Source organism: Mesorhizobium sp. M1E.F.Ca.ET.045.02.1.1, from assembly GCF_003952485.1.
Classification (GTDB): domain Bacteria; phylum Pseudomonadota; class Alphaproteobacteria; order Rhizobiales; family Rhizobiaceae; genus Mesorhizobium.
Genome location: NZ_CP034447.1, coordinates 4,339,090 through 4,452,672, shown reverse-complemented (window position 1 = coordinate 4,452,672; position 113,583 = coordinate 4,339,090). Strand labels below are relative to the sequence as shown.

The following is a 113,583-nucleotide window of genomic DNA, read 5'->3' as shown; positions in this document are numbered from 1 at the left end:
GTCGCGATCGCCACGCGCCGTCCGGTCTCCGCGCTTTCGATGGCGCCGAAGACCATGGCCAGGCTCTTGATGTTGTCGGTGCCGCGCGTCTCCGGCTCGGTGCCGGTTTCGATCGCGCGCATGAAATCCTGGATGATGCCGAGATGGCCGCCCACCCGATCAGCGGCGTCGAGCGCCGGCACATCGATCGGCTGCGTCTTGTCGATGATTCCGTCGCGGCCGGACGCAATCACCTCCGCCTTCAGCCCGTCATGTCCGTCCCACAACAGGCTGCCGCGCTCGGCGACGATGCGCCAGCTGCCTTCCCAACTGGTGCGGAAGCCATCGGCGCACCAGGAGCCGGCATAGGTGAAGACCTTGCCACCGCCGAGGTCGAAGACGGCGCTCGCCGACGAGCCCTGCCGGTACCAGGAACTGGCCGGCTCCCACTCCTGGCAATAAACGCTGGCCGGCTCGCCGGCGACCATGTAGCGCGCGGCGTCGAAGGTGTGGATCGCCATGTCGAGTAGCAGTACATGCGCCATCTCCTCGCGAAAGCCGCCGAAATGCGGCGCGATGAAGAAATCGGCATGGATGCTGGTCGGCTTGCCGATGGCGCCGGAGTCGAGGAAGCGTCTGATCCGTCTGACATTGGTGACATAGCGCCGGTTCTGGACGACCGCGTGGATGCGGCCCGCGCGGCGCGCCGCTTCGACGATGGCGCGCGCGTTCTCGGGGCTGTCGGCCAGCGGCTTTTCGGTGAGCAGGTGGCAATGATGGGCAAAGGCCGAAAGCGCGACCTCGCGGCGTGCCGCCGGAACCACGACATCGAATACGGCGTCGGGCTTCGTCTCATCGAGGACGGCGTCGAGGCTGGTGCCGACGATTGCGTTGGCGAGTTCGTATTCGCGCGCCCTCGCCTCAGCCCGCGCCGCATCGAGATCGACGAGGCCGGCAATGGCGAGCCCCTCGATCTGCCTTGCGGCATCGAGCCACTGCCTGCTCATGGCTCCGCACCCGACCAGGACGACCTTCATCATCCAGCGCTCCTCCTCCGCTCGGCCCCTCCAGGCCGAGTGTCACGGCAATCCACGGCATCACCGTAAACGTTTTTCCGTAAACGTTTACGACAACACACCCGATAGCGTAGAATGTCAATCACCTGCTCGCGAAAATCGACATCCACTGCTTGGCCTGAAGGGCGGCCGGTGCTAGCGAAGACAGGGGGAGAACCGGCCTTGGCGTCCAGCATCCACGATCTCGCGCGTCACCTGAACATTTCGATCGGCACCGTGTCCCGCGCGCTGAACGGCCGCGCCGATGTCAATGCGGAGACGCGCCAGCGCGTGCTCGAGGCCGCCAGGAAGCTGAACTACGCGCCCAACCAGTCCGGCCGGAGTCTGAGGAAAGGCGCCACCCATTCGATCGCCTTCATGCTTCAACCGCATCCCGGTGACCAGCAATATGGCGAGCCGTTCTTCATCCCGTTCCTGACCGGTCTGCAGGCGCGGCTCGCCGAGTATGACCTAGATCTGATGGTCGTCATGGGTGAGCCCGGTCAATATCAGCAGGAGAGGCTGCGCCGCGTGGTTGAGACGCGCCGGGCCGACGCGGTCGTGTTGGCCAATACACGGCGGGAAGACGATCGGATCGACTATCTCAGCAAGGCGGGCTTTCCCTTCGCCACGCTTGGCCGAAGTCAATCCGGCGGCGACACCTATCCTTCGCTTGATATCGATTTCGAGAGAGCGGGTGATGAAGCCGTCGACCGGCTGGTCGCGCGGGGCCACCGCCGCATTGCCGCCATCCGCCCTTCGCTTGATCTCAACTTCGGCTACCTGTTCCTCGACGGCTACCGCAGGGCGCTGAAGAGGCACGGCATCGAAGTCGACCCCAGCCTGATCGCCGACGGCTTCATCAACGAGGCCGGCGGCTACCAGGTGACGCCGCGCGTCATGCTCTCCAAGGACAGGCCAACGGCGATCATCTTCAACAATGACGCCATGGCGCTCGGCGGCTGCAAGGCACTGGCCGAGATGGGCATCAGGCCCGGCCACGACATAGCGGTGATCGTAATCGTCGACACGCCGCTCTGCCGCTACTTCTCGCCGGCGCTGACCGCCTTCCGTCCGTCGCTGGAGCCCATGGGCCGGCGGCTGGCCGAGATGCTGCTGGCCTCGCTCCCCGCCTATGCCGGCCCGGAGGGACCGCGAACCATCCGCGAGGTCTGGCCGCTGGAGCTGATCGCGCGGGAAAGCGATTGATCGCTTTTCCCTTCTCCCCTTGTGGGAGAAGGTGGCCGAGCGAAGCGAGGTCGGATGAGGGGTGCTCCGGCTTGGCATCGCCTTATTTCTTCCAGCACCCCTCATCCGTCTCGGCGCTGACGCGCCGATCCACCTTCTCCCACAAGGGGAGAAGGGGGAAGTGCACCCCTCTTGTCACGCAACCATCACGTTCACGTCCTAGACCGTTCGACGGCCGCCGCATCGCCGATGCCGCGCTCTTTCAGCCATGGCCGCTCCGCTCGTCACAAGGGGATATTTCATGAAGCGTCTTACCCGAACCGTCGCGCTCGGCGCGGCACTTGCTCTGTTCACCGCCCTCACCCCGGCGCTCGCCGACGGTGTCGCCTACGTCAACAAGGGGCTTGTCGGCGTCGGCCGCATTCCGGCCGGCCAGAAGGACAAGTTCGGCGAGACTTTTGGTTCCGGTTCCGGCATGTCGATCGACACCAAGTCCTGGGCGCGTGACGGCGCCGGCTACAAGGGCTCGCTCTGGCTGCTGCCCGATCGCGGCTATAACGTCGAAGGCACCACCGACTATCGCCCGCGCCTCAACACCATCTCGGTCGAGCTGACCCCGACCGCTCCGGGCGCCGCGCCCGCCGCCGGACAGGAACAGTCGGGCGTGAAAGTGACGCTCGCGGATACCATGCTCTTGACCGACGACAAGGGCGCCGACGCCACCGGCCTCGATCCGCTGAACGGCGTGCGCCCGGCCGCCGGCGACATGCCGATGCTGCCGCAAGCCGACAACGGCAAGCTTTCGCTGGACGACGAGGCGATCGCACGCCTGCCCGACGGCACCATGTTCATCTCCGACGAATATGGCCCCAACATCTACCGCTTCTCGGCGGACGGCCATCTGATGTCGGCCACCCAGCCGCCGGCGGCCCTGGTGCCGACGCGCCACAGCAAGCCGAATTTCGCTTCGGACAATCCTGGTCCGGGCGCGGCCGAGGCCGATCCGAAGGATCCCGAGACCGGCCGCCAGAACAATCAGGGCCTCGAGGGCATGTCGATGACGCCGGACGGCAAATTCCTGATCGCCGTGCTGCAGTCGGCGACCCGCCAGGATGGCGGCGATTCCGGCTCGACGCGCCAGAACACCCGCGTCCTCGTCTATGACGCCTCCGACCTCGCTCACCTCAAGCTGGCGCGAGATGTCGTGCCGCTGCCGGTGTTCAAGGACGCCAAGGGCAAGACCAAGGTGGCTGCGCAGAGCGAGATCGTTGCGCTGTCCGACAAGAGCTTCCTGATGCTGGCGCGCGACAGCGGCAACGGCCAGGGCGTCAAGGGCGATGAGTCGCTTTACCGCAAGATCGAGATCGTCGACCTCTCCGCCGCCACCGATATCGCCAACGGCCCGTTCGATGCCGCCGACAAGCCGGTTGCGCCGAAAGGCGTGCTCGACCCGTCGGTGACGCCGGCCAAGCTGACCTCCTTCATCGACATCAACGACAAGGGCGAGCTCGGCCGCTTCGGCCTGCACAATGGCGCGCCGAACGACAAGAACAACCTCTCGGAGAAATGGGAAGCGATGTCGCTGGTGAGCGTGCTCGATCCGAAGCTGCCCGACGACTATTTCCTGTTCGTCGCCAACGACAACGACTTCCTGACCCAGGATGGCTTCCAGGTCGGCGCCCCCTACAAGGCCGAGGATGGCGCCGATGTCGACACCACCTTCCTCGTCTACCAGGTTACCCTCCCCGGCCTGTCGGGAAGCAGCCTCGCCGCGAACTAGCACCGCCGCCGGGGGCGCTCCATCGCTTCGAGCCCGGAAGGGATGCATGAGCGTCAGGCCTGCGATAGCATCGCGGGCCTGATTCATTTTCGGTGCCCGTCATGGATGACGACAAGCCCGCTCACCGGCGGACCCACGACCTCACCAGCGGCCCGATTCCGCGTACGCTGCTTCTGTTTGCCTTGCCGGTGCTCGGCTCCAACGTGCTGCAGTCGCTCAACGGCTCGATCAATGCCGTCTGGGTCGGGCGCTTCCTTGGCGAAGCGGCGCTGACTGCGACTTCCAACGCCAATCTGGTGCTGTTCCTGATCCTCGGCACCGTCTTCGGTATCGGCATGGCCGCGACCATCCTGGTCGCCCAGTCGGTTGGCGCCCGCGACCTGCCCGAGGCGCGGCGCATCGTCGGCACCAGCGCCACCTTCTTCTTCCTGGTCTCGGTGGTGTTCGCGGTCTGCGGCTGGACCTGGGTCGACGCCATCCTCACCGGTCTCGGCACGCCCGCGGATGCCTTGCCGCTGGCGCGCAGCTATCTGCGCATCATCTTCGTCGCGGTGCCGATGATGAACCTGTTGTCCTTCGTCATGACGGTGCTGCGCGGCGCCGGCGATTCGCGCACGCCGTTTGTCTTCATGGCGCTGGCGGTCGTGCTCGATGTCGTCCTGAACCCGCTCTTGATCCGCGGCATCGGCCCCTTCCCCGCGTTGGGCATCGCCGGTTCGGCCACCGCGACGCTGATCGGCCAAACGGTGAGCGTGGTCGCCATCCTGATCGTGCTCTATGCGCGCAAGCACCCGCTGCGGCTGGCCGGCAGCAACCTCGCTTTGCTCATGCCCGATCCGGCGCTTTTGCGCGTCGTCGTCTCCAAGGGCATTCCCATGGGCCTGCAGATGATCGTCATCTCGGCCGCGGCGCTGACCGTGATGGGCATCGTCAACTCCTACGGCTCGCAGGTTGCGGCGGCTTATGGCATCGCGGCGCAGCTCTGGACCTATATCCAGATGCCGGCTCTGGCCATCGGCGCCGCAGTCTCTTCCATGGCGGCGCAGAATGTCGGCGCCGGGCGCTGGGACCGCATCGGCAAGGTTGCCGCGTCCGGGGTGGGCTTCAACCTTGTTCTCACCGGCGCGCTGGTGGCGCTGCTGTTCGTCTTCGACCGCCCGGTGCTGAGCCTGTTCCTGGCGAGCGACAGTACGGCGATCGACATCGCCGCGCACATCAACAAGGCGGCGTCCTGGTCCTTCATCCTGTTCGGCATCACCATCGTGCTGTTCGCCACGGTGCGCGCCACCGGCGCCGTCATGCCGCCTCTGATCATCCTGATCATCTCGGTGCTGATCGTGCGCACCGGCTTTGCCTATTCCATGCGAAGTGTCATCGGTCAGGAAGCGCTGTGGTGGAGCTTTCCGGCCGGCTCGATCACCTCTCTCGTGCTGGCCGCCGCCTACTATCGCTTTGGCCGCTGGCGCACGATGCACATGATCGAGGGGCGCCCGGCCGCCGGCGAGCCGCCGGACACTGGCCTCGGCGTGCCGCGCCAGCGCGCGCGCCTTTCGCCCGAGACGCCGAACGGCTGAAGGCGCTGCTGGATTGGCGGCTGCTCGAGGTCACCTCGCGTAGCGCGCGCCGAACCCCAGCGCCACCAGCGAGAAGATCGTGATCATTGCGGCAAAGGCCAGGCTGGCGACGATCGCATTCGTCCAGCTCGACAGCACGCCGATGCCGACAATCGGCAGCGCATTGCCGCAGAAGCAGCAGATGAAGAAGGCCGAAACCACTTCGGCGCGTCTGTCGGCCGGAGCAATCTGGCTCACCACCTGCAAGCCGCCCCGATAGCCGAGCGCCGCCGCCACGCCGCAGAGCGCGGTGGCAATCACCATGATCGCCATCGAAGCAAAGACCTGCGCCGCGACAACCATCGCCACCGTGGGGATCATCAGGATAAGCGCTGCCAGCATGACGGTGCGGCTGGCGAGCCGCGCCGTCGCCAGGATCGTCGCGGCAGTCACGATCGACAGTTCGAAGAACAGAGCCCCGGCTTCGGCGTGGTTGGTGACATGCAGCTGCTGCGCCAGCACGCTCGGCGCCAGCGCTGCATAGAAGCCGACGAGAGCCATGGCGCCGAAGCCGGTCACCGCAGGCGCCACGAACCGCGCGCGGATGCTGTCGGGAACCGAAAGCCGCGGCCGCATCGGAACGTGGGAGAGCCGTCCCGGCTCGGACACGGTCTCGCGCGTGCGCCAGATCAGCAGCGTGACCAGCGCCAGCAGAGCGAGATAGACGGCGAATGTCAGCCTGAGCGGCCAGGGCGCGTATTCGGCCAGCAGGCCCGATATCAGGGCACCGAGGCCGAGACCGACGAAGTTGGTGCTGGTGGCAATGATGGCGGACCGCGACTTGTCCTCGCCTTCGATCAGCTCGGCGAGCCAGGCGGTGCCGGTTCCCGCGCCGATCCCGATGCCCAGCCCGCTGAGGATGCGGGCGATGTCGAGCCACGCGAGGTTTTCGGCGAAGAGGAAAAACAGCGCGCTGACCACGGCGACTGCCATCGCCGCCAGCGCCGTCGGACGGCGGCCGATGACATCCGACAACCGCCCGAAAAACAGCAGCGCCGCAAGATTGCCGATCACATAGACGGCGTAGACCAGCGTCAGGGTGATCTGCGAAAACCCGAAGGCCTGTTTGTAGATTACATAGAGCGGCGTCAAAGCCGTGCTGCCGGCAAAGAGTGCTGCAATCATGGCGGCGACGGCAGCCATCGCCGCGCCGCCGCTGAGTTCATTGTCGCGCGTGATTGTCTGAGCGTAGCTGGTCATCGGAACCTCCGGCCAGTTTGCAAGCCCCAGCGCCCATGTAGTGGCGGCCATCCCGCATTCCGAACGCCCTCCTGACAATTCTGGCAGTATGGCCTCGCGCGAAATCCTTGCGTAACGTCTGTCAACCGACAAAGGAGGAACCATGGGCAAGGGACGGGTCGAGGCATTCACCGATGGCGTGGTCGCCATCATCATCACCATCATGGTGCTGGAGCTGAAGGTGCCGCACGGCGAGGACCTTGCCGCGCTGGCGCCGCTGTGGCCGGTCTTCTTCTCCTATGTGCTGTCCTTCATCAACGTCGGCATCTACTGGAACAATCTGCACAACATGTTCCACACCGTGCAGCGCGTCGACGGCCGTGTCCTGTGGGCCAACCTCAACCTTCTGTTCTGGCTGTCGCTGATGCCGGTGACCACGGCCTTCATGGGCGAGAACCATTTCGCGCCGGTGCCGGTCGCCGTCTACGGCGTCGACCTGGCGCTTTGCGCCATTGCCTACAACATCCTGGTCATCAAGCTTCGCCATCTGCATGGCGCCGAGACGACCTTTGCCCGGGCCGTGGGTCAGGATCGCAAGGGCAAGATTTCGCTGGCCCTCTATCTGGCCGGGATAGCGCTGACCTTCGTCAGTCAATGGATCGGCGTGGCCATCTATGTGCTGGTTGCGACCATCTGGTTCGCGCCGGACAAGCGCTTCGAAAGGCTGATCGAAAAATAACCGAAGCAATTCCAGGAAAAGTGCGTAGCGGTTTTCCGTCCGGACATTGCGAAAAACCCGCCCTACCTCCGCATCGCCTTCAGCTTCTCGGCCACCGAGGCGGCTAGGTCGGCATAGCGTTCTTCCAGCCGCTCGGCCGCCGTGATGACGGGAAAATCATGGCCGAATTTTTCCAGGGCCAGACGCAGCTTCTCGGCGAAGTCCGCCTGTTTCTCCAGCGCCGCGAAAAGCGTCTTGACCTGTGCCTCGCTGATATCGGGGTTGGCGAGCATCTTCGGCACCTCCCGGCTCATCTGATCGCCGGTGGTGGTCTGCTCCTTCAGGATTTCGATCCAGTCGGTCAAATGTCGAGCTCCTTTCCTGCCAGCATGCGCGGGGCGAGCAGTCGCGGTCAACCCATTGCGGCTATTGCCGTCAACCGTTGCGGCTATTGCCGTCAACCCGTTGCCGCCCTCGCGTCAAACATCGCGGCGATCGAGGCTTGTCTCGGCTCCGGCCGGCGTTAAGTTCGGCTCGACCCAGAACAAGGACATGGACCATGACCAGCGACGCCGAAATCCAGACCGCCCTGCCCGCTTTTGCCTCCGGCAATGTCGCCGTCATCACCGGCGGCGCCAGCGGCATCGGCCTTGCCGCGGCGAAGCGATTCGCCGCCATGGGCGTGAAGACGGTCATTGCCGATATCGGCGGCGTGCGCCTTGACCAGGCCAGACAGGCGGTCGCCGCCATTGCCGGCGACGATGCCGTTCTCCCAATTCCTACCGATGTCTCCAAGGCCGACGAGGTCGACCGGCTGGCGGAACTTGCCTACGGCGCATTCGGCGCAGTCTCGGTGCTGATGAACAATGCCGGGGTCGGCAACAATCCGGGCAAGCCGTGGGAAAACCGTGACGCCTGGAAGCGGCTGCTGGACATCAACTTCTGGGGCGTCGTGCATGGCGTCGAGGCCTTCGCGCCGCGCATGCTGGCCGCGGGCAAGCCCGGCCTGATCGTCAACACCGGATCCAAGCAAGGCATCACCACGCCGCCCGGCAATCTCGCCTACAACGTCTCCAAGGCAGGCGTGAAAACCTTCACCGAGGGTCTGGCGCATGCGCTGCGCAACGAGCCTGGAGCGAAGGTTTCCGCGCATTTGCTCATCCCCGGCTTCACTTTCACTGGACTGACCGAAGGCGCGACGGAAAAGCCGGCCGGCGCCTGGACGGGCGAGCAGGTTATCGATTTCATGCTGGCATCGCTCAAGCGGAACGATTTCTACATCCTCTGCCCGGACAACGAGGTGGCGCGGCCGATGGATGAAAAGCGCATGACCTGGGCGATTGGCGACATCATCGAGAACCGCCCTGCCCTGTCGCGCTGGCATCCGGATCACAAGGACGCGTTCGCCGCCTTCATGAACCGCTGACGGGGTCCGTTCAGGCGGCTGCCTTTTTCTTGGTGCCGTTCTTCCCCGCCACCGCCTTTTTGACGGCGGCCTGGGCGACCTCCCGGTCGTGCCGCTTTGCGGCCTTTTCGCATTTGTCGCGAATCTCCTCGACCTCGGATTCGGTCAGATGCTCGATGCCGATGAAGGTGTTGTGGGCCCGGCTTACCAGGATCAATTCATCGAGTTTGGTCTGGATGGCCGCGCTGTCGCGATTTTGCGTGTTCTGGATGAGGAACACCATCAGGAACGTGACGATGGTGGTGCCGGTGTTGATGACCAGTTGCCAGGTGTCCGAGAAGCCGAAAAACGGGCCGGTTACCCCCCAGACCAGCACGATCAGAACGCAGATGGCAAAGGTCGGCGGCATACCGGCCAAGTGAGCCACCCAATTGGCGACCTTGGTGAAAAGTCTCTCGATCATCCATCCCTCGCCGGAGCCGCCAGAACGCGGCGCTTCGAGAGAAACAAGGCGCCGGCCCCTCAGGTTCCCAACGATCGAATTTTCCGCCCGCACGCGCATGCAATCGGATACGCGCCAAAGCTGTTTCGCCGCGAAAAAACACCTTATTCGTTTGTTGCCATAGTGCCGATGCAGGTCAAAAAGCCTGCTCCTTCCGCTTCACGGCGGTTTACCTCCAGCCCCTTCCGTCGCGCCACCCCCGCAAGGCGGAAGGGGCACCGTCTTCCGGAAAATTGTGGAAAATCAGGGCGCTGCGCCTTCCCAACGATCGAGGAAGGCCTCGATCGGCAATGACTGAATGTCCGGGATCGCCCTGGCGAGTTTTTCCGGCGCCCAGTCCCACCAAGCAAGGTTCTCGATACGCGCCGCCGTGGCTGCGGCGAACCTCTGGCGCAGAGGCTTCGCCGGAACGCCGGCGACGATTGCGTAAGGCGGCACATCATGTGTCACCACGGCATTGGCGCCGATGACGGCGCCGTTGCCGATAGTCACACCAGGCATGACGACCGCGCCATGGCCGATCCAGACATCGTGACCGATGCTGACCGGCCTTGCCTGCCGCCGCTCGCGGAATGCCGCGTCGACGCCAAGCCAGCGGAAATACTCGTTCGGCCGGTAGCTGATCTTGTGCTGGGTCAACCGATCGATCGGATGCTCGAGCGCATTGATGCGGCTGTTGGCGGCGATCGAGCAGAATTTGCCGATCGTCGTGTAGATCGCTTCCGAATGGCGCTCGAAATAGGAAAAGTCGCCGACCGTCACCTCGCGCAGGATCACCCGCTCGCCGATCGAGGCATAGCGGCCGAGCTTGCACCCTTTCAGTTCCGCGGTCGGATGGATGCGCGGCTCGGGATCTTTCAGGACAAGGTGTTCAGGACGGTCCATGGCGCGGCTTTACGCCCGAGCGATTGGACCCGCAAGCGGGACCCTATCATCCGCCGATCGGAAGCCTATTGCGGCTTGCCCTTTGTCCACGCGACGTTCTGGCCGTAGAGCGGCACGGTGGTGACCGACATCTTCGCCGAGCCGTTCTGCACCTGGCGCGAATGCGACAGATAGATCAGCGTCTCGTTCTTCTTGTCGTAGATGCGGTTCACCACCTGCTTCTTCCAAATCAGGCTGAGGCCCTGCTTGAACACCTCCTCACCGCTCTCGCTCATGTCGATGTCGCCGATGGTGATCGGCCCGGTCTGGCGGCAGGAGATCGAGGAATCGGAGGGATCCTCGAACCAATTGCCCTTGTGCAACCGATCGATGATGCTGCGATCGAAATAGGCGACGTGGCAGGTGACGCCGTCGACTTTCGGATCCTTGATCGCGTCGATCATGATGTCGTTGCCGACCCAGTCGACGCCGACCTTGCCGACCTCGTCGGCAGCCGCTGCGCCGGCGCTCAGGGCAAGACATGCGGCAATCAAGCCGATCAGTTTTCGCAAGGAAGCCTCCTCGGGTTTGCGGTTCAGCCGATGTCAGGTGGGATAAGACCATGGCATTTGCAAGCCGTTCGACGGCTGGACGCGATGTCGGGCCGAGAGCGCCCGTTAACCGTGACGGTTGCGGCAACGCGACATCTTTGCGCCCATCGCGCCGAACCGTTAGAACTGTTTGTCAAAACAGGCCCGCGCCCAGTCCGGCGCGCCGCGACGATCACGACGGATAGTTTTCTGATGATGCGCTCAATTCTGGTCGGCATTCTTGTCCTGATGGCGGCGGGCATAGGCTGGCTCACTTTCGACTGGTACCGCGGCCATTATGGCGGCGAACCCTTCGGCGCGGCCTTCGCGCTGACCGACCAGAAAGGCGCGCCGATCACCGAGGCCGCGTTCAGGGGGCATCCAAGCGTCGTCTTCTTCGGCTTCACCCATTGCCCGGAAGTCTGCCCGACGACGCTCTTCGAACTGGCCGGCTGGCTGAAGACGATGGGCGACAGCGGCAAGAACCTGAACGCCTATTTCGTCACCGTGGACCCGGAGCGCGACACGCCGGAGATCATCAATTCCTATGTCAGCAACTTCTCCGATCGCATCACCGGCATCACCGGCGATCCGGACAAGGTGCATGCCATGGCCAAGTCCTTCGGCATCTACTGGAAGAAGGTCGACACCGGTGACGGCGATTACACGATGGACCACACGGCCTCCGTGCTGCTCCTCAACGCCAAGGGCGAGTTCGCCGGCACGATCGCCTATGGCGAAAACGCCGACACGGCTATCGCCAAGCTGAAACGCCTGGCGGCGGAAGGCTGACGCATCCGATGGCGCAGACCAGGCTTCATTTCATCGCCAACAAGATCGAGGCCGACCGCATCTTCGCTGCGCTCGACGCCGCCTTCGAGGATGACGGCCTGCCGCTTGCCGTGCTGGAAGTCGACGAGGCCGCCGACATCCACGAAGTGTCGCTCTACGCCGATGGCGATGTCGATGCCGTCGAAGCGCGGATCAACGATATTCTCGTGAGCCTCGCTTTGCCGAAGCCGGTCGAACGCGAGGCGTTGCCCGACGTCGACTGGGTGGCGCGCTCACTGGAAGGGCTGAAGCCGGTCCGCGCCGGGCGTTTCTTCGTCCATGGCGCTCACGACCGCGGCAAGCGCCACAGCAGCGATCTCGCCATCGAGATCGAGGCGGGTCTTGCCTTCGGCACTGGCCATCACGGCACCACGGCCGGCTGCCTCGAAATGCTGGACCAGGTCGTGCGGCGCGAACATCCCCGCAACGCGCTCGATCTCGGCACCGGCAGTGCCGTGCTGGCGATAGCGCTGGCGAAGCTTGCGCATATCCCCGTGCTGGCAACCGACATCGATCCGGTCGCCGTTCGCGTCGCTGCCGCCAATGCGCGCCTCAATCATGTCAAGGCACTGGTCGAGACGGTGACGGCGCCCGGCTTCCATCATCCGATCTTCGCCAGGCGCGCGCCCTTCGACCTGATCGTCGCCAACATCCTGGCGCGGCCGCTGATGCGGCTGGCGCCGGAGATGGCCAAGCACGTCAGGCTGGGCGGCTCGCTGGTGCTCTCCGGCATCCTCGACCGCCAGCGCGATGCGGTGATCTCGGCCTATGTCGGCCAAAGCTTCCGCCACGTCCGCACCTTGCATCGCGAGGGCTGGGTGACGATCCACCTCAAGCGCTGAGGCGTTTACTCATACATAGAGCGAGTTTGCCGCCTTCTTCAGCTCTTCGCGATTGTAGCCATTAGCGTTCAGCGTTTCATCATCGAGACAAAGCAGCGCGCCATTGACGTAACGGCTTGCTTCGCGCTGGCGGGCTTCGACCAGCGCGTTCATGGCGTTTCTGAAAAATCCGCGTCTGGCTGGAAGCGTGGACATGACAGTCTCCTTTGCAGGACAACAGGATTCATTCCTCCACGCCCGAGAAATTAGGCTCTACCGACCTGTTTGGAAATCACCGATTCTGCATGGCGTCCATGCGTAAAGACACAGCGCACTTGGCTTGCATATCATCCCTTGTGCGTATCTGGATCAAATGGCGTCCGGTGACAGATCCGTTTCAATCGGTGCATGAAATGCACTAGGGTCGCGACAAGCATCCGAGGAGATCCCACAAATGTTCCAGACCTTTGATTCCGCTGGCGATCCGACCGTAGGCAAGCCGCGCGTGGCGATGCTGCGTCAATGGCTGGTGGAGAACGGCCTGGACGGCTTCATGGTGCCCCGCGCCGACGAGCATCAGGGTGAGTATGTCGCCGACCGTTCGGCGCGGCTGAAATGGCTGACCGGTTTTTCCGGCTCGGCCGGCGTCGCCATCATCCTGCGCGACCGCGCCTTCATCTTCGTCGACGGCCGCTACACGCTGCAGGTGCGGGGCGAGGTCGACCTTTCGATCTTCACCGTCGAGAGCCTGATCGACAATCCGCCGGCGAGCTGGATCAAGGACAGTCTCGGCAAGGGCGCCAGGCTCGGCTTCGACCCCTGGCTGCACACGATCGGCGAGGTCAAGGCGCTGAGGGCCTCGGCCGAGCAGTCCGGCGCGACGCTGGTGCCGCTCGACAAGAATCCCATAGACATCATCTGGAAGGATCAGCCCCAGCCGCCGGCAGCGCCGGTCGAGCTCCACCCGATCGCCTTTGCCGGCGAGCTCGCCAAGGACAAGCTGGCGCGGCTGGCGGGCGCGATCCAGAAGGACGGCGCGACCCATGCCGTGCTGACCGACCCCTCTTCCATCGCCTGGGCGTTCAACATCCGTGGCGGCGATGTCGCGCACACGCCGCTGGCGCTGGGCTTCGCCATCCTTGCCGCCGACGGCAAGCACCAGCTCTTCATGGACCCGCACAAATTTTCGCGCCAGGTCGCGGCCTATCTCACCCAGCTTGCCGACCTGCACGATCCGGGCGAGTTCGAAGCAGCCATCGCTGGGCTTGCCGACGATGGCGCAAAAATCGCGCTCGATCCGGTGCTGGCGGCGGAAAAGCTGAAGATGCTGGTCGAGAGCAATGGCGGCAAGGTGATATCGGCCGCCGATCCGGCCCGCATCCCGCGCGCCACCAAGAACCAGGCCGAGATCGCCGGCAGCCGCGCCGCGCATCGTCGCGACGGTGCCGCGGTCGCCAAGCTGCTCTGCTGGCTCGACCGGCAGAAACCGGACACGCTCGACGAGATCGATGTCGTCACCAAGCTCGAGGAGGTTCGCCGCCAGACCGGCGAGGAGACGCAGATGCCGCTGCGCGACGTCTCCTTCGACACCATCTCAGGCGCCGGCCCGAACGGCGCGATCATGCATTATCGCGTGTCGCGCGCCACCAGCCGCAAGCTTCAGAGCGGCGAGCTGTTCCTGCTCGATTCCGGCGGACAGTACCAGGACGGCACCACCGACATCACCCGCACCGTGCCGATCGGCCAGCCGACCGAGGAGATGCGCGAGCGCTTCACGCTGGTGCTGAAGGGCATGATCGGCATCTCGATGCTGTGCTTCCCGGCCGGCACGCGCGGCTCTGAGATCGATGCCGTCGCCCGCATGGCGCTTTGGAAGCATGGCTGCGACTTCGCCCATGGCACCGGCCATGGCGTCGGCTCCTATCTCGCCGTGCACGAAGGCCCGCAGCGCATCGCCCGCACCGGCACCGAAAAACTGCTCGCCGGCATGATGCTCTCCAACGAGCCGGGCTACTACAAGGAAGGCGCCTACGGCATCCGCATCGAGAACTTGATCCTGGTCACGCCGACCGAGCAGATCGACGGCGGCGACATCGCCATGCACGGCTTTGAGACGCTGACGCTGGCGCCGATCGACAAGCGCCTCATCCGCACCGATCTTCTGACGCGCGATGAGCTGCACTGGCTCGACCAGTATCATGCATGGGTGCTGGCCGAGATCGGTCCGATGGTCGACGGTGAGACACTGGCCTGGCTGGAGAAAGCCACCGCGCCGCTGCCACACGACGCGAAGATCTGACCTATCCCACGAACTGCCGCGCCAATATCAGTGCGGCAGTGCCCGCCAGAAACATCGCCATCAGGCCACCGCGCAGCGACACCAGCGCGGTGACGATCAGCGCCGCCCATTCGGCGGGTCCGGCATGCAGGAGTTCCGGCGCCACCAGCGTCGTCAGCACGGCGGCCGGCACGGCGTTCAAGCCCGCCTCGACGCGCGGATGGATGTTTTCGAAGCGCGAGATGACGAGGTGGCCCCCAACGCGCGTGAGATAGGTGGCGACGGCGCCGGCAAGGATGATCCAGAAGGTCGTGCTCATGGCCGCTTCCCCACGCCGCTGTGATGCGGCGGCAGGATCACCGCCAGAAGCACGCCCGCAATGGCGCCGATGGAAACATGCCAGGGCGAGCCGACGGTTCTGTAGGCGACGATCGAGGCGGCCGCGCTCGCGGCGACCACCGGCAGCCACAGCGGCCGCTTGCGGAAGCCCATGACGAGGCCGAGGAAATAGATCGGCAGCAGGAAATCGATGCCCAGCGCATGGGTATCCGGGATCATCTTGCCGAACACCGCACCCAGGCCGCTTTCGATCACCCAGAAAACATAAACCGGCAGGCCGAGCCCCATATACCAGACGAAACCGACCGGCCGACCGGACTCTGCCCTCGCCTCGGCGATGGCATATTGCGGATCGGTGAGGACGAAGTAGCCGATGGCCTGCTGCAGAACCGGCCAATGCGCGATGCGCCGGCCGATGCCGGCGGAATAGAGCACGTGGCGGAAATTCACCGCGAAGATCGACAGCACGACCAGCCACGGCGCGACATGCTGGCCGAACAGTTCGATGCCCACCATCTGGCTGGCGCCGCCATAGATCATGGCGCTCATCAGGAAGGCTTCAAGGGCGGAAAAGCCGTTGTCGACGGCTAAAGCGCCGAACAGGACCGCGAACGGCGCCGAGGCAACGACCACCGGCATCGACAGCCGCACGCCGTCCCAGAAATCGCTCTGCGCACGGCCTTCGGAGATTGCTTCCGCTGACATCCAACTGCTCCCTCATGCATGTCGCCCAGAAGTGCGCAGCGGTTCTGGGACAACGACATGCATCAAAACAAGGACTTAAAGCGCGTCGCCTGAATCCATTTCAGGAGACGCGCTTTAAGCCGCCTGATGTAGGGAGCGCCGCCTTGCTTGTCACACCAATTCGCTTGAGCCGACGATCAGCGGAACTGATCGCGAAACCGCTTTCCGACTATCCCGCCCGGCCCTCGATCGCCCTGCCCCAATCGAGCAGCGGCCTGGCGCGCGAGGTGAAATCGACGAGATCGTCGACCAGCCCGGCCGAATAAATCGTCGCCGGATCGATGTCGTGCCGGACCACGAAATGCCGGTTGCGCACCGCCTGTACGAGATCGTCATCTGTCACGTCCTCGAAGCCGCGCGGCGCGCGCTTCAGGCGATCTTCCGCATCGAGTTCCAGGCCGGCCTTCTTCAGCGCCGCCACCATGCCGCGGAACGCCGCCGGTTTCGTCACGATCGCCTTGCGCATCGCCTGCAGCAGTTCCGGGCTCGGCTGCCACCAGGCGACACCGGCAAAGCACCGCTCGAGCCCGATATGCACGTAGAAGACGCCCTGCTCCATCTTGGTGCCATCCGGTGACAGGATGGCCGACAGATGCCGGTTGTAGGGCCGCTTGTCCTTGGAGAAGCGCACGTCGCGATTGATGCGGAACAGCGACTTCTTGCGATCGCCGCGCAGCCCAAGTCCGGCCGCGGTGAAGCGCTCTGTCAGCGTTTCCACGAGATCGCAAAACGGCTTATGCAGTTGGCTTTCATAGAGGTCGCGGTTCTCCTGGAACCACTCCCGGCTCTGATGAAAGTCGAGCGCCTTCAGGAACGGGATGGCCTTCTGCCCAAACCCCTTGAACGCGCCGGCCATCAGCCGCCCCTGCCGATGCGCTGCAACCAGGTATCTTCGTCGATCACCTCGATGCCGAGATCGGTCGCAACCTTCAGCTTGGAGCCGGCGCCGGGCCCCGCCACCACAAGATCGGTCTTCGCCGAAACCGAGCCCGCGACCTTGGCGCCGAGACGCTCCGCCATTGCCTTGGCCTCGGAGCGCGTCATCTTTTCCAGCGTGCCCGTGAACACCACTGTCTTGCCGGAAACCTCGCTGCCGGCCGAGATCTCGACGATATACGGCTTCGGATGAACCTGCGCGAGCAACGCATCGAGCACGTCGTCGTTGCGCTCGTTGCCGAAAAAGTCGCGCAGCGCGCCGATCACCGTGTCGCCAATGCCGTTGATCGACGGAAAGACGTCATGCGGATTCTCCGCCTTCGCCGTCTCCTTGCCGACGCGGATCAGTTCTTCGATGGTCGAGAACTGGCGGGCAAGCACAGCCGCGGTGGTCTCGCCGATATGGCGTATGCCGAGCGCGAAGATGAAGCGGTCGAGTTCCGGCTCGCGGCGCGCATCGATTGCCGCGAACAGCTTGTCGAGACCCTCGTAATTGCGCTCCTCGACGCTGCGCACATTCTTGCGCGTCTTGCCGGATGCCTCCTCGCGCAGTCTTGCCTGCTCCTCGCGCCGCTCGGCCAGCGCCTTGGTGACGGCCGGCCGGCGATCCTTCAGCGTGAAGATGTCGGCCGCGGTCTTGACCAACCCCGCATTGAAGAAGAGGTCGATGTTCTCGGCGCCCAACCCTTCGATATCGAGCGCGCCGCGCGACACGAAGTGGCGCAGCCCTTCCACCGCCTGCGCCGGGCAGATCAGTTCGCCGGTGCAGCGGCGGCGTGAATCCTCCTTGCCGGTCTTTTCGTTGATCTCGCGCGTCGCCGGCGATCCGCAGACCGGACAGGTGTGCGGGAATTCGTAAGGCACCGCATCGGCCGGACGTTTGTCGATGACGACGCTGACGATCTGCGGGATGACGTCCCCTGCCCGCTGGATCACCACCGTGTCGCCGATGCGGACATCGATGCCGTCGCGGATCGGCTGGCCGTTGCTGTCGAAGCCTTTGATGTAGTCTTCGTTGTGCAGCGTGACGTTCTCGACCACCACGCCGCCGACCGTGACCGGCGCCAGCCGGGCCACCGGCGCCAGCGTGCCGGTGCGGCCGACCTGGATGTCGATCTTTTCCACCGTCGTCATCGCCTGTTCGGCCGGGAATTTATGGGCGACCGCCCAGCGCGGCTCGCCGGTGACGAAACCCCAGCGCCGCTGCAGCTCGAGCTGGTCGACCTTGTAGACGACGCCATCAATGTCGTAGCCGAGCGACGAGCGCTGTTCCTCGATCCGGTGGTACTGCGCGATCAGTTCGTCGATCGACTTCGCCCGCACCATCAACGGGCTGACCTTGAACCCCCAGTCCTTGAATTTCTGGACGGAATCGTACTGGGTCGGAGCCGGATCCGCTGTCGTATAGCCCCAGGCATAGGCGAAGAATTTGAGATTGCGGCTGGCGGTGACGGATGGATCCTTCTGGCGCAGCGACCCGGCCGCCGTGTTGCGCGGATTGACATAGTCCTGGCCGCCGACCGCCGCCGAGCGCTGTTTCAGCGCCTCGAACTCGGCATAGGTCATATAGACCTCGCCGCGGATCTCGATGACGTCCGGCCAGCCGGAGCCTTTGAGTGTCTTCGGGATATCGGCGATGGTCTTCAGATTGGCCGTGATGTCCTCGCCGACGGCGCCGTCGCCGCGCGTCGCGCCCTGCACGAACACGCCGTCTTCATAGCGCAGCGAGGCCGACAGCCCGTCGATCTTTGGCTCGGCCGTAAAGGCGATGTCGAGATCCTTGTCGCGGTCGAAGAAGCGCCGGCCGCGCTCGATGAAATCGGCAACGTCCTGGTCGGTATAGGCCTTGCCGAGGCTGAGCATCGGCAAGGCGTGGCGCACCTTGGCAAAGCCTTCCGCCGGCGGCGCGCCGACCCGGCGCGACGGCGAATCCTCGCGCACGAGATCGGGAAAGCGCTCCTCAATGGCGAGATTGCGGCGCGCCAGCGCGTCATACGCGGCGTCCGAGATCGTCGGCGCATCCTCGGTGTGATAACGCCGGTCGTGCTCGGCGATCTCCGCCGCCAGCCGCTTAAGCTCCTCTGCGGCCTCGCTTTCGCTCAGCGAATCGACTGGTTTTTCCGACATGCAATGCTGTCCTCGAATTATGGCGCGCCACTATAAATCAGGATTCGGCATGGGGGAGTCGGCTTGCGAATAAATCAATGCTGAACAGCAGGATGCAGCCATCTGCTGACTCGGCTTCCGGGCGCAGAAAATAAGCTAGGCGGCGGCCGTATTTTCCCGCAGCAGCCGCTCGGCGGCGGCGCGCGCCTCGTCGGTGATGGTGGCGCCCGCCAGCATGCGCGCGATTTCCTCCTGGCGTGCCGCGCGATCCATTTCGGCAATGCCGGTGGCGACACGGTCCTTGCCGCCGGATTTCGAGATCAGGAAATGTGTCGCCGCGCGGGCCGCCACTTGCGGCGCATGCGTGACCGAAAGCACTTGCACTCTCTTCGAGAGCCGCGCCAATCGCTGGCCGATGGCGTCGGCCACCGCGCCGCCGACGCCGGTGTCGATTTCATCAAAGACAAGGGTCGGTGCCGAGCCGCGGTCGGCAAGCGCCACCTTCAGCGCCAGAAGGAAGCGCGACAGCTCGCCGCCCGAAGCGACCTTCATCATCGGCCCGGGCCGGGTGCCAGGATTGGTGCGCACCCAGAATTCGACCTGGTCGATGCCTTCTTCCATGCGGCTTTCGGCATCGCTCACCATCTCGACGATGAATTCGGCCCGCTCGAGCTTGAGCGCCGGCAGTTCGGCCATCACCGCCTTGGTCAGGCCGGCTGCGGCGGCGTGGCGAAGCGAAGAGAGCTGCGCCGCCGAAATGTCGTAAGCCTCGCGCGCGGCGGCGGCCTGCTTCTCCAGCCCGTGCAGCCGCTCCTCGCCGGCATCGAGATCGGCAAGATCCGCCGCCATCGTGTCGCGCAGCTGCGCCAGGTCGTCGACCGCGACATTGTGCTTGCGCGAGGCCGCGCGCAGCGAAAACAGCCGCTCCTCGGCCTTCTCGAGGCGCTGCGGATCGTATTCGGTGGCGCGAAGCGCCGTCTCGACGCCGGACTGCGCCGCGTCGAGCGATATCATCGCCTCGTCCAGCGACTTCACCACGTCGTCGAGCAGTCCCGGCACTTCACCTGCCTTGCGCTGCAGCCTGCGCAAAAGGCTGGCGAGCTGCGGCAGCGGCGAAGACGGCCCCGACAGCACGTCCTGCGCGTCGTGAATCTCGGACGCGATCTTTTCGGCGCGCATCATCTGGGCGCGCAATTCAGCCAGCTCGGTCTCCTCGCCCGGCTGCGGATCGAGCTTCGCCAGCTCGGCGACTGAGGCCCTGAGATAATCGGCCTCGCGCGCCGCCGCCTCGACCTTGGCGCGGTGCCTGGAAAGCTCCTGCTCGCAGTTTCGCCAGTAGCGCCACGCCTCGCCCGCCCCGCGCACAGCGCCGAGATGGCCGCCGAAACTGTCCAGCAATTCGCGATGGGCGCCGGGATCGACCAGCGCGCGCTCGTCGTGCTGGCCATGGATTTCGACCAGCGCGCGGCCGACGTCGCGCATCAGGGTCACGCTGGACGGCTGGTCGTTGACGAAGACGCGAGTGCGTCCGTCGGCCGTCTGCACCCGGCGCAGGATGATGTCGCCGTCGTCCTCGATATCGTTGTCGGCGAGCAGCGCCCGCGCTGGATGGTTGCGCGGCACGTCGAACACCGCGATGACCTGGCCCTGTGCCGCGCCGTGGCGGACGAGCGAGGCGTCGCCGCGCGTTCCAAGCGCCAGCGACAGCGCATCAAGCAGGATGGATTTGCCGGCGCCGGTCTCGCCCGTCAGGACCGAAAGTCCAGGCAGGAAGTCGATGTCCAGCTTCTCGATCAGGACGATATCGCGGATCGACAGTCTGGACAGCATCAGGAGTGTCAGGCGCCGGTGATCAGCTTCCCGGCCTTGGATATCCACGACCCGGCATTTTCGCGCGGCTCAAGCCCGTTGCTCTGCAGGAGCTTGTAGGAATCCTTGTACCACTGGCTGTCCGGATAGTTGTTGCCGAGCACCGCCGCCGCCGTCTGCGCTTCCGACGTCAGCCCCATCGCGTAGTAGCTCTCGGTCAGGCGCGCCAGCGCCTCCTCGACGTGGCGCGTGTTGGAATAGGTCTCCACCACCGTGCGGAATCGCTTGACGGCGGCGATATATTCGCGGCGTTCGAGATAGTAGCGGCCGATCTGCATCTCCTTGCCGGCGAGCTGGTCGGTGGCGAAGCGGATCTTGTCCTTGGCGTCGTCGACATATTCGGAGTTCGGCCAGCGCGTCACCAGGTCCTGCATGGTCTGCACCGTCTGGCGCGCTTCCTTCTGATCCTGGGTGACGTCCTTGATCTGCCGGTAGTAGCTCAAGCCGATGATGTACTGCGCGTAGGCGGCATCGTCGGTCGACGGATAGAGCGTGAGATAGCGCTTGGCGGAACCGATCGCCTCTTCATAATTGCCGGCGCGATAGTCGGCGAAGGCGCCCATCACCATCGATTTGCGGGCGAATTCCGAATAGGGATGCTGACGGTCGACGGCGTCGAACTTCTTGCTCGCCTCATCGAGACGGCCGGCATTCAGGTTGGCGAGGCCCTGATTGTAGAGAACGTCGGCGGGCTCGGTCTGGTCGACATAGGTCGCCAGGTTGACGTCCTTCTCGGACGACATGCAGGCCGACAGCACCAGCGACGGGGCAATCAACGAAAACGCCAGGAAAACAGCCCGATGCGGCGCCTTCGATTGACCAACTCGCGAAAACAACATGTTTGAATTCCGCCCTTTCGGCGTCGTTTCGGTCCGGGCCGCAGCCATAAACCATTATCCCCTTGCCCGGCAACGCTATGTCCGGCCAATCGCACATTTTTGTGGCGGTTTGGCGCCTTGCCCAAAGCAGTATAATTTCATGGCCTTGTGATGCACCCGTGCAACACAAGGCCACCTACAAAGCCAGAAAATCGTTAAGAATCAGATCACCCAGGGCGCGTAGACCGGTCCGCTGACGGCGATCATTTCTGCCACGCGGCCGCGCTCGCGGCGTCGTGTCTCGACGATCTCGAAGGCCGTCCGGTCCGACAGCAGCCGGCGCAGCGCCGCCGCGTTCATTCGGTGACCGCCGCGATAGGAGCGGAAGCAGCCGATGAAGCGCGCGCCGGCAAGCGCCAGATCGCCCATGGCATCGAGCGTCTTGTGCCGGGCGAATTCGTTGGGGTAGCGCAGCCCCCCGACATTGATGACGCGGTTGTCGTCGCCGATGACCAGCGAATTTTCCAGCGAAGAGCCGAGCGCGTAGCCGGCGGCCCACAGCCGCTCGACATCCTTCATGAAACCGAAGGTGCGCGCCCGCGCGATGTCGCGGCGGAAGATGTCGGGGTTGATGTCGGAGGCAAAGAGCTGGCGACCGATCGCCGGGCTTTCGAAATCGATCTCGATCTCGAATCGCGTGCCGTCGTAAGGGCGGAATTCCGCCCATGATGCGCCGGCTTCGATGCGAACCGGCTTGACCACCCGGATATAGCGGCGCTTGACCGCCAGCGTCTCGATGCCCGCCTGGTCGAAGGCCTCGACAAAGGCCATGGCGCTGCCGTCGAGAATGGGAACTTCCGGACCGTCGATCTCGATGATGAGATTGTCGATGCCAAGTCCGAACACCGTCGCCATCAGGTGCTCGACGGTTCCGATATGCTCGCCGGCCGGATCGCCGAGCATGGTGCAAAGGTCGGTGGCGCCGACCTCGGAGACCAGCGCGCGGAACTCCCGGCCCTCGCCGCCATTCGACAGGTGGAACACGATGCCGGTGTCGGCGTCGGCGGGCAGGAAATGAACGGTGACGGGCTTGCCGCTGTGGACGCCCGTGCCGGTCAACGTCACGCGCGCTTTAACTGTCGTCTGATAGTCGTGCAAAGACAAACCCCATAAGCCCTAACTGCCTGCGTCCGCTTCATCAGCCTCTTGAGCATTTTCAGCCAGACGGATCGTCTTGCGTCCGCATGAATGCGGCAAATGAAACAAGGCATGCGGCTCTGATATGATCGGCAGGCAGGGCCAACTCCCCGAATCCCGGCAAACCGACTTTAGTCCGAGGCGAAGATAATGGCCCGTCCGAGAGACTCCAAATCACGGTTTCTTACCCTTTGTAACCGCGGCAGCGAGCGAAAAAACGCTCGTAACACTCTGTTTTACAACCACCTTTAACGCCAACAGGCAGACGATTTCTCGTCTGCCTGTTAACAACCGTTATATATCGTCAGCGATCAGCGGCCCGCTGTATCGATCAGTTGGCCTGGCGGCGCAGAAACGCCGGAATCTCCAACTGGTCGTCTTCCTGCACCGTGCGGCTCTGCGGCGTGAGGCGTCCCTGGTCGTCGAGTTGGCCGCGGCGCGGCGCGTAGAGCTGCGGGTCCTGGCTGGCGAGGCGGCGCATTTCCGGTGCCGCCTGGCGCAGTTTCGGCTCGCGCGGCTGCGCCGGCTGGAGCCGGGCCGGCTCTTCCTCGCGGCGGGTCAGGCCATTGGTCAGGCGCTTGATCAGCCCCATCGGCCCGCTGTTCTCGTGGTCGGCAGGGCGGCTCTTGGCTTCCACCTCGGCCTTCACCACCGGCGGAAAGTCCTCCACGCGCGGCATGCGCTGCGGCGCCGCCGCAACAGGCTGCGGCATCTCGCGCTGCGGCGCCGGCTGCACGACCTGCTGCTGCACCACCGGCTGCGGCTGCGCCGGCGGGGCCTGGAAGATCTTGCTCTGCGGCCGGAAGTCGTCGACCGGCGCCGGGCGCGGCTGCGCCATCGCGGCGGCATTCGCCTCGGCAAGTTGGATCGCCTCGGCGACCGGATCGACCGCGCGCGGCTCGTAGACCGTCTGCTGTTGAACCGGCGCGGGACGGCTTTCCTGAACAGGCGCCGCGGGACGAGCGACCGGCTTCTGCGGCGCGCGGATCGAGATCGGCGCGGCAGCAATTTCGGCCGCCGACTTGTCGATGCCGGTGGCGACCACCGAGACGCGGATCACGCCTTCCAGTTCCTCGTCGAAGGTGGCGCCCAGGATGATGTTGGCGTCCTGGTCGACCTCCTCGCGGATGCGGGTCGCGGCTTCGTCCACCTCGAACAGGGTGAGGTCGCGGCCGCCGGTGATCGAGATCAGCAGGCCCTTGGCGCCCTTCATCGAGGTTTCGTCGAGCAGCGGGTTGGCGATCGCGGCTTCCGCGGCGGCCATCGCGCGGCCCTCGCCCGAAGCCTCCCCCGTGCCCATCATCGCCTTGCCCATCTCGCGCATCACCGAACGGACGTCGGCGAAGTCGAGGTTGATCAGGCCTTCCTTGACCATCAGGTCGGTGATGCAGGCAACGCCGGAGTAGAGCACCTGGTCGGCCATCGCAAAGGCATCGGCGAAGGTGGTCTTGTCATTGGCCAGCCGGAACAGGTTCTGGTTGGGGATGACGATCAGCGTATCGACGCATTTCTGCAGTTCCTCGATGCCCATGTCGGCCGTCTTCATGCGGCGCTGGCCTTCGAAATGGAACGGCTTGGTGACGACGCCGACGGTGAGGATGCCCTTCTCCCGTGCCGCGCGGGCAACGACCGGAGCAGCGCCCGTACCCGTGCCGCCGCCCATGCCGGCGGTGACGAAGCACATATGCGTGTTGGAGAGATGGTCGATGATCTCGTCGATGCATTCTTCCGCCGCGGCGCGGCCGACTTCCGGCTGCGAGCCGGCGCCGAGCCCTTCGGTGACATGCGCGCCAAGCTGGATCAGCCGCTCGGCCTTCGACATCGTCAGCGCTTGCGCGTCGGTGTTGGCCACCACGAACTCGACGCCGCGCAGGCCGGCGGTGATCATGTTGTTGACGGCATTGCCGCCGCCGCCGCCGACACCGAACACGGTGATGCGTGGCTTGAGCTCGGTGATGTCCGGCTTTTGCAGATTGATGGTCATTGTCTCCGTCCTTTGCCTTTCCCGCCGCCTCGCCGCTGCGGCCGCCTATGGGGCTGTCCCCGTCAAATTAAAAACTGTCTCTCAACCACTGACTCATGCGATGCAGTTTTCCGCCCGTTCCGGTCATCCTGAAACCGGAAAGTCCTTTCGCCGAATGGCTCTCGAAGCTCGCCATCTGCGGGTAGATCATAAGCCCGACCGGGGTCGAGAACGCCGGCCCCTTGGCCGCTTCCGGCAGACCCGCCACGCCGAGCGGGCGGCCGATGCGCACATTGCGCCCGAGGATGCGGCGCGCTGCCTCCGGCAGGCCCGCCAACTGGCTGGCGCCGCCGGTGAGAACGACACGCTTGCCGACGGCGTTGCCGTAGCCCGACTTGTTCAACCGGTCGCGCAACAGCTCCAGCGTCTCGTCGATGCGGGCGCGGATGATGCGCGTCATCACCGAGCGCGGGATCTGCAGCGGCAATTCGCCTTCCTCGCCGATCGGCTGGATGGAAACCAGGTCGCGGTCGTCGGCGCTGCCGGGCAGCGCCGAGCCGTGCATCACCTTCAGCCGTTCAGCCGCGTCGAGCGAAGTCGACAGGCCCTTGGCCATGTCGAGCGTCACATGGTTGCCACCGATGGCGATGGCGTCGCCATGCACGAACTTGCCTTCCGAGAACACGGAGATCGTCGTGGTGCCGCCGCCCATGTCGATGCAGGCAGCGCCCATTTCGAGCTCGTCGTCGACCAGGGCCGCGAGGCCGCTGGCATAGGGCGTCGCCACCATGCGCTCGACCGAAAGATGCGAGCGGTTGATGCAGAGCTCCAGATTGCGCATTGGCGCGGCGTCGCCGGTCAGCACATGCATGTCGACGCCGAGCGCGTCGCCGACCATGCCGCGCGGATCGCGCATGCCGCGTTCGACGTCGAGCGAGAAGCCGACGGGAAGCGAGTGGACCACCTCGCGCTCGGCACGCAGCGCCTGCTTGGCGCCGGCAGCGAGCACGCGCTTGATATCGGCTTCCTCGACCTGGTGGCCGCCGAGATTGATGGTTGCCGAGAAGGCTTCGCTCTTCAGCCGGCCGGCCGTCATGTTGACGATGAGGGAATCGACGGTGAGCCCCGCCATGCGCTCCGCCGCGTCGACGGCGAGGCGGATGGCATGCTCGGCGCGGTCGAGATCGACCACGACGCCAGACTTCACGCCTTGCGATTTCTGATGGCCGATGCCGATCACCTGGATGCGGTGCGAGCGTCCGCGCAGAAGCTTGCCGTCCTCGCGCGGCTTCAACTTCGCCACCACGCAGCAAACCTTGCTCGAGCCCACATCGAGCACCGTAAGCGTGCCCGACCGCCGCGAAGAAGCATCACCGCTGCCGCCAAGCCAGCTCATATCTTCGTCTCCGACTTGCGCTTGGTCTGGCTCTTCGGCTTTTCGCTGAGCGCGGCCTCGCGCTGCGTCGCCGCCTCTGGCGAGAGCTCCACCACCAGCCGATCGGACAGCCGCATGTCGACCGCGGCGATGTCGCGCGTCAAAAGTCCAGTGTCGTGGTCGAGCTTGACGAGTTCGGCGATCGCACGATCCTCGTCGTCTTCCGGCAGCTTGACCGTGATGCCGTTCTCGAGTTTCAGATCCCAGCGCCGCTCGCCGACACGGATATAGCCTTTGACGCGCGCGGCGAGCTCCGGATAGCGCTTGATTTTCTCCAGGAAGTCCGGCGCCTTGGCCGGCGCGCCCGTGCCGATGATCAGCGGCAGCAAGGCCTGCTTGCCGCCCGAGAACGGCGCGATCACCTCGCCCGAGCGCTCGATCACCGAAAGCGAATCGCCCTGCTGCCAGAGCGCGAAGGGCTCACGTTCCTCGACGCGCACTTCCAGCGTATGCGGATAGATCTTGCGCACCGCCGCAACCTCGACCCAGGGCAATGTCGTGATGCGCTCGCGCGCGGCCTCGGCATCGAAACCGATCAGCGACGTCCAGCCGTCGAGGCCGAGCCGGTCGAGTATGTCGATTTCGGAAGTCTGGCGATTGCCGACGACCTTGATCTGGTCGACGGCAAAACCGGTGCGGGCCGTCACGCCCTGCACGACACTGTCGGCATAACCGCCGAGATAGGCACCATAGGCTCCCGCCGAGGCCAGCAAGGCAGCCGAGAGGATCGCGGCAGAAAAGCGCGGCGGCTCATACTCGCCGTCGCAGAGACGGGCAAGCAGGCGCACCGGCCGGCGAAGCTGGCGCGGCAACACGAAATGGTCGAACGACAGCAGCACACCGAACAGCGAGAGACCAGCCCCACCGCCTTTGCCCTGTCCCCACCTCAACGCAGACACGAAGCGTCCTCCACCATCCAACTCAACAAATCGCCGAACGAGTGCCCCGCTTGCGCGGCGATTTCAGGCACCAGAGACGTCGGCGTCATGCCCGGCTGGGTGTTGATCTCAAGCCAGACAACCTCGCCGTTTTCGGAGTGACGGTCGTCGTAACGGAAGTCCGACCGGGAAACGCCCCGGCAACCGATAGCAAGATGAGCCTTGAGGGCCAGTGTCTGTATTTTTTGGTAAATATTCGGTGAAATTTTAGCAGGGATTTCGTGTTTTGATCCGCCCGGGACGTACTTTGAGTCATAGTCGTAGAAGGAATGGCCGGTCGGGATGATCTCGCAGACCCCGAGCGCCACATCGCCCATCACCGCGCAGGTCAGCTCGCGCCCATGGATGTAGCGCTCGACCATGACGATCTCGCCATACCGCCACTCGGACGAACCGATCACCTGCGGTGGGTGCGACTGCCCCTCATGCACGATGACGACACCGAAGCTCGAACCCTCATTGACCGGCTTCACCACGTAAGGCGGCTTCATCGGATGCTTGTTCTGGACGGCGAAGCGGTTGACCACCTTCGATTCCGCGACCGGAATGCCGGACGCCTTGGCGACCTTCTTCGCCTGCTCTTTGTTCATGGCCAGCGCCGAAGCGAGCACACCCGAATGAGTGTAGGGAATTGCGAGATATTCAAGAATTCCCTGGATGGTGCCGTCCTCGCCGAACGGGCCATGCAGCGCATTGAAGGCGACATCAGGCCTGAGCTCGGCAAGCACAGATCCGGCATCGCGCGAAACATCGACGCGGGTAACCTGATAGCCTTCATTCTCGAGCGCATCCGCACACGCCTTCCCCGAGGACAGAGACACGGGCCGCTCCGAGGAGAATCCACCCAGGAGAACAGCCACATGTTTCTTCTTCATCCCGTCATCCCCTCTCACGCCGGGCCTGCAACCGATATTTCCGCACGCAACTTTCGCGCACATTGAGTCCGAGTCTTCCGGCAGGTTGCCCCCCAGACGGAAAACGCGGGTAACGCGTCAAACGACTCAAATCAGGAAACGCTTTAGGGCAGAGAATCAGAGAGTTGATTCCCTGGCAAGTGCCTATGATTCCGAGAGATTCACTTTCCGCGAAAACGGGAGAAAAAAGCGTGTCGTTGAGTCTTTACGGCAACGCTTGACGACCGTTGCCTGTCACTGAAGTTCACGTACTACTTGAACTTGGCAGCGAGCTAAAGAAGCTGCCCCAGGAATTCCTGGACCTCGTGACCCGGCCGGAAATTGCCCAGCCGCTGGATCTCCCAGTGCAGCCTTATGCCTGAATTCTCGAGCACCCGCGCCCGCACCGTCTCGCCGAGATATTCGAGGTCGTAGCCGGTCGCGGTGCCGGTGTTGATCATGAAGTTGCAGTGCATCGGCGACATCTGCGCGCCGCCGATCATCAGCCCGCGGCAGCCGGCCTTGTCGATCTCCTTCCAGGCGGAAGTGCCTTCGGGATTCTTGAAGGTCGAACCGCCGGTCTTCTCGCGGATCGGCTGCACCGTCTCGCGATGGTTCTGCACGGCGTCCATCGCCGCCTTGATCGCCGCCTTGTCTTCCGGAACGCCCTCGAAGATGGCGGAGGTGAAGATCAATCCGCCAGGCGCCGACGAGTGACGATAGGTGTAGCCCATGTCGGCATTGCTCAGCGTATGGACATTGCCCGCGCGGTCGAGCGCCCGCACCTCGACCACGCGCTCCCGCGTCTCGACGCCGTTGGCGCCCGCATTCATCCTCAGCGCCCCGCCTATGGCGCCCGGGATGCCATGGTAGAAATGGAAGCCGCCGATGCCCGCTTCATACGCGACCGCCGCGACGCGCTTGTCCGGCGTTGCCGCGCCCGCCTTGATCGTGGTCGGCCCGGTGGCTTCGGCTTCGCCAAAGCCCTTGGCCGACAGCCTGACGACAAAACCCGGAATACCGCCGTCGCGCACCAAAAGGTTCGAGCCGACGCCGACGACGGTGATCGGGATTTCCTCAGGCACCGCGCGCAGGAAGGCAGCGAGATCCTCCTCGTCGGCCGGCTGGAACAGCGCCTCCGCCTGTCCGCCGGCGCGGAACCAGGTGATCTTGTCCATCTCGGCGTTGGGCGTGACGCGACCGCGCAGGCCGGCAAGCCGGCCACCGAGTTTGTCGATCAGGTCCTGGCCGCGCATCATGAGGGTGCCCCACCAAGTTCCTTGGGCAGCGCATAGGCCCATTGCGTGATGTTGCCGGCACCGAGGAAGATGACGAAGTCGCCGGGCTTGGCAAGCTCGCGAATGGCCGGCGCGATCACCGCTGGGCCTTCGATATAGCGCGCATCGCGATGACCGCCAGCGCGGATGCGCGATACCAGCGCCTCCGAGGAGACACCTTCGATCGGCTCCTCGCCGGCCGCATAGACCGGCGCCACCATCACCGTGTCGGCATCGTTGAAGCAGACGGAAAACTCATTGAACAGGTCATGCAGGCGGGTGAAGCGGTGCGGCTGCGCGATCGCGATGACGCGGCCCTTGGTGGCCCCGCGCGCCGCCTTGAGCACCGCGGCGATCTCGACGGGATGGTGGCCGTAATCGTCGAAGATGTCGACACCGTTCCATGAACCGGTATGGGTGAAGCGCCGCTTCACCCCGGCGAAGGAGGACAGGCCCTTCTTGATGGCTTCGGCCGACAGGCCAAGTTCATGCGCGACCGCGATCGCCGCCGTCGCATTGGAGACATTGTGCCGGCCCGGCATCGGCAGGCGCAGACCCTCGATCGTCGTCGAGCCGCGGCCCTTGCGGTCGCGGATCACCACGTCGAACTCGGACGTAGCCCCGTCCATGCGATGATTGGTGAAACGCACGTCGGCCTGCGCGTTCTCGCCATAGGTGATGACCCGACGGTCCTCGATGCGGCCGACAAGCGCCTGGACCTCCGGATGGTCGGTGCACATCACGCCGAAGCCGTAGAACGGCACGTTCTCGACGAACTGGCGGAATGCCTCGCGCACCTTGTCGAAGCTGCCGTAGTGGTCGAGGTGCTCGGGATCGATGTTGGTGACGACGGCAATATCGGCCGGCAGCTTGAGGAAAGTGCCGTCGCTCTCGTCCGCCTCGACCACCATCCACTCGCCGTCGCCCATGCGGGCATTGGTGCCATAGGCGTTGATGATGCCGCCATTGATGACGGTCGGGTCGAGCCCGCCGGCTTCGAGCAGCGTCGCCACCATCGAGGTGGTCGTCGTCTTGCCATGCGTGCCGCCGATGGCGACGGCCTGGCGGAAACGCATCAGTTCGGCGAGCATCTCGGCGCGACGGACAATGGGGAGCAACTTCTCCCGCGCGGCCTTCAGCTCGGGATTGGATTTCTTGATGGCCGTCGACACGACGACCACCTCGGCGTCGCCGAGGTTCTCGGCCTTATGGCCGACGAAGCACTCGATGCCCTTGTCGCGCAGCCGCTGCACATTGGCGCCGTCGGCCTGGTCGGATCCCTGCACCTTGTAGCCGAGATTGTGCAGCACCTCGGCGATGCCGCTCATGCCGATGCCGCCGATGCCGATGAAATGCACGAGGCCGATCGTCTGCGGCATCTTCATGCGCGCGTCCTCCTGTAGTCCGAAACCGTTTTGCCGGACGCAATAGCCTCTGTCAGATCGGCGAGCAACCGCGCCGCATCCGGTTTTCCGGACGAGCGGGCCGCCGCGGCCATCGCCGTCAGCCGGCCAGGGTCCTGCATCAGCCCGCCGACCAGCGCCGCGATCCGCTCGGTCGAGAGCGTCGATTGCGGATGAAGCTCAGCCCCGCCGGCGGCGGCGAGCGCCGCGGCATTCGCCGCCTGATCGTGGTCAAGCGCGTGCGGATAAGGCACCAGCAGCGCTGGGCGGCCGACGACTGCGATCTCCGAGACTGTCGAGGCGCCGGAACGCGACATCACCAGATGCGCCGCCGCCATGCGCGCCGCCATGTCGGTGAAGAAGGGCGAAACCTGCGCGTCGACGCCAAGATTGGCATAGGCGGCTTTCACCCGGGCCACGTCTTCCGCGCGCGCCTGCTGCGTGATCGCCAGCCGCTTGCGCTGCGCTTCCGGCAGAAGCGCGATCGCCGCCGGCACGGCATCGGAAAAGAACTGCGCGCCCTGGCTGCCGCCGAACACCAGGAAGCGGAACGGCTCGCCATCGCTGGACGCAGCATATGGCGTCTTTGCCGCCTCGAGTATCTGCGGCCTGACCGGGTTGCCGGTGGTCACCGTCTTGGCGCCGGCAGCGCTTGCGCCTTCGGGCAGGAAGCCGCCGGCAATGGCATCGACGCGGCTCGACAGGGCCTTGTTCGCCCGGCCCATGACGGCGTTCTGTTCATGGATCAGCGTCGGCACTCTGCGCCGGGTCGCCGCGTAGAGCGGTGGCAGCGTCGGATAGCCGCCGAAGCCGACGACGGCCTCCGGCTTGATCCTGGCGATCACCCGCCCCGCTTGTCGCACGCCCTGCCAGATCGTCCAGAAGGCCGAGAGCATGGCAATCGGATTCTTCGAGCCCAGCGTCGCCGACGGGATCGAGTGGATGTCGACGGCCGGAAACTGGCTCGAATAGCGCTCCGCGCGGTGGTCGGTGGCGAGATGCACCTTCCAGCCGCGCTCGATCAGCTCATGCGCAAGCGCTTCGGCCGGGAACAGGTGTCCGCCCGTTCCGCCAGCCGCCAGCAGGATGACACCCTTCGACATCTCGCCTCATTCCGCCGCGATAGTGCGTTGCGGGAAGGAAAAGCCCATCTGCTTGCGCTTTTCCGGATGTCGACGCGTCAGCGCCAGCACCATGCCCATCGAGACGGCGATCGCGATCTGCGAGGAGCCGCCATAGGAGATGAAGGGCAGCGTCATGCCCTTGGCGGGCATCAGCTGCAGGTTCACGCACATGTTGATGGCCGACTGCAGGCCGAAAATGGTGACGAGCCCGCCGACGGCGTAGCGGGTGAAATCGTCCTGCTCCTTGAGCGCGGTGCTCAGCCCGCGCAACACGATGAAGGCGAAGATCGACATGATGAAGAAGCACATGATCAGTCCGAACTCCTCGCCTGCGACCGAGAAGACGAAGTCGGCGTGGCTGTCCGGGATAACGCGCTTCACCGTCCCCTCGCCCGGGCCGACGCCGAACCAGCCACCGTTGATCAGCGCTTCGCGGCCCATGTCGACCTGGAAGGTATCGCCTTCGCCGGTAAGGAACTTGTCGATGCGGGCGGCGACGTGCGGAAAGACCGTGTAGGCCGCGAACACGCCGCCGACGCCGGCAGCGCCCAAGACTATGATCCAGAACCACGGCAAGCCGGCCATGAAGAACATCACGCCCCAGGTGCCCAGCACCAGCATGGTCTGGCCGAGGTCAGGCTGCGCCACCAGAAGCGAGATCACCAGGGCGAGCAGCAGCATGGCGAACAAATTGCCCGGGATATCCGGCTGGCGCCTATGCTCGGCGAAAAGCCAGGCGCAGATGATGACGAAGGCCGGCTTCAAGAACTCGGACGGCTGGATGGAGAGGCCCGCGAGCGAGACCCAGCGCCGCGCGCCCTTGACCTCGACTCCGATGTAGAGCACCGCCACCATCAGCACCAGCATGATGCCCAGCATCACCAGCGACATGCGCCTTATTTGCCGCGCCTCCAGGAAGGAAACGGCCAGCATCACGCCGAGCGCCGGAATGGTGAAGATGATCTGCCTTGTGGCGAAGTGGAAGCTGTCGAGGCCGATACGCTCGGCGACCGCCGGGCTTGCCGCGAAGGACAGGACGATACCCAGCCCCATCAGCGACAGGAATGCCGCCAGGAACCAGCGATCGATCGTCCACCACCAGGTTGCGACTGGACTTTTGTCGAGACGGCTTTGCATCAACGTGGCCCTCCGATGGGTTTCACTCCATCAATAGCAGTCGCAGCTTGCCTGAAGGCTTCGCCGCGAACCTCGAAATTCTTGAACTGGTCGAAACTGGCGCAGGCCGGCGAAAGCAGCACCACTGCCTCGCCACCGGTGTCGCTGGCCGCGTCATGGGCGGCATGTTCGACTGCAGCCGCCAGCGTTCCGGATATTTCGTAAGGCACCGCCTCGCCCAGCGTGGCGGAAAAGGCGGGCGCCGCCTCGCCGATCAGATAGGCCTTGGCGATGCGCGGGAAGAAGCCGCGCAACGGCTCGATGCCGCCTTCCTTGGGCAGGCCGCCGGCGATCCAGTAGATGCGGTTGAAGCTCGACAGCGCCGGTGCCGCCGCATCGGCATTGGTTGCCTTGGAATCGTTGATGAACAGGACATGGTCCTTGCGGCCTACCTGTTCCATGCGGTGCGCCAGTCCGGGAAAGCTCTCCAGCCCCGCCTGGATCTCGCCGAGCTCCAGCCCGACCCTGAGGCAGGCCGCCACGGCGGCAAGCGCGTTCTGTGCATTGTGCTGGCCGCGTAGCGAGCCGATGCCCTCGAGGAAGGCGACACGGCTGTAGCGGCCGTTCATGGCCTCCATCAGATCGGTGCCGTCGGCGAAATAGCCGTCGGTCAGCGGCAGGCGCTTGGAGATGCGGATCACTTGCTTTCCGGCTCGCTCCAGCCGGTCGGCGATCTGGGCGCACCAGGAATCGTCAACGCCGATGATGGCGGTGTCGCTGCCGGCGACCAGCCTTTCCTTGATCGAGGCGTAATGCGCCATCGTGCCGTGACGGTCGAGATGGTCGGGCGTCAGGTTGAGCAGGATGCCGGCGGTCGGATTGATCGAGGGCGCGAGATCGATCTGGTAGGAGGAACACTCCACCACATAGTGCCGCTCGGGTTCCGGCGGATCGAGCGTCATGACGGCGCGGCCGATATTGCCGCCCATTTGGGTATCACGTCCGGCTGATTTCAGTATGTGCGCCGTCAGCGCCGTCGTCGTGGACTTGCCGTTGGTGCCGGTGATCGCGATGAAGGGAGCGCTCGGCGCGCGCTGATTGCGCTCGCGGCAGAACAGCTCGATGTCGCCGATCACCTCGACGCCGGCGCCGCGCGCCAGCTCCACCGCCCAATGCGGCTTCGGGTGCGTGAGCGGCACGCCGGGCGACAGAACGAAGGCGGCGAAGCGCGACCAATCGGCGGCGCGCAGGTCGCCGGTGGCAATCCCGGCGGCGGCGGCCTTGGCGACGCTGTCCGGATTGTCGTCCCAGGCGAGGATCTCGGCGCCGCCGGCGATCAGCGCATGCGCGGTGGCAATCCCCGAACCGCCCAGCCCGAAGAGCGAAACGCGTTTGCCAGAGAAGGATGCGGCGGGGATCAAGCGGTATCCTATCTGAGCTTGAGGGTGGAGAGGCCGACCAGCGCCAGGATGACGGCGATGATCCAGAAGCGGATCACCACCTGGCTTTCGGTCCAGCCGAGCTTTTCGAAATGATGATGGATCGGCGCCATCAGGAAGACGCGCTTGCCGGTCATCTTGAAGTAGCCGACCTGGATGATGACAGAGAGGATCTCCACCACGAACAGGCCCCCGACGATGACCAGCACGATCTCGTGCTTGGTGGCGACCGCGATGGTGCCGATCAGGCCGCCCATGGCCAGCGATCCGGTGTCGCCCATGAAGATCGCGGCGGGCGGCGCGTTGAACCACAGGAAGCCGAGGCCGGCGCCGATCACCGCGCCGAGCACGACGGCGAGTTCGCCGGTGCCGGGAACGAAGTGGATCTGCAGATATTCGGCGAAGACCGCATTACCGGAAAGATAGGCGATGACGCCGAAGGACGCCGCCGCGATCATGATCGGCACGATCGCCAGGCCGTCGAGCCCGTCGGTCAGGTTCACAGCATTGCCGGCACCGACGATGACGAAGCAGGAGAACGGCACGAAGAACCAGCCGAGATTGATCAGGAATTCCTTGGCGAACGGAAAGGTCAGCGAGGACGAGAACGGCGCCTGGCCATTGTGCATGATCACCCAGGCGGCGATGCCGGCGACGACGAATTCGATCGCTAGCCGCGCCTTGCCGGAGAAGCCCAGATGCGACTGCTTGGTAACCTTGAGATAGTCGTCGTAGAAACCGATCGAGCCGAAGCCGACGGTGACCAAGAGCACCACCCAGACATAGATGCTGGAGAGGTTCGCCCACAAAAGCGAGGAGCCGATGATGCCGGACAGGATCATCAGCCCGCCCATGGTCGGCGTTCCGGCCTTCTTGAAATGTGTCTGCGGCCCATCGGCGCGGATCGGCTGACCCTTGCCTTGCCGCAACCGCAGCGAATTGATGATCGTCGGCCCGAAGATGAAGACGATCAGCGCCGAGGTGATCAGCGCGCCGCCGGTGCGAAAAGTGATGTAGCGGAAGACATTGAAGGCCGAGATCTTGTCCGCGAAATCAACGAGTAAAGTGAGCATGCGCTTCCGTCCCCCGGAGCCCGACCTCAGGTCGGTTCAATGGTTGTGGCTTCCGCCGGAAATTTGCCGAGCAATGCCTCGACCAGCTTTGAAAACCCGATGCCTTTCGACGATTTGACCATCACCACGTCGCCCGGCCTGATTGCCGACATCACGACCGGCTTCAGTTCTTCTGCGCCTGCCCGGTATTCGGTTTCCACATCGGAGGGCAAAACGTCGGCCAGCGCCCGCATCTCCGGACCGCCGAGAAAGACGTTGCGCGTCCCGGTACCGACGATGAGCTCGGCGAGCGCCGCATGGAGTTTCGCGGAGTGGCCGCCGAGTTCCAGCATGTCGCCAAGCACGGCGATGCGTCTGCCCTCGCCCGAGACAGGCGTGGCGTTGAGCAGCGCCATGGCTGCCGCCATCGACGCCGGGTTGGCATTGTAGCTCTCGTCGATCAGCGTGATCGGGCCGTTCGGATGACGCAATATGTGGCGCCTGCCCCGCCCGCGCTCGGCTGAGAGATCGGCGAGCGCCGCCGCCACCTTGTCGAGATCGGCGCCAACGAGTTGCGCAGCACCGAGCACCGCAAGCACATTCTGCACGATGTGCCGGCCAGGCGCCCCGACGCGGGCGGTTACGTCCTTTTTGCCGATCTTGACGACGATGTCGGAATGGTCGGCATGAAGCTCGCAGCCCGCAAGGCGGAAGGCCGAGCGGACGTTTTCGCCGAAGCCGAAGACATGCTCGACACCGGCCTCTTTCGCCATTTTCCCGAGCAGCTTCCAGCGCGGGTCGTCGCGGTTGAGCAGCGCGCCACCGCCGGGCTCCACCCCCTCGAAAATCTCGGCCTTGGCCATGGCGATCTCGTCGAGATTCTTGAAGAAGCCGAGATGGGCGGCGGCAATCAGCGTCACGATCGCGACATGCGGCCTCACCATCTTGACCAGCGGCCTGATCTCGCCGGGATGATTCATGCCGATCTCGAAGACCGCGTAATCGCAAGCTTCCGGCATGCGCGCCAAGGTCAGCGGCACGCCCCAGTGGTTGTTGAACGACTGCGCCGAGGCATGCACCTTGCCGACTGCCGACAGCACATGCCGCAGCGCCTCCTTGGTGGTCGTCTTGCCGGCCGAGCCGGTCACCGCGATGATCTTCGCCCTTGAGCGGGCGCGCGCGGCGACGCCGAGCTTTTCCAATGCCGCGAGCACATCCTGCACCACGATCATCGGCGCCGTCAGACGGCCGAGCGACGGCAGCTTGCCCTCGGCGACGACCAGCACGGCAGCACCCGCCTTCACCGCCGCGGTCGCGAAATCGTGGCCGTCCATCGTCTCGCCCTTGATGGCGAAGAAAGCATCGCCGGGCTCAAGGCTGCGGCTGTCGATGGAGATGCCGGTGATGCCTTCCGGCAGCGTGCCGATCGGCCTGCCACCCATGGCTTCGACGAGAGCCTCCGACGTCCAGAGCAGGTTCATGCAGCGCGCTCCTGCAGCGCCTCGCGCACTTCCTCATGGTCGGAGAAGTGGAAGGTTTCGGTGCCGATGGTCTGGCCTTCCTCATGTCCTTTGCCTGCGACGATCAGCGTATCGCCGGCGTGAAGCATGGCAACCGCCTCATGGATCGCCTTGCGCCGGTCGCCGATTTCGATGGCGCCGGGCGCCGCGGCAAGGATGGCCGCCCGGATGGTTTCGGGAATTTCCGTGCGCGGATTGTCGTCAGTGACGATGACGACATCGGCGAGCCTGGTCGCGATCTCGCCCATGATCGGCCGTTTGCCGCGATCGCGATCGCCGCCGCAGCCGAAAACTACGACCACGCGGCCCGTGGTGAAAGGGCGAACCGAGGTCAGCACGTTTTCCAGCGCATCCGGCTTGTGCGCGTAGTCGACATAGACAGGAGCCCCGGCCGCCGTCGTGCCGACGAGGTCGAGCCGCCCCGGCGCGCCTTTCAGTTTCTCCAATGCCGCCAAAGCCTTACCGACGGATGTTCCAGTCGAGATGGCGAGGCCGGCTGAAACCAGCGCGTTGGCGATCTGGAAATCGCCGGCGAGCGGCAGGTCGATTTCGTGGAGGACGCCGTCGACTTCAACCTCGGCGCGCTGACGGCGCCGTTCATGCTCGACGCGCTTCAGCGTGAGGAAATCGCCATGGCGGCCGACGGTGAGCACCTTCAGCCCCGCCACCCGCGCGGCTTTGATCGTCGGCTCCGACCACGGGTCGTCGGCAAAGATGACGGCCGGCGCGCCTCTCGGCAGCAGCGCGTCGAACAGGCGCAGCTTGGCGCGATGATAGTCCTCGACCGTCGGATGGTAGTCCATGTGGTCGCGACCGAGATTGGTGAAGCCGCCGGCGGCGAGCCTGACGCCATCGAGACGGCGCTGGTCGAGCCCGTGGCTCGAGGCCTCCATCGAAGCGTGGGTGACGCCGGCATCGGCCAGTTCCTTCAGCAGCTTGTGCAGCGCTACCGGATCCGGCGTGGTCAGCGAGCCATATTCGTTGCGGCCGGGCGCCACCACACCCGTCGTCCCGATCGAAGCGGCGGCAAATCCTGCCTGCTCCCAGATCTGTCGGGTGAAGGCGGCGACAGACGTCTTGCCGCTGGTTCCGGTGACGGCGACCATCGTTTCAGGCTGCTTGCCGAAGAAGCGCGCCGCGCTCAGCGCCAGCGCCAGCCGCGGATCGTCCACGCCAAGAACCGGGATCGACAGGCCGGAGATGGCATTTCCTTTGCCCGCCACGATTGCGGCTGCGCCTCGGCTGGTGGCGTCGGCGGCATAGGCCGAACCATCCGCCTTGCTGCCGGCGAGCGCGAAGAAGACAACACCCGGTCTTACCTGGCGGGAATCGGAGGAAATTCCGGTCACTTCCAGATCGGGGGAAGCTGTTCCCTCGACAGGCAGGATACCGGCTAGATCTTTCAGATGCATCGAGTTCCGTTCATCGCAACAAAATAGCGCGCAGTTACCGGCGCGCCCCAAGAATCACTGATAGGAAACCAGCGTTGCACCATTTTCATGGCTGAAATCTGGCTTCACGCCAAGCATGGAAGCCGCGCGTCTGATGATGTTGGCTGCCATGATGCCCGCATTCGAGGCAGCCGTGTTGCCCATCCCGGGCTTTTCCGGCTTCGGCTCGTCAGCGATCGTCAGCACGATATATTGCGGATCGTCCATCGGGAAGGCGGCGACGAAGGCGTTGAAATTCTTCTCCTTCGAGTAGCGGCCATTGACGACCTTCTCCGCTGTGCCGGTCTTGCCGCCGACGCGGTAGCCTGGAACCCTGGCGTTCTTGCCGGAGCCCTTCTCGGCGTTGAGTGCGTAGAGATAGCGCATCCCTTCCACGGTCTTTTCCTTGACCACCCTTTTGGCTACCTCCATGGCCTGCTCCGCCGTGCGCGGCAGGAAGGTAGGCTCGATCAGATAGCCGCTCATCAGCGCGGCGCAGCCGACGGCGGTCTGCAGCGGCGTCGTCGACACGCCATGGCCGAAGGCAATGGTGATCGAATTGACCTGCTTCCAGACCTTGGGCTCGGTCGGGCGCGCTACTTCAGGCAGCTCGGTCTGCATCTTTTCCAGCACACCGAGGCGGTGCAGAAATTCGCGGTGTCCCTCAATGCCGACCGCCTCGGCTTCCTTGGCCGAGCCGATGTTGGACGAATAGATGAACACTTCCGGCACTGAGAGCACACGGCCCTTGCTGTGGAAGTCGTGGATGGTCTGACGACCGATCCGGATCGGCCGCGACGCGTCGAAACGGCTCTCCAGCGTCACCTTGCCGGAATCCAGCGCCATGCCGGTGGTGAAACTCTTGAAGGTCGAGCCCATTTCGTAGAGGCCGGCCGACATGCGGTTCAGCCGGTCCTTGTCCTGGGCGTTGTAAGGGTTGTTGGGGTCGAAATCCGGCGACGATGCCATGGCCAGCACTTCGCCGGTCTTGATGCTGAGCACAACGCCGCCCGCCGCGATCGCATGGAACCGCTCCATGCCGGTGGCGACCTCGTCGCGCACAACATGCTGGACGCGCAGGTCGATCGACAGCTTCACGGGCCTCAAATCCCTGGCCACCGCCAGGCCGGACGCCTGCAGGTCGGTGAGCCCCTGGTCGTCGATATACTTCTCCATGCCGGAGATGCCCTGATTGTCGATGTTGGTGAGGCCGACAATGTAGGAGGACGTCTCGCCGCTCGGATAGAAGCGGCGCTTCTCGGTACGGAAGCCGAGTCCCGGAATGCCGAGCGCCATGATGTCGGCCTGCTGTTTCGGCGTAAGCTGCCGCTGCAGCCAGACGAAACCGGCGCCGCTCTTGAGCTTGTGATAGGTCTGCTCATAGTCGATTTCGGGAAGCACGGTCGACAGCCTCTCGATCGCCTCGTCGGCGTCGACGATGCGACGCGGCTCGGCAAACAGCGACGCCGTCTTGATGTCGGTCGCCAGCACCTCGCCGTTGCGGTCGACGATATCCGGCCGCGAAGCCGTGACCCGGCTTTGCGGGCCGCCCGACATGTCCGGGTTCTGCAGGCCGAGATAGACCAGGCGGCCGGCAATGGTCGTATAGATGGTGAAGAACACCGCCATCGTCATGACGATGCGGGTCCTGGCTTTGCCGCCGGTCGCCTTGCGGGCGGCGTCGACGACGATCGAGCCGTCCTCGGCCACCTTCTTTCGACGCTTCAGCAGGTTGCCGATCCTTGGAAGCCTGCCGATCATTGCACGGTGCTCCCCGTCACCACCGGATCCTTGCCGCCATCGGGCCCTTTGCCGGAATTGTCGGCCATGCCGCCCAGCCGCTGCGAGGACAGGTCCTCGATGTTGACCGGCTTCATGGGCACGTCGTCGAGCCCGCCGATCTGGCGGGCGTTGAGCGGCTCGAGGCCGAGCTGCGATTTGTAGATTTCGGCAAGCTTCTGCAGCCGCGCCGGCTGCGTGAGCAAGCTCCAGTCGGCCTTCAGGAGATCGATCGTGTCTTCCTCGTAGCGGATCTGCGTCTGCAGCTTCTGCACCGCCGCAAGCTGTTCCTCGGCTTCGCGCTTGGTCTTGTAGGTCAACGCCGCCGCCGAGACCATGACGGCGATCAGGACTATGTCGCTGGTACGAAACACGTGCTCACCTCTCCCCCGGCCGCTCGACGGCGGGAAGCTTTGGAAGGCCGAAAATCGAAAAGTCGCCGGCGCGCGCCGGCACGTCGGTGCGGATTGCCGCGCGCAGCCTGGCCGAGCGCGCCCGCGGATTGACGGCGATCTCGGCCTCGCCCGGCGTAACCCCGCCGCCGGACTTGCGGAAGGTCGCCAGTCGCGCCGGTGCGTCTGGCATATGGCGCGATCTGCTGGCCGCCTCGGCGCGATCGGCGATGAAGCGCTTGACGATGCGGTCCTCCAGCGAGTGGAAGGTGACCACGGCGAGCCTGCCGCCGGGCTTGAGCACGCGCTCGGCGGCGAACAGCGCTCGAGCCAGTTCGCCAAGCTCGTCATTGACGAAGATGCGCAGCGCCTGGAAGACGCGGGTGGCCGGATGGATCTTGTCCTTCGGCGCGCGGCCGATATGGGTGGCGATAGCGTCGGCCAGATCGAGCGTGCGCTCGAAGAGCCGTTTCTCGCGCCGGGCCTCGATCATACGGGCGATACGGCCGGCATGACGTTCCTCGCCGAGGAAGCCGAAGATGCGGGCAAGGTCTCCCGCCTTGAAGGTGTTGACGACATCGGCCGCGCTCAGGCCGGCCTGCGCCATGCGCATGTCGAGCGGCCCGTCGGCGCGGAAGGAAAAGCCGCGCTCGGCCTGGTCGAGCTGCATGGAGGAAACGCCGATGTCGAGCACGACGCCGTCGGCGCTCTCGACATGTTCGTCCAACGTCGAGAACGGCGCCTGGACGAGCCTCAGCCTGCCGCCGGCCCGCTGCTCAAGGGCCCGGCCCGCCTCGATGGCATCCGGATCGCGGTCGATTGCCACGACCGAGGCGCCGCGCTCAAGAATGGCGCGGGTGTAGCCGCCGGCACCGAACGTCCCGTCGATAATCGTCTCGCCCGCCTTGGGTTCAAGCGCCTCCAGCACTTCGGCAAGGAGGACCGGAATGTGACGGACCAGTCCGCCAACGGCGTGAGGATCATCGCCGTGGCCAGCCATCATTCCGGTCGCTCCCCGGGCTTCGTCCCCTGCCGAAGCTGCAAAAGCCTGGCCCGCGCCTGCGCGCCATAGGCGGCAAGCCGGCCCGGTTCCCAGATCTGAAAGAAATTGCCGCGGCCGACAAACGCCACCTCGTTCGAGATACCCGTGTGGTCGCGAATGAAATCGGTCATCGTGATGCGGCCGTCCTGGTCGAGTTTCAGGAACGTCCCGTCGCCATGGCAGAAGAACGACATATCGTCCGCCGTCTGCAGGAAGAGATCCTCGAGCGCGATCCGCTGCTCGTAGCGATCGAGCAGATCGAGCCCGCCGACGTCCATCGCCGGAAGGTCCAGACAGCGTAGCGCATAGAGCTCCGCATAGCCACGTTTCTGCACGACCGCGCGGAAATGCGCCGGGACCGACACCCGTCCCTTGGCATCGATCCTGTTCACTGCGTTTGACAGAAATCGGTCCACTACACGTTACAGCCGCTGTCGCCGCCGCACCCCTTCCCATGTTTTTCTCCGCGCCACCGCCGCGCATCATCTCGCGACCTTCATTCGCCAAGGCGAAAACCGGCAAACGCGCAGCCGCCGCGACTGCCCGATTGGCGTACGCTTCACCCTGACGCGGAACGAAGGCTTGATGATGCAAATGGGATATCATGGGGCACTATGGGCGTCAACGGGAACGGGCATCACAAACGCGCGCCACAACTAGGGAAGGGCAAGCTGAAGGCACGTCTCGTCTTTATCCTCTATTAAGCCTAACGAAGCGTTTAGAGCGCGCTGGCCCAAAAGGACGCTTCTTGCTGCAGATGGCTGGCGCGCCTAGCGTCGAACCTCTGTTCAGCGAAGGAATGAGCCCATGTCCGAAACCGCGAAGTCACGCGCCGCGGCGCTCGCCCATCTGCGCAGCCGCGATTTCGCCAAGGGCGACCCGATCCCCCTGCCGCTGACCATGGCTTCGATCTTCCATTCGCCGGGCGACGCGACGGGCTTCGATCAATACGGCCGCTTCAGCAATCCGACCTGGCATGCCGTCGAGCATGTGCTTGGCCATCTTGAAGATGCGCAATGCGTCGCCTTTCCGTCGGGAATGGCGGCGATTTCGGCGACGTTCTTTGCGCTCGTCAAATCGGGCGACCGCATTCTCTTGCCCTCGGACGGCTACCATACGACACGCGCGCTGGCGGAGCGTTTCCTGAAACCGCTTGGGGTCGCCTATGACGTTAGGCCGACATCAAGCATTCTGGACGGCGGTTTCGCTGGCTACCGACTGGTCTTTGTCGAGACCCCGTCCAATCCGCGGCTCGACATCTGCGACATCGCCCCCGTCGCCCAGGCGGCCCGCGAGCAAGGCGCGATCCTTGTCGTCGACAACACGACGATGACGCCGTTCGGCCAGCGCCCGCTCGATCTCGGCGCCGACATCGTCGTCTCGGCCGACACCAAGGCGATCAATGGTCATTCGGATGTGCTCTTCGGCCATGTCGCCAGCCGCAATCCGGACATCGTCGCGAAAGTGAAGGATTGGCGCGAGACGGCCGGCGGCATTCCCGGCCCGTTCGAGGCCTGGCTCGTGCATCGCGGCCTCGAAACACTCGAGGTGCGCTTCGATCGCATGTGCTCGTCGGCCGAAACGATCGCCCGTCGTCTCAAGGCGCATCGCGCCGTAAGCGGCTTGCGCTTTCCGGGTCTGGAGGGAGATGCCTCGCACAATCTGGCTCGCGCCCAGATGGAGCGCTTCGGCTTCCTCATCTCGTTCGAACTCGCCTCGGAAGAGACTGCAGAGGCTTTCATCGACAATTGCGCGTTGATTGAATCGGCGACGTCATTCGGCGGCGTGCACAGCTCGGCCGAACGCCGCTCGAAGCGCGGCGACGCCGTGCCGCCCGGCTTCGTGCGGCTGTCGATCGGCTGCGAGCCGGTCGAGGAACTCTGGCAGGCGATCGAGGCGTCTTTGGATCATCTCGGCCCATAGCGCGCCGCCAAGACCATTGTAGGAAAATGCCAGCTGGCCTGTAAGCCGGGTTCTGTATGGCCCTCGCGCCTTTCGGCGCGAGAACGTGGCGGCCATTCATCTTGGGCGCATGTCGCCATGCGCCTCACGCAACCTACCCGGGCGGTGGGCCGGAAACAGCCCTCGAAGGTTTCCCCTCGCACCGCCCCTATTCGGTCTTGCTCCCGGTGGGGTTTGCCGTGCCGCTCCTGTTGCCAGTCGCGCGGTGGGCTCTTACCCCACCCTTTCACCCTTGCCGCGGCATTCGCCGCGGCGGTTTGCTTTCTGTGGCACTTTCCCTGGGGTTGCCCCCGCCGGCCATTAGCCGGCACCGTGTCTCCATGGAGCCCGGACTTTCCTCACCCGCAGCCTTTCGGCTTCGCGGGCGCGGCCGCCCGGCCAGCTGGCAAGCGCGTATAAAGGGATTCCCGCCTGAAAACGCAAACGAAAAAGCTAGTGCATGTCTCCCAAAGTGCGCAGCGGTTTTGGGACAACGACATGCATGAACAAACATGCATTGCCCAAATCCACTTCGAAATATGAGCTTTATGCCGGCGAGCCGAGCGCCGCCATCTGCACCTTGACCTTGCTGCAATAGGCGGCCGAAACCGGATTCATCCGCCTTGCACCGTGGCCGGCATTGTATTTCAGGATCGTGCCGCAGGTGGTGCCGCCGCCGAGGCCCTGCGCCATGGCAAGGTACTTCATGCCGTATTTGATGTTGGTATCGGGGTTGAACAGTCCCTTGGCCGAACCCGTATAGCCCATCATCCGCGCCGTCGCCGGCTTGATCTGCATCAGGCCGATCTCACCGGCGCTGCCGACCATGTTCGGCCGGTAATTGCTCTCGATCTTGATGACTGCATTGGCGAGCGAGACCGGGACGCCATAGCTTGCCGCATAGCGGGCGATGATCGCAGAATATTGGCCGCCGGCAGCCCCGCCGCCGATGGCCGAAGACGACGATACGGGCTTCTCCGGGTGAATGGACGCCGTCATCGTCATGTCGACGCTCCGCTTGCCGCGCTTCGCACCGCGTTTCGGCGCTGATCTTGCCGACTTCAATGCGGCGGCCTTTTGCACTTTCGTCTCATCGGTTTTCTTTGGCTTTGCGGCTTTGGGATCCGAGGCCGTCTTCGGCGTTGCGGGGGTTGCCGCGAACCCATTGTCGGCGGCCCGCAAGCTCAGCGGCGCGCTGTTCGCCGGGCCGAAGGCAAAAGTCATCACTCCGGCAGCAACGGCTGCCGCTACAACGGTCAATTTCTGCATGTAGTCCTGTTCTGTTTGAACCGCGCGAAGAACTTCGCTCGGCGTGGCTAACTCAATATCGGCACATCTTGGGAGGCTAGACGTCCGACAACTTGCGGGAGTTGCGTTTGGAGAGCGAATTGGCGCCAATGAAGGCGAGGCAATTCACTTTGTATGACAAAGTTGTAATTTAGGGAACCTGGCGAGACTATCTGAGCGAGGCTGCCTTCACGGAAGCCAGCAGCCTTTGCAACGTGCGGATCGTCGAGTCATCCGCAACGCCGTCGACCAACCGCCGCCGGAAATGCCGCTGAAACGCCGCCACCACGATTTCTGTTTGGCGATCGAAGATGCCCGATATCTCTACGCCATAACCATAGAGCGCCAGCATCGACTGCAATGCCTCGACCTCGGCGCCGGCATCGCCCGCCTTCAGTGCCGCGCCCAGCCTGATCGGGGCCGCGGGAACGAGATGGCCGACGCCGGCCGCAAAAAGCGCTTTCCAGGGAAACTTCTCGCCCGGATCGACCTTGCGCCCCGGCGCCACGTCGGAATGCGCAAGAACCCTCTGAGCTGGAATGGAGTGCCGGCCGATGATCCCAGCGCACAATCCGATCACCGCATCGATCTGCCGCTTCGGGAAAGCTCTATAGCCGAGCGAATGCCCGGGATTGACGATCTCGATGCCGACCGAGCACGAGTTGATGTCGGTGCGCCCGAACCATGAGCTCTTGCCGGCATGCCAGGCGCGGTCGCTCTCGCGCACCATCTGCACGATGCGGCCATCCTCATGGACGAGATAATGCGAGGACACCTCGCTTGCAGGATCGCACAGCCACGCCTCGGCGCCGGCGCCGGTCGCCATGCCGGTATAGTGCAACACGATCATGTCGAGCCTGAGCGTCTCGCGTCGCGGACCGAAATTCGGCGACACCCTGACCTCGGCACCCGGCTGGTCGGGCAAGAAACCGCTCATACGTGCCTGAGGCCCCGTTCGATCATCTCATAGGCCGCGTTGATCGCTGCGACCCTTGTCGTGGCGATCTTGATGAACTCCTGCGGCAGGCCGCGCGCGATAAGCCTATCAGGGTGATTGTCGGAGACCAGCTTGCGGTAGCGCTTCCTGACCTCCTCGAACGGCTTCCCTCGCTCGATGCCGAGAACGACATAGGGATCGGCGGCGCCGAGATTGACGTGCCGCGACAGGATCGCTTGGTAATGCGCCTCGTCGATCCGGAAAATCTCGGCAATGCGATGCAGGAATTGCCCTTCCCGCTCGTGGATCAGCCCGTCGGCCTTGGCGATATGGAACAGCCCGTCGAGTATGTCTTCCAGCATCATGCAATTCGCGTGGCCCGAACCGCAGAGTTGCGCCATGCGCTGGGCATAGATCTCGAACCCTGCGACATCGCGCTTGGCAAGATCGTAGAGGCGCGCCACGTTGCGCGTCTCGCTCGGCGGCACGTCGAAGATTTCCTGGAAGGCGCGCACTTCATCCTGAGTGACGATGCCGTCAGCCTTCGCCATCTTGGCCGAGAGCGCGATCATCGCCACCGAGAAGGCAACGCGCCGGCGCAGATCCGGGTCGCCGGAAAACACTGTACGCACGGCCTCGACGACATCGGCGACGCCCGAGGACGCCGACGACGAAACACGAGCGATGAAGTCGCCGAGGCGGTCCCAAATCGACATGCCGGCTACTTAGTGCGAACCGCCCACCGCTATCAAGCCGGGACGATGCCGCAGGCCCAACGGCCGTTGACCGCAGTCCCGGCAAAAAAAGGAAGGCCAGCGCAAGGCCGGCCTTCCGGATTTCATTCGATTGGCTTCTACTGCGCGGGCGCAGCAGGAGGTGTTGCCGGAGCCGGTTCAGCAGGCTTCGAAGCGTCAGGCGTAGCTGGCTTCATCGGCTGCTCATTGGCCGGCGGGTTGGTGCTTTGGGTGGTCGTGTTGTCAGTGCCGGTACCGCTGTTGCTGCAAGCCGCGACCCCCAGCAGGGCGAGCGCCGAAACAGACGCCAGGATGAGCTTCTTCATGGTATCTCTCCTTCAGCAAACGTTCACATTTCGGTGAACGGTCGCAGGAGAAATGCATCAAGCGGCTCCCAGGTTTCGTAACGTTGCATTTCCAAATGTAACATCAACTGGCGATTGCCGCGGTCGAAACGGCGAACTAACAGAACATACGCTCGCACAGATTGGATAAGCAGAATGCCGGAAGCCGCGGTGAACAAGAAATGGGATTTCTGGATCGACCGGGGCGGCACCTTCACCGACGTCATCGGCCGCGATCCGCAGGGCCGGCTGCACCCGCGCAAGCTTCTGTCCGAGAACCCTGAGGTCTATGCCGATGCCGCCATCCAGGGCATTCGCGACCTGCTTGGGCTAAAATCCGGCACCGCCATTCCCGCGGATCGGATCGGCGACATCAAGATGGGCACCACGGTCGCAACCAATGCGCTGCTGGAGCGCAAGGGCGACCGAGTGCTGCTGCTCATCACCAAGGGTTTTCGCGACGCGTTGCGCATCGCCTACCAGGCGCGGCCGGATATTTTTGCCAAGGAAATCATCCTGCCGGAGCAGGTCTACGAGCGCGTGATCGAGATCGACGAGCGGGTGCGCGCCGACGGTTGCGTCGAGCGCCTGCTCGACATCGCCGCCTGCCGCCCGGCGATCGAGCAGGCCAAGGCCGACGGCATCGACGCGGTCGCCATCGTCTTCATGCATGCCTGGAAATATCCCGACCATGAAAAGGCGGTGGCCAAGGTCTGCCGCAAGATCGGCTTCGAGCAGATTTCGGTCAGTCACGAGGTCTCGCCGCTGATCAAGCTGGTCGGCCGTGGCGACACCACGGTGGTGGACGCCTATCTTTCGCCGATCCTGTCGCGCTACGTGCAAAGGGTAGCCGGAGAATTGGGCCCGGGGCCCCGCCTGATGTTCATGATGTCGTCGGGCGGGCTGACCGCCGCCGACATGTTCCAGGGCAAGGATGCGCTGCTTTCCGGCCCGGCCGGCGGCGTGGTCGGCATGGTCGAGACGGCGAAGCTCGCCGGCTTCGACAAGGTCATCGGCTTCGATATGGGCGGCACCTCGACCGATGTCGCCCATTATGACGGCGAGTATGAGCGCGCCTTCGACACCGAAGTCGCAGGCGTGCGCATCCGCGCGCCGATGATGCGCATCCACACCGTCGCCGCCGGCGGCGGTTCGATCCTGCACTACGAGGCCGGCCGCTTTCGCGTCGGTCCTGACTCGGCCGGCGCCAATCCAGGCCCGGCCGCCTACAGGCGCGGCGGGCCGCTCGCCATCACCGACGCCAATGTCATGCTCGGCAAACTGCGGCCCGATTTCTTCCCGACGATCTTCGGTCCCGGCCAGGACCAGCCGCTCGACGTCGAAACCGTGCGAGATAAATTCGCGGCGCTCGCCGCCGAGATCGGCGATGGACGTTCGCCCGAAGCGGTGGCCGAGGGTTTCGTCACCATCGCCGTGGAGAACATGGCCAACGCCATCAAGAAGATCTCGGTGCAGCGCGGCTACGACGTCACCGAATATCTCTTGAACTGCTTCGGCGGCGCCGGCGGCCAGCATGCCTGCCTGGTCGCCGATGCGCTCGGCATGGAAGCCGTGCTCATCCACCCCTTCTCCGGCCTGCTTTCGGCCTACGGCATCGGGCTGTCGACGGTTTTCGCCTCGCGCCAGCAGGCGCTGCTGAAACCTCTCGCCGAAGAGTCCCGTTCCCCGATCGAGGACCTGATTGCGGCATTGCGCCAAGGCGTTGTCGCTGAGCTTGCAGCGCAAGGCATTGCGGAGGCCGCCATCGCCTCCAAGCCGGTCCTGCAGATCCGCTATGACGGTACCGATACGGCGCTGCCGGTGAATTTCGAGCATGGTTCGATCTTCCGCGCCAGAAGCGATTTCGAGGCCGCCCACAAGGCGCAATTCGGCTTCGTCTACGAAAACAAGCCGATGGTCGTCGAAGCGGTCGGCGTCGAAGGCAGCGATGCCGGCGCCGCCGCGCGCGACGAAACTGAATCAAGTCTCGAAGACAAGGCGGCAAGCCCTTGGCAGATCCGGCAATTCTTCGCCGATGGCGGCTGGCGGGACGCCGGCATCTTCCAGCGCGATGGTCTGAAGCCCGGCCATAAGGTGGCCGGCCCCGCGCTGATCATCGAGCCGAACCAGACAATCGTCGTCGAGCCGGGCTGGCAGGCCGGGATCACGGCCCGGAACCATGTGCTTCTGCGGCGGATCGAGAAGAAGGCCCGGCAGGCGGCGCTCGGCACCGAAGCCGATCCGGTGATGCTGGAGGTCTTCAACAACCTCTTCATGTCGATCGCCGAGCAGATGGGCGTGACGCTGCAGAACACGGCATACTCCGTCAACATCAAGGAACGGCTGGACTTTTCCTGCGCGGTGTTCGACCGCCACGGCGCGCTGGTCGCCAACGCGCCGCACATGCCGGTGCATCTGGGATCCATGGACCGCTCGGTCGAAACCGTGATCCGCCTGAACTCGGGCGACATCCACCCAGGCGACGTCTTCGCGCTCAACGCTCCTTACAATGGCGGCACGCATTTGCCCGACATCACTGTCGTGACGCCGGTTTTTTCCCTCCCCCTTGAGGGGAGGGTGGCCGCGAAGCGGTCGGGTGGGGTCCTCTCAGAAGGCACCGCAAATGCGTCGAGCACTGCCGCGACGACCCCCTCCGCCGCCTTCGGCGGCACCTCCCCCTCGAGGGGGGAGGAAATCCTGTTCTGGGCGGCCTCGCGCGGCCACCACGCCGATGTCGGCGGCACGGCGCCCGGCTCGATGACGCCTTTGGCCACCACCGTCGATGAGGAGGGGGTGCTGTTCGACAATTTCCGCATCGTCGATCGCGGCCGCTTCCGCGAGAAGGAGCTCGAGGCGCTCCTCACCGATCATCCCTACCCTGCCCGCAATCCCGCCCAGAACATCGCCGACCTCAAGGCGCAGATCGCCGCCAACGAAAAGGGCGTGGCGGAGCTGCGCAAGATGGTCGCGCATTTCGGCCTCGATGTCGTCGAGGCCTATATGGGCCATGTCCAGGACAATGCCGCAGAGAGCGTGCGCCGCGTGCTGGAACGACTGCCCGACACCTCGGTCTACGAATACCCGACCGATACCGGCCAGGTGATCAAGGTCAGCATCGCCGTCGAGCGCGACAAGCGCGAGGCGACGGTCGACTTCACCGGCACGTCGCCGGTCATGAAGAACAATTTCAACGCGCCGGAACCAGTCGCCCGCGCCGCCGTGCTCTACGCCTTCCGCGTCATGGTCGAGGACATGATTCCGATGAACGCAGGCTGCCTGAGGCCGATCAACATCGTCATTCCCGACGGCTGCATGCTCAAACCGTCCTACCCCGCCGCCGTGGTTGCCGGCAATGTCGAGACATCGCAGCACGTCACCAACGCGCTCTTCGGCGCCATGGGCGCGATGGCCAATGCGCAAGGCACGATGAACAATCTCACCTTCGGCAACCACCAGTACCAATATTACGAGACGATCTGCTCAGGCTCGCCGGCCGGGCGCATGAATTCGGGCCGCGGCTTTGCCGGCACCTCCGGCGTCCACACCCACATGACCAATTCGCGGCTTACCGATCCCGAGGTGCTGGAACTGCGCTTCCCGGTGGTGCTCGAGGACTTCCACATCCGCGAAGGCTCGGGCGGCAAGGGCAAATGGAACGCCGGCGACGGCACCAAGCGCACCATCCGCTTCCTGGAAAGGATGGAATGCGCCATCCTGTCCTCGCACCGCAACCGGCCGCCCCAGGGTCTGGATGGCGGCGGCGATGGCGAGGCAGGCTCGACCAAAATCAGGCGCAACGATGGATCGATCGACGTGCTGAAGGCATGCGACCAGACGACGCTCGATGCCGGCGAGGCCGTCATCGTCACCACGCCGACGCCCGGCGGGTTCGGCAAGGCCTGATGCATGTCGCCCAAAAGTGTGCAGCGGTTTTGGAAAAACGACATGCATGAAAACAATGACTAAGGCGCGTCGCCCGAGTCAGGTCCAGCACGACGCGCTTTAACGTCAACAGCCTGTCACCCGCCTGTCACAACGCTGCGCTACCCGCTTGCGCCAACGCAACTGGGAATCACCTTGCCATGACGGATGTTTCCGGAGAACTCGTTTATCGCCGTGGCAAGGAAGTTGGAAAAGCGGTCTATCAGAACCGCGCCCTGTCGAAGGACGGCATTTCCGAGCGGCTTTTTGCTTTCCTGTTTTCCGGCCTCGTCTACCCGCAGATCTGGGAAGACCCGGATGTCGACATGGACGCCATGCAGCTCGGCGCCGGGCATCGCGTCGTCACGATCGCGTCAGGCGGCTGCAACATTCTGGCCTATCTCACCCGCTCGCCGGCCCGCGTCGATGCCGTCGACCTCAACGCCGCGCATATCGCGCTGAACCGCATGAAGCTGGAAGCGGTTCGCCATCTGCCGTCGCAGGGCGACCTGTTCCGCTTCTTCGGCGCCGCCGACACCAGCCACAATTCGGAAGCCTATGACCGCTTCATCGCGCCGCATCTCGATCCGGTCAGCCGCCACTACTGGGAGCGCAGGAACTGGCGCGGCCGCCGCCGCATCGGCGTCTTCGACCGCAACTTCTATCAGACCGGCCTGCTCGGCCTCTTCATCGCCATGGGCCATCGCGTCGCAAAACTGTTCGGTGTCGATCCGGCCGGCATCATGAAGGCCGAGAACATCGGCGAACAGCGTCGCTTCTTCAACGAGGAGCTGGCGCCGGTCTTCGACAAGAAGCTTTTGCGTTGGGCGACTTCGCGCAAGGCTTCGCTGTTCGGCCTCGGCATCCCGCCGGCCCAGTACGATTCGCTGATCACCTCCGGTGACGGCTCGATGGCGAGCGTCTTGAAGGCGCGGCTGGAAAAGCTCGCCTGCGATTTCCCGCTGAAGAACAACTATTTCGCCTGGCAGGCCTTTGCCCGCCGCTACCCGGAGCCGGGCGAGGCAGCCCTGCCTGCCTATCTGGAACAGCGCAACTATAAGACGATCCGCGCCAACATCGATCGCGTTGGCATCCACCACGCCAACCTGGTCAAGTTCCTCGCCGCCAAGGATGCGGGTTCTGTCGACCGCTTTGTCCTGCTCGACGCGCAGGACTGGATGACCGACGATCAGCTCAACGCGCTGTGGACCGAGATCACCCGTACTGCTTCGGTCGGTGCCCGCGTCATCTTCCGCACCGCCGCCGAGCCCAGCCTGTTGCCGGGCCGCGTCTCCAACTCGCTGCTCGACCAGTGGCACTATGAGAACGAGGCCTCGCGCGAATTTTCCGCCAAGGACCGCTCGGCCATCTATGGCGGCTTCCATCTTTATGTGAAGCGCGCCGCATGAGCACGACGGAGCTGCCGGCCAGCCATGCCGAACTGATGGATGGCGTCTATCGCTGGCAGCGCCATATCTACGACTTCACCCGCAAATACTACCTGCTCGGCCGCGACCGGCTGATTGCGGGGCTCGACGTGCCGCAAGGCGGCACAGTGCTCGAGCTCGGCTGCGGCACCGGCCGCAACATCGTGCTTGCCGCCCGCCGCTATCCGGACGCCCACTTCTTCGGCCTCGATATCTCCGCCGAGATGCTGGAGACGGCGAACGCAGCGATGGCTCGCGAAGGTCTCGCGGCCCGCGTCACTCTCGCGCGAGGCGACGCCACCGACTTCGACGCCAAAGCGCTCTTCGGCACGGCGCGGTTTGACCGCGTCTTCGTGTCCTATTCGCTGTCGATGATCCCTGGTTGGGAAAAGACCGTCTCGGCGGCGCTCGCCGCGCTTGCGCCAGGCGGCTCGCTGCATGTCGTCGATTTCGGCCAGCAAGAGGGCCTGCCGCGCTGGTTCCGCGCCCTGCTGCGCGGCTGGCTGCGGAAATTCCATGTCGAGCCGCGCGCCTCGCTGCGCGACGTACTTGCATCTGAATCGGAGCGGACCGGAGCAACCTTCCGTTTCAGAACGCTTTATCGCGGCTATGCCTGGCTGGGCGTGATCGGCGCTCGAAAGTAGGCACCCCCTACTGATGCAAGGCTTTCACCAGCGCCGCCACCATCGTCTGCGGCCGGTAGCCGAGCTTGGCCGGCGTCAGCCCGAGCCGCACCACGACCAGTTGCTCCGACGGAACGATGGCGACAGTCTGGCCGTCATGGCCTTCCATCCAGTAGGTGTCCTTGGGCAGGCCGGCGGCAACGCCAGCCCCGGGATTCTCCTCATCGCCCGGGCCCTCGATCCACACCTGGCCTTTGCCGTAGACCTTCGAGGCCGGCGCCTGCTGCCGCATCCAGTCGACGAAGCCGGACGGCAGGACTGCCGCGCCGTTCCACACCCCGCCTTGCAGCAGGAACTGGCCGAAGCGCGCCCAGTCATGTGCCGTGGCATAGAGATAGGACGAGCCGACGAACGTGCCCTGCTCGTCGGTCTCGAGCACCGCGCTGTGCATGCCGAGCGGCTCGAACAGTGCCGTCCGAGGCCAGGCCAGCGCCTTCGCCTTGTCGCCGATCGCGTCTTGCCACAGCCGCGACAGCATGACAGCCGTGCCGCTCGAATAGGAAAACACCTTGCCCACATCGCCGGCGAGCGGTTTGGCGTCGGCAAAGCCCGCCATGTCCGGCTCGAGATAGAGCATGCGCGTCACGTCGGCGACGTCGCCATAATCCTCGTTGAACTCCAGCCCGCTCGACATCGCCATCATATCGGCAAGGCTGATCGCGGCGCGGCCATCGACCTTCCACGGCGCGAACAGGCCCTTGTTGTCGAGCGCCATCTTGCCGTCCTTCACCAGCGTGCCGACGATCGCGGCATTCACCGTCTTGGTCATCGACCAGCCGAGCAGCGGCGTCTTGGCCGAAAAACCGTCGCCATAGCGCTCCGCGACGATGCGGCCATTCTTCACCACCACGACCGCGCGCATGCCGGTCCCGGCCATGGCGGCATCGTCGATGATCTTCGACACTTCAGGGTTTTGCGAGCCATCCACCCTTTCGCCTTCGGGCCAGAGCGCATCCTGCGAAGTCACCGCCAGAGGCTCGATACGGACGGACGTCTGCCGCGCCTTGCCGGTATCGCCATTGGGAACCGACGCGCAGCCGAGCCCATCGCGCTCGACGGCAACGCTCTTGCCCAGAACCCAAAACAGACCGGCCGAAACCAGCCCCCTTTCCCTGTCGACCGAAACCTTCATCAGGCGGAGCAACGGATGGCCCGGTGCCTGAACGTCGACGGCAAGCACTTCACCTGGATCGCGGCCCGCTATGAAGACATTGGAGCAGACGATCTTGGCCGAATAGCCGGAACCGACGCGGATCAATTCGGGCGGCGCGAAGTAGAGCCAGGCAAACAGCGCGACCACCGCCAGCACCACGAGACCCAGCAGCCATCTGATGAATTTCACGACAACCCGCATATTTCCCGCCCTTTTTGGACTTCCGGCCCGCTTTATGTCATCGATTTGCCGCCATTGCTTCCGCAAAATCGTGGCCGATGTCGAGCGCCGTCAATGGATTATCAACCATGTTCGGCGATCAAGGAGGGATGTCGCCCAAAAGTGCCAAGTTGCTTTGGGACGACATGCACGAAGAATATCAGGCGGCCCTGTGGGGAGGCCGTCCGGAGGGGGCACGCGTAAGCGACCGCCATCAGTGAAGGACCCATCAGCGGCCGGCTGATCCCGGCTCGGGGGATATCATGCGCCGTCTTGCGGCCATCCTGATGCTTACGCTGTTGGGCGCCTGCTCGACCGTAGACGATCTTTCGCCGCTGGCGCCGTCGTCGCAGACGGTCGCCGTGCGCGCGCCCCGCTTCGAAGATTCCAAGCCGCATGAATGGGACAGCGGCGCGCCATGGAACTATGCCATCCATGGCACCGATGTTTCCAAATATCAAACCTCGGTCGACTGGCCGACGGCCAAGACCAACGGCATTTCCTTCGCCTTCATCAAGGCGACCGAGGGCGGCGATCGCTTCGACGACTATTTCAACGAGCACTGGGCGCGCACCAGGGCCGCCGGAATCCCGCGCGCGGCCTATCATTTCTTCTATTTCTGCACGCCGGCCGCCACCCAGGCGCGCTGGTTCATCGCCAATGTTCCGAAAGACCCGTCGGCAATGCCGCCGGTGCTCGACATGGAATGGAACCCGAAGTCGCCGACCTGCAGGCTGCGCCCCGATCCCGCCACGGTGCGCAGCGAAATGAGCACCTTCCTCCAGATCGTCGAGCGCCACTACGGCAAGAAGCCGATCATCTACACTTCGCTCGACTTCTTCGACGACAACCAGCTGGCGACCTTCCGAAGCTATCCTTACTGGCTGCGCTCGGTCGCCGGCCATCCGCGTCAGAAGTATGGCAGCCATCCTTTCACCTTCTGGCAGTACACCGGCACCGGCATCGTGCCCGGCATGACCGGCAAGTCCGACATCAACGTTTTCAACGGCTCGGAAGCTGCCTGGAACAAGTGGCTGCGGCAGAACACCCGTTGACATCGGCCCTCGTGCCTGCTTTTCGACACGGCGGGCGGCGATAATTGCAACCGCTGGCGATGCGGAGCGGCGCACCCCTGCCGGGGTGCTGAACGGCGCTCCTGGGCTTTGAAATCTACGCATGATCCCATCCGGCCCGGCCGGGTGCCGCGGATCATGCGGCGGTCTCGAAAGGGAAGCGATGCGATTGCGCGTTGATATCTTGGCGGCGGTGGTCCTCGGCGCTTTCGCCTGGCCGGCGGCGGCGCAGGACTGCGGCGGTGATTTCGAAGCCTGGAAACAGGGCGTTGCGACGGAAGCCAAGGCAGCCGGCGTCGGCGCCATTGGCCTGGACGCGCTGGAAAATGCCGCGATCGACGAAAAGGTGCTGGCGCGCGACCGCGCTCAGGGCGTGTTCGCCCAGACCTTCACCCAATTCTCGAACCGCATGATCTCGGCCTACCGGCTGAAGCAGGGCACGGCCAATCTGAAGAAATACGCCGATGTTTTCGCGCGCGCCGACAAGGAATTCGGCGTTCAGCCGGCCGTCATCACCGCCTTTTGGGGATTGGAAACCGATTTCGGCGCCGTGCAGGGCGATTTCCACACGCTGGATGCGCTGGTCACGCTCTCGCATGACTGCCGCCGCCCGCAGCTCTTCCGGCCGCAACTGGTGCCGCTGCTGACTTTGATCGACCGCGGCGTGCTGCCGGCCGACGTCAAAGGCGCCTGGGCCGGCGAGGTCGGCCAGACGCAGATCCTGCCCACCGACTATCTCGCCCGCGGTGTCGATGGCGATGGCGACGGCAAGGTCGATCTCAGAAACAGCGCGCCGGACGTCATCATGACCACCGCCGACAAGATCCTGTCGCGCGGCTGGAAGCGCGATCAGCCTTGGGTCGAGGAAGTGCGCGTGCCAGACGACATGCCCTGGGACCAGACCGGCCGCACCAACAAGCTGCCTCTGTCGCAATGGGCTGAGTGGGGCGTCACCAATCCGAACGGCACGCCGCTGGTCGACAATGGCCTGAAAGCCGGCCTTGCGCTGCCGATGGGCCGCAAAGGTCCCGCCTTCCTGACCTACGACAATTTCGACGTCTATCTGGAGTGGAACCAGTCCTTCACCTATGCGCTGACTGCCGCGGTGCTTGCGGCCCGTCTTGCCGGCGCGCCGCAGTTCGACCCGCGTACGCCGGAGCAAGGCCTGACAGGCGATCAGATGAAGGCGCTGCAAACCAAGCTCGAAGCCAAGGGCTACGACGTCGGCACCGTCGACGGCATCCTGGGCACGAACACCCGCGAAGCGATCCGCAAGGAGCAGATGCGGCTCGGCCTGCCCGTGGATGGCTGGCCGACGCCGGAGCTGCTGGCGAAATTGTGAACAGTGGCGAGATTCCGTTACCCTCGCCTCGATCGCACGAAATCAATGAATGCACGCAACGCCGGCGGCACGAGCCGTCGGCTCGGATGGTATAGATAGAAACCGGGAAAGCGGGGCGACCAGGGTTCGAGAAACCGGGCCAGCCTGCCCCTCTCGATCCATGGCTGGACCTGATAGTCAATCATGTAGGCCACACCAGCCCCATCCAGTGCCGCGTTGAGCATCAGCTCCGTATCGTTGACCGTGAGACTTCCCTTGACCGCGATTTCCAGCGATCGCTTGCCGCGCGAAAACTCCCATCGGTAGATGCCGCCGCCGGGCCATTGGAAATTGATGCAGCGGTGCTGGTGCAGGTCCTGTGGATGATGCGGGACTGCGCGGCCCTTCAGATAGGCGGGAGCAGCCACCGCAGCCATTTGCAGATCGTCACTCAGCTTCACCGCCACCATGTCTTTTTCCAGCCGCTCACCGAGGCGGATTCCGGCGTCGAAACGCCCCTCGACAATGTTGGCCAGCAGATCGTCGACGATGATTGTCAGCGCGACGTCGGGATAGGCGCGCTGGAAATCGCCGAGGATCGGCGCGATGAAGCGCATTGCGGCAACGCGCGGAACATTGATGCGCAGCGAACCGGCCGGGTTGTCACGCGCGGCCTGAACCTCAGCGACAGCGTCATCCAGCTCTCCGAACGCAACGCCAAGGCGCGTAAACAGCGTCTCGCCGGCCACGGTGGGCGAGACACTGCGCGTCGTGCGGTTGAGCAATCGCACGCCGACACGTGCCTCCAACTGCCGGATCGACTGGCTGAGCGCGGGCGGCGATATCCGCAACCGCGCTGCTGCGCGGACGAAGCTGCCCTCTTCCACGATCGCCGCGAACGCTTTGAGCTCGGTGAATTCGGACCCACGCATTATGTATTCCTAGATTAACAAGACAGTCAGATAATAGGTGATTATACGATCAATTACATGTCGCTATTCCTCAACTGGCCGCCACATCGGCGCGGCCTTGAAGAGTTGAAGGAAATCGATCATGTCTCAATCACTGCAGGGCAAAACAGCAATTGTCACCGGCAGTTCACGCGGCATCGGTCGTGCCATAGCCGAGGGTCTCGCCGCCAACGGCGCCTCCGTCGTCATCAACTATGTCGGCAACAGGAAAGCCGGCGATGACGTGGTCGCTGCCATTTTGGCCAACGGCGGAAAAGCACTGGCCATTCAGGCGGATATTTCCATTCCGACTGATGTCCGCAGGCTGTTCGACGAAACCGAGGGCCAACTGGGTGCCATCGACATTGTCGTCGCCAATGTCGGCGTCGCTGTCATCAAGCCGCTCGTCGAAGCAAGCGAGGCTGATTTCGACCGCGTCTTCGGCACCAACGCCAAGGGCACGTTCTTCACGCTTCAGGAAGCGGCCAAGCGTGTCCGCGACGGCGGCCGCATCATTGCCGTCTCGACGGGCGGTACCAAGATGTTCTTCACGCAGACGGCGCTCTATCTCGGCAGCAAGGGCGCTGTCGAACAGTTCGTTCGCGTGCTCTCTCGCGAGCTCGGGCCGCGCGGGGTTACAGTGAATGCGCTGTCGCCAGGCTTCACCGACACCGACCTGTTGCCGGAGCGGGATCGTGCCGTGGCCGCCGGCATGTCGCCGTTCGGCCGGATTGGCACACCGCGTGATGTCGCCGATGTTGCTGTCTTCCTCGCCAGCGACCAAGCCCGCTGGCTCACCGGCGAAAACATCCAGGCCGGCGGCGGGGTGGCGTAAGGACAGGCAGTAGGCAGTAGGCAGTAGGCAGTAGGCAGTAGGCAGTAGGCAGTAGGCAGTAGGCAGTAGGCAGTAGAAAAATACCAAGGCGATATTCGATATTCAAAGGGATAGGGACAATTAACACGCCCTCCTCCTTTCTACCTCCTATTGCCTATTGCCTAATCCCTACTGCCTGCTGCCTAGTCCGCCATCGTCTCCAGACTGGCGAACCCCTCCGGCGCGTCACCCTCATCGAAGGGCGTCGCAACCTCGACGAATGTATCGGGAAAGAATCCGTTGAAGCGCGTCCGGAGCGACAGCGAATAGGCGCCGATATGGCCGATCTCGATCCAGTCGCCGGTATCGACCGTTTCCGGCAGCCAGAACGGCCGCGACAGGATGTCGACGGAATCGCAGGTCGCGCCGCAGACCTTGAACGGCACGATGGTCTTCTCGCTGCCGTTGCGCGTGCGGATCGCGGGATCGGGAATGAAGCGCGCCGGCAGCGTGATCTTGCCGGTCCATGAATCGGAGAGCGACGCCCAGATGCCGTCATTGATGTAGAGCCGCTTGCCCTTGCGCAAGAGCACGCGAACGATCAGCGACAGGCAGCGCGCCACGATCACGCGGCCTGGCTCGGCCACCAGCGGCATCCGATCGAACTGGTATTCCTTGAGGTCGCCGGAGAGCCGCGACATGAGCTGCCCCAGCGAAGGCATCTCGATGTGCCTGCGATTGGGGTCATGGCCGTATTCGGCCGGAAAGCCGCCGCCGACATCGAGTCCGGCAATGTCGAAGGTCAGCCGGTTGCGCACCCAGTCGGCCGAGGCGAGCGCCCGCTCATAAGTGTCGGGGTCCTCGATCTGGCTGCCGACGTGGAAGCAGAGGCCGACCTTGTAGCCTGTGCGGTTGAGCCGCTCGGCAAGCTCGACCGCATTGGCGGGCCCGGCGCCGAACTTCTTCGACAGCTCATAGGCGGCTTGGCCCTTGGTCTGGATGCGCACGAACACCGTCAGCGCGCCCGGGTCGATATCGAGCGCACGCACGACGCGCGTCAGCTTGGTGATCTCGTCCTCATGGTCGAGCGAGATCACCCGGATACCGTATTTCTCCAGCGCCAGCTTGATGTCCGACTGCGCCTTGACCGGATGCATGTAGAGCATCTCAGCGTCGGGCGAGACGGCGCGCACGGCGGCGAACTCGCCGGGCGAGGCGACGTCGAAGGCGCCGACGCCTGCCTCGACCAGCGTCTTCAGCACGATCTGCTCGCCATTGGTCTTGACCGCATAGGCGGTCTTGCCGGGGAACATGCCCATGAACTGCAAGGCATCGGCCTTCAGCACCTGCGGACGGAAGCAATAGACCGGATCGTCCGGACGAAACGCCAGTGCCGCCTCGCGGGCATTTTCGAATCGCTGCATGGACGAATCCTTGATCTGGGGCGCGCACAATTAATCCTAGGTAGCCGCCAAAGAAAACAGTTCTGTGTCTCGTCTTCCCGGACGGCTCGCTGCACCCTTTTTCGAACGCTAAACCACCAGTCGGGTTTCGGGTGGCCCTTGCCGCCAGACCGGATATCGGTTGGAGGCTGTTCGGCGGGCCGAGACTGCGACCGGCCTGGGAGGGTTGACGACATGACGATTACGGCTGGCGCCGCGGCGACGCGCGGACCGATGACGCTCAAGGACTGGGCGCAACTGCTGCTGCTCGGCGCGATCTGGGGCGGCTCGTTCTTCTTTGCCCGCATTGCCGTGTCCGAGATCCACCCGCTGGCGCTGGTGCTGTTTCGCGTCGCCATCGCCGCGGCGGCGCTTCAGCTCTATCTGGCGATGCGCGGCCCGTCCTTCCGCCTCGCCTTTCCTTACGCCGGCATGTTCTTCCTGCTGGCATTCACCAACAACATCGTCCCCTTCTCCCTGATCTTCGCCGGCCAGACCGAGCTCGGCGCCGGAGTCGCTTCGGTGCTCAACGCCACCACGCCGTTCTGGACGCTGATCCTCGCCAACGCGCTCACCACGGACGAGAAGCTGTCGTGGAACAAGCTGGCCGGCATCGCGCTCGGCGTTGCCGGCACGGCAGTGATGATCGGGCCTGGCCTGGTCGCCGGCCTCGGCGGGCCGGTCTGGGCCAAGTTCGCGCTGATCGGTGCCTCGCTGTCCTACGCGGTTGCCCTGATGATCGCGCGCCGCTTCAAGGGCGTGCCCTCGCCGGTCATCGCCACGGGGCAGCTGACCGCCTCGACCATCATCATGGTCCCGGTCGTGCTCACTGCGTACGGCCCTGCCGGACTGTTTTCGGCCTCGCCGCCTGTCTGGGCCGCGGTGGTTGCGCTGGCGCTGCTGTCCACCGCCTTCGCCTATATCCTCTACTTCAACCTCGTCGCCTCGGCCGGCGCCACCAATGCCTCGCTGGTCACGCTGGTCGTGCCGGTCAGCGCGGTGCTGCTCGGTTTCCTGTTCCTCGGGGAACGACTGCAGCTCTTCGAAATGGGCGGCATGGCGCTGATCGCACTCGGCCTTCTCACCATTGACGGACGCCTGTTCGGCCGATGGTAGCGGTGTCATGCCACAACGCCGCCACAATTTATTCACAACGCCTGAGACGACTTTTGCCGAAGACTTTCAATGGCTAACGGCAAATCCCAAGTCGCAAATTCCACAATCATGTCGCATTGCAGCATGTTTTCCGCTTGCCTGTGGCACAAATGACTCTAGATTCCGGCCATAGCTCTTAAGAGGAGGCTATGGCATGGGACTGACGAGGCCAATCAACGCATTGATGATTTGTGCAGCGTTCGCATTCATCGGTGCCCTTATCATAGGCGTTCTTCCCTGACCCGCCAAAGCCGGGAAGACAAGCACCGAAAATAGTCCAAACAGTTCGAAAGGCCGGGTTCCACCCGGCCTTTTCCGTTTCAATCTTTATGCATGTCGTATTCCCAAAACCGCTGCACACTTTTGGGCGACATGCATTAAGCCGCGGCCGATCCGGCCACATCCGCCTCATGCGAGCGGATGCCGATCATGTGGCAGACGGCGAAGACCAGATCGGCGCGGTTCATCGTGTAGAAGTGGAAATCGCTGACGCCGCGTTCGACGAGGTCGAGCACCTGCTCCGCCGCCACCGCGGAGGCAACGAGCGCGTGGGTCTGCGGATCATTCTCGAGCCCTTCGAAGCGTTCGGCCAGCCATGCCGGCACCAGCGCGCCGCAGCGCGAGGAGAAATTGGCGACCTGGGTGAAACTATGCACCGGCAGGATGCCCGGCACGATCGGGATGTAGATGCCGGCGCGCCGCGCCCGCTCGACATAGCGTTCGTAAAGGTCGTTGTCGAAGAAGAACTGGGTGATCGCCCGCGTCGCGCCGTTGTCGACCTTGCGCTTCAGCATGTCGATGTCGGTGGCGAAGTCCGGACTTTCCGGATGTTTTTCCGGATAGGCCGAGACCGATATGTCGAAATCGCCGACGCTTTTCAGCGCCCCGACCAGTTCGGCGCCGTTGGCGTAGCCGTCGGGATGCGGACGGTAGGCGGTTCCCACGCCCGCGGCCGGATCGCCGCGCAAGGCGACGAAACGGGTAACGCCGAAATCGGCGAATTCACGGATGACGGCGTCGACCTGATGGCGGGCGGCATCGACACAGGTCATGTGCGCCGCCGGCGTCAGCGTCGTCTCGTTGAGAATGCGCTTGACCGTGCGCGCCGTGCGCTCGCGGGTCGAGCCGCCTGCGCCGTAGGTCACCGACACGAATTGCGGCTTGAGCGGCTCCAGCCTTGTGACGGTGTCCCACAACCTTGCTTCCATGTCGTCGGTCTTCGGCGGGAAGAACTCGAACGACACCCGGACCTTGTCGCCAATGTCTGGGCGGCGGGAAAAGCGGAACTGGTTCATCAGGCTGTTTCCCTTGCTGGGAGTACGTCGTTGGACGGGTCGGCGATCAGAAGGCGACGGTCGCGGCCGAGCCAGAGCTTGACGGTGAGTTTTGCCTCTGCCTGGCCGCGCGGCTCGAATTCCTGGCTGTCTTCGAGATCGAGCCCTGCCTCCGCGAACCAGTCGGCGATCTGCCGGTCGGAGAAGCCGAGCCGCATATGCGCATGCTGGTCGCGCAGGAACTCCAGATTGTGAGGCGCGAAGTCGACGATGACCAGCCTGCCCGCCGGACGCAGCAGCCTCGCCGCCTCATCGATGGCGCGGCCCGGATCGTCGAGATAGTGCAGCACCTGGTGGATAGTGACGAGGTCGAAGGCGTTGCGCTCGACCGGCGGCGAAAAAATGTCGCCCTGGCGCACTTGCGCGTTGGCGACGCCCGCCTTGTCGAGATTGGCGCGCGCTACCGTCAGCATCTCGCGCGACATGTCTATGCCGACGCCGCGCCGGTAGAGCGGCGCAAAGATCTCCAGCAGCCTGCCGGTGCCGGTGCCGAGGTCGAGCATCGACTGGAACGGTCGCTTGCCGACAAGCTTCAGCAGCGCGGCTTCCACCGCGCGGTCCGGTACATGCAGCGAGCGGATTCGATCCCAGCTCGCGGCGTTCTCCGAGAAATACTCTGCGGCACGGTCTTGCCGTTTGCGCTTGACCGCTGCCAGCCGCTCCAGATCGCGCACCACCTGCGGATCGGCCTCGCGCACGCCCGAGACCAGACGCTGCACGAAGGCACGCGAGCTGTCCGTATCCGACAGCCTGAAGAATGCCCACGACCCTTCCTGGTAGCGGCCGATCAGCCCGGCATCGAGCAGGAGCTTCAGATGCCGGGAGACGCGGGGCTGCGATTGGCCAAGGATTTCAGTAAGGTCGGAGACTGTGAGATCGCCGCGCGACAGCAGCACCAGGATGCGCAGGCGGCTGGATTCGGCCGCCGCCTTCAATGTATCTACCATCGTGTCGAGGGTGACATGCATGAGCGGGTTCTCGTTGAAAGATATAAAGATATGTTTATGTCGAATTTGAAACCCTGGCAAGCGCTATGTCGCTTCCGGACAAGAAAATGGCGCAGCCATGATCCGCGCGCCGAAAACGGTTGAGTGGACGGAACGCGATGTTCGAGACGCGCGAGGGTGAGAAGCTCCTGGAGGCCGACCCGGCGGATATGCCGCCGGATGGCCATATCGTCTTCATCGGTCACATCCTCTCGCCCTGGACCAGTCGTGAGGATTGTCCGAAGAACATGCGCGCAGCCCGCGAGACCGGACGGACGGCAGCGATTCTGATCGAGGAGGCCTACCGCCCGGGACTGCGAAACCTCGACCGCGCCAGCCACATCGCCGTCCTGTCCTGGCTCGATCACGCTCCGCGGAATCTCATCGTGCAGAAACCACGCCATGCTGCCGAACCGAAAGGCGTTTTCTCGCTGCGCTCCCCCGCCCGGCCGAACCCTGTCGGTCTGCATGTCGCGAAGCTCGTCGCGCTCGATATTGAGGCAGGCCGTATCGAGATCGATGCCATCGATGTGCTCGACGGCACGCCGGTCATCGACATCAAGCCCTACTACGCTTCGATCGATGCCTTCCCGGAAGCGACCATTGCCGGGCGCGACGAGAAATGAGCGCGCCCACCGGCCGCCGCCGCGCCATCGCCAAGGCGTTGACCGCGCTCTTGCCGCTCGCCCCCTATGCCGACATGGAAAAGATCCGCGCCGACGCCGGGGCCGTGCATATGAAGAGTTTGCCGCCGACGATCGCAGTGTGGCTGGCAACCATCGCCCATGTCCGCCACGCCCATACCGACTACGAGAAGCTGCTTGCCGAAGGCTATGACCGGGACTCGGCGCGCTTCTTCGTCATCGAGCGGACCAATGAGGTGCTCACCCGCTGGCGCGCGACGCGCTTGCTGGACGAGGACGACGAGGACGAGTGAGGCTGACGGGAACCGCCTCGAACGCGGCAGCCGCCTCGCAGGCCAAGCGGCGCCGGTGACCTGGCTCTACTGCGTCCGGAGCCGCACGCTAGCCTGCCGCAGCGACGAGGGAGGAATGATAGAAATGAGCCAAGCCGCCGCCAAGCCCGCCGGGCCGCTCCCCGTTCTGTCAGATCGTTATCTCGACCCGCACGCCTATCCGGACGGCGTGGCTTACCTGGATGGCCAATATCTGCCGATGTCCCAAGCCAAAGTCTCGGTGCTGGACTGGGGCTTCCTGCATTCGGACGCCACTTACGATACGGTTCATGTCTGGGATGGCCGCTTTTTCCGTCTCGACCTGCATCTCGAGCGTTTCTTCGGCGGGCTGGAAAAGCTTCGCATGACCATCCCGTTCGACCGCGACGGCGTCGCCGAAATCCTTCACAATTGCGTTGCACTGTCGGGCCATCGAGCCGCCTATGTCGAGATGCTGTGCACGCGCGGCGCTTCGCCGACCTTCAGCCGCGATCCGCGTCAGGCGATCAACCGCTTCATGGCTTTCGCCGTCCCCTTTGGCTCGGTCGCCAATGCCGAGCAGTTGCGAAGCGGCCTCCATGTCGCGATCAGCGACAAGGTCCGCATTCCGCCTGCCTCGATCGATCCCTCGATCAAGAACTATCACTGGCTGGACCTGGTGCGTGGGCTCTATGATGCCTACGACCGCGGCGCCGATACCGCGCTGATCCTCGACTTCAGCGGCAACCTCGCCGAAGGTCCAGGCTTCAACGTGTTCTGCGTCAAGGCGGGCAAACTGTCGACGCCCGCCGTCGGCGTGCTGCCCGGGATCACGCGCCGTACCGTGTTTGACCTATGCGCCGAGGCGGGGCTCTCTGCGGTGGCGACGGATGTCAGCGTGGCTGCGCTGAAAGAGGCCGACGAAGTCTTTATCACCTCGACCGCCGGCGGCATTATGCCCGTCACGACGATCGACGGCGCCCCCGTGGCCGATGGCAAGGTCGGTACGATCACCGAGCGTCTGATGCGCCTTTACTGGCAGAGGCATGAGGACCCGGCCTGGTCGAGCGCGGTGCGCTATCCCTGACCCTGCCACCAAATAATTCCGGCGGCGCCTCTGGAAAAGCGCCGAGAGCGCCGTATATGCAGCAAGCGGAGTATCCTCCGTTTACATCCGGAATACATCGTCCCCCAGAGCAATTCCAGGAATGCCCGCAGCGGTTTTCCGACCGGAATTACGCGAAAACAAAGACTTGGAGTGGCTCGGCGATTCCGAGAAACGCTGAAACCCCTCTAAGGGCAAGGATCACAGATCATGACTGACAGGGTTTGGTTCATCACCGGATCGTCGAAGGGTTTTGGCCGCGTCTGGGCCGAAGCCGCGCTCGCCCGCGGCGATCGCGTCGCGGCAACCGCGCGCGATGCCGGCACACTCGCCGATCTCGTCGAAAAATATGGCGACAACATTGCCGCCATCAAGCTCGACGTCACCGACAAGCAAGCGGTCGACGCCGCGATCGCCGAGGCGCACAAGCGCTTCGGCCGGCTCGACGTCGTCATCAACAATGCCGGCTACGGCCATTTCGGCGCCATCGAGGAGGTCTCCGAGCAGGAAGCGCGCGACCAGATCGAGACCAACGTCTTCGGCGCGCTTTGGGTCACCCAGGCTGCGCTGCCTATCATGCGGGCGCAGCGCTCCGGCCACATCATCCAGATCTCCTCGATCGGCGGCGTCAACGCCTTTGCCTCGCTCGGCCTTTATCACGCTTCGAAATGGGCGCTGGAGGCGTTCAGCCAGTCGCTCAGCCTGGAGGTCGCCGAATTCGGCATCCATGTCACGCTGGTCGAACCGGGTGGCTTCTCCACCGACTGGGCCGGCCCGTCGGCCAAGACATCGAAAGCGATCGAGGCTTACGCGCCCGCCCGCGCCGCGATGGCCGAGCGCCGCAGCCGCGCTGTCGCCGGCGATCCCGAGGCGACCGGTCCGGCAATGCTGGCTGTCGTCGACGCTGCCGAGCCGCCGCTGAGAGTCTTCTTCGGCGATGGCGGCCTGCCGATGATCCGCCAGGAATACGCCAACCGTATCGCCACCTGGGAGAAGTGGGACGATATCTCGGTCATGGCCCAGGGCGCCAACAAGAACCGCAAGGCGGCTTGAACGCGCAAGGCCGCGCTGCGAAAGCGGCGCGGCCTTGACCTAAGCGCGATAGATCCACTGCTCCGGCACCCGCACCGAGATCTCCTCGCCTGCTCTGATGATGCCTGGCTTCTCGACCCAGGCGACGAGGCCGCGCAGCCGCTTCGCCGCCTTGGGGAACAGCAGCGCTCCCGCCTCACGATCAGCCATGTCGGCGTTCTCGGCCACCGAGCGCCCGGAGAAGCGGCAGGGCCCGTTTTGCGCATCGATCTTGATGGTCACGCCTTCCTTGAAGAACAGCAAGGACCCCGCCGGCAGCATGGAGAGACGCGGCAGGCCCTCGATCAGCAGGTTGGCGCCGATCCATTCCGGCTTGATCTCCGCGATGCCCATGCGCTCGGCGACCATGGCAAGCTCGTCCGCCGCCACGAGTGACAACTGCCTCTCGTTGCGCATCTCGGTGCCGCGTGGATACCAGGGCTCGCGCCCGCCGGACCGTCGCGTCGCGCCGGCATGGAAATCGCCCTCGATGCCGTCGAAGCCGAGCCGCAATTCCTCCACCGGTCTCGTCTCGAAACGATCGAAAGGCGCTTTGTAGAGCGCGGCCGCCTTCGCCGCGAGCTTGTGGGCCGGCACGATGTCGACGGACTGCTCGGTCGCCGGGGAGAGCTCTGAATTGGTTTTGGAGTCTTGCATGTCGCGGCTCTAGCGATCCCCTGCCTTGCGGTCCAGTCGAAAGCGCTGATGGTCCGATCAACCAGCTTGATACGCGGATGATCACGATCTTCTTACCGAAAACGCTATCCGATTTCGCCATGCGCCGTATTGCCGCCCCGCGTCATCGATCTGATGGTAGCCCCTGGCAGGAGGTATCCAAATGCATCCCGCACCCGCAATCGCCGCGCTCTGGCTGATTTGGGTCGTGTCTTGGCTCTTGGCCGCCGCTTGGGCCGACCCGGTGCAAAAGCGTGCAGGCTTCCGGGCTGAGTTCCGTTATCGCATCCTGTGGGCCATCGGCACGATCCTGCTGTTCGTGCCGGCGCACGGCTATGTCGGCCGGCTGCGGGTTTGGACGCCGACGCTGACGGAAGCATGGATCTGCGTTGCCCTGATCGCCATCGGCCTCGCCTTCTCCTGGTGGGCGCGCCTGCATCTCGGCCGGCTTTGGTCCGGCACCATCACCGCCAAGGCCGACCACCGCGTGGTCGATACCGGCCCTTACGGGTTGGTCCGCCACCCGATCTATAGCGGCCTGCTGCTGGCAATCCTCGCCACCATGGCGGCCAAGGGCACGGTCTGGGGCATTGCCGGCGCAGTGCTGCTGATCATCGGCATCGTCGTGAAGGCCAGGCTGGAAGAGAGCTTCCTGCGCGGCGAGCTCGGCACCGCCTATGACGACTATGCCAGGCGCGTGCCCATGCTGGTGCCCTTCGCACCGGCATAGATACGAGGGGTCACAGCATTTTCAACAGCGCGCCGCCGATCGAATAACCGGCCCCGAAGGCGCAGAGCAGGCCGAAATCGCCGGCCTTCATGTCGGCGTGGTTCTCCGACAGCGCCACGATCGCGCCGGCGCCAGCCGTGTTGCCGAGCCGCTCCAGCACCATCGGCGCGCGGTCGTGGCCGACATCGTGGCCGAAGGCGAGTTTCAGGATCATCGCGTTCATGCGCGCATTCGCCTGATGCAGCCAGAAGCGGCGGATGCCTTGCGGCGTCAGCCCATGCTCGGCCAGGAATTCGACGATGAATTTGTGGCCGGCGACGGTGACTTCCTTGAACACCTTGTTGCCGACCTGCTTGATCAGGTTGCCCTCGAGCTTGATCATGTAGGGATCGTCCTGGGCGGTGCGGGTGTGGTAGCCGAGATTGGTGCGGATGTTGTTCGACAACTGCGTCCAGGTGCGCGTGTCGAGCACCTCGAAGCGTCCCGGCCGCTTTTCGCCCTGGTTGAGCCCCTCGACGATCATTGCGACGGAAGCGTCGCCGAAGATGAAATGCGTCTGCCGGTCGCGGAAGTTGAGATGGCCGGTGATGATCTCGGGCGTCGAGACCAGGATGCGCCTGTGCGCCCCTGCCCTGACCAGGTTGACCGCGATGTGCAGCGCGGCCGCGGCGGAAGAACAGCCCAGTCCCATGTCGAAGCCGGCGCCCCTGGTGCCCAGCGCCTCCTGCATCTCGATGGCGATCGCCGGATAGGGCCGCTGATGATGCGAGGCCGAGCAGATCACCAGGTCGATATCCGAGGGCTGCAGGCCAGCATGGTCCAGCGCCTTTCTGGAGGATGCGATGCCGAATTCAGCCTGGAGCGACAGCGCGTCGTCCGGCCGCGCCGGAATGCGCGGCGCCATGCGGGTGGGATCGAGGATGCCCTCGCGCTCGACCACATGGCGCGTCCGCACGCCCGACGCGTGGACGATGAAGTCACTGTCCGACTTCTGCAGCAGCGTCTCGCCGGTAACAGCGCGGCGTGCATTCTCGGTGTCGACCCAGCTGTTGAAGCTCTCGACCAGCTCTTCATTGGTGATGACGGCTTCAGGAATTTCGGCGCCGATGCCGCTGATGATGACGCGATGCATGTCCAATCCGTCCGGGGCACGGGCGTTGCGGGCTCTGATGTGGGCGCGGACACGGCCCGGCGCAACCCTTGTCGCATTCGGCAGGTTTATGCCAGCTTAAACCAGCCGCCGGTCCCAGTTATCGCGATGAGTTGACCGGAAGCGGTCAGGCCCGCTTGGCGATGATGAAGATGCGCGGAAAACGCAGCAACACCTTGCCGTTCGCCATCTTCGGATGGGCCTGTGCGATCTTTGCCGTATAGCTGTCGAGGAACGCCTTCTTCTCAACCGCGTCGAGCGGATCGAGGAAGGGCTTCAGCCCCGTCGACTTGACCCATTCGACGATCGCTTCGGCATCCGCCAGCGGATGGTTGTAGATCGTATGCCAGATGTCCACGCGATCCGCGAGCGGCGACAACAGATCGTAGTAGAACGAAACCGGCGGCAGCGGTCCGCGCGCCGCGCCCTCGAGCTTGGCCGCGAACGGCATCTCGGCCGCCGTATCGCGCATCAGCTTGTGTGCGGGTTCGCCGAGATTGTCGGGCATCTGGATGGCCAAGGCGCCGCCTGGCGCGAGCAGCCCCATCAGCCGCTGGAACACCGCCGGATGCTCCGGCAGCCACTGGAAGACGGCGTTGGCGAAGATGACGTCGACCGGGTTCTCCGGCTGCCAGGCGGAAGCATCCGCGAGTTCGAAATTGACGTTGGGCAGCCGCGCCCTCGCCTTCTCGATCATGTCGGGCGAGGTGTCGAACCCGCTGACCTCGGCATCCGGCCAGCGCTCGACCAGAAGCTCGGTCGAGTTGCCTGGGCCGCAGCCGATGTCGACGACGCGGCGCGGAAAGTCGACGGGAACTTGTGCCGCCAAGTCCCGCGCGGGCCGCGTGCGCTCGTCCTCGAACTTCAGATATTGGGCGGCGGACCAGTCAGCCATTCGATCACCTCCGCTCGTCCTCGCCGCCGGCTTTGTCCCTACCGCGTCAGCCGCTTGTGCGTCATGCGGTGCGGGGTCGCCGCTTCCGCGCCCAGGCGGCGCAGCTTGTCCTTCTCGTATTCCTCGAAATTGCCCTCGAACCATTCGACATGCGCGTCCCCCTCGAAGGCGAGCATGTGGGTCGCCATGCGGTCGAGGAACATGCGGTCGTGGCTGATGATGACCGCGCAGCCGGCATAGGCTTCCAGCGCGTCTTCCAGCGCGCCCAGCGTTTCGGTGTCGAGGTCGTTGGTCGGTTCGTCGAGCAGCAGCACATTGCCGCCGCCCTTCAGCATCTTGGCCAGGTGCACGCGGTTGCGCTGGCCGCCCGAAAGATTGCCAACCTTCTGCTGCTGGTCGCCGCCGCGGAAATTGAAGGACGAGCAGTAGGCGCGGCTGTTGATCTCGTGCTTGCCGAGCTTGATCACCTCGGCGCCGCCGGAGACCTCTTCCCAAACCGTCTTGTTCGGGTCGAGCGCGTCGCGGCTCTGGTCGACATAGCCGAGCCTCACCGTCTCGCCGATGCGGATCGAGCCGGCATCCGGCTTTTCCTGGCCGGTGATCATCTTGAACAGCGTCGTCTTGCCGGCGCCGTTCGGGCCGATGACGCCGACGATGCCGCCCGGCGGCAGCTTGAACGACAGGTTCTCGATCAGAAGCTCATCGCCGAAGCCCTTATTGAGGCCTTCGATCTCGACAACCACATTGCCGAGGCGCTCGCTCGACGGGATGACGATCTGCGTGTCGGTCGGCTTGCGGTTCTGCGATTGCTCGACCAGTTCCTCATAGGCCTTGATGCGCGCCTTGGATTTGGTCTGCCGCGCTTTCGGCGAGGACTGGATCCACTCGCGCTCGCGCCAGATCGCCTTCTGGCGGGCGTCGTCCTCGCGCCCTTCCTGGATCAGGCGCTTGGCCTTGGCGTCGAGATATTTGGTGTAGTTGCCCTCATAGGGGATGCCGCGGCCGCGGTCGAGCTCGAGGATCCAGCCGGTGACGTTGTCGAGGAAGTAGCGGTCGTGGGTAATGATCAGCACCGAGCCCGGATAGTCGCGCAGATGCTTTTCCAGCCATTGCGTGGTCTCGGCGTCGAGATGGTTGGTCGGCTCGTCGAGCAGCAAGAGATCGGGCTGCTCGAGCAGCAGCCGGCAGAGCGCCACGCGGCGGCGCTCGCCGCCCGACAGGTTGGTCACCTCGGAATCGGCCGGCGGGCACTGCAGCGCGTCCATCGCCATCTCCACCTGCTGCTCGAGGTCCCAAAGGTTGAGGCGGTCCATCTCGTCCTGGAGCTTGGCCGACTCCTCCGCCGTCTCGTCGGAATAGTTCATCATCAGCTCGTTGTAGCGTTCGATGATGGCGGTCTTCCTGGCGACGCCGTCCATGACGTTTCCGCGCACGGTCTTGTTGGCGTCGAGCTGCGGCTCCTGCGCGAGGTAGCCGACGGTCGCGCCCTCGGCCAGCCAGGCCTCACCCTGATACTCCTTGTCGAGCCCGGCCATGATGCGCAGGATGGTCGACTTGCCCGAGCCGTTGGGGCCGAGGATGCCGATCTTGGCGTCCGGATAGAAGGACAGGTGGATGTTGTCGAGCACCTTCTTGGTGCCATAGGCCTTCGACAGGCCGGACATGTGATAGATGAACTGGCGAGCCACGCGCGCTTTCCCTGGAAACTGAAGTGTCAAGGTGGATGGGGGTTGCGCGCTATGTAGGCGATGAAGCGCCGAACGGCAATCGCTTTCGGCGTGCCGTGTCGATCCCAGGGCTTTCGCCGGGCTGGATATCGTTGTTTTCCGTGCGCGGCACGAGCTGGTGAAAGCAGCGGTTAACCATTCGCCGTCAGAACGGAGAAGGTTTGGAAATTGCGGCAAGGCCGCGATTTCCGCAAAAGATCGGATCGATCGTGTTGCTGAACGGTTTCCTGCTCTTTGCCGAAGCGGTTCTTTATTTCGGGGCCATGGTCACGCTCTTCCGCTTCAGGCGCCGCATCGGGCTCGGCGTGTTCGTCTGCGCGCTCGGCGTCATGCATTTCCTCGAAACCTATCTCGCCAGCGCCTTCTACGTCGCGCTGCCCTTCGGCATGGTCTCGCCAGGCTCGGCCGTGATGTTTTCCGGCAAGCTGGTGATGCTGCTTCTCCTCTACATGAAGGAAGACGCGGCGACCGTGCGCCAGCCGATCTATGGCCTGCTGCTTGGCAATGGCTTGCTGATCGGACTGGTGCTCGTCCTGCGCCTGCACGCGATTTCGCCGCTTCCCGACGGCCGGGTCCCCGATATCGGCTTCATCGATGAAATGGGCTGGCTGATGGTGTGGGGAACCTCGCTGCTCTTCGTCGACGCCATCCTGATCATCCTGCTCTACGAGAAGCTCGGCGCCTATCTGCGCCACTTGCCTTTCGCCCGTATCCTCGCCTGCGTCGCCTGCGTGCTGACATTCGACCAGGCTGGCTTCTTCGCCGCGCTGCATTTCGTCGCCGGCGCGCCGATCTCGGTCTTCTTCGGCGGCTGGTTCGCCAAGATGGTCGCGGCGCTCGCTTACAGCGGCATGCTCGTCGCCTATCTGAGATGGGTCGAGGATCACGACATCACGCTGCCGCGCGGGCTCTCCGATATCTTCGATACGCTCACCTACCGCGAACGCTACGAGGCGCTGGTCAAGCATGTCGGCCGCGATGGCTTGACCGGACTGCTCCATCGCGGCAGCTTCGATGCCGACGGCGAGGCGGCTGTCGCGGCGGGGATCCGGACCGCCAAGCCGCTCAGCCTGCTCATCGTCGACGTCGACCATTTCAAATCGATCAACGACCGGTTCGGTCACGCCGAGGGCGACAAGGTGCTGAAGTCGATGGCCGCCTTGTTGATCGAGACTGCCGGCAACGCGGATCAGGTGTTCAGGATCGGCGGCGAGGAATTTGCGATCCTCTGCTCGCAGCCGCATGCGCTGGCGAGGCTGCTCGGCGAAGCTATCAGGAACGCGGTGAAGACTTCCGTGCACACCAGTCGCTTCAACATCACCATAAGCGCCGGCGTGTCCACCGTCAGCGAGACGACGCATTGCCTGGCCGACATTTTCGCGCTTGCCGACCAGCGCCTCTACAAGGCCAAGTCGAGCGGCCGCGACCGCGTGATCGGCGAACCGGGCAGCGACGCCGTCATCCGCGAGGCGGCCCCGAAGACCGCCTGACTTCGAAGCCAAAATTCGGCTGCTGAGTTCTTACTGGAATCCGATCGCGTCGACCGTGCCCTTCGGACAACCGGCCTTGCCCGTCGGCGCCGACGCCATGAGCAGGTCGGCGAGCTTGCTGTCGGGACTGATCGGACCGGAGAGGCCGAGCGTCAGCTCGCCGATCAGCCGCCTGCCGCTTGACGGATCGACCAGGCATGAAACGCGCACACGGTCGCCGGCGCCGGCGCCGAAGGCCTGGTTGAAAGCGCCGCGGATCTGATCCGACGTCAGTTGCTTGCCGATGTTCTTGTTGAAGAGGTCGCGCACCGGCGAAGCATTCACGGCGCGCATCAGATTGAGCGCGTCGGCGAAATACTCCTGCTGGCTCTTGCCGTAGCAGGTGCCGTGCTTGATCCACTCGTGACGCTCCAGCTTGGAAGCCGTGCCCGGCATCACCTGGTCGAGCTCGGCGCGCGTATTGGCATCGAGATCGACGGGCGGCAGATCCGCCCAATGCGCCGGGTTGTCGTTGGCCTTGTCGCCAGCCGGCACCTGACAATAGAAATTGCCGTTCGGCTGCGGCCACAGCCCGTGCAAGGTGAAGTGGGAAGCGTCGAATTCACTGGGGTTCTGCGCCTTGCATTCGGGCTTGCTGCCCTTGGTCTCGCAGAAGGCCGGCTGCCAGCTCAGCGCGAACACATATTCAGGCTTGCCTGAAGCAGGCTGCGACGGCTTGGTCTGGCCGGCGGGCGCCGGCGCGGTCGCGGCGCTGCCGCCGGTGATATGGCCGCAACTGATCTTCACCCACCGCCGTTCCGGATCGGCGCCCGGCACCTGGATCAGATAATGCGTGGGCTCGTCCTTGTTGCCGGCCAGAAGCTGATAGCTTTGTCCCGCTTCGGTGGACACGTTGCCGGGATTCTTGCCGCTCTTGATCGCCTGCGTCGCCGGACAGGCGCTGTCGGCCACGAAGGTGCCGCTCATCTTCACATCGGCCCGCGCCACGCCGGCGCCAACCAGAGCCAAAACGACCGAACCCCACAATGCCCAAACCCGCATTCCCGCTCTCCCGGCGATCATTGAACCGTATTGAATTCGTCACACTAGAACAGGCGAAGTGTCAGAATTACGATCTTTTTCGCCAGGCGAAAATAATCCCCATGTGAACGCCTTCGGCCCCTGCGCTTATTGCACCATGGTCGATCGCTCTCTTGACGCCGCCGAAACCCTCGCCCATCAGTCGCGCAGGGAGCGAGACATGCCATTCGACAAACAGACCAGGCTGGCCTCACCGGGGGGAGCCGACCTCAACCTTTATGTGAAACATGCCGGCGGAAATCCGCGCGCCGTGGTGCAGATCAATCATGGGCTGGCCGAGCACGCAGCGCGCTACGCCCGCTTTGCCGATTTCCTTGGGGACCGCGGCTTCCATGTCTATGCCCATGACCATCGCGGCCACGGCGCGACAAAGGCGCCCGATGCGCCGCTCGGCAGGTTCGCCGACGTCGACGGCATCGCCAAGGTGATCGCCGACGTCGGCGCGGTGCATGATCTCATCGCCGTCGAGCATCCGGGATTGCCGGTGATCGCTTTTGGACATTCGCTCGGCGCCTCGATCGCGCTGAATTTCGTGCTCCGCCACTCCGATCGCATCCATGCCGCCGCCATCTGGAACGGCAATTTCTCAGCTGGCCTGCTCGGCCAGCTGGCGCTGGGCATCCTCGGCTGGGAACGGATGCGGCTGGGCTCCGACGTGCCGTCGCGCCTGCTGCCCAGGCTGACCTTCCAGGCCTGGGGCAAGGCCGTGCCCAACCATCGGACCTTGTTCGACTGGCTGTCGCGCGACCCCGTCGAGGTCGACAAATACATCGCCGACCCGCTCTGCGGCTGGGACGCCTCCATCTCGATGTGGCGCGACGTGGTCGGCATGGCGCAGCACGCCGGCAAGGATTCCAGCTTCGCTGGCGTACGCCGCGACCTCTTCGTCAATCTGGTGGGCGGAGAGAAGGACCCGGCGTCGGACTATGGCAAAGGGATTCACCACCTCGCCCGGCGCATGGACAGAATGGGCTTTTCGAATCTGGTTTCAAAGGTTTACGCCGACACCCGTCACGAAAGCCTGAACGAGATCAACCGCGACATCATCATGAGCGATTTCGTTGCATGGGGTGACAGCGTGCTTAAGGCGTGACCGGCGTGGCCTACTGCATGAGTCGTGACATAGCCGGCTACGATTGATAGTGCATGTCGCCCAAAAGTGCGCAGCGGTTTGGGATAACGACATGCACAAGCAAGATTCTAGGCTGCGCTTTCGACCCCATCACGGTGATCCATGGCCGAACCTCCGCTGAAAGGCATCCGCGTTATCGAACTCGCCCGCATTCTGGCGGGGCCGTGGGCCGGACAATTGCTCGCCGATCTCGGCGCCGATGTCATCAAGGTCGAGAGCCCGGACGGCGGCGACGACACCCGCAAATGGGGCCCGCCCTTCGTCATGAGCCATGACGGCGAGAACCTGTCGGCGGCCTATTATCACTCCTGCAATCGCGGCAAGCGCTCGATCGCCATCGATTTCTCCAAGCCCGAGGGCGCCGATACGCTCCGCCGACTGGTCGCCACGGCCGACGTGCTGATCGAGAACTTCAAGCTTGGCGGTCTGAAGAAATACGGCCTCGACTATGAGAGCCTGAAGAAGATCAATCCGCGCCTCGTCTATTGCTCGATCACCGGCTTCGGCCAGGACGGTCCCTACGCGCCGCGCGCGGGCTACGATTTCATTATCCAGGCGATGGCCGGGATGATGTCGATCACCGGCGAGGCCGGCCGCGAGCCGCAGAAGGCGGGCGTCGCCATCTCCGACCTGTTCACCGGCCTCTATTCGGTGATCGCCATCCAGGCGGCGCTGCGCCATGCCGAGAAGACCGGCGAAGGCCAGCACATCGACATGGCGCTTTTCGACAGCCAGATCTCGGCGCTCGGCAACCAGAACCTTAACTATCTGGTTTCTGGCAAGTCGCCGGTGCAGATGGGCAACGCCCATATGAACATCGCGCCCTACGAGGTGCTGCCGGTGAAGGACGGCCACATCATCCTTGCCGTCGGCAATGACAGCCAGTTCGCCAAGTTCTGCGCGGTTGTCGGTCTGACCGAGTTGCCCGCCAATCCGGATTTCACCACCAATCCCGCCCGCGTCGCCAATCGCGCCAAGCTGCGCGAACTGATCATCGAGACGCTGGGCACGTGGGATCGCGACCCGCTGCTGACGAAGCTCGAAGCCGCAGGCGTGCCGGCAAGCCCGATCAACACGATCGGCCAGATGTTCGCCGACCCGCAGGCGATCGCGCGCGGCATGCGGCTCGACCTCGACGACGGCCATGGCAATCGACTGCCGTCGGTGCGCGCGCCGATGGTGATGTCGGGCACGCCGCTCGTCTATGAGCGGCCCTCGCCGCGTCTTGGCGAGCACACTGCAGAAATCCTTGCCGAACTGGAGAGAGCAGCAAAATGAAGACCGGCGGACAATTGATCGTCGAAGCGCTCGAGGCGAACGGCACCGACCGCATCTTCTGCGTGCCGGGCGAATCCTATCTGGCGGTGCTCGACGCGCTGCATGACTCGTCGATCCGCACCATCGTCTGCCGCCAGGAAGGCGGCGCGGCGATGATGGCCGACTGCCAGGGGCGCCTGACCGGTACGCCCGGCATCTGCTTCGTCACCCGCGGCCCCGGCGCCACCAACGCCTCGGCCGGCATCCACATCGCCATGCAGGATTCGGTGCCGCTGATCCTGTTCATCGGCCAGGTCGCCAGCCACGCCAAGGAGCGCGAGGCCTTCCAGGAGGTCGACTACAAGCGCTTCTTCGGCGACATCGCCAAATGGGTGGTCGAGATCGACGACGCTTCGCGCATTCCGGAATTCGTCACCCGCGCTTTCGCGGTGGCGACATCGGGCCGCCCCGGCCCGGTCGTCGTCTCGCTGCCCGAGGACATGCTGACCAGCGAGGTCGAGGCGCCGGTAGCACTTGCGCACACGCCGGTTGAGACGCGCCCCGGTGAGGCCGAGCTCGACGCGCTGGAGATGCTGCTCACCGGCGCCAAGCGTCCGTTCGTCATTCTCGGCGGCACGCGCTGGGACGAGGAGGTGGTGGCGCGGATGCGCACGATCGCCGAGACGTGGTCGCTTCCCGTGGGCTGCTCCTTCCGCCGCCAGATGCTTTTCGACCATCTTCATCAGAACTACGCCGGCGATGTCGGCATCGGCATCAACCCGAAGCTGGCGGCGCAGATCAAGGCGGCCGACGTCGTGCTTCTGATCGGCGGCCGCATGAGCGAGATGTCGTCGTCCGACTACACGCTGCTGAAGAGCCCATACCCCGACCAGGCGCTGGTGCATGTCCATGCCGACGCCGGCGAGCTCGGCCGCGTCTACCGGCCGACGCTGGCGATCAACGCCTCGCCCTCGGCCTTCGTCGAGGCTTTCGCCAAGCGCAAGCCGGCCGGCACGCCATCCTGGGCAAATGAGACGGCAAAAGCACACGCCGCCTATCTCGAATGGTCGACGCCCCCTGAGACCGGGCCCGGCGCCGTCCAGATGGGGCCGATCATGAACTATCTGGAAAAGGCGCTGCCGGAGGACGCCATCCTCACCAACGGCGCCGGCAATTACACGACCTGGGTGCATCGCTTCCACCGCTTTCGCCGCTTCGGCACGCAGGCGGCCCCGACATCCGGATCGATGGGCTACGGCACTCCGGCGGCGGTCGCCGCCAAGGCGCTGTTCCCGGATCGCACAGTGGTTGCCTTTGCCGGCGACGGCTGCTTCCTGATGAACGGCCAGGAATTCGCGACCGCCGTGCAATACGACCTGCCGATCATCGTCATCGTGGTCAACAACGGCATCTACGGCACGATCCGCATGCACCAGGAGCGGGAATATCCGAGCCGCGTCATCGCTACCGACCTCAGGAACCCCGACTTCGCCGCGCTTGCCCGCGCCTATGGCGGCCATGGCGAGACGGTCGAAAGGACCGAGGACTTCGCGCCTGCCTTCGAACGCGCGCGCGCCAGCGGCAAGCCGGCGATCGTCGAGATCAGGCTCGATCCCGAGGCGATCACGCCGACCCGCACGCTGACGCAGATCCGCGACAAATCATGACCCGGCAGAACGAGGCGGTTGCCCGCCTCTTTCTGCCGGCGGAAAGACTGCTACATCGCTCCGGCCGCCTTCTCGATCTGTCCTCGGATCTCGCCGTCCGGGTTAGCGGCTGTATGGACGTTGACGTAATATTTGCCGGCCTCCAGGTCGGTGGCCTGGGCATCCGTCAGCGTCGCCGAGCCTTTGATCGGGCTCTTGAGCTTCTTGAACGGGATTACGGGATCCGCGTTTTCACCCTTGGCCGCCGGGCCGTGAATGTGGGCCCCCGACGCCGGCCCGCTGAGACCGGAATATTTGACGTTCCAGCTGAGCTTCTTCTTGGTGGTGTCAAAGGTGAGTGTGGCAGTCCCCTTGCCTTTGGTGGTTACGGGCGGGTTCTGCTGGCTGCCATCCAGCGTTGCCTTGTACTTCACAACGTCGGCCATGGCCGGCGATGAGAGCAGGAACGCGGTCGAAACGGCGAGCGCCGAAAGCATCGGCAAGGATAGGATGCGCATGAAGAACCTCCGTTGATTGCAGCATCCCCCACGGCCCCCCAGCGCGCGGATGCGTCAATTCAACGGCTGAACGGCGCGATGTATCCCGGCACACGCATATTTTACCGGCACTAAGGAAAAGGGGCGGTCGCTTGCCCCCTTCTGGATTCCGTAAAGGCAACGATTATACGGCCGCCAGCGCTTGCGTCAGATCGGCGATCAGATCATCCGGGTGCTCGACACCGATAGACAGCCTGACTGTGGTCTCAAGCACGCCGATGCGCTGGCGCACGTCGTAGGGGATGCCGGAATGGGTCATGGCCGCCGGATGGCTGGCCAGCGATTCCGTCCCGCCGAGGCTTACCGCCAACTTGAAGATCTGCAGGCTGTTGAGAAAGGCAAAGGCCGCCTTCTGCCCGCCGCGAATGTCGAAGGAGAACGTCGAGCCGGCGCCACTGCATTGCGCCCGGTAGGTGCGGCCTGCCGGAGTGTCCTCGCCCACGAACGGCAGATAGTGCACCTTCTCGACCTTGGGATGGTCGCGCAGGAATTCAGCGACCAGGCGGGCGTTGTCGTTCGCCCGCTCCATGCGGATCGACAGCGTTTCCAGCGAGCGGCCGAGCATCCAGCAGGAATGCGGGTCGAGCTGCGTGCCGATCGCCCCCCGCAGCGCCTTGATCGGCTTGGTGACCGCCTTGCTGCCCATCGCGGCACCCGCGATCAGGTCGGAATGGCCGCCGACATATTTGGTCAGCGAATAGACCGAAACATCGGCCCCGTGTTCGATGGGCCTCTGGAATACCGGGCCGAGTAGCGTGTTGTCGCAGACGATGATCGGCGTCGTTCCTTGCCGGGCGCCGATCTCGTCGGCGATCCTGCGCATCAGCGCAATGTCGACAAGGCTGTTGGTCGGATTTGACGGCGTCTCGATCAGGATGACTGACACGCGGCCATTGCCGACGGCCGTGTCGGCAGCCACGCGCACCGCCGCCTCGTCGACGCCGTCCGCGAAGCCGACGGCCTCGATGCCGAAGCCGGTGAGCGTGCGCGTCAGAAGCGTCTCCGTGCCGCCATAAAGCGGCTGCGAATGCAGGATGGCGTCACCCGGGCGAGCATAGGCGAAAAGCGTCGTCGCGATCGCCGACATGCCGGACGAGAACAGGATGCAGGCGTCCGTCCCCTCATAGATCGCCAGCCGGTCCTCGACGATCTCGCTGTTGGGATGGTTGAAGCGCGAATAGACCAGACCGGACGCCGTGCCGCTCGGAGGTTCCTTGCGGCCGGAAGTGTAGTCGAAGAAGTCGCGTCCCTCTTCCGCCGATTTGAACACGAAGGTCGAGGTGAGGAACACCGGCGGCTTGACGGCGCCCTCCGAAAGCTGCGGATCGAAGCCATAGCTCAGCATCAGCGTCTCCGGATGGAGCTTGTGGTTGCCGATATGGGTTTTCGAAGGGCGCGGCGCGGTCATGGCTTTTCCTGCTGTTCGAGGAGTTATTCCGTCGCAATTTATGCGATCCTCATCATGCAGTCCTTGCTATTTTTGGGCTCCCGTGGCTGCATTCCCGCAATATATTGCCTGGAGATGCCAAAAGTGCAGCAGAAGATAGCCGACGATTTCGACCGCAAGATCCTGCGTGAACTGCAAGCCGACGCCCGCATCACCAACAACGAGCTTGCCGAGCGGATCGGTCTGTCGCCGTCGCCCTGCCTGAGGCGCGTGCGGCGGCTGGAGGAAGCCGGCGTTATCAGGGGCTATACCGCGCTGGTCGATCCGGCCGCTTTCGGCTGGGGCATGGTCGCCATCGCCACCATCCGGCTCAGCCGCCAGAACGAGGACGAGATCGTCATGTTCGAGGAAGCGATCCGCGGCTGGGAAGAGGTTCTGGAATGCCACCTCGTCACTGGCTCGCGCGACTATGTGCTGAAGGTCGTGGCAGGAAGCCTCGAACAGTACGAGCGCTTCATCAAGGAAAAGATCGCGCGGCTGAAATGCGTCGCCTCGATCGAGACCAGCTTCGTTATGAACACCATAAAGGAACGGCGCCTCTGAGGCGCCGTTCTCAAGATCAGAATAAATTGCGTGACAGGCTTACTTGATCGCCTTGTCGGTGATAGCGGTCGTGTAGGCGCCAGAGGGCTCCTTGGCGATGATCTTCTGGTCGAGCAGCGCCTTGGCGGTGCGCTCGTAGGTCGCCGGATCGAGCTTGCCGTCGGCATTGTCGACCAGCTTGGCGACTTCGCCCATCATGCGCTTCTGGTGGTTCTCGTCCTGGCCGCCATTGTCCATGACGATGCCGGCCGCCTCGTCCGAATTGTCGACGGCGTATTTCCAGCCCTTCATCGAAGCGCGCACGAAGCGCACCATCTTGTCCTCGAAGGCGGGGTCCTTGAGCTTGTCTTCCAGCGCGTAGAGCCCGTCCTCGAGCAGGTCGTTGCCCATGGCCGAGTAGTTGAAGACGGTGAGCTGCTCCGGCTTGTAGCCGGCGTCGATCAGCTGCCAGTATTCGTTGTAGGTCATGACCGAGATGCAGTCCGCCTGCTTCTGGATCAGCGGCTGCACGTCGAAGCTCTGCTTCAGGACGGTGACGCCGTCCGGACCGCCCTCGGTCTTGAGGCCGAGCTTGTTCATCCAGGCGTAGAACGGATATTCGTTGCCGAAGAACCAGACGCCCAGCGTATGGCCCTTGAAGTCCGCTTCGGTCTTGATCGGGCCGTCCTTCGGGCAGACCAGCTCCATGCCGGCCTTCTTGAAAGGCTGGGCGATGTTGACCAGCGGCACGCCCTTCTCGCGCGCGGCGAGCGCGCCGCCCATCCAGTCGACGATCACGTCGGCGCCGCCGCCGGCGATCACCTGCTCCGGCGCGATGTCCGGGCCGCCCGGCTTGATGTCGACGTCGAGGCCCTCGGCGTCATAGAAGCCCTTGGCCTTGGCGACATAGTAGCCGGCGAACTGGGCCTGCGTGACCCATTTCAGCTGCAGCGTCAGCTTGTCGGCGGCCATCGCCTGGAAAGCGGCCAGCGACATCGCGCCGGCCAAAGCAGAAACTACAAGTCTTTTCATATTTTTACCCTCTGAAGTTAGCACCCAAACCCACCCCCTCTATCCACCACGGACAGAGGGATGCCAAAACGTGATGGCTCTCTCGATAAGAGCGACCACGCCATAAAAGACCGAACCCGCCAGTGCTGCAACTGCGATTTCGGCCCAAACCATGTCGATGTTCATCCGCCCGACTTCCGTCGAAATGCGGAATCCCATGCCGACAACCGGCGTGCCGAAGAACTCCGCGACGATGGCGCCGATCAGCGCCAGCGTCGAGTTGATCTTCAGCGCGTTGAAGATGAACGGCATTGCCGCCGGCAGCCTGAGCTTCAGCAAGGTCGGCCAATACCCGGAAGCATAAGTGCGCATCAAATCGCGCTCCATGTGGCCGGAGGCGGCGAGCCCGGCGACGGTATTCACCAGCATCGGGAAGAAGGTCATGATGATGACGACCGCCGCCTTGGACGGCCAGTCGAAACCGAACCACATCACCATGATCGGCGCGACGCCGATGATCGGCAGCGCCGACACCATGTTGCCGATCGGCAGGAGTCCGCGCCGCAGGAACGGCACGCGGTCGGCGAGAATGGCGACGACGAAGCCGGCGAGGTTGCCGACGATGTAGCCGATCAGCACCGCCTTGAAGATCGTCTGCCGCACATCCGATCCCAGGATCGGCAGCGAGCTGGCGATGCGCGCGCCGATCGCGCTCGGCGGCGGCAGCAGGATGAACGGGATGCCGGCACCCCGCGTCACCGCTTCCCAGATGATCAGGATCCAGGCCCCGAAGATCGCCGGGATGATCAGTCGGAGCGCGGTTTTCGCGCCGCTCATGGCAGGCCGTAAGGAGGACAGCAAAGCGACGCAGCGCCAGGCAACCAGCCAGGCTGCGGCGAGAGCGAGGAAATAGGGCGCCAGCGCCGTCCCCTCGAAGCCGCCTATGCCTTTGATCAGCAGCCAGGCGGCGATATGGGCACCGATGAAGAGAACGATGGCTTCAACGAGCGTCGCGATCCGTATGGTCGAGACCAGCGCCGCGATCAGCAGCAGCCCGAGAATCAAGCCCTTCGTGCCCATATACGGGTAAGCGATCGTCGCGGTCGGCTCTGCCATTGCGGCCGCTTCCGGTTTCGACATCGCGCCGAGCGCGAAGGCGATAAGGCAAAAGAGGATCGCCAGCACCGATTGCCAGGATGGTTTCAGCCAGGTCATGCCGGCCTCCCGCCCATGGCGTGGTCGACCAGGCGGCCGGCGATACCGACCACCATGACCAGCAGCGCCGCGACCACCGAGCCCGCGACCAGCGCCGACCAGATGTCGATGGTCTGGCTGTAGTAAGCGCCGGAAAGCAGCTTGGCGCCGATGCCGGCGACCGCGCCTGTCGGCAGTTCGCCGACGATGGCGCCGACCAGGCTCGCCGCCACCGCTACCTTCATCGAGGTGAACAGGAATGGCACCGATGCCGGCACCCTCAGCTTCCAGAAGGTCTGGGACCGGCTGGCATTATAGGTGTGCATCAGGTCCAGATGCATGATCTCGGGCGAGCGCAGGCCCTTCACCATGCCGACGGCGACCGGGAAGAAGGAGAGATAGGTAGAGATCAGCGCCTTGGGGATCAGCCCGGTGATGCCGATGGCCGCCAGCACCACGATGATCATCGGCGCCACCGCCAGGATCGGGATAGTCTGCGAGGCGATGATCCACGGCATCAGGCTGCGGTCGAGCGTGGTGACATGCACGATACCGACGGCAATCACGATGCCGAGCGCCGTGCCGAAGGCGAAGCCGAGCAGCGTCGAGGACAGCGTCACCCAAGCATTGTAGACGAGGCTGCGGTTGGAGGTGATGCTGCGCAGGAAGGTGTTCTCGAAGAAGTTCACCGCCACCTGATGCGGCGCCGGCAGCGTCGGCTTCGGCTGCGACAGCGTCTTGCCGATGAATTCGACGGTGCCGGGGGTCTGGTTGGCCCTCTGGTCGAGGTCGCGCTGGAACGGCGCGTTGAGGATGACGGCGAAGACATACCAGATCACCACCACTCCGGCGAGAATGGTGGTCACCGGGATGATCTTGGAGCGGAAGCTGTCCATCAGCGACGCTCCCCTCCTCTCCCCGCCGGGGAGAGGCTGGCCGGAGCAAAGCGAAGGCCGGGCGCCTTCGTTTTCGGTGCCGCGGCACCCGTTCTTTTCGTCATCCTAGGGCGGAGCAAGGAGCGAAGCGACGCGGCGCAGACCCTAGGATCCATGCCATTACGTCTCCGCTCCGCAGCGGTGCAGAACAGGGCTCTCTGCGCCTTGCGGCATCTAGCGGGAATTCTGCACCGTCTTGACCCTTCGGCCGATATCACGGCATGGATCCTAGGGTCTGCGCTCCGCTTCGCGTCGCTCCGCCCTAGGATGACGAAATCGCGGTGCGCGGCCGCCCGCTCAAGAGCCCCCTCAATCATCATAGCTGTGCCCAGCCCGAAGCCCGTCGCGCACGCGCGCCGCGATCGCCAGGAATTCAGGCGTCTCGCGAATATCGAGCGGCCGCTTCCGGGGCAGCGTCGATTCGATGATATCGGTGACGCGGCCGGGTCGCGGCGACATCACGACGATACGCGTCGACAGATACACCGCTTCGGGGATCGAATGGGTGACGAAGCAGATCGTCTTGTCGGTCCGGCCCCACAGCTCGAGAAGCTGCTCGTTCAGATGGTCGCGCACGATCTCGTCGAGCGCGCCGAACGGCTCGTCCATCAAGAGCAGGTCTGCATCGAAGGCGAGCGCACGCGCGATCGAGGCGCGTTGCTGCATGCCGCCGGAAAGCTGCCAGGGATATTTCTTCTCGAAGCCGGAGAGGTTGACGAGTTCGAGCGTGCGCTTGATGCGCTCCGCCTGCTCGGCCTGGCCAAGGCCCATGATTTCCAACGGCAACGCCACGTTGCGCTCGATCGTCCGCCAAGGGAACAGAGCTGCTGCCTGGAAGACGTAACCGTAAGCGCGCTTCTCGCGCGCCTGCTCCGGCGAAATCCCGTTGACGGAGATCGTTCCCGAGGTCGGCTTCTCCAGATCGGCGATGACGCGCAGCAAGGTGGTCTTGCCGCAGCCGGAGGGGCCGATGAAGGAGACGAACTCGCCCTTGCCGATGGTCAGATCGACATTGGACAGCGCCTGCACCGGACCGTCATTGGTCTGGAAGGTGAGGCCAAGCTTGCTTGCCGAAACGACGGCTGGCGACGGTCCGGTCATTGGCAGAAACCTGCCTTTCGCAGCCGCTGCCGCGCCGGCCGGAATCCGGTTGATTTTGCGTTTATGTTGCTTTCCACTCGTCCTGTCCCAACTGATCGACGCCGCCCGGAGCCTTGCCGATGTCGCCTAAACCCACATGTCATCTTATTCGCCCCGAAAGCACTTATGAAGGCAAGCAAGGCTTGAGCTACTTCGCCGGCATCGCCGCCGAAACCGTCGGCTCCTCCGGCATTTGCATGCATCTTCTCACCATGCCGCCGGGCGCCCGCGCCAAGGCGCACATGCATGAGAGCCACGAGACCGCGATCTATGTGCTCTCCGGAGAGGTTCACACCTGGTATGGCGACCGGCTCGAGCACCACATTGTCGTCAAGGCCGGCGACCTCTTCTACATTCCGGCCGGCGTGCCGCATCTGCCCGCCAATCTGAGCGGCGCGCCCGCTTCGGCCGTCATTGCCCGCACCGATCCCAACGAGCAGGAAAGCGTGGTCCTGCTGCCGGAACTGGATGCGCTGGTTGCCTAGGGCAATTCCAGGAAAAGTGTGTAACGGTTTTCCGTCCGGAATTGCGCAAAAACAAAGAGATAGGGCATTTTGCAGCCAAGCGGAATCGCTTGGCGTCGCACAAATGCTGTCTCGCTTCTGAATCGAGGGAAAAACTCCAAGCGTCATTTGCACCGGGAGACTTCGCCCATCGTATTGCCGTCCTCGTCGGTCACCACGAGCTTCTTTGCATTCTTTTTGCTGCGCTTGATGATGAACTTTGTCGGCGACTGCCCCTCTTCGCCTTCCGCCTCACATTTTGCGGTCACCACAAGCGAACCATCGGCCTGCGCCTGCTTGTCGCTGAAGGTGCAGGCGCTGGCCGCAGTGATCAGCTCCTTGTCGGTCAGAAGCAGCATCTGATCGGCGGCAACTTCCTGGCCGTTTCTGTTGATACAGCCATACTTGTCGCCGTATGGCTTGCTGAGGTCGATGCCGGCAGCAAAGGCCGAACCTGCGGTCAGCAGCGAGGCAGCCGCGATTGCAAGATAGAGAGCCCGCACGCTCAAACTCCGGTCGCCGGAATGCCGGAGCGCTCCACCTTGCGTGGTGCGCTGATCTCCTTCCAGGTCGACAGCGCCCGGTTGACCGCTGCGTTCGGCTCACGGGCGACAAACTCGCCGTGCCCGATCTTGGCCTTGATGTCGGACTCTTCGATCGAGAGCTCGCCGCGCGAGAAGACGAAGCGCGGCAGGCCCGTCACCTCAAAACCTTCGAAGACGTTGTAGTCGATCACCGACTGCTGCTTCTTGGCCGAGATCGTCTTCTTGCGCTTCGGGTCCCAGACAACGATGTCGGCGTCCGCGCCTTCGACGATCGCGCCCTTCTTCGGATACATGTTGAGGATCTTGGCGATGTTGGTCGAGGTCACCGCGACGAACTCGTTCATCGTCAGCCGCCCGGTGTTGACGCCGGCGGTCCACAGGATGGGCAAACGATCTTCGAGACCTCCTGTGCCGTTCGGGATCTTGGTGAAGTCGCCGACGCCGTTGCGCTTCTGTTTGGTGGTGAAGGAGCAGTGGTCGGTCGCCACCACCTGCAGCGAGCCGGCCTGCAGGCCTGCCCACAGCGAATCCTGGTGCCACTTGCTGCGGAAGGGCGGGCTCATCACGCGGCGCGCCGCATGATCCCAGTCCTTGTTGAAATATTCGCTCTCGTCGAGCGTCAGATGCTGGATCAGCGGCTCGCCGAAGACGCGCATGCCCTTCTGCCGCGCGCGGCGGATGGCTTCATGGCTCTGTTCGCAGGAGACATGCACGACATAGAGCGGAACGCCGGCCATGTCGGCGATCATGATGGCGCGATTTGTGGCCTCGCCTTCCACCTCCGGCGGGCGCGAATAGGCATGCCCTTCAGGGCCGTTGTTGCCGGCTGCAAGCAGCTTCTGCGAAAGGGCTGCGACCACATCGCCGTTCTCGGCGTGCACCAGCGGCAGCGCGCCGAGATCGGCGCAGCGCTGGAACGACGCGTACATCTCGTCGTCGTCGACCATCAGCGCGCCCTTGTAGGCCATGAAGTGCTTGAACGAGGTGATGCCCCTGTCGACGACGGTCGCCATCTCGTCGAACACCTGCTTGCCCCACCAGGTGATCGCCATGTGGAAGGAATAGTCGCAAGCCGCCTTCGACGTCTTGTTGTCCCACATCTGCAGCGCTTCGAGCAGCGACTGCTGCGGCGCCGGCAGGCAGAAATCGACCACCATGGTCGTGCCGCCGGAGAGCGCCGCGCGCGTGCCGGACTCGAAATCGTCGGCCGAATAGGTGCCCATGAAAGGCATTTCGAGATGGGTGTGCGGATCGATGCCGCCCGGCATGACATAACAGCCGGTGGCGTCGAACTCATGGTCGCCGTGCAGGTCCGACCCGATGGCGATGATCTTGCCGTGGCTGAACACCACGTCGGCCTTCCACGTGCGGTCGGCGGTGACGATGGTGCCGTTCTTGATGACTTTGGTCATTCTCTTGTTCCCTTCTTAAGCCGGCGCGACTTCTTCTGATCGCTGCCGCATCAACCTTTACATCGCCAGATAACAACCGACCGCGTCACCTCGGACGCCGATCGAGACGTGGCGATCTTCCATTCGGTCTACCAAAAGAAACTCCTGCTTATGAGGCTCATAAGCCAAAAGGTAACCGTCTCGATCATCTGTCACTACGATGCATCTTTCGACAACCGGCGTGCGACTTTCCAGATCGGCGATGGTGTCACGGCGATCCACGTCGATCCAGTAGGGCTTAACCAATGCCGAGCGAAATCGGGCAAGGTCACCTATGATGACGTCTTCAGCTACAGGCACCCCCACCAAATCAGTCCGATCTTTCATGAGCGCTGGATAGTCGTATTCGTCGATCTCCCTATGAATGAACGCGATCAGCGCATCAAAATCCAGATCGTCCTTTCCTTCCATAAGTCACTCCACAATCCCCGCCGTCTCGACCACCGCGTGGAACAAGACGTCAGCGCCCGCCGCCGCCCATTCCTTGGAGATGTCCTCGGCCTCGTTGTGGCTGAGCCCGCCGACGCAGGGGCACATGACCATGGTCGCTGGCGCGACCTTGGCCGCCCAGCAGGCGTCGTGGCCGGCGCCGGAGATAATGTTCATGTGGCTGTAGCCCAGCTTTTCGGCAGCGGTGCGCACGCGGCCGACCAGCGTCGGGTCGAAGGTCACCGGATCGAAATGACCGACCGCCTCGACGGAGCATTTGACGCCGAGAGGTTCGCAGATCTTCGGCGCTTCCTTCTCGATGCGGGCGCGCATGCCGTCGAGCTTCGCCTGGTCCGGCGAGCGGATGTCGACGGTGAAGATCACCGTACCGGGCAAAACGTTGCGGGAATTGGGCGAGAACTTCATCTGGCCGACACCGCCGACGGCGCCGGGCTGGCTCTCCATTGCGACCGTCTGCACCATCTCCAGGATGCGCGCCATGGCAAGGCCGGCATTTACGCGCATGTTCATCGGCGTCGAGCCGGTATGCGCCTCCCTGCCGGTCAGCGTGAACTCCAGCCACCACAGGCCCTGGCAGTGGGTCACCACGCCGATCTGCTTGTTCTCGGCCTCGAGGATCGGCCCTTGCTCAATGTGATACTCGAAATAGGCATGCATCTTGCGAGCGCCGACCTTTTCGTCGCCCACCCAGCCGATGCGCTTCAGCTCGTCGCCGAAGGTCAGACCGTCGAGATCCTTGCGGCCATAGGCGTATTCCTGGGTGTGCACGCCGGCGAACACGCCGGAGGCGAGCATGGCCGGCGCGAAGCGCGCGCCTTCTTCGTTGGTCCAGTTGGTGACCACGATCGGATGTTTCGTCTTGATGCCGAGATCGTTGAGCGAGCGCACGACCTCGAGCCCGGAAAGCACGCCGAGCACGCCGTCATATTTGCCGCCGGTCGGCTGGGTGTCGAGGTGGGAGCCGACATAGACCGGCAGCGCATCCGGATCGGTGCCGGCCCGCGTCATGAACATGGTGCCCATCTGGTCCACGCCCATGGTGAGCCCGGCCTCATCGCACCAGGACTTGAACAGCTCCCGGCCTTCTCTGTCGGAATCGGTGAGCGTCTGGCGATTGTTGCCGCCGGCAACGCCGGGGCCGATCTTCGCCATCTCAATGATGGAATCCCACAAACGGTCTGAATTGATTCGCAGATTCTCGCCTGGGGCGGCCATTCAACACCTCTTCAATTGCGCGGCGTTCCCCTCCCCCTTGAGGGGAGGGTGGCCGCGAAGCGGCCGGGTGGGGTCGCCCGCGACGCGCGCGACCTTCTCTTTGACCACCTGCGCGACGTGCCAGGCGCTGTTTATGACATCGGGTTCGTCAACGCGAAAGATATCGTACCCAAGCGATCGCAAATATGCATCGCGGACTGCGTCGTGCCGCTTGCCCTTCTCGTGTTCGTGCAGATCGCCATCGACCTCGACGATAAGCTTCACGGCGAAGCAGGCAAAGTCGACGATATACGGCCCTATGGGGCACTGACGGCGAAACTTGATGCCAACTGATTTGAACTCGCGCAACTCATACCAGAGCAAGGTTTCGCCCTTGGTCGCGTGAACTCGAAGCGCGCGCGCTTTTTGACGCATCTCGAAACTCACGCGGGTACGGGGCATCAGGGGCAGCCCTCGCAAAAAATAATGTTCGCGCGCGTCACCGAGGACCCCACCCGACCGCTTCGCGGCCACCCTCCCCTCAAGGGGGAGGGGTATCCGCGCCCAGTTTGTCAATCGATAGACCTCAGAACATCCCGAACATGGTCGATCAGTTCGTTGATCTGGCCCTTGGTGATGATCAGCGGCGGCGACAGCGCGATGATGTCGCCGGTGGTGCGGATCAGCGCGCCGCGTTCGAACGCCTTGACAAAGGCCGAGAAGGCCCGCTTGGTCGGGCTTCCGGCAATCGGCGCCAGCTCGATCGCGCCGATCAGGCCGATATTGCGGATATCGATGACATGCGGCTCGCCCTTCAGCGAGTGCAGCGCATCCTCCCAATAGGACGAGAGCTCCTCGCCGCGGGTCAGCAGGCCCTCTTCCTTGTAGGTGTCTAAAGTGCCCAGCGCCGCGGCGCAGGCGATCGGATTGCCCGAATAGGTGTAGCCGTGGAAGAACTCGATCATGTGCTCCGGGCCGGTCATGAAGGCGTCGTGGATCTCCTTCTTGACGAACACCGCGCCCATCGGGATGACGCCGTTGGACACGCCCTTGGCCGTCGTCATGATATCCGGCGTGACGCCGAAATAGTCCGCCGCGAACGGCGCGCCGAGACGGCCGAAACCGGTGATCACCTCGTCGAAAATCAACAGGATGCCGTGCTTGGTGCAGATCTCGCGCAGCTTCTGCAGATAGCCTTTCGGTGGCAGGATGACGCCGGTCGAGCCCGCGACCGGCTCGACGATGACGGCCGCGATTGTCGAGGCGTCATGCAGCGCGACGAGGCGCTCGAGATCATTCGCCAGTTCCGCGCCGTGCTCCGGCACGCCTTTCGAGAAGGCGTTCTTCTCCGGAAGGTGAGTGTGCGGCAGATGGTCGACACCGCCGAGCAGCGTGCCGAACATCTTGCGGTTGCTGACGATGCCGCCGACCGAGATGCCGCCGAAATTGACGCCGTGATAGCCGCGCTCGCGGCCGATCAGACGGGTGCGCGAACCTTCGCCCCTGACGCGGTGATAGGCGATCGCCATCTTCAGCGCGGTCTCGACCGATTCCGATCCGGAATTGGTGAAGAAGACGTGGTCCATGCCTTTCGGTGCGATGTCGACCAGGCGATTCGCCAGCTCGAACACGATCGGGTGGCCCATCTGGAAGGCCGGCGCATAGTCAAGCTCCGCGGCCTGGGCCTGAATCGCTTCGGTGATCTTCGGCCGGCAATGGCCGGCGTTAACGCACCAGAGACCCGCGGTGCCGTCGAGAACCTTGCGGCCGTCGCTCGTCGTGTAGTGCATGTCCTTGGCGGACACGAACATGCGCGGCGCCTGCTTGAACTGCCGGTTTGCCGTGAACGGCATCCAGAATGCGCTGAGATCGTTCGGCGTGACTTTCAGCCGGTTGGACATGACCAAGACTTCCCCTTGTAACCTGTTTCGGTGCGCTAACGCTTGGTCTTCCCAGCACTTGGTCTTCGCGTGGTTTTCATGCTACGCAAATTTTGACCGATTGGACAAACGTTAGCACCGCCCTGTCGGCGGTCAAGGGATTACTAACGGAAATGCGGCATCGAAAGCGCGCTCCACAGCTCAGAGAAAAACTGGTCCAGAGAATTGGTCCAGAAAGCCCTCGCAACGGCAGCCGGCAAGGATGACGGACACGATGGAAGGCTCAGCTCCCCGCCGCACCCGCATCCAGCAGGAAAAGCGCGAACTCATCCTGGAAGCCGCGCTCGAAGTCTTCTCCGCCAACGGTTTTCGCGGCTCGACCATCGACCAGATCGCGGAAGCCGCCGGCATGTCGAAGCCGAACCTTCTCTATTACTTCCGCCGCAAGGAAGACATTCACGAGACGCTGATGCAGCGGCTCCTGGACACCTGGCTGGCGCCGCTTAGGGAACTCGACGACATCGGCGATCCGATGACCGAGCTCAGGAGCTACATCCGCCGCAAGCTCGAAATGGCGCGCGACTTCCCGCGCGAAAGCCGGCTCTTCGCCAACGAGATCCTGCAGGGCGCGCCGCGCATCATGCCGATGCTGGAGGGCGAACTGAAGACGCTGGTCGACGAGAAGGCCGCCGTCATCAAGGGCTGGATGCGGGCCGGCAAGATCGCCCGTACCGACCCCTGGCACCTGATCTTCGCGATCTGGGCGACGACGCAGCACTACGCCGATTTCGACGTGCAGGTTCGTGCCGTGCTCGGCCCCGACCGCGGCGGCGATGGCCGCTTCGAGGATGCCGCCAGATTTCTGGAGCAGCTATTCCTTGATGGGCTAAAACCGAAGGGGTAGCGACTCGTCGTTCGGTTGTTGCTGCCGCTGGAGATTGGCCGCAGCCCCCTCAGCTTCGTCATCCACGGGCGGAGCGGAAGCGAAGCGGACGCGGAGACCCGAGGATCCATTCCATTACCTTTGCCGAGGGGTGCAGCGGTGCAGAATTCGGGACGGTAGCGGCGCCCCGAGGGCACGGAATGGATCCTCGGGTCTCGCTGCGTCGCTACGCTCCTTGCTCCGCCCGTGGATGACGAAGCTGAGGGACCTCACGCGCTGCGCCGCTCGACCGGCTGCGCTTCGAGCAGCTTCTTGAGCTTGGCGATCGAATTCTGCTCAGCAAGCGGCGTGTAGACGATCAGCCGCATGTCCGAGCCGTCGTCGATCGACAGGCTCATATGCTCGAACGCCATGGCGCCGGCGGTCGGATGGCGGACATGCTTCACGCCGGTCAGCCGTCGCGCCACGTCTCGCCTTGGCCACCAGTCGTGGAACTCCGGGCTCGAGCGCATCATGAGCGCGATCAGCCGCTCGAAATCCGGATCGCCGACATATTTGGCGCTCTCGGCGCGAAACGAAGCGAGCACCACGCGGGCGAGTTCTTCCCAATCGACCAGCAGCCGGCGATGGTGCGGGCTGGTGAACACCAGATGGACGATGTTGCGGGCATCGCCCTCCAGCAGGCCATAGTCGCCGAACACGGCCGCCGCCGCATCGTTCCAGGCCAGCACGTCCCAGCGCCGGCCAACAACATAGGCCGGCTGCAGGACAAGGCTTTGCAGCATGTGCAGCAGCGGACCGTCGACCTTTTCGGGCGCCGCCACGCGCCGCTCAGGCTGCTGGCGGCCGGCGAGGATGAACAGATGCCGTTTCTCGACGGCGTCGAGACGCAACGCCTCGCAGAGCGCCGTCAGCACCTCGACCGAAGGCCGCACGTCCCTGCCCTGCTCCAGCCAGGTGTACCAGGTGGTACCGACGCCGGCGATCATCGCCACTTCCTCGCGCCTCAGCCCAGGCGTGCGCCGCCTGGCGCCGGTCGCGATACCGATGTCGGCAGGCGACAGCCTTTCGCGGCGCGAGCGCAGGAAAGCGCCAAGCTCGCGGCGGCGGCTGTCCTCGGGAGAATGGGTCACGGCATCCATAAGGTTTATTATAGCAGTATCGATACCAGGATAAAGTTTGAACTGTTTGAGGCGCGCGCCGCGCCCCATTTTGCATTCAGAGCAACGTAAGGAGGCTCTGGACATGGAACTCAAGAACAAGACAGTTCTCGTCACCGGCTCGACCGATGGTGTCGGCCGAGTCGTCGCCGAAAGGCTCGGCGCCGCCGGCGCCCGCGTGCTGGTGCATGGCCGCGACGAAGCCCGCGGCAAGGCGGCAGTCGCCGCCATCGAAGCCAAGGGCGGCAAGGCCGAATTTCTCGTCGCCGACCTTTCCTCGCTTGCCGAGGTGCGCCGCCTCGCCGAAACCGTGCGCGCAACGACCGGCCGGCTCGACATATTGATCAACAATGCCGGCGTCGGCACCGGCGGCCAGGCTGCGAAACGGCAGGTGAGCGCCGACGGCTATGAGCTGCGCTTCGCGGTCAACTATCTCGCCGGCTTCCTGCTGACGTCGGAGCTGCTGCCCCTGCTCGAGGCAAGCGCGCCGGCGCGCATCGTCAATGTCGCCTCGGCCGGCCAGCAGGCGATCGACTTCGACGATGTCATGCTGACCCACGGCTACAGCGGCGTGCGCGCCTACTGCCAGAGCAAGCTGGCGCAGATCCTGTTCACCATCGACCTGGCTGAACAGTTGAAGGGCGCCGGCGTCACCGTCAACGCACTCCATCCGGCAAGTTACATGGATACCACAATGGTCCGGCAAGCCGGCGTCACCCCGTGGAACTCGGTCGAAACCGGCGCCGACGCCATCCTCAACCTCGCGACGTCACCGGCGCTTGAAGGGCGCAGCGGCCTTTATTTCGACGGCCAGCGGGAATCGCGCGCGGATGCCCAGGCCTATGACCAAAAGGCGCGCCGCCGGCTGCGGGCGCTCAGCCTCGAACTGACAGGGCAACCATCCTCGATATCCAGGGAACAGCATTCATGAGCGAGAACATCGAACACTGCGTGATCATCGGCGGCTCGTCCGGCATCGGCCTTGCCACGGCCAAAAGGCTGGTCAGCCCCACGATGAAAGTGACGATCACCGGCCGCAACGAGGAGAAGCTGAGAAGCGCCTTGATGAGCCTTGGCGGTACCGTCGGCAAGGCCGCTTTCGATGCGACCAGGCAGGATGAGGTCCGGCAGTTCTTCGATGATCTTGGGCCGTTCGATCATCTCGTTCTGGCCGCAAGCGGCGGCAAGGGGCTTGGGCCGTTCGCGACGCTTGACCTCGCCGACATCGGCAGCGGCGTCGACGAGAAGGTCAAGCCGCAATTGGCCTGCCTGCAGGCTGCTCTCCCGACGCTGAACAAAAGCGGATCGGTCACGTTCATTTCGGCGGTCTCGGCGCAGCTCGCGGCGCCCGGCATCGCCGGCATCGGCGCCATCAACGGCATGCTCTTGACCGTGGCGCCGATCCTCGCGGTCGAGTTGAAGCCGCTGCGTGTCAACGTGGTGGCGCCCGGCGTCATCGACACGCCCTGGTGGGACTTTTTGCCGGACGAGCAGCGGCAGGCGGTGTTTGCCGAATATGCCGGCAAGACGCCGGTCGGCCGCATCGGCCGCGCCGATGACGTCGCCGCCGCGATCGCCTTCCTGGTGTCCAACGGCTTCATGACCGGCCAGGTGCTGACCTGCGACGGCGGCCTGCGCTTCGCGGCTTGAACCGGACAGCAATCGAAGGTCTGCGCCGCCCCTCATCCGCCTGCCGGCACCTTCTCCCCGTATAGTGACGGGGAGAAGGGAGCTGGCCGCCGCCTCGGCGCCTTTCCAGCAATGCTGGCGATTGGCGAAATCATCGATGACGGCGTCTTTCTCCCCGTCACTATACGGGGAGAAATGCCCGGCAGGGCAATGAGGGGCGGCGCCACCGTCGGCGATTGGGTGCAGCGACCGGCTCCTCCTCCGCCTTAACGTTGGCTATTCGGTTCACTAGGAAACGGCGTGGATGCCATCATGAAGGCGCAATAAATTCTTCGCTATGCGGCCTGCGCGATCAGCGCCATGAACCCGCCGGCCAAGGCAACATTGCCGACAAAGCCGTTGATGCGGGCCGCGCGATCCGGACCCTGATGGTCCCAGAAATTGTGGAACATCGGTGTCGCGACAATGAGGAACAGGATCAGGCCTGCAGCCGCCGGTGCGGTCCAAAGGCCGGCAACCAGCAACGCGCCGGCGACGACCTGCAGCATGATGCCCAGCCACAATGCCAGGCCCGCCTGCGGCACGCCGCGCGCCGCCATCAACGAGGCAACCAGAATTCTGTTCTGGATGTTGCGCAGGCCGGCAAAGACGAAGGCGCCGCCAAGCAGCAAGCGTGCGGCAAACAGAATCTCGTCCTGAAAACTCTCGAACATGTCGTTGATCTCGCAAATGAAAGCGCGCGAGCCTGCAACAGACTCGCGCACCACTCAAAATCCTCAGGCAGCCTTGGCAGCCGGCACTGGATGAATGGCCTGAAACGGAATGCACAGCCGGTTCCAGGTGTTGATCATGCCGAGCGCGACCGAGAGCTTGACCAGTTCCTCTTCCGAAAAATGCTCCAGCGTGCGGGCGTAGAGTTCGTCCGACACGCCGTTGTCGGCGATCAGCGTCACCGCCTCGGTCCAGGCGAAGGCGGCGCGCTCGCGCTCGGAAAACAGCGGCGATTCCTTCCAGGCGGCGACCAGATAGAGCCGGGTCTCGGTCTCGCTGTCGCGCCTGGCCTCGCGGCTGTGCATCTCGACGCAGAACGAGCAGCCATTGATCTGCGAAGCCCTGAGCTTGATCAGGTGCAGCAGGCTCACCTCCAGCCCGCATTCGTCGACGGCCTTGTTGAGCGCCGACACCGCCTTCATGATCTCGGGTGCCTTGGCATAAAACTGCAGTCTCGGTTTCATCGTCTTGCCTTCCAGGTTTTTGGGTGGGTTTAGAAGTGGGTCTAGATCTGTTTGGATAAAGCGGATTTCTGCGGCCGCTGGTGGCGCTCGACAAAGGCGCAGCTCGCGGCAATCGATCGGGGATCACCTTCCGCGGCGTAGTTCGCCACGATATCGGATAGCTTGACTTCGGCGAGTGCTGCCTTATAGGCGCGCTCGGCCTTCAGCATCGCGGCATTGATGCCGCAGGGTTTCACATAGGCCGAGGCGTCTATTTTGACCGGGCCGCGCTGGCGGATCTCGCCGCAGCGGAAGGCGGGCTCCCTGCCCTCGACCGCCAGCACGATGTCGAGCAGCGTGATGCGCTCGGCCGGCCGCGCCAGCCGGTAGCCGCCGGCGGGTCCCGGCACCGATTCCAGGATACGCGCCGCCGTAAGCTGGTTGAGATGTTTCAAGAGATAGCTCGGCGACAGGCCGAAGGCCTCGGCCATGGCGGCGCCCGACATGGTGCTGTTGCCGTCGACGCCGACAAGCATGGCGGCGCAGTGGATCGCCGCTTCGACGCCTTCTCCGAGCTTCATGGCCTGCCGCTCCTATTCATGGATATTTTTTATCATGGATATTTTTTATCTGCAATAGCCGTTAAGGCAACTTCAATCCGAAGGTCGGCGCCGCCCCTCACCTGCCTGCCGGCATCCTCTCCCCGTATAGTGACGGGGAGAGGGACGCTTTCCTGAACGATTTCGCCAATCTCCAGCGTCGCAAGAAAAGCGCCGAGGTCGCGGCCTGCCCCTTCTCCCCGTCACTATACGGGGAGAAGGTCCCGGCAGGGGGATGAGGGGCGGCGCCAGCTTCGACGATTGAGCGTCATGCGCATGATCGTCGCGCACACAAAGATGACAGCGGCGCGCGCAAAAAAAATCGTCCCGTGCGAGCACGGGGCGATTTATCCGAGCCGATAAAGACGAAAACCTACTCCGCCGCCACCTTGGCCATCGGATTGTTGGGGTGCGTCGTCCAGTTGGCATAGATCGGCGACACCGGCTTGCCGGTGCGTTGGTCCATCGCGCCTGCCGCGAGCGGCTCCATGGTGATGCAGCCTTCGACCGGGCAGACATTGACGCAGAGGTTGCAGCCGACGCATTCGGCCTCGATCACCTCGAAATGCCTCAAGCCGTCGACCATGCTGGTGATCGCCTGGTGCGAGGTATCCTCGCAGGCGATGTGGCAGCGGCCGCACTTGATGCAGGCATCCTGGTCGATATGCGCCTTGGCGACATAGTTGAGGTTGAGATACTGCCAGTCGGTGACGTTGGGCGTGGCGCGGCCGATGATGTCGGAGAGCGAGGCGTGGCCCTTCTCGTCCATCCAGTTCTCCAGCCCCGCGATCATTTCCTGCACGATCTTGAAGCCGTAGGTCATCGCTGCTGTGCAGACCTGCACATTGCCGGCGCCGAGCGCCATGAATTCGGCAGCGTCGCGCCAGGTGGTGATGCCGCCGATGCCGGAGATCGGCAGGCCATGCGTTTCCGGATCGCGCGCGATCTCGGCCACCATGTTCATGGCGATCGGCTTCACCGCCGGGCCGCAATAGCCGCCATGCGAGCCCTTGCCGTCGATGGTCGGCTGCGGCGCGAAACTGTCGAGATCGACGCCGGTGATCGAATTGATGGTGTTGATCAGCGACACCGCGTCGGTGCCGCCGGCCTTCGCCGCCCGCGCCGGCTTGCGGATATCGGTGATGTTGGGCGTCAGCTTGGTGATGACGGGCATGCGCGTGTACTGCTTGCACCAGCGCACCACCATCTCGATATATTCCGGTACCTGGCCGACCGCCGAGCCCATGCCGCGCTCGCTCATGCCGTGCGGGCAGCCGAAATTGAGCTCGATGCCGTCGGCGCCGGTCTCCTCGACCAGCGGCAGGATCGCCTTCCAGCTCTCCTCCTCGCAAGGCACCATGATCGAGGCGACCAGCGCCCGATCCGGCCAGTTCATCTTCACCTGCTTCATCTCGCGCAGATTGGTCTGTAGGTCGCGGTCGGTGATCAGCTCGATGTTGTTCAGGCCGAGCAGCCGGCGGTCGGCGCCCCAGATCGCGCCGTAACGCGGGCCGTTGACGTTGACGACCGGCGGCCCTTCTTCGCCAAGCGTCTTCCAGACCACGCCGCCCCAGCCGGCCTTGAAGGCGCGCTCGACATTGTAGGCCTTGTCGGTCGGCGGCGCGGAAGCCAGCCAAAACGGATTGGGCGACTTGATGCCGACGAAAGTGTTGCGGATGTCTGCCATGCTCATGCCCTCCCGTTAGAGGTCAGCGCCCGGTGGATGCTCTCGGCGGCGTCGCGACCCTGCGCCACGGCCGAAACCGTCAGGTCGTCGCCGCCGAAGATGCAGTCGCCGCCCGCCCAGACTTTCGCCAGCGATGTGCGGCCTTCCGCGTCGACCTTGATGCGCCCGCCCTCGAGCTCGATAGAGGCGACGCTGCCGTTGAGCGCCGCGGGCGTAAAACTCTGGCCGATCGCCTTGAACACCTGGTCGGCGGCGAGCGTCAGCCGCTCGCCGGTGCCGGCGAGCTTTTCGCCGTCGAACGCGGTGTATTCGAGCTCGATGGCCGACACCTTGCCGTTCTCGGCAATGACGCGCTTCGGCTGCAGCCAGTGGCGGATGGTGACGCCGTTGGCGGCGGCCAGGTCCTGCTCGAAGCCGGAGGCGTTCATATGCTCCTGTCCCCGCCGGTAGCAGATCGTCACCTCCTCGGCGCCGAGCAGCTTCGACTGCACCGCGGCATCGATCGCCGTCATGCCGCCGCCGATGACGACAACCCGCCGCCCGACCGGCAGGCTGGAAAGATCGCTCGCTTGCCTGAGTTCCGCGATGAACTCGACGGCGTTGGCGACACCGTCGGCATCCTCACCTTCGGCGCTGAGCGCGTTGACGCCGCCAAGCCCGATGCCGAGGAACACGGCGTCATAGTTGCGGATCAGGTCCGAGAGCTGGAAGTCGCGGCCGAGCGCCTTGCCGTTCTGGATGTCGATGCCGCCGATCGAGGTGACATAGTCGACCTCGGCCTGGGCGAAATCGTCGACGCTCTTATAGGCGGCGATGCCGTATTCGTTGAGGCCGCCGGCCTTCGGCCGCACCTCGAGGATGGTGACGTCATGGCCATGGCGGGCAAGGCGGTGCGCCGCCGCTAGACCCGAAGGCCCGGCGCCGACCACCGCGACCGTCTTTCCGGTCGGCTCGGCGCGCTTGTAGAACTGCTTGTCCTCGTCCATCGCGACGTCGGTCGCGTAGCGCTGCAGCCGGCCGATCTGCACCGGCTTGCCTTCCGCGACCTCGCGCACGCAGACCTCTTCGCACAGCGTCTCTGTCGGGCAGACGCGAGCGCACATGCCGCCAAGGATGTTCTGATCGAAAATCGTCTTGGCCGAGCCCAGCGGATTGCCGGTCGCGATCTGCCGGATGAACATCGGAATGTCGATCGAGGTCGGGCATGCATTCATGCACGGCGCGTCGTAGCAGAAATAGCAGCGATCGGCCTCGACCAGCGCCTCGTGGTGATCGAGCGGCGGATGCAGGTCGGAAAAATTGTCGGCATATTGCTCGGAAGACAGCCGGCCGCCGGCAATGCCTTCGATGAAATGACCAGTCGCCATTCCAGTTCCCTTTGTTTTCGTTTTGGGGAAGGCTAGCACGTTTTGTTTTTTTATCAATTGGTCAATTTTCAGCCAAGTCGCTGTAATGGCTAGATAAAAACTTGACAGTTGTTGTCATATTATAGCGGCAACTGCTGTCTCCGACGGCTCGCTGCTTGCGATCCTGTGGCCATGGATCGACCTGATCTCATCGGCGACCAGTTCCTGCAGCCGCCACAGATTGCGGTCACGGATGCCGAACGCTTCCAGATGACTGACGGTGTTGTGGAGATACTCTGCGCCGGAACCGACATGGCCGCACGCGCGCGCTAGCACCCATGCCACCTTCTCCAGCGGCTGCCCGAGAGATGTGCCCCTGCCGGTCACGCCGACCCAGAAGCCCAGCGCCCGCAACGATCCTTGCGCCGTGCGTACCGGGACCCATCTGACCGAGCTGACGGCCTCGTGATCGTCGATCTCACGCCGCAGCAATCTTTCGATCTGGGCCGGCTTCTCGCCCTCGGGCAGACGATAAATGACGCCTTCGCAGCGCCCGCCCCGTTCCAGCGCCATCATCAGGCCAGGCTGCGCGGCGCTGCCCCTCCAGCGCACCAGGTCCAGGCAGAAGGAGCGATGCCAGCCATAGGCCGAGGCGCGCCGCTGCTCGACCGATTCGAAGGCCGGCTTCCAGATCAGCGAGCCATAGGCGAACACCCAGAGCGGCCCCGCGTCCGCTTCGCCCGACAGGCGCAAGGCAAGCGCGCGGAAATCGTCGTCGTTCAACTGTGTCCATTCCCCGCTCGGGCCGGGATCGATCTCCTCCCGGTGGCACAGAGCGACAAGCTCGGGCGTGAGCGACATTCGACGCAATGGAAACAGGGCCCCTCTTTGACTTCAGCAAAGTCGAAAACCGCCGGACGCGCAAGATCGCGGGCTCTAAAGCGCGTCGCGCAGAACGGATTCAGGCGACGAGCTTTAGGTCTTTGTTCGATGCATGTCGTTCTCCCAAAACCGCTGCGCACTTTCGGGCGATATGCATTTGTTCGATGCATGTCGTGCTCCCAAAACCGCTGCGCATTTTTGGGCGACATGCATTTGTTTGATGCATGTCGTGCTCCCAAAGCCGCTGTGCACTTTTGGGCGACATGCATTGGCGCCTTGCCGTCCTCGATTTCTGGTCCAGATGTCGGATTTCTGTCGCCGAGATCGTCCTAGGATGGATCGAAGCGCGATCGCTGCCTGAACCGGTGAGGAGACCGACCATGCCGAATCCCCCAAAACCCTTCTTCTGGTACGAACTGATGACCACCGACCTCGATGCCGCCGAGGCCTTCTACACCGCCGTCGTCGGCTGGAGGGCCGAGCCCTTCGACAAGGCGCCGGGCATGCCCCGCTACATCGTTATGAACTCCAGCATGCGCGGCGTCGGCGGGCTGATGACGATGCCGGAAGACGCCGCCAAGATGGGCATGCCGCCGACCTGGCTGGGCTATATCTATACCAAGGACGTCGACGCCTCGACGAAGGCGCTGCAGGATGCGGGCGGCTCCGTCCACCGCGCACCGGACGACATCCCTGGCGTCGGCCGCTTCGCCGTCGTTGCCGACCCGCAGGGCGCGACCTTCATGTTCCTGCAGCCCAACCAGCCTGCCCAGCCGCCGGTGCCGGCCACCACGCTTGGCCATGTCGGCTGGCACGAGCTTTACACCTCGGACAGGAAGGCGGCGTTCGACTTCTATTCAAGCCAGTTCGGCTGGGAGAGCGCCGGTCAGTTCGACATGGGCGAGATGGGCATCTACCAGACGTTCGGCGCCGGACCTGAGTCCGGCGGCGGCATGATGAACAAGCCGCCGCAGATCCCGGTCCCGGTCTGGCAGTTCTATTTCAACGTCGACGCCATCGATGCCGCCGCCAAGCGCGTCACCGACAATGGCGGCAAGGTCCTGATGGGGCCGATGGAAGTGCCCAGCGCGCAGTGGGTCGTCCAGTGCCAGGACTCGCAGGGCGCGCATTTCGCGCTGCTGGCACCCGTGCGGTAGAATTGCCGATGTCTCCTGGGGGCGGGACAATCGCATATGGCGGCGACAGTCCCCCACTCCGGCCGCTGCGCGGCCACCTCTCCCATGAACATGGGGGAGAGGTGGCTCGGCGAAGCCGAGACGGAGTGGGGGAGCGCCATGTGCGATTGCCCTGCCCCTCGTGGGAAGACGTGCGGTCCACCCTCCACAATTACCGCGAAGGATAGACAGAACAGAGGGGGCGCTTGTCCCGCCGGCGCTGGCCCTCCCAGGTGTCACTCCGGCGTCAGCACCGCCACTTTGAGGTCGGGCGTCTTCGCGCCGCTGAGCTGCACCGTGGCCGGACCGGCGGACAGCTTGAAGCGTACGCTCTTGCGAATGCCCGGGCAGGTCTTCACGCCGCTGAAACCCGCCGACTTCACGGCATGGCCGTCCTGCACGATATCGATCCAGGCCTCATCGGACAGGCTGAACTGGAGCTCGCCTTCAGGCGGCACGGTCACGCTTGCAGTCGCGCCGAACGTGCCGGCTGCCGGTGCACGTTGCGGCGGCACTTCAAAGCTGACCACGTCGACCGCTGCGAGCGAGAAATCCACCGCTTGCCCGACCGCTAGCGTAGCGCCGGACTGCGCGGCTGGCGCCGCCGGAAACAGAGCCTGCTCTCGCGTGACCGGCCATTTGAAGGAATCGCAGCCCGCGTCGCCGGCCATGGCGAAGCTCGTGCCTGCAAGGAGTGCGAATAGGCTGATGGCGACTTTTTTCATGGCAAAGGGATTCCCGCATGGTTTGGTGTATCCGAATATCAATACAACCACAGGGAGACAATTGCAACTATTGCGAGAGCGCACCAGACCGATGAAACCATGCCACTCACCGAATGTTGACGGCAGGCGGAGGGAAGTGAGTGGTCCATTGTCGCACGATAACTTATGGCCAGTCGCGAGGGGTAAAATGGAGTTTTAGATGAAGCTTTTCGAAGGCCTTGCCCAATACCGACCGCAGGCTCTGGGCGCACTCCGCACCATGACCGCCTTGCAGTTCATCGAACATGGCTCACAGAAGCTGTTCAACTTCCCGATCAGCGCCGAGCCGCATGCCCTCACCGGGCTGACGACGGCTGCCGCCATTCTCGAATTCGCCGGCGGCATCCTGCTGGCCCTTGGCCTTTTCACCCGCCCGGTCGCCTTCCTTCTCGCCGGAGAAATGGCGATCGCCTATTTCATGGCGCACATGCCGCGCGACTTCTTTCCGGTCAACAACGGCGGCGACGCGGCGATCTCGTTCTGCTTCATCTTCCTCTATCTGATCTTCGCCGGCCCCGGCGCCTTCGCGCTGGACAACCGCCGCAGTGCCTGATCTGCCTAGACATCCGCGCCTGGTTCAGGCGCGCATCCGCTCGAAATTGGCATCGAACAGCGGCGCGGTCTGGACGCGCGCCGCATGGCGCTTGCCGAGGATCTCGATCTCGAAGCCGTCCGGTCTGTCGGCGATCTCCTTCGGTACGTAGCCCATGGCAACCGACTTCTTCGAATGGTGGGCGTAGCCGCCCGAGGTGACCCAGCCGCGCACGGCGCCATCATGCCATATCGCCTCGTCGCCGATGACATCGGCATCGTCTGCCTCGACGATGAAGGCGCGCAGCCTCAGCTTGCCGCCTTGCTTGCGCTCGATGAGCGCTGCTTCCTTGCCGATGAAGTCAACCTCCTTGCCATAGGCGACGAACCGGTCGAGTCCGGCCTCCAGCGGCCCATAAATCGGCCGGTATTCACGCGCCCATGAGCCATAGTTCTTTTCGAGCCTGAGCGCATTGAGCGCGCGCGAGCCGAACAGGCCGATGCCGAATTCCTCGCCTGCTGCCATCAGCGCCTGGTACGCGGCACGCTGATATTCCGGTGCCACCCAGATCTCGTAGCCGAGATCGCCGGTATAGCTGACGCGGCCGACCAGGCAGGGCGCCATGCCGATATCCATCCTCGCAACCGCCATGAACGGGAACGCGGCGTTGGAGACATCGGTGCGGGTGACTTTGGCCAGCATCTCCCTCGCCTTCGGGCCTGCGATGGCAAGGCCGGCGAGCTTCTGCCCCAGCGCCTCGATGCGCACCGAGCCGTCCTTGGGCAGATGCGCCTCGAAGCAGCGCATATGGTACTGCTCGGCTATGCCGGAGCCGGCGATGAACCATTCGTTGCTGTTGGTATTGGGGGCGCCGACATTGGCAAGCGTGAAATCGCCGATCAGCTTGCCATCTTCCTTCAGCATCGGCGCCAGCGTCATGCGGCCAGGCTTGGGTAATTTGCAGGCGAGCACGTGGTCCAGCCAGGCCGCGGCGCCCTCGCCCGAGACCTTGTATTTGGCGAAGCTCGAAATCTCCGACAGGCCGACGCCGTTGCGAACGGCAGCGACCTCGCTTGCGACATGGTCGAAGTCGCTCGAGCGTCGCCAAGAGAACTCGTCCTTGACGCCTTCGGGCGCATACCAGAGCGGCACTTCCAGCCCATAGGCCACGCCCCATTGCGCACCCTTGGCCGACAGCGTGTCGTAGAGAGGCGTCGTCTTCAGTGGACGCCCCGCGGGCAGCTCTTCATTCGGGAAGCGGATCGAGAAGCGCCGCGAGTAATTCTCGCGCACCTTGGCATTGGTGTAGGCCATCGTCGCCCAGTCGCCATAGCGTGCGACGTCCATCGCCCAGATATCGGCGCCGGGATCGCCTTCGATCATCCAGTTGGAGAGCGCGAGGCCAACGCCGCCCCCTTGAGAAAAGCCCGCCATGACGCCGCAGGCGACCCAGAAGCCCGGCAGGCCGCGCACCGGGCCGACCAGCGGATTGCCGTCCGGTGCAAAGGTGAACGGGCCATTGATGATCTGCTTGATGCCCGTGTTCTGGAAGGCTGGAAAATGGCGGAAGCCGACTTCCAGCGACGGCGCGATTCGGTCGATATCCGGCTCCAGCAGCTCATGGCCGAAATTCCAAGGTGTGGAGAATTCGGACCAGACCTTGTTCGCCTTTTCATAGGTGCCCATCAGCATGCCGCCGCGCTCCTGGCGCAGATAGAGCTCGCCGTCGAAATCGACCGCGTGGATGATCTCGGTACCGGTCTTCTTGTTCCAGTCGGCGACCTCCGGCATGTCCTCGGTGATCAGGTACATGTGTTCCATCGCCAGCACCGGCAGCTCGAGCCCAACCATGCGGCCGACCTCGCGCGCCCACAGCCCGCCGGCATTGACGACATGCTCAGCGATCACCTCGCCCTTGTTGGTGATGACGCGCCACAAGCCGTCAGGCCGGCGCACGATGTCCTCGACCTTGGTGAAACGCTCCACCTCGGCGCCCAGTTTCCGCGCCGCCTTGGCATAGGCATGCGTCACGCCCGACGGGTCGAGATGGCCGTCCTCCTTGTTGCGCACCGCGCCGACGAATTGCTTTGGATCGAGGAGCGGCATCAGTTCGGCCGCTTCCTTTGCCGAGATCACCTCGAGGTCGATGCCGAGATAGCGCCCTTTCGAAACGACGCCGCGCAGCCAGTCGAGCCGCGCCTCGGTCGCCGCCAAAAGCACGCCGCCGGTGAGGTGCACGCCCGTCGCCTGGCCGGAAAGCTCCTCGATCTCCTTGTAGAGCGAGATCGTGTATTTCTGCAGCTTGGCGACGTTGGGGTCGCCATTGATGGTGTGCATGCCGCCGGCCGCATGCCAGGTCGAGCCCGAGGTCAGCTCGTCGCGCTCCAGAAGCACGACATCGGTCCAACCGTGGCGGGCGAGATGGAACAGCACCGAGCATCCGACGACACCGCCCCCGATGACCACGACCTTTGCATGCGATTTCATGGGTTCTTCTCGTTGGTTCAGTGAGTTGGATTGGTGAGCGGATTCAGAATGGGAGGCAGTTGTCTCTCCGCAAAAGTCGGCGCTGCCCCTCACCCTTACCCTCTCCCCGTGAAGAACGGGGAGAGGGGGGCGTCAGCGTCGGAGCTTGTCCCTTCTCCCCGTCCTTCACGGGGAGAAGGTGCCGGCAGGCGGATGAGGGGCTGCGCCAGCGTTCCAAAACCATCACGGCTCGCCCTGCCCGATCGCTTCCTTGCGGCGTGCGACATAGGCTTCGAGCGCCTCGCGCACGGCGGGGTCCATGGCCGGCTGGACATATTCCTCCAGCGCCTTTTTCCAGAGCCGCGTCGCGCGCGCCGTAGCGTCGAGCGCGCCGGCCTCCTGCCATGCTTCGTAGTTCCGCCAGTTGGAAAGCATGGGCTGATAGAAGGCGGTTGCGTAGCGCTCCAGCGTATGCGGCTCACCGAAGAAGTGACCCCCGGTCGGCACCGCGCCCAGCGCCTCGACCGCAAGCTCTGCCTCATCGACCACGATCGGCCGCAGGAATTCCATCATATGCTGGATCATCTCGACGTCGATGATGAGCTTCTCGAACGACGCCGTCAGCCCGCCTTCCTGCCAGCCGGCAGCGTGGTAGACGAGATTGCCGTGGCCGAGCACTGCGCCCCACAGCGCCATCAGCGTCTCATAGGCGCCTTGCGCGTCGGCGGCATTGGAGGCCGAGCCGGGCGTCGTCCGGTACGGCAGATTATAGCGACGCGCCAATTGCCCGGAGGCGATGTTGGCTTTGGTGTTTTCCGGCGTGCCGAAAGCCGGCGCGCCGGACTTCATGTCGACATTGGAGGTGAAGGCGCCGTACATCACCGGCGCGCCGGGGCGCACAAGCTGCGTCAGCACGATTCCGAACAGCGCCTCGGCATTCTGCTGCGCCAGCGCACCGGCAAGCGTCACCGGACTCATCGCCCCCATCAGCGTGAACGGCGTCACCGCCACCGACTGACCGAACTCGGCCATGGTCATCAACCCTTCGGCCATCATCTCGTCGAAGCGGCGCGGCGAGTTGACGGAAATGATCGTCGCGATGCCCGGATCCTCGCTCATCTGCTCGAGCGTCAGTCCGCGTGAGATGGCCATCATCTCGATGCCGTCCAGCGCCCTGCCCCGGCCGATCGCCGAGACGTGGAAGCATTTGTCGGTCAGCGTCAGATTGGCGAAATAGGTGTCGAGATGGCGCGAGTTCGCCGGAAGCTCGATCGGCGCGCAGACCTGGTTGCCGAGCATGTGGATGCAGTTGAAATGCTGCGCCAGCCGGACGAGATCGCAATAGTCGGCGAGATTGCCGGCGCGGCGGCCGCGTTCCATGTCGTGCACATTGGGCGGCCCGGCGACCAGCGTGAAGTTGATGGTGTTGCCGCCGAGATGGATGTCGCGGGCCGAGTTGCGTGGGGTGAGCGTGTAGCTGGTGCGCGTCGTCTTCAGCGCCTCCTCGACCATGCCGCGATCGACGCGCACATTCATCGAGCCGCGATCGACCCTGGCGCCGGCGCGCTCGAACAGCGCCAGCGCCCGCGGGCTCATCACCTCGATGCCGAAATTTTCCAGGATATGCATCGATGCCTGGTGGATGGCCTCGATCTGGTCGGCCGAAAGCACCGCCATCGGCGGGTAGGGATTGACCACGCGCCGCTGCGGCAGTTGGGGAATGGCGGCGGGCCCCCTGTTGCCGGTCCGCTCGGCGCCGCGTTTTCGTCTAGGTTCCGTCATGCAGCGCATCAGAGCGCCGACGCGAAACGGCGGCTGTCAGGAATTCGTCATTTGCCGGCGTGATTTTAGCCAAGGCGGCATTTTTCAAAATCATTGGAAAGGAATACGACGCATATAGTCGAAATATTGATATCACCAAGAACGACCTGCCTCCGGCCGGCGTTAAGGAAGCTGGCAAGACTCCTTTTATGATTTCGGCCTATTCGTCTTCCAATGCGTAGGTCGAGTTTTAGTAAAATTGTCGCTGTCTCCATGCTGCTGGCGCTTTCGGCCTGCGCGACGGCGCCCAGCCATATCAACAATGTTTGCGCCGTCTTCGACCAGAATGACGGCTGGTTCGACAACTGGCAGTCGGCCGCGGAACGCACCGAGCGGAAATACGGCGTTCCCGTCCCGGTGCTGATGGCGACAGTGCGCAAGGAATCCGGCTTCAAGAGCAACGCCCGCCCACCGCGGACCAAGCTGCTGGGCTTCATCCCTTGGAAGCATGTCTCCAGCGCTGCCGGCTACTCGCAGGCGCTCGACGGCACCTGGTCGCAATATCAGATGGAAACCGGCAATTGGGCGGCGCGCCGCTCTCGTTTCGCCGACGCGGTCGATTTCGTCGGCTGGTATCATTCCAAGACCGCCGACACATTCGGCGTCGCCCGCAACGACACCTACAATCTCTATCTGGCCTACTATCTCGGCTGGAGCGCCTACGGCCGCGGCAATCGCGGCGACGCCGGCGTGCAAAGCTACGCGCGCGCCACTGACCAGATGGCCCGCGACTACGTCACGCAGTTACGGCAGTGCGGCAGCTGACGGCGGCTTGCGGCTGACGCCGGCGCCGCGCTCTTAAAGCGCGTCGCGTCGAAACGGATTCGACCGACGCGCTTTAACCCTTTGTTTTGATGCATGTCTTTGTCCCAAAACCGGTTCCCACTTTCGGGAGACATTAGATCGCTATCGACTTAGCCCAAGATCCTGTGAAGAGATCGCGGGCCGCTTGTACCAGTCAAGACCAGCCGCGGCGTGGTCGATCGCAGCACGAACTTTTGCGGAAAGTTGGCGTGAGGCCGGATAGACAGCGAACAGCTCCCGCGGCGCAGGGCGCCAGCCGCCCAGCGGTATGTCGATCAGAGGTTCCGCAGAATTCCCCAAGGTGAGGCTTTCCGGCAGGTAGCCGATCCCCACGCCTCGGCGAACCGCCAAGGCGCCGAGCGCTAAATCGTCAACGACCGCACTTAAAATTCGCGGTCTGATTGTCGTTTGCTCACTCCCGAGGTCAAACGCCCACGAGGCGATGGGCGGTGTAAGAACACAGGGATGTGCAGCAAGCTCCTTTGGGTGGGAAAGGCGCATTATCCCTGGATGCCGATCCAGAAACGCCTGACTGGCGCACAGGACGTAGCGAACAGGCCATAGCTTGCGCGCGATGAAGCGTCCATCCCGCAAAGGGCCGAATTGGAACGCCAGATCGACGCCTTCCTCGATGAGATCGGGGGTGGCGTCGGTCAATCGAATATCCATGACCAAATCGGGATGGGCCGCAGCGAACTCGAGGAGATAGGGCCCAAACATCTCGGAGCACGCGAAATGGGGCGCCGTAATCCTGATCGTGCCCCGCAAATTCTGTCCATTCGCCGACAAGGCGTCGGCCGCAGCCTCGATTTCATCCACCGCCTGACCACAACGGTCGGAGAACGCGCGGCCATCGTCGGTCAGACTGACGGCTCGTGTGGTCCGCCGCAAAAGCTGCGTCTTCAATCGGGCCTCGAGCGCGGCGACCCGGCGGCTCACTGTGCTGACCGGTACGCGCAGCGATCGCGCCGCGCCCACGAAGCTCCCTTCGCGGGCAACTCTTAGGAAGATGGCCACATCGTCATAACTGAGCGTCATTATCTCACCAGTGCAAATGTGATTTCAAATTATCTATGATTGTTGCCGATATCAACGCCTCATACCTTGGGGGCCAGGCGCTGCTTTGCCGAGCGGCGATGGCGATCAACGGAAACTGGAGGCAGGCATGCACCTCGGGATCATCGGAGCGACCGGCAATATTGGCCAACGAGTCCTCGCCGAGGCCGTCAGTCGCGGCCACAAGATCACAGCCTTCACCCGCGACGCATCGCGCTTTCCCGAAGATCCCGGCGATATCGTTTGGAAGACGGTCGACATCTTCAACGTCGACGATCTGAGCAGCGGAATGGCGGGATTGGACGTCCTCGTCAGCACCTATCAGCCCGGCAACGCTGCGCGCGACTTCAACGATACAGTAGCGCGCTCGATCGAAGACCCCACCGTCTATGCAACCGCCGCCCAGGCCCTTCTGCGCGCCATGGAGAACCATCTGCGTCTACGTCTGATCGTCGTCGGCGGCGCCGGGAGCTTAGAGGTCAAGCCGGGCCTGACGCGTGCAGACTCTCCTGATGATCTTCGCGAGAGCATGAAGCTGCTTGGTCTCCCTGAGGCCTATGCCGAGGCGGTGCGCGGGCACCGGGACGCTCTGAACGTTTTGAGACTCTCCAACCGCCTTTGGACCTATTTCAGTCCGGCGGAGGAGATCTACCCCGGCGAGCGAACCGGTCGCTTTCGCCTTGGCGGCGACCAGCCGATCCTCGACGAAAATGGGCGCAGCCGGATATCAATCGAAGATGCTGCGATCGCCATCGTTGACGAAGCGGAGTTGCCTAGGCACGTGCAGAGGCGATTTACGATCGGCTACTAAGCCTGAGCCACTTCCAATTGGGGCTGTTGAAGTCAGCGCCGCCCGCCTAATGCATGTCGCCCAAAAGTGCGCAGCGGTTTGGGAGAACGACATGCATCAAAACAAAGACTGAAGCGCGTCGCCTGAATCCGTTTCGTCACGACGCGCTTTGGTTCGGCTTCGGCTTCTTGCCATGCGGACGCTTGGGCGGCGCACCGGCAAAGCCCGGGCCCGTGCCTTGAGGCGCATCGTCCGGCACGCCCTCATGCGCCGCGTGCTCCTTGTCGAACTTGATGACCGGCTCCATCTTCGCCAGCACGTCGTCGGCCAGCCAGCACAGGCTCATATGGCCGTCGCCGAGGTTCTTCACCGGCGGCACCTTGGTCTCGCACAGATTGTCCGGAACCAGCTTCTTGTAGCCGCAGCGCGTCTGGAACGGGCAGCCTGTCGGCGGGTTCATCGCCGACGGGATGTCGCCCTCGAGCACGATATGCTTCTTGACCACGCTGGTGTCGGCGATCGGGATCGCCGACAACAGCGCCTCCGTATAGGGATGGTAGGGCGGCGAGAATATCTGGTCCGTCGTGCCTTGCTCGACAATATAGCCGAGATACATGACCACCACGCGGTCGGCGATGTAGCGCACCACCGAGAGATCGTGGCTGATGAACAGCATCGTCGTCTTGTTCTTGCGCTGGATGTCCATCAGCAGTTCGGTCACCGCCGCCTGCACCGAGACGTCGAGCGCCGACACCGGCTCGTCTGCTACCACCACCTTGGCATCTCCGGCGAAGGCGCGCGCCACGCCGATGCGCTGCTTCTGGCCGCCTGAGAGCTGGCGCGGCTTGCGGGTCTCGAAGGCCCGCGGCAGCTTCACCAGGTCGAGCAGTTCCAGCATGCGCTTGCGTCGCTCGGCCACCGTCTTGCCGACGTTGAATTTCTCCAGCGTGCGGATGATCTGCGAGCCGACGGTGTGGCTGGGGTTCAGCGTGTCGAACGGGTTCTGGAACACCATCTGGATCGAGGATACCGTCTCGACATTGCGGCTCTCGATGCCGGTCGACTGGATCTCCTTGTTGCCGAGCGTCACCGTGCCCGAGCTTGCGGTCTCGAGCCCCAGAAGCACCTTGGCGAGCGTCGACTTTCCGCAGCCGGATTCACCGACGATCGCGACCGTCTCGGACTCGCGCGCGGTGAACGAAATGGTCTCGTTGGCCTTGACGACGCGGCCTTCGCTGGAGCCGAACACCTCGCTGCCGCCGACCTTGTAGTATTTCTTGAGATTGTCGATCTTGAGCACCGGCGCGCCGGGCTCGACCTTTTCATTGACCTTCTTGGCGCCGGGCGGCAGCGCCTCCCAGTCGATCTCGTTGAAGCGCACGCAGCGCGAGAAATGGCCCTCGTGCCCTTCGACGGCGATCATCGGGATTTCCGCGGCGTTGCAGACACCCTCGACGAAATGGTGGCATCGCGGACCGAAATTGCAGCCTTTCGGCCGCTCATGCGGCAACGGCAATTGGCCGGGAATGGAGATCAGCGGCCGCGAATTCTTGTCGGCGCCCGGCAGCGGGATCGAACGGAACAGCCCTTGCGTATAGGGGTGGCGCATCCGGTCGAAGACGTCCTTGATCTTGCCGGTCTCGACCGCCTCGCCGGAATACATCACCGTGATCTTGTCGCAGGTCTCGAGGATGAGGCCGAGATTGTGCGACACGAAGATCATCGAGGTGCCGAACTTCTGGCCGAGACCCTTGACCAGCTCGACGATGCCGGCCTCGACAGTGACGTCGAGCGCCGTCGTCGGTTCGTCGAGCAGAAGCAGTGCCGGTTTCGACAGCAGCGCCATGGCGATGACGATACGCTGCTGCTGGCCGCCGGAAAGCTGGTGCGGATAGGAGCGCATCATGCGCTCCGGATCGGGCAGCCTCACCGCGCGCACCATCTCGAGCGCCCTTTTGTAGGCCTCATCCTTCGAGACCTTATCGTGGATCAGCGGCACTTCCATCAATTGCTGGCCGACCTTCATCGCCGGATTGAGGCTCGCCATCGGCTCCTGGTAGATCATGGCGATCTTGTTGCCGCGGATGGCGCGCAGCTCCTCCTCGGACATCTCGCCCATGTCCCGGCCCTGGAACTTGATCCGCCCGCCGACGATCTTCCCGATGTTGGAGAGGTCGCGCATGATGCCGAGCGACACGGTCGACTTGCCGCAGCCGGATTCGCCGACGATGCCCATCGCTTCGCCGGGCATGACCGTGCAGGAAAAGTCCATCACGGCCGGTATTTCGCCCTTGCGTGTAAAGAAGGAGATCGAGAGGTTCTCGATCTCGATGATCGGCCCATTGGTCGGCTTGGCCGGATCTCGAACTGCCTCGTTCATGGGTCGCTCCAATCCTTGTTTTCCAAGTAGGGCCGAAGACCCCGCCATCAATCCTTCATCGACTGTTCGCGCAGCGAATCCGCCAGAAGGTTCAGCCCCAGCACGAACGACATCAGCGCGATCGTCGGCGGCAGCGCCGGATGGATGAAGGAGCGCAACAGGCGGCTCGCATCCTTGATCGCGGTGCCCCAGTCGGGGCTTTCGGGTGCCAGCCCGAGGCCGAAATAGCCGAGCGTGCCGAGCAGGATCGTCGTGTAGCCGATGCGCAGGCAGGCATCGACGATCAGCGGCCCGCGCGCGTTGGGCAGGATCTCCCACAACATGATGTACCAGGGCGATTCACCGCGCGTCTGCGCCGCCGCCACATAGTCGCGCGTCTTGATGTCCATGGTGAGCCCGCGCACGATGCGGAACACGCCGGGGCTGGAAGCGAACACCACCGCGACGAAAATGTTGAGCTGGTTGGGATCGATGTGGACGATCTTCAGCGGATCCTTGTCGAAGACGAGGCCGATATAGATCCAACCCCCGATGACGAGCGTTAGGCCGAGCAGGATATAGAGCCGGTCCGGCCGGTTCTTGTAGCGGGTCCAGAACAGCACGCTGAAGAAGATGATCGGAAACAGGAAGAACAGGCCGGCCATCGCATAGGGGATCGGCGTGTCCATGATGCCGGGCGTAACAAGCAGGTAGAACAGCAGAATGACGGGGAAAGCCAGCACCAGATTGGCGAGGAACGAAAGCACCGTGTCGATCTTGCCGCCGTAGTAGCCGGCCGGCAGGCCGAGCGTGATGCCGACCATCAGCGCAAAGCCGGTCGCGGCCGGGGCGATGATCAGCACGATCTGGCTGCCATAGACCATGCGCGAGAACACGTCGCGCGCGAGCTTGTCGCCGCCGAAATAATAGATGAGCTTCGAGGTCGGCTCGATTGCGCCCGGCAGCGTGTCCTTCATGATCGACACCTGCGCCAGCGGATCGAAGGGCGAGATGGTCGAGGCGAAGATCGCCGTGAACAGCCAGAACAGGCAGATGCCGACGCCGGCAATGCCGACGCCGCTGTCGAAGAGCTGGCCGTAGAGGCCGAGTTTCTTCTTATAGGCGAAGCTCACGCCCATGACGATGGCGAGCGCCAGCCAGACCGGCCAGAACCTGGAAATCACACCAATAATGACGCTGAGGGCGCTGATATATTCGATCTGCATCCGCTTCGCCCCCTATTGAACCCTGATACGCGGATTGAGAAACGCGTAGCCGACATCCGAGATGAGCTGCGTGATCAGCACGATGAACACCGAGACCAGCGAGCAACCGAGCAGAAGGTCGATGTCATTGTTG

The 113,583-nt window shown here is 63.9% G+C and carries 104 protein-coding genes and 1 other RNA gene (2 of these 105 cut by a window edge); 34 read left to right on the top strand and 71 right to left on the bottom strand.

Features of this window, described 5'->3' with window-relative positions:
* Positions 1-1,019: the 5' portion of a Gfo/Idh/MocA family oxidoreductase gene (locus tag EJ070_RS21375; protein WP_126093114.1), read on the bottom strand. It extends 13 nt beyond the left edge of the window; only the first 1,019 of its 1,032 coding nucleotides appear in the window; it begins with the start codon at positions 1,017-1,019; the stop codon falls past the left edge of the window.
* Between the two features lie 198 nt (positions 1,020-1,217).
* On the opposite strand from EJ070_RS21375, the gene EJ070_RS21370 reads away from it, so the two are divergent.
* From EJ070_RS21370 to EJ070_RS21360, 3 genes are all read left to right on the top strand, one after another.
* Positions 1,218-2,243 carry a LacI family DNA-binding transcriptional regulator gene (locus tag EJ070_RS21370; protein ID WP_126093113.1) on the top strand — a complete coding sequence of 342 codons (1,026 nt, stop codon included), beginning with the start codon at positions 1,218-1,220 and terminating at the stop codon, positions 2,241-2,243.
* 280 nt (positions 2,244-2,523) lie between these two features.
* Complete coding sequence (locus EJ070_RS21365; protein ID WP_126093112.1) at positions 2,524-4,002, top strand: esterase-like activity of phytase family protein; 1,479 nt, start codon at positions 2,524-2,526, stop codon at positions 4,000-4,002.
* Between the two features lie 101 nt (positions 4,003-4,103).
* On the top strand, positions 4,104-5,576 hold the full coding sequence (locus EJ070_RS21360) for an MATE family efflux transporter (RefSeq protein WP_126093111.1): 1,473 nt from the start codon (positions 4,104-4,106) through the stop codon (positions 5,574-5,576).
* 30 nt (positions 5,577-5,606) lie between these two features.
* Here EJ070_RS21360 and EJ070_RS21355 read toward each other — a convergent pair whose 3' ends face one another.
* Entirely contained in the window at positions 5,607-6,815 is a 1,209-nt protein-coding gene (locus tag EJ070_RS21355) for an MFS transporter (protein ID WP_126093110.1), read from the bottom strand.
* A 142-nt stretch (positions 6,816-6,957) separates the two neighbouring features.
* Here EJ070_RS21355 and EJ070_RS21350 point away from each other — a divergent pair, with 142 nt between their 5' ends.
* The gene (locus tag EJ070_RS21350) at positions 6,958-7,533 is read left to right on the top strand and encodes a TMEM175 family protein (RefSeq protein WP_126093109.1); all 576 of its coding nucleotides are present in this window, start codon (positions 6,958-6,960) and stop codon (positions 7,531-7,533) included.
* A 62-nt stretch (positions 7,534-7,595) separates the two neighbouring features.
* Here EJ070_RS21350 and EJ070_RS21345 read toward each other — a convergent pair whose 3' ends face one another.
* Positions 7,596-7,877: a hypothetical protein gene (locus EJ070_RS21345; RefSeq protein ID WP_126093108.1), complete on the bottom strand. Its 282-nt coding sequence runs from the start codon at positions 7,875-7,877 to the stop codon at positions 7,596-7,598.
* A gap of 194 nt (positions 7,878-8,071) precedes the next feature.
* Between EJ070_RS21345 and EJ070_RS21340 the strand changes: the two genes are divergently transcribed.
* Positions 8,072-8,938 carry an SDR family NAD(P)-dependent oxidoreductase gene (locus EJ070_RS21340; protein WP_126093107.1) on the top strand — a complete coding sequence of 289 codons (867 nt, stop codon included), beginning with the start codon at positions 8,072-8,074 and terminating at the stop codon, positions 8,936-8,938.
* A gap of 10 nt (positions 8,939-8,948) precedes the next feature.
* On the opposite strand, the gene EJ070_RS21335 is transcribed toward EJ070_RS21340, so the two are convergent.
* The 3 genes from EJ070_RS21335 to EJ070_RS21325 form a co-directional block, all read right to left on the bottom strand.
* Positions 8,949-9,380 carry a low affinity iron permease family protein gene (locus EJ070_RS21335; RefSeq protein WP_189349987.1) on the bottom strand — a complete coding sequence of 144 codons (432 nt, stop codon included), beginning with the start codon at positions 9,378-9,380 and terminating at the stop codon, positions 8,949-8,951.
* A gap of 282 nt (positions 9,381-9,662) precedes the next feature.
* Positions 9,663-10,304: a DapH/DapD/GlmU-related protein gene (locus EJ070_RS21330; protein ID WP_126093106.1), complete on the bottom strand. Its 642-nt coding sequence runs from the start codon at positions 10,302-10,304 to the stop codon at positions 9,663-9,665.
* Between the two features lie 65 nt (positions 10,305-10,369).
* Complete coding sequence (locus tag EJ070_RS21325; RefSeq protein WP_189349985.1) at positions 10,370-10,855, bottom strand: CreA family protein; 486 nt, start codon at positions 10,853-10,855, stop codon at positions 10,370-10,372.
* A gap of 231 nt (positions 10,856-11,086) precedes the next feature.
* Between EJ070_RS21325 and EJ070_RS21320 the strand changes: the two genes are divergently transcribed.
* Both EJ070_RS21320 and EJ070_RS21315 read left to right on the top strand, forming a co-directional pair.
* Entirely contained in the window at positions 11,087-11,665 is a 579-nt protein-coding gene (locus EJ070_RS21320) for an SCO family protein (protein WP_126093104.1), read from the top strand.
* 8 nt (positions 11,666-11,673) lie between these two features.
* The gene (locus tag EJ070_RS21315; RefSeq protein ID WP_126093103.1) at positions 11,674-12,546 is read left to right on the top strand and encodes a 50S ribosomal protein L11 methyltransferase; all 873 of its coding nucleotides are present in this window, start codon (positions 11,674-11,676) and stop codon (positions 12,544-12,546) included.
* Positions 12,547-12,555: 9 nt separating this feature from the next.
* Here the strand turns inward: EJ070_RS21315 and EJ070_RS21310 are convergent, their stop codons facing one another.
* Entirely contained in the window at positions 12,556-12,741 is a 186-nt protein-coding gene (locus tag EJ070_RS21310) for a hypothetical protein (protein ID WP_126093102.1), read from the bottom strand.
* Positions 12,742-12,979: 238 nt separating this feature from the next.
* On the opposite strand from EJ070_RS21310, the gene EJ070_RS21305 reads away from it, so the two are divergent.
* Entirely contained in the window at positions 12,980-14,824 is a 1,845-nt protein-coding gene (locus EJ070_RS21305) for an aminopeptidase P family protein (RefSeq protein ID WP_126093101.1), read from the top strand.
* Position 14,825: 1 nt separating this feature from the next.
* Here the strand turns inward: EJ070_RS21305 and EJ070_RS21300 are convergent, their stop codons facing one another.
* The 23 genes from EJ070_RS21300 to mraZ form a co-directional block, all read right to left on the bottom strand.
* Positions 14,826-15,122 carry an AzlD family protein gene (locus tag EJ070_RS21300; RefSeq protein ID WP_126093100.1) on the bottom strand — a complete coding sequence of 99 codons (297 nt, stop codon included), beginning with the start codon at positions 15,120-15,122 and terminating at the stop codon, positions 14,826-14,828.
* On the bottom strand, positions 15,119-15,847 hold the full coding sequence (locus EJ070_RS21295) for an AzlC family ABC transporter permease (protein ID WP_126093099.1): 729 nt from the start codon (positions 15,845-15,847) through the stop codon (positions 15,119-15,121). The genes EJ070_RS21300 and EJ070_RS21295 overlap by 4 nt, the downstream gene beginning before the upstream one ends.
* A 208-nt stretch (positions 15,848-16,055) precedes the next feature.
* Positions 16,056-16,742 carry a TIGR02453 family protein gene (locus EJ070_RS21290; RefSeq protein WP_126093098.1) on the bottom strand — a complete coding sequence of 229 codons (687 nt, stop codon included), beginning with the start codon at positions 16,740-16,742 and terminating at the stop codon, positions 16,056-16,058.
* Positions 16,742-18,949 (bottom strand): NAD-dependent DNA ligase LigA, encoded by a 2,208-nt coding sequence (gene ligA / locus EJ070_RS21285; RefSeq protein ID WP_126093097.1) that lies wholly within the window; start codon positions 18,947-18,949, stop codon positions 16,742-16,744. Before ligA ends, EJ070_RS21290 begins: the two co-directional genes overlap by 1 nt.
* A gap of 135 nt (positions 18,950-19,084) precedes the next feature.
* Positions 19,085-20,758 (bottom strand): DNA repair protein RecN, encoded by a 1,674-nt coding sequence (gene recN / locus EJ070_RS21280; RefSeq protein ID WP_126093096.1) that lies wholly within the window; start codon positions 20,756-20,758, stop codon positions 19,085-19,087.
* 8 nt (positions 20,759-20,766) lie between these two features.
* Positions 20,767-21,636: an outer membrane protein assembly factor BamD gene (locus EJ070_RS21275; RefSeq protein WP_126093095.1), complete on the bottom strand. Its 870-nt coding sequence runs from the start codon at positions 21,634-21,636 to the stop codon at positions 20,767-20,769.
* 201 nt (positions 21,637-21,837) lie between these two features.
* Positions 21,838-22,773, bottom strand: a complete 936-nt coding sequence (gene lpxC / locus EJ070_RS21270; protein WP_189349983.1) for a UDP-3-O-acyl-N-acetylglucosamine deacetylase — start codon at positions 22,771-22,773, stop codon at positions 21,838-21,840.
* A gap of 370 nt (positions 22,774-23,143) precedes the next feature.
* On the bottom strand, positions 23,144-24,796 hold the full coding sequence (gene ftsZ, locus EJ070_RS21265; RefSeq protein WP_126093093.1) for a cell division protein FtsZ: 1,653 nt from the start codon (positions 24,794-24,796) through the stop codon (positions 23,144-23,146).
* 67 nt (positions 24,797-24,863) lie between these two features.
* The gene (ftsA, locus tag EJ070_RS21260; RefSeq protein ID WP_126093092.1) at positions 24,864-26,171 is read right to left on the bottom strand and encodes a cell division protein FtsA; all 1,308 of its coding nucleotides are present in this window, start codon (positions 26,169-26,171) and stop codon (positions 24,864-24,866) included.
* On the bottom strand, positions 26,168-27,109 hold the full coding sequence (locus EJ070_RS21255) for a cell division protein FtsQ/DivIB (RefSeq protein WP_126093091.1): 942 nt from the start codon (positions 27,107-27,109) through the stop codon (positions 26,168-26,170). Before EJ070_RS21255 ends, ftsA begins: the two co-directional genes overlap by 4 nt.
* Positions 27,097-28,023: a D-alanine--D-alanine ligase gene (locus EJ070_RS21250; protein WP_126093090.1), complete on the bottom strand. Its 927-nt coding sequence runs from the start codon at positions 28,021-28,023 to the stop codon at positions 27,097-27,099. Before EJ070_RS21250 ends, EJ070_RS21255 begins: the two co-directional genes overlap by 13 nt.
* A gap of 311 nt (positions 28,024-28,334) precedes the next feature.
* Positions 28,335-29,300, bottom strand: coding sequence for a UDP-N-acetylmuramate dehydrogenase (gene murB, locus EJ070_RS21245; protein ID WP_126093089.1), 966 nt, complete (start codon positions 29,298-29,300; stop codon positions 28,335-28,337).
* On the bottom strand, positions 29,297-30,703 hold the full coding sequence (gene murC, locus EJ070_RS21240) for a UDP-N-acetylmuramate--L-alanine ligase (protein WP_126093088.1): 1,407 nt from the start codon (positions 30,701-30,703) through the stop codon (positions 29,297-29,299). Before murC ends, murB begins: the two co-directional genes overlap by 4 nt.
* Positions 30,700-31,824, bottom strand: a complete 1,125-nt coding sequence (gene murG / locus EJ070_RS21235) for an undecaprenyldiphospho-muramoylpentapeptide beta-N-acetylglucosaminyltransferase (protein ID WP_126093087.1) — start codon at positions 31,822-31,824, stop codon at positions 30,700-30,702. The genes murC and murG overlap by 4 nt, the downstream gene beginning before the upstream one ends.
* 6 nt (positions 31,825-31,830) lie before the next feature.
* Positions 31,831-32,982, bottom strand: coding sequence for a putative lipid II flippase FtsW (ftsW, locus tag EJ070_RS21230; RefSeq protein WP_126093086.1), 1,152 nt, complete (start codon positions 32,980-32,982; stop codon positions 31,831-31,833).
* On the bottom strand, positions 32,982-34,382 hold the full coding sequence (gene murD / locus EJ070_RS21225; protein ID WP_126093085.1) for a UDP-N-acetylmuramoyl-L-alanine--D-glutamate ligase: 1,401 nt from the start codon (positions 34,380-34,382) through the stop codon (positions 32,982-32,984). The genes ftsW and murD overlap by 1 nt, the downstream gene beginning before the upstream one ends.
* Positions 34,383-34,390: 8 nt before the next feature.
* On the bottom strand, positions 34,391-35,473 hold the full coding sequence (gene mraY / locus EJ070_RS21220) for a phospho-N-acetylmuramoyl-pentapeptide-transferase (RefSeq protein ID WP_066990736.1): 1,083 nt from the start codon (positions 35,471-35,473) through the stop codon (positions 34,391-34,393).
* Between the two features lie 26 nt (positions 35,474-35,499).
* Positions 35,500-36,933: a UDP-N-acetylmuramoylalanyl-D-glutamyl-2,6-diaminopimelate--D-alanyl-D-alanine ligase gene (locus EJ070_RS21215; RefSeq protein WP_126093084.1), complete on the bottom strand. Its 1,434-nt coding sequence runs from the start codon at positions 36,931-36,933 to the stop codon at positions 35,500-35,502.
* Entirely contained in the window at positions 36,930-38,384 is a 1,455-nt protein-coding gene (locus EJ070_RS21210; RefSeq protein ID WP_126093083.1) for a UDP-N-acetylmuramoyl-L-alanyl-D-glutamate--2,6-diaminopimelate ligase, read from the bottom strand. The genes EJ070_RS21215 and EJ070_RS21210 overlap by 4 nt, the downstream gene beginning before the upstream one ends.
* Before the next feature lie 54 nt (positions 38,385-38,438).
* Positions 38,439-40,163: a penicillin-binding protein 2 gene (locus EJ070_RS21205; protein ID WP_126093082.1), complete on the bottom strand. Its 1,725-nt coding sequence runs from the start codon at positions 40,161-40,163 to the stop codon at positions 38,439-38,441.
* Complete coding sequence (locus EJ070_RS21200) at positions 40,160-40,555, bottom strand: hypothetical protein (protein ID WP_126093081.1); 396 nt, start codon at positions 40,553-40,555, stop codon at positions 40,160-40,162. Before EJ070_RS21200 ends, EJ070_RS21205 begins: the two co-directional genes overlap by 4 nt.
* A gap of 4 nt (positions 40,556-40,559) precedes the next feature.
* A complete protein-coding gene (rsmH, locus tag EJ070_RS21195) occupies positions 40,560-41,576 on the bottom strand; it encodes a 16S rRNA (cytosine(1402)-N(4))-methyltransferase RsmH (RefSeq protein ID WP_126093080.1) in 1,017 nt (338 codons plus the stop codon).
* Entirely contained in the window at positions 41,573-42,031 is a 459-nt protein-coding gene (gene mraZ, locus EJ070_RS21190; RefSeq protein WP_126093079.1) for a division/cell wall cluster transcriptional repressor MraZ, read from the bottom strand. Before mraZ ends, rsmH begins: the two co-directional genes overlap by 4 nt.
* 391 nt (positions 42,032-42,422) lie before the next feature.
* Here mraZ and EJ070_RS21185 point away from each other — a divergent pair, with 391 nt between their 5' ends.
* Complete coding sequence (locus EJ070_RS21185; protein WP_126093078.1) at positions 42,423-43,538, top strand: cystathionine gamma-lyase; 1,116 nt, start codon at positions 42,423-42,425, stop codon at positions 43,536-43,538.
* A 25-nt stretch (positions 43,539-43,563) separates the two neighbouring features.
* Here EJ070_RS21185 and rnpB read toward each other — a convergent pair.
* The 5 genes from rnpB to EJ070_RS21160 all read right to left on the bottom strand — a co-directional run bounded on the left by rnpB (position 43,564) and on the right by EJ070_RS21160 (position 46,840).
* An RNA gene (gene rnpB, locus EJ070_RS21180) (RNase P RNA component class A) lies at positions 43,564-43,963 on the bottom strand.
* Positions 43,964-44,102: 139 nt separating this feature from the next.
* Positions 44,103-44,825 carry a transglycosylase SLT domain-containing protein gene (locus EJ070_RS21175; RefSeq protein ID WP_126093077.1) on the bottom strand — a complete coding sequence of 241 codons (723 nt, stop codon included), beginning with the start codon at positions 44,823-44,825 and terminating at the stop codon, positions 44,103-44,105.
* A 187-nt stretch (positions 44,826-45,012) separates the two neighbouring features.
* Positions 45,013-45,780: an N-acetylmuramoyl-L-alanine amidase gene (locus EJ070_RS21170; protein ID WP_126093076.1), complete on the bottom strand. Its 768-nt coding sequence runs from the start codon at positions 45,778-45,780 to the stop codon at positions 45,013-45,015.
* A complete protein-coding gene (locus EJ070_RS21165; RefSeq protein ID WP_126093075.1) occupies positions 45,777-46,496 on the bottom strand; it encodes a DnaJ family molecular chaperone in 720 nt (239 codons plus the stop codon). The genes EJ070_RS21170 and EJ070_RS21165 overlap by 4 nt, the downstream gene beginning before the upstream one ends.
* Before the next feature lie 137 nt (positions 46,497-46,633).
* Positions 46,634-46,840 (bottom strand): hypothetical protein, encoded by a 207-nt coding sequence (locus EJ070_RS21160; RefSeq protein ID WP_126093074.1) that lies wholly within the window; start codon positions 46,838-46,840, stop codon positions 46,634-46,636.
* A gap of 189 nt (positions 46,841-47,029) precedes the next feature.
* Between EJ070_RS21160 and EJ070_RS21155 the strand changes: the two genes are divergently transcribed.
* From EJ070_RS21155 to EJ070_RS21145, 3 genes are all read left to right on the top strand, one after another.
* Positions 47,030-50,761 (top strand): hydantoinase B/oxoprolinase family protein, encoded by a 3,732-nt coding sequence (locus EJ070_RS21155; RefSeq protein ID WP_126095854.1) that lies wholly within the window; start codon positions 47,030-47,032, stop codon positions 50,759-50,761.
* Positions 50,762-50,940: 179 nt separating this feature from the next.
* A complete protein-coding gene (locus EJ070_RS21150; RefSeq protein ID WP_126093073.1) occupies positions 50,941-52,188 on the top strand; it encodes a DUF3419 family protein in 1,248 nt (415 codons plus the stop codon).
* Positions 52,185-52,850 carry a class I SAM-dependent methyltransferase gene (locus tag EJ070_RS21145; RefSeq protein WP_126093072.1) on the top strand — a complete coding sequence of 222 codons (666 nt, stop codon included), beginning with the start codon at positions 52,185-52,187 and terminating at the stop codon, positions 52,848-52,850. The genes EJ070_RS21150 and EJ070_RS21145 overlap by 4 nt, the downstream gene beginning before the upstream one ends.
* A 7-nt stretch (positions 52,851-52,857) precedes the next feature.
* On the opposite strand, the gene EJ070_RS21140 is transcribed toward EJ070_RS21145, so the two are convergent.
* Positions 52,858-54,243, bottom strand: coding sequence for a serine hydrolase (locus tag EJ070_RS21140; RefSeq protein ID WP_126093071.1), 1,386 nt, complete (start codon positions 54,241-54,243; stop codon positions 52,858-52,860).
* Positions 54,244-54,524: 281 nt separating this feature from the next.
* Between EJ070_RS21140 and EJ070_RS21135 the strand changes: the two genes are divergently transcribed.
* Both EJ070_RS21135 and EJ070_RS21130 read left to right on the top strand, forming a co-directional pair.
* Positions 54,525-55,316 carry a GH25 family lysozyme gene (locus EJ070_RS21135; RefSeq protein ID WP_126093070.1) on the top strand — a complete coding sequence of 264 codons (792 nt, stop codon included), beginning with the start codon at positions 54,525-54,527 and terminating at the stop codon, positions 55,314-55,316.
* Positions 55,317-55,497: 181 nt separating this feature from the next.
* A complete protein-coding gene (locus EJ070_RS21130) occupies positions 55,498-56,676 on the top strand; it encodes a lytic murein transglycosylase (protein WP_126093069.1) in 1,179 nt (392 codons plus the stop codon).
* Between the two features lie 17 nt (positions 56,677-56,693).
* Here the strand turns inward: EJ070_RS21130 and EJ070_RS21125 are convergent, their stop codons facing one another.
* Complete coding sequence (locus EJ070_RS21125) at positions 56,694-57,587, bottom strand: LysR family transcriptional regulator (protein ID WP_126093068.1); 894 nt, start codon at positions 57,585-57,587, stop codon at positions 56,694-56,696.
* Between the two features lie 121 nt (positions 57,588-57,708).
* Between EJ070_RS21125 and EJ070_RS21120 the strand changes: the two genes are divergently transcribed.
* A complete protein-coding gene (locus tag EJ070_RS21120) occupies positions 57,709-58,440 on the top strand; it encodes an SDR family oxidoreductase (RefSeq protein ID WP_126093067.1) in 732 nt (243 codons plus the stop codon).
* A 182-nt stretch (positions 58,441-58,622) separates the two neighbouring features.
* Here EJ070_RS21120 and EJ070_RS21115 read toward each other — a convergent pair whose 3' ends face one another.
* Complete coding sequence (locus EJ070_RS21115) at positions 58,623-59,843, bottom strand: alanine racemase (protein WP_126093066.1); 1,221 nt, start codon at positions 59,841-59,843, stop codon at positions 58,623-58,625.
* A gap of 213 nt (positions 59,844-60,056) precedes the next feature.
* On the opposite strand from EJ070_RS21115, the gene EJ070_RS21110 reads away from it, so the two are divergent.
* The gene (locus tag EJ070_RS21110; RefSeq protein WP_126093065.1) at positions 60,057-60,977 is read left to right on the top strand and encodes a DMT family transporter; all 921 of its coding nucleotides are present in this window, start codon (positions 60,057-60,059) and stop codon (positions 60,975-60,977) included.
* Positions 60,978-61,393: 416 nt separating this feature from the next.
* Here EJ070_RS21110 and metF read toward each other — a convergent pair whose 3' ends face one another.
* The gene (metF, locus tag EJ070_RS21105) at positions 61,394-62,311 is read right to left on the bottom strand and encodes a methylenetetrahydrofolate reductase [NAD(P)H] (RefSeq protein WP_126093064.1); all 918 of its coding nucleotides are present in this window, start codon (positions 62,309-62,311) and stop codon (positions 61,394-61,396) included.
* Positions 62,311-63,318, bottom strand: a complete 1,008-nt coding sequence (locus EJ070_RS21100; RefSeq protein ID WP_126093063.1) for a metalloregulator ArsR/SmtB family transcription factor — start codon at positions 63,316-63,318, stop codon at positions 62,311-62,313. Before EJ070_RS21100 ends, metF begins: the two co-directional genes overlap by 1 nt.
* A 137-nt stretch (positions 63,319-63,455) precedes the next feature.
* On the opposite strand from EJ070_RS21100, the gene tsaA reads away from it, so the two are divergent.
* The 4 genes from tsaA to EJ070_RS21080 all read left to right on the top strand — a co-directional run bounded on the left by tsaA (position 63,456) and on the right by EJ070_RS21080 (position 66,428).
* On the top strand, positions 63,456-63,962 hold the full coding sequence (tsaA, locus tag EJ070_RS21095) for a tRNA (N6-threonylcarbamoyladenosine(37)-N6)-methyltransferase TrmO (protein ID WP_126093062.1): 507 nt from the start codon (positions 63,456-63,458) through the stop codon (positions 63,960-63,962).
* The gene (locus EJ070_RS21090; RefSeq protein WP_126093061.1) at positions 63,959-64,273 is read left to right on the top strand and encodes a DUF2293 domain-containing protein; all 315 of its coding nucleotides are present in this window, start codon (positions 63,959-63,961) and stop codon (positions 64,271-64,273) included. Before tsaA ends, EJ070_RS21090 begins: the two co-directional genes overlap by 4 nt.
* A 124-nt stretch (positions 64,274-64,397) precedes the next feature.
* Positions 64,398-65,357 (top strand): D-amino acid aminotransferase, encoded by a 960-nt coding sequence (locus EJ070_RS21085; protein ID WP_126093060.1) that lies wholly within the window; start codon positions 64,398-64,400, stop codon positions 65,355-65,357.
* A gap of 228 nt (positions 65,358-65,585) precedes the next feature.
* Positions 65,586-66,428, top strand: a complete 843-nt coding sequence (locus EJ070_RS21080; RefSeq protein ID WP_126093059.1) for an SDR family oxidoreductase — start codon at positions 65,586-65,588, stop codon at positions 66,426-66,428.
* Between the two features lie 39 nt (positions 66,429-66,467).
* Here EJ070_RS21080 and EJ070_RS21075 read toward each other — a convergent pair whose 3' ends face one another.
* Entirely contained in the window at positions 66,468-67,103 is a 636-nt protein-coding gene (locus EJ070_RS21075; protein ID WP_126093058.1) for an MOSC domain-containing protein, read from the bottom strand.
* 181 nt (positions 67,104-67,284) lie between these two features.
* Between EJ070_RS21075 and EJ070_RS21070 the strand changes: the two genes are divergently transcribed.
* Positions 67,285-67,851, top strand: a complete 567-nt coding sequence (locus tag EJ070_RS21070; RefSeq protein ID WP_126093057.1) for an isoprenylcysteine carboxylmethyltransferase family protein — start codon at positions 67,285-67,287, stop codon at positions 67,849-67,851.
* A gap of 10 nt (positions 67,852-67,861) precedes the next feature.
* Here EJ070_RS21070 and EJ070_RS21065 read toward each other — a convergent pair whose 3' ends face one another.
* The 3 genes from EJ070_RS21065 to ettA all read right to left on the bottom strand — a co-directional run bounded on the left by EJ070_RS21065 (position 67,862) and on the right by ettA (position 71,584).
* Positions 67,862-68,983 (bottom strand): beta-ketoacyl-ACP synthase III, encoded by a 1,122-nt coding sequence (locus EJ070_RS21065; protein ID WP_126093056.1) that lies wholly within the window; start codon positions 68,981-68,983, stop codon positions 67,862-67,864.
* A gap of 145 nt (positions 68,984-69,128) precedes the next feature.
* Positions 69,129-69,896, bottom strand: coding sequence for a trans-aconitate 2-methyltransferase (gene tam / locus EJ070_RS21060; RefSeq protein WP_126093055.1), 768 nt, complete (start codon positions 69,894-69,896; stop codon positions 69,129-69,131).
* A gap of 38 nt (positions 69,897-69,934) precedes the next feature.
* A complete protein-coding gene (ettA, locus tag EJ070_RS21055) occupies positions 69,935-71,584 on the bottom strand; it encodes an energy-dependent translational throttle protein EttA (RefSeq protein ID WP_126093054.1) in 1,650 nt (549 codons plus the stop codon).
* Positions 71,585-71,835: 251 nt separating this feature from the next.
* Between ettA and EJ070_RS21050 the strand changes: the two genes are divergently transcribed.
* The gene (locus EJ070_RS21050) at positions 71,836-73,113 is read left to right on the top strand and encodes a GGDEF domain-containing protein (RefSeq protein ID WP_126095853.1); all 1,278 of its coding nucleotides are present in this window, start codon (positions 71,836-71,838) and stop codon (positions 73,111-73,113) included.
* A 30-nt stretch (positions 73,114-73,143) separates the two neighbouring features.
* Here EJ070_RS21050 and EJ070_RS21045 read toward each other — a convergent pair whose 3' ends face one another.
* Positions 73,144-74,154 carry a ribonuclease gene (locus EJ070_RS21045; RefSeq protein ID WP_126093053.1) on the bottom strand — a complete coding sequence of 337 codons (1,011 nt, stop codon included), beginning with the start codon at positions 74,152-74,154 and terminating at the stop codon, positions 73,144-73,146.
* Positions 74,155-74,353: 199 nt separating this feature from the next.
* Here EJ070_RS21045 and EJ070_RS21040 point away from each other — a divergent pair, with 199 nt between their 5' ends.
* The 3 genes from EJ070_RS21040 (at position 74,354) to EJ070_RS21030 (ending at position 78,249) form a co-directional block, all read left to right on the top strand.
* A complete protein-coding gene (locus EJ070_RS21040; protein WP_126093052.1) occupies positions 74,354-75,286 on the top strand; it encodes an alpha/beta hydrolase in 933 nt (310 codons plus the stop codon).
* 141 nt (positions 75,287-75,427) lie between these two features.
* A complete protein-coding gene (locus EJ070_RS21035) occupies positions 75,428-76,603 on the top strand; it encodes a CaiB/BaiF CoA-transferase family protein (protein WP_126093051.1) in 1,176 nt (391 codons plus the stop codon).
* Complete coding sequence (locus EJ070_RS21030; protein WP_126093050.1) at positions 76,600-78,249, top strand: thiamine pyrophosphate-binding protein; 1,650 nt, start codon at positions 76,600-76,602, stop codon at positions 78,247-78,249. Before EJ070_RS21035 ends, EJ070_RS21030 begins: the two co-directional genes overlap by 4 nt.
* A gap of 50 nt (positions 78,250-78,299) precedes the next feature.
* Here EJ070_RS21030 and EJ070_RS21025 read toward each other — a convergent pair whose 3' ends face one another.
* Both EJ070_RS21025 and EJ070_RS21020 read right to left on the bottom strand, forming a co-directional pair.
* Complete coding sequence (locus EJ070_RS21025) at positions 78,300-78,746, bottom strand: CHRD domain-containing protein (RefSeq protein ID WP_126093049.1); 447 nt, start codon at positions 78,744-78,746, stop codon at positions 78,300-78,302.
* 163 nt (positions 78,747-78,909) lie between these two features.
* Positions 78,910-80,193, bottom strand: a complete 1,284-nt coding sequence (locus tag EJ070_RS21020) for a cystathionine gamma-synthase family protein (protein WP_126093048.1) — start codon at positions 80,191-80,193, stop codon at positions 78,910-78,912.
* A gap of 123 nt (positions 80,194-80,316) precedes the next feature.
* Here EJ070_RS21020 and EJ070_RS21015 point away from each other — a divergent pair, with 123 nt between their 5' ends.
* Positions 80,317-80,775: an Lrp/AsnC family transcriptional regulator gene (locus tag EJ070_RS21015; RefSeq protein ID WP_126093047.1), complete on the top strand. Its 459-nt coding sequence runs from the start codon at positions 80,317-80,319 to the stop codon at positions 80,773-80,775.
* A gap of 39 nt (positions 80,776-80,814) precedes the next feature.
* On the opposite strand, the gene EJ070_RS21010 is transcribed toward EJ070_RS21015, so the two are convergent.
* The 4 genes from EJ070_RS21010 to EJ070_RS20990 all read right to left on the bottom strand — a co-directional run bounded on the left by EJ070_RS21010 (position 80,815) and on the right by EJ070_RS20990 (position 84,995).
* Positions 80,815-81,786 carry an ABC transporter substrate-binding protein gene (locus EJ070_RS21010; protein ID WP_126093046.1) on the bottom strand — a complete coding sequence of 324 codons (972 nt, stop codon included), beginning with the start codon at positions 81,784-81,786 and terminating at the stop codon, positions 80,815-80,817.
* Between the two features lie 39 nt (positions 81,787-81,825).
* Complete coding sequence (locus EJ070_RS21005; RefSeq protein ID WP_126093045.1) at positions 81,826-82,980, bottom strand: ABC transporter permease; 1,155 nt, start codon at positions 82,978-82,980, stop codon at positions 81,826-81,828.
* Positions 82,977-83,855 (bottom strand): ABC transporter permease, encoded by an 879-nt coding sequence (locus tag EJ070_RS21000; RefSeq protein ID WP_126093044.1) that lies wholly within the window; start codon positions 83,853-83,855, stop codon positions 82,977-82,979. Before EJ070_RS21000 ends, EJ070_RS21005 begins: the two co-directional genes overlap by 4 nt.
* Before the next feature lie 348 nt (positions 83,856-84,203).
* Positions 84,204-84,995, bottom strand: a complete 792-nt coding sequence (locus EJ070_RS20990; RefSeq protein WP_126093043.1) for an ABC transporter ATP-binding protein — start codon at positions 84,993-84,995, stop codon at positions 84,204-84,206.
* A gap of 113 nt (positions 84,996-85,108) precedes the next feature.
* Here EJ070_RS20990 and EJ070_RS20985 point away from each other — a divergent pair, with 113 nt between their 5' ends.
* Positions 85,109-85,519, top strand: coding sequence for a cupin domain-containing protein (locus EJ070_RS20985; protein ID WP_189349981.1), 411 nt, complete (start codon positions 85,109-85,111; stop codon positions 85,517-85,519).
* A gap of 143 nt (positions 85,520-85,662) precedes the next feature.
* Here the strand turns inward: EJ070_RS20985 and EJ070_RS20980 are convergent, their stop codons facing one another.
* From EJ070_RS20980 to EJ070_RS20955, 6 genes are all read right to left on the bottom strand, one after another.
* A complete protein-coding gene (locus tag EJ070_RS20980) occupies positions 85,663-86,040 on the bottom strand; it encodes a hypothetical protein (RefSeq protein WP_189349979.1) in 378 nt (125 codons plus the stop codon).
* Positions 86,041-86,042: 2 nt separating this feature from the next.
* Entirely contained in the window at positions 86,043-87,494 is a 1,452-nt protein-coding gene (gene hydA / locus EJ070_RS20975) for a dihydropyrimidinase (protein WP_126093040.1), read from the bottom strand.
* A gap of 57 nt (positions 87,495-87,551) precedes the next feature.
* Complete coding sequence (locus EJ070_RS20970) at positions 87,552-87,944, bottom strand: hypothetical protein (protein WP_126093039.1); 393 nt, start codon at positions 87,942-87,944, stop codon at positions 87,552-87,554.
* 3 nt (positions 87,945-87,947) lie between these two features.
* A complete protein-coding gene (locus EJ070_RS20965; RefSeq protein WP_126093038.1) occupies positions 87,948-89,198 on the bottom strand; it encodes a Zn-dependent hydrolase in 1,251 nt (416 codons plus the stop codon).
* Complete coding sequence (locus tag EJ070_RS20960) at positions 89,199-89,639, bottom strand: endonuclease domain-containing protein (protein WP_126093037.1); 441 nt, start codon at positions 89,637-89,639, stop codon at positions 89,199-89,201.
* A 110-nt stretch (positions 89,640-89,749) separates the two neighbouring features.
* Complete coding sequence (locus EJ070_RS20955; RefSeq protein WP_126093036.1) at positions 89,750-91,078, bottom strand: aspartate aminotransferase family protein; 1,329 nt, start codon at positions 91,076-91,078, stop codon at positions 89,750-89,752.
* 253 nt (positions 91,079-91,331) lie between these two features.
* On the opposite strand from EJ070_RS20955, the gene EJ070_RS20950 reads away from it, so the two are divergent.
* Positions 91,332-91,961 carry a TetR family transcriptional regulator C-terminal domain-containing protein gene (locus EJ070_RS20950; protein ID WP_126093035.1) on the top strand — a complete coding sequence of 210 codons (630 nt, stop codon included), beginning with the start codon at positions 91,332-91,334 and terminating at the stop codon, positions 91,959-91,961.
* Between the two features lie 248 nt (positions 91,962-92,209).
* Here the strand turns inward: EJ070_RS20950 and EJ070_RS20945 are convergent, their stop codons facing one another.
* Positions 92,210-93,082 carry a helix-turn-helix transcriptional regulator gene (locus tag EJ070_RS20945; protein ID WP_126093034.1) on the bottom strand — a complete coding sequence of 291 codons (873 nt, stop codon included), beginning with the start codon at positions 93,080-93,082 and terminating at the stop codon, positions 92,210-92,212.
* 103 nt (positions 93,083-93,185) lie between these two features.
* Here EJ070_RS20945 and EJ070_RS20940 point away from each other — a divergent pair, with 103 nt between their 5' ends.
* A complete protein-coding gene (locus EJ070_RS20940; protein ID WP_126093033.1) occupies positions 93,186-94,031 on the top strand; it encodes an SDR family oxidoreductase in 846 nt (281 codons plus the stop codon).
* Positions 94,028-94,750, top strand: coding sequence for an SDR family oxidoreductase (locus EJ070_RS20935; protein WP_126093032.1), 723 nt, complete (start codon positions 94,028-94,030; stop codon positions 94,748-94,750). Before EJ070_RS20940 ends, EJ070_RS20935 begins: the two co-directional genes overlap by 4 nt.
* Before the next feature lie 314 nt (positions 94,751-95,064).
* Here the strand turns inward: EJ070_RS20935 and EJ070_RS20925 are convergent, their stop codons facing one another.
* The 6 genes from EJ070_RS20925 to EJ070_RS20895 all read right to left on the bottom strand — a co-directional run bounded on the left by EJ070_RS20925 (position 95,065) and on the right by EJ070_RS20895 (position 100,445).
* Positions 95,065-95,442 (bottom strand): DoxX family protein, encoded by a 378-nt coding sequence (locus EJ070_RS20925; protein WP_126095852.1) that lies wholly within the window; start codon positions 95,440-95,442, stop codon positions 95,065-95,067.
* A 63-nt stretch (positions 95,443-95,505) separates the two neighbouring features.
* Positions 95,506-95,964 carry a carboxymuconolactone decarboxylase family protein gene (locus tag EJ070_RS20920; protein WP_126093031.1) on the bottom strand — a complete coding sequence of 153 codons (459 nt, stop codon included), beginning with the start codon at positions 95,962-95,964 and terminating at the stop codon, positions 95,506-95,508.
* Between the two features lie 41 nt (positions 95,965-96,005).
* Complete coding sequence (locus EJ070_RS20915; RefSeq protein ID WP_126093030.1) at positions 96,006-96,524, bottom strand: Rrf2 family transcriptional regulator; 519 nt, start codon at positions 96,522-96,524, stop codon at positions 96,006-96,008.
* Between the two features lie 391 nt (positions 96,525-96,915).
* Positions 96,916-98,229 carry an NAD-dependent dihydropyrimidine dehydrogenase subunit PreA gene (gene preA / locus EJ070_RS20905; protein WP_126093029.1) on the bottom strand — a complete coding sequence of 438 codons (1,314 nt, stop codon included), beginning with the start codon at positions 98,227-98,229 and terminating at the stop codon, positions 96,916-96,918.
* A 2-nt stretch (positions 98,230-98,231) separates the two neighbouring features.
* The gene (locus tag EJ070_RS20900) at positions 98,232-99,596 is read right to left on the bottom strand and encodes an NAD(P)-dependent oxidoreductase (RefSeq protein WP_126093028.1); all 1,365 of its coding nucleotides are present in this window, start codon (positions 99,594-99,596) and stop codon (positions 98,232-98,234) included.
* Between the two features lie 114 nt (positions 99,597-99,710).
* A complete protein-coding gene (locus EJ070_RS20895) occupies positions 99,711-100,445 on the bottom strand; it encodes a gamma-glutamylcyclotransferase (protein WP_126093027.1) in 735 nt (244 codons plus the stop codon).
* A gap of 392 nt (positions 100,446-100,837) precedes the next feature.
* Between EJ070_RS20895 and EJ070_RS20890 the strand changes: the two genes are divergently transcribed.
* Positions 100,838-101,614 (top strand): VOC family protein, encoded by a 777-nt coding sequence (locus EJ070_RS20890; RefSeq protein ID WP_126093026.1) that lies wholly within the window; start codon positions 100,838-100,840, stop codon positions 101,612-101,614.
* 254 nt (positions 101,615-101,868) lie between these two features.
* Here EJ070_RS20890 and EJ070_RS20885 read toward each other — a convergent pair whose 3' ends face one another.
* On the bottom strand, positions 101,869-102,357 hold the full coding sequence (locus EJ070_RS20885; RefSeq protein WP_126093025.1) for a hypothetical protein: 489 nt from the start codon (positions 102,355-102,357) through the stop codon (positions 101,869-101,871).
* Positions 102,358-102,556: 199 nt separating this feature from the next.
* On the opposite strand from EJ070_RS20885, the gene EJ070_RS20880 reads away from it, so the two are divergent.
* On the top strand, positions 102,557-102,949 hold the full coding sequence (locus tag EJ070_RS20880; RefSeq protein ID WP_126093024.1) for a DoxX family protein: 393 nt from the start codon (positions 102,557-102,559) through the stop codon (positions 102,947-102,949).
* Positions 102,950-102,973: 24 nt separating this feature from the next.
* On the opposite strand, the gene EJ070_RS20875 is transcribed toward EJ070_RS20880, so the two are convergent.
* Both EJ070_RS20875 and EJ070_RS20865 read right to left on the bottom strand, forming a co-directional pair.
* On the bottom strand, positions 102,974-105,415 hold the full coding sequence (locus EJ070_RS20875) for an FAD-dependent oxidoreductase (protein WP_126093023.1): 2,442 nt from the start codon (positions 105,413-105,415) through the stop codon (positions 102,974-102,976).
* Between the two features lie 222 nt (positions 105,416-105,637).
* Positions 105,638-107,176 carry a trimethylamine methyltransferase family protein gene (locus tag EJ070_RS20865; RefSeq protein ID WP_145967087.1) on the bottom strand — a complete coding sequence of 513 codons (1,539 nt, stop codon included), beginning with the start codon at positions 107,174-107,176 and terminating at the stop codon, positions 105,638-105,640.
* 213 nt (positions 107,177-107,389) lie between these two features.
* On the opposite strand from EJ070_RS20865, the gene EJ070_RS20860 reads away from it, so the two are divergent.
* Positions 107,390-107,980, top strand: a complete 591-nt coding sequence (locus tag EJ070_RS20860) for a hypothetical protein (RefSeq protein WP_126093020.1) — start codon at positions 107,390-107,392, stop codon at positions 107,978-107,980.
* A gap of 141 nt (positions 107,981-108,121) precedes the next feature.
* Here the strand turns inward: EJ070_RS20860 and EJ070_RS20855 are convergent, their stop codons facing one another.
* Positions 108,122-109,057 (bottom strand): LysR family transcriptional regulator, encoded by a 936-nt coding sequence (locus tag EJ070_RS20855; protein ID WP_126093019.1) that lies wholly within the window; start codon positions 109,055-109,057, stop codon positions 108,122-108,124.
* A gap of 127 nt (positions 109,058-109,184) precedes the next feature.
* Here EJ070_RS20855 and EJ070_RS20850 point away from each other — a divergent pair, with 127 nt between their 5' ends.
* On the top strand, positions 109,185-109,886 hold the full coding sequence (locus tag EJ070_RS20850) for an NAD(P)H-binding protein (protein WP_126093018.1): 702 nt from the start codon (positions 109,185-109,187) through the stop codon (positions 109,884-109,886).
* A 136-nt stretch (positions 109,887-110,022) separates the two neighbouring features.
* Here the strand turns inward: EJ070_RS20850 and EJ070_RS20845 are convergent, their stop codons facing one another.
* The 3 genes in view from EJ070_RS20845 to EJ070_RS20835 are tightly spaced (at most 47 nt apart) and all read right to left on the bottom strand, a layout consistent with a single transcriptional unit that may run on beyond the window.
* Entirely contained in the window at positions 110,023-112,245 is a 2,223-nt protein-coding gene (locus EJ070_RS20845; protein WP_126093017.1) for an ABC transporter ATP-binding protein, read from the bottom strand.
* Positions 112,246-112,292: 47 nt separating this feature from the next.
* A complete protein-coding gene (locus EJ070_RS20840; protein WP_126093016.1) occupies positions 112,293-113,450 on the bottom strand; it encodes an ABC transporter permease in 1,158 nt (385 codons plus the stop codon).
* A 12-nt stretch (positions 113,451-113,462) separates the two neighbouring features.
* Positions 113,463-113,583 carry the 3' end of an ABC transporter permease gene (locus EJ070_RS20835; RefSeq protein ID WP_126093015.1) on the bottom strand. 914 nt of this gene lie beyond the right edge of the window, so 121 of the gene's 1,035 nt are visible here — the last part of the coding sequence; the start codon falls outside the window, past its right edge; its stop codon occupies positions 113,463-113,465.

Coding starts and splice junctions, on each gene's coding strand:
- EJ070_RS21355 (WP_126093110.1), bottom strand. CDS start 6,815: ATGACCAGCTACGCTCAGACAATCACGCGCGACAATGAACTCAGCGGC.
- EJ070_RS21145 (WP_126093072.1), top strand. CDS start 52,185: ATGAGCACGACGGAGCTGCCGGCCAGCCATGCCGAACTGATGGATGGC.
- EJ070_RS21160 (WP_126093074.1), bottom strand. CDS start 46,840: ATGAAGAAGCTCATCCTGGCGTCTGTTTCGGCGCTCGCCCTGCTGGGG.
- EJ070_RS20850 (WP_126093018.1), top strand. CDS start 109,185: ATGCACCTCGGGATCATCGGAGCGACCGGCAATATTGGCCAACGAGTC.
- mraY (WP_066990736.1), bottom strand. CDS start 35,473: ATGCTCACTTTACTCGTTGATTTCGCGGACAAGATCTCGGCCTTCAAT.
- EJ070_RS21150 (WP_126093073.1), top strand. CDS start 50,941: ATGACGGATGTTTCCGGAGAACTCGTTTATCGCCGTGGCAAGGAAGTT.
- murC (WP_126093088.1), bottom strand. CDS start 30,703: ATGAAGATGCCGCAGACGATCGGCCTCGTGCATTTCATCGGCATCGGC.
- EJ070_RS21330 (WP_126093106.1), bottom strand. CDS start 10,304: ATGGACCGTCCTGAACACCTTGTCCTGAAAGATCCCGAGCCGCGCATC.
- EJ070_RS21075 (WP_126093058.1), bottom strand. CDS start 67,103: ATGCAAGACTCCAAAACCAATTCAGAGCTCTCCCCGGCGACCGAGCAG.
- EJ070_RS21185 (WP_126093078.1), top strand. CDS start 42,423: ATGTCCGAAACCGCGAAGTCACGCGCCGCGGCGCTCGCCCATCTGCGC.
- EJ070_RS21010 (WP_126093046.1), bottom strand. CDS start 81,786: ATGAAAAGACTTGTAGTTTCTGCTTTGGCCGGCGCGATGTCGCTGGCC.
- EJ070_RS21170 (WP_126093076.1), bottom strand. CDS start 45,780: ATGAGCGGTTTCTTGCCCGACCAGCCGGGTGCCGAGGTCAGGGTGTCG.
- EJ070_RS21320 (WP_126093104.1), top strand. CDS start 11,087: ATGATGCGCTCAATTCTGGTCGGCATTCTTGTCCTGATGGCGGCGGGC.
- EJ070_RS21065 (WP_126093056.1), bottom strand. CDS start 68,983: ATGCATCGCGTCATCATCAGCGGCATCGGCGCCGAAATTCCTGAAGCC.
- EJ070_RS21070 (WP_126093057.1), top strand. CDS start 67,285: ATGCATCCCGCACCCGCAATCGCCGCGCTCTGGCTGATTTGGGTCGTG.
- rsmH (WP_126093080.1), bottom strand. CDS start 41,576: ATGATGGCTGGCCACGGCGATGATCCTCACGCCGTTGGCGGACTGGTC.
- murB (WP_126093089.1), bottom strand. CDS start 29,300: ATGATGCGCGGCCAGGACCTGATCGACAAACTCGGTGGCCGGCTTGCC.
- EJ070_RS21215 (WP_126093084.1), bottom strand. CDS start 36,933: ATGAACCTGCTCTGGACGTCGGAGGCTCTCGTCGAAGCCATGGGTGGC.
- preA (WP_126093029.1), bottom strand. CDS start 98,229: ATGGCAGACATCCGCAACACTTTCGTCGGCATCAAGTCGCCCAATCCG.
- EJ070_RS20925 (WP_126095852.1), bottom strand. CDS start 95,442: ATGTTCGAGAGTTTTCAGGACGAGATTCTGTTTGCCGCACGCTTGCTG.
- EJ070_RS21305 (WP_126093101.1), top strand. CDS start 12,980: ATGTTCCAGACCTTTGATTCCGCTGGCGATCCGACCGTAGGCAAGCCG.
- EJ070_RS21340 (WP_126093107.1), top strand. CDS start 8,072: ATGACCAGCGACGCCGAAATCCAGACCGCCCTGCCCGCTTTTGCCTCC.
- EJ070_RS21085 (WP_126093060.1), top strand. CDS start 64,398: ATGAGCCAAGCCGCCGCCAAGCCCGCCGGGCCGCTCCCCGTTCTGTCA.
- EJ070_RS21110 (WP_126093065.1), top strand. CDS start 60,057: ATGACGATTACGGCTGGCGCCGCGGCGACGCGCGGACCGATGACGCTC.
- EJ070_RS21365 (WP_126093112.1), top strand. CDS start 2,524: ATGAAGCGTCTTACCCGAACCGTCGCGCTCGGCGCGGCACTTGCTCTG.
- hydA (WP_126093040.1), bottom strand. CDS start 87,494: ATGACCAAAGTCATCAAGAACGGCACCATCGTCACCGCCGACCGCACG.
- EJ070_RS21030 (WP_126093050.1), top strand. CDS start 76,600: ATGAAGACCGGCGGACAATTGATCGTCGAAGCGCTCGAGGCGAACGGC.
- EJ070_RS20940 (WP_126093033.1), top strand. CDS start 93,186: ATGGAACTCAAGAACAAGACAGTTCTCGTCACCGGCTCGACCGATGGT.
- EJ070_RS20955 (WP_126093036.1), bottom strand. CDS start 91,078: ATGTCCAACCGGCTGAAAGTCACGCCGAACGATCTCAGCGCATTCTGG.
- EJ070_RS21165 (WP_126093075.1), bottom strand. CDS start 46,496: ATGTCGATTTGGGACCGCCTCGGCGACTTCATCGCTCGTGTTTCGTCG.
- EJ070_RS21020 (WP_126093048.1), bottom strand. CDS start 80,193: ATGACCGCGCCGCGCCCTTCGAAAACCCATATCGGCAACCACAAGCTC.
- EJ070_RS21090 (WP_126093061.1), top strand. CDS start 63,959: ATGAGCGCGCCCACCGGCCGCCGCCGCGCCATCGCCAAGGCGTTGACC.
- tam (WP_126093055.1), bottom strand. CDS start 69,896: ATGGCTGACTGGTCCGCCGCCCAATATCTGAAGTTCGAGGACGAGCGC.
- EJ070_RS20880 (WP_126093024.1), top strand. CDS start 102,557: ATGAAGCTTTTCGAAGGCCTTGCCCAATACCGACCGCAGGCTCTGGGC.
- EJ070_RS20965 (WP_126093038.1), bottom strand. CDS start 89,198: ATGGCCGCCCCAGGCGAGAATCTGCGAATCAATTCAGACCGTTTGTGG.
- EJ070_RS21350 (WP_126093109.1), top strand. CDS start 6,958: ATGGGCAAGGGACGGGTCGAGGCATTCACCGATGGCGTGGTCGCCATC.
- EJ070_RS21135 (WP_126093070.1), top strand. CDS start 54,525: ATGCGCCGTCTTGCGGCCATCCTGATGCTTACGCTGTTGGGCGCCTGC.
- recN (WP_126093096.1), bottom strand. CDS start 20,758: ATGCTGTCCAGACTGTCGATCCGCGATATCGTCCTGATCGAGAAGCTG.
- EJ070_RS21080 (WP_126093059.1), top strand. CDS start 65,586: ATGACTGACAGGGTTTGGTTCATCACCGGATCGTCGAAGGGTTTTGGC.
- ftsZ (WP_126093093.1), bottom strand. CDS start 24,796: ATGACCATCAATCTGCAAAAGCCGGACATCACCGAGCTCAAGCCACGC.
- EJ070_RS21130 (WP_126093069.1), top strand. CDS start 55,498: ATGCGATTGCGCGTTGATATCTTGGCGGCGGTGGTCCTCGGCGCTTTC.
- EJ070_RS20855 (WP_126093019.1), bottom strand. CDS start 109,057: ATGACGCTCAGTTATGACGATGTGGCCATCTTCCTAAGAGTTGCCCGC.
- EJ070_RS20950 (WP_126093035.1), top strand. CDS start 91,332: ATGGAAGGCTCAGCTCCCCGCCGCACCCGCATCCAGCAGGAAAAGCGC.
- EJ070_RS21175 (WP_126093077.1), bottom strand. CDS start 44,825: ATGCAGAAATTGACCGTTGTAGCGGCAGCCGTTGCTGCCGGAGTGATG.
- EJ070_RS21025 (WP_126093049.1), bottom strand. CDS start 78,746: ATGCGCATCCTATCCTTGCCGATGCTTTCGGCGCTCGCCGTTTCGACC.
- EJ070_RS21335 (WP_189349987.1), bottom strand. CDS start 9,380: ATGATCGAGAGACTTTTCACCAAGGTCGCCAATTGGGTGGCTCACTTG.
- ftsA (WP_126093092.1), bottom strand. CDS start 26,171: ATGAGCTGGCTTGGCGGCAGCGGTGATGCTTCTTCGCGGCGGTCGGGC.
- EJ070_RS21100 (WP_126093063.1), bottom strand. CDS start 63,318: ATGCATGTCACCCTCGACACGATGGTAGATACATTGAAGGCGGCGGCC.
- EJ070_RS20945 (WP_126093034.1), bottom strand. CDS start 93,082: ATGGATGCCGTGACCCATTCTCCCGAGGACAGCCGCCGCCGCGAGCTT.
- EJ070_RS20885 (WP_126093025.1), bottom strand. CDS start 102,357: ATGAAAAAAGTCGCCATCAGCCTATTCGCACTCCTTGCAGGCACGAGC.
- EJ070_RS21005 (WP_126093045.1), bottom strand. CDS start 82,980: ATGACCTGGCTGAAACCATCCTGGCAATCGGTGCTGGCGATCCTCTTT.
- EJ070_RS21210 (WP_126093083.1), bottom strand. CDS start 38,384: ATGCATCTGAAAGATCTAGCCGGTATCCTGCCTGTCGAGGGAACAGCT.
- EJ070_RS20915 (WP_126093030.1), bottom strand. CDS start 96,524: ATGAAGCTCGGAGAAGGCGTCGAAGCGGCGATCCACTGCGCCGCCATG.
- EJ070_RS21140 (WP_126093071.1), bottom strand. CDS start 54,243: ATGCGGGTTGTCGTGAAATTCATCAGATGGCTGCTGGGTCTCGTGGTG.
- tsaA (WP_126093062.1), top strand. CDS start 63,456: ATGTTCGAGACGCGCGAGGGTGAGAAGCTCCTGGAGGCCGACCCGGCG.
- EJ070_RS21125 (WP_126093068.1), bottom strand. CDS start 57,587: ATGCGTGGGTCCGAATTCACCGAGCTCAAAGCGTTCGCGGCGATCGTG.
- EJ070_RS21290 (WP_126093098.1), bottom strand. CDS start 16,742: ATGGCCGGCGCGTTCAAGGGGTTTGGGCAGAAGGCCATCCCGTTCCTG.
- EJ070_RS21275 (WP_126093095.1), bottom strand. CDS start 21,636: ATGTTGTTTTCGCGAGTTGGTCAATCGAAGGCGCCGCATCGGGCTGTT.
- EJ070_RS21045 (WP_126093053.1), bottom strand. CDS start 74,154: ATGCGGGTTTGGGCATTGTGGGGTTCGGTCGTTTTGGCTCTGGTTGGC.
- EJ070_RS21205 (WP_126093082.1), bottom strand. CDS start 40,163: ATGATCGGCAGGCTTCCAAGGATCGGCAACCTGCTGAAGCGTCGAAAG.
- murG (WP_126093087.1), bottom strand. CDS start 31,824: ATGTCGAAGGGTGTCATCCTGCTGGCGGCTGGCGGAACGGGCGGACAC.
- EJ070_RS21360 (WP_126093111.1), top strand. CDS start 4,104: ATGGATGACGACAAGCCCGCTCACCGGCGGACCCACGACCTCACCAGC.
- EJ070_RS20860 (WP_126093020.1), top strand. CDS start 107,390: ATGCGTAGGTCGAGTTTTAGTAAAATTGTCGCTGTCTCCATGCTGCTG.
- EJ070_RS21115 (WP_126093066.1), bottom strand. CDS start 59,843: ATGCAGCGATTCGAAAATGCCCGCGAGGCGGCACTGGCGTTTCGTCCG.
- EJ070_RS21000 (WP_126093044.1), bottom strand. CDS start 83,855: ATGGACAGCTTCCGCTCCAAGATCATCCCGGTGACCACCATTCTCGCC.
- EJ070_RS20845 (WP_126093017.1), bottom strand. CDS start 112,245: ATGAACGAGGCAGTTCGAGATCCGGCCAAGCCGACCAATGGGCCGATC.
- EJ070_RS20875 (WP_126093023.1), bottom strand. CDS start 105,415: ATGAAATCGCATGCAAAGGTCGTGGTCATCGGGGGCGGTGTCGTCGGA.
- EJ070_RS20935 (WP_126093032.1), top strand. CDS start 94,028: ATGAGCGAGAACATCGAACACTGCGTGATCATCGGCGGCTCGTCCGGC.
- EJ070_RS21120 (WP_126093067.1), top strand. CDS start 57,709: ATGTCTCAATCACTGCAGGGCAAAACAGCAATTGTCACCGGCAGTTCA.
- EJ070_RS20840 (WP_126093016.1), bottom strand. CDS start 113,450: ATGCAGATCGAATATATCAGCGCCCTCAGCGTCATTATTGGTGTGATT.
- EJ070_RS21040 (WP_126093052.1), top strand. CDS start 74,354: ATGCCATTCGACAAACAGACCAGGCTGGCCTCACCGGGGGGAGCCGAC.
- EJ070_RS20960 (WP_126093037.1), bottom strand. CDS start 89,639: ATGCCCCGTACCCGCGTGAGTTTCGAGATGCGTCAAAAAGCGCGCGCG.
- EJ070_RS21035 (WP_126093051.1), top strand. CDS start 75,428: ATGGCCGAACCTCCGCTGAAAGGCATCCGCGTTATCGAACTCGCCCGC.
- EJ070_RS21315 (WP_126093103.1), top strand. CDS start 11,674: ATGGCGCAGACCAGGCTTCATTTCATCGCCAACAAGATCGAGGCCGAC.
- EJ070_RS20990 (WP_126093043.1), bottom strand. CDS start 84,995: ATGACCGGACCGTCGCCAGCCGTCGTTTCGGCAAGCAAGCTTGGCCTC.
- EJ070_RS21310 (WP_126093102.1), bottom strand. CDS start 12,741: ATGTCCACGCTTCCAGCCAGACGCGGATTTTTCAGAAACGCCATGAAC.
- EJ070_RS20865 (WP_145967087.1), bottom strand. CDS start 107,176: ATGACGGAACCTAGACGAAAACGCGGCGCCGAGCGGACCGGCAACAGG.
- EJ070_RS20920 (WP_126093031.1), bottom strand. CDS start 95,964: ATGAAACCGAGACTGCAGTTTTATGCCAAGGCACCCGAGATCATGAAG.
- EJ070_RS20970 (WP_126093039.1), bottom strand. CDS start 87,944: ATGGAAGGAAAGGACGATCTGGATTTTGATGCGCTGATCGCGTTCATT.
- EJ070_RS21300 (WP_126093100.1), bottom strand. CDS start 15,122: ATGAGCACGACCTTCTGGATCATCCTTGCCGGCGCCGTCGCCACCTAT.
- ftsW (WP_126093086.1), bottom strand. CDS start 32,982: ATGCAAAGCCGTCTCGACAAAAGTCCAGTCGCAACCTGGTGGTGGACG.
- EJ070_RS21295 (WP_126093099.1), bottom strand. CDS start 15,847: ATGTCAGCGGAAGCAATCTCCGAAGGCCGTGCGCAGAGCGATTTCTGG.
- EJ070_RS20890 (WP_126093026.1), top strand. CDS start 100,838: ATGCCGAATCCCCCAAAACCCTTCTTCTGGTACGAACTGATGACCACC.
- EJ070_RS20900 (WP_126093028.1), bottom strand. CDS start 99,596: ATGGCGACTGGTCATTTCATCGAAGGCATTGCCGGCGGCCGGCTGTCT.
- metF (WP_126093064.1), bottom strand. CDS start 62,311: ATGAACCAGTTCCGCTTTTCCCGCCGCCCAGACATTGGCGACAAGGTC.
- EJ070_RS21250 (WP_126093090.1), bottom strand. CDS start 28,023: ATGAAGAAGAAACATGTGGCTGTTCTCCTGGGTGGATTCTCCTCGGAG.
- ligA (WP_126093097.1), bottom strand. CDS start 18,949: ATGTCGGAAAAACCAGTCGATTCGCTGAGCGAAAGCGAGGCCGCAGAG.